107 protein-coding genes and 2 tRNA genes (1 of these 109 only partly in view) are annotated in these 112,785 nt (G+C 63.8%); 69 read left to right on the forward strand and 40 right to left on the reverse strand.

Annotation, left to right across the window (positions count from 1 at the left end):
* Positions 1-93 precede the first annotated feature (93 nt).
* A complete protein-coding gene (locus tag AC4FS3_RS00005) occupies positions 94-285 on the forward strand; it encodes a CsbD family protein (RefSeq protein WP_283176883.1) in 192 nt (63 codons plus the stop codon).
* 119 nt (positions 286-404) lie between these two features.
* Here the strand turns inward: AC4FS3_RS00005 and AC4FS3_RS00010 are convergent, their stop codons facing one another.
* Positions 405-1,154 (reverse strand): sulfite exporter TauE/SafE family protein, encoded by a 750-nt coding sequence (locus AC4FS3_RS00010; protein ID WP_283176882.1) that lies wholly within the window; start codon positions 1,152-1,154, stop codon positions 405-407.
* Positions 1,155-1,316: 162 nt separating this feature from the next.
* Here AC4FS3_RS00010 and mdh point away from each other — a divergent pair, with 162 nt between their 5' ends.
* The 16 genes from mdh (at position 1,317) to lpdA (ending at position 17,047) form a co-directional block, all read left to right on the forward strand.
* Positions 1,317-2,279, forward strand: a complete 963-nt coding sequence (mdh, locus tag AC4FS3_RS00015; protein WP_198836073.1) for a malate dehydrogenase — start codon at positions 1,317-1,319, stop codon at positions 2,277-2,279.
* 109 nt (positions 2,280-2,388) lie between these two features.
* Complete coding sequence (locus AC4FS3_RS00020; protein WP_491018823.1) at positions 2,389-3,015, forward strand: trimeric intracellular cation channel family protein; 627 nt, start codon at positions 2,389-2,391, stop codon at positions 3,013-3,015.
* Positions 3,016-3,089: 74 nt separating this feature from the next.
* Positions 3,090-3,251 (forward strand): hypothetical protein, encoded by a 162-nt coding sequence (locus AC4FS3_RS00025; RefSeq protein ID WP_491018824.1) that lies wholly within the window; start codon positions 3,090-3,092, stop codon positions 3,249-3,251.
* An 87-nt stretch (positions 3,252-3,338) separates the two neighbouring features.
* Positions 3,339-4,574 carry a peptidase T gene (gene pepT, locus AC4FS3_RS00030; protein WP_491018825.1) on the forward strand — a complete coding sequence of 412 codons (1,236 nt, stop codon included), beginning with the start codon at positions 3,339-3,341 and terminating at the stop codon, positions 4,572-4,574.
* A complete protein-coding gene (locus AC4FS3_RS00035; protein ID WP_491018826.1) occupies positions 4,571-5,251 on the forward strand; it encodes a class I SAM-dependent methyltransferase in 681 nt (226 codons plus the stop codon). The genes pepT and AC4FS3_RS00035 overlap by 4 nt, the downstream gene beginning before the upstream one ends.
* Positions 5,252-5,472: 221 nt before the next feature.
* The gene (locus AC4FS3_RS00040) at positions 5,473-6,666 is read left to right on the forward strand and encodes a hypothetical protein (RefSeq protein ID WP_491018827.1); all 1,194 of its coding nucleotides are present in this window, start codon (positions 5,473-5,475) and stop codon (positions 6,664-6,666) included.
* Positions 6,667-6,896: 230 nt separating this feature from the next.
* Positions 6,897-8,090 carry an ADP-forming succinate--CoA ligase subunit beta gene (gene sucC, locus AC4FS3_RS00045; RefSeq protein WP_092901045.1) on the forward strand — a complete coding sequence of 398 codons (1,194 nt, stop codon included), beginning with the start codon at positions 6,897-6,899 and terminating at the stop codon, positions 8,088-8,090.
* A gap of 159 nt (positions 8,091-8,249) precedes the next feature.
* Complete coding sequence (locus tag AC4FS3_RS00050) at positions 8,250-8,762, forward strand: hypothetical protein (protein WP_491018828.1); 513 nt, start codon at positions 8,250-8,252, stop codon at positions 8,760-8,762.
* 53 nt (positions 8,763-8,815) lie between these two features.
* The gene (locus tag AC4FS3_RS00055) at positions 8,816-9,085 is read left to right on the forward strand and encodes a hypothetical protein (RefSeq protein WP_283176874.1); all 270 of its coding nucleotides are present in this window, start codon (positions 8,816-8,818) and stop codon (positions 9,083-9,085) included.
* A gap of 97 nt (positions 9,086-9,182) precedes the next feature.
* Positions 9,183-10,067, forward strand: coding sequence for a succinate--CoA ligase subunit alpha (gene sucD, locus AC4FS3_RS00060; protein WP_198836081.1), 885 nt, complete (start codon positions 9,183-9,185; stop codon positions 10,065-10,067).
* A 2-nt stretch (positions 10,068-10,069) separates the two neighbouring features.
* Positions 10,070-10,435, forward strand: a complete 366-nt coding sequence (locus AC4FS3_RS00065) for a DUF805 domain-containing protein (protein WP_491018829.1) — start codon at positions 10,070-10,072, stop codon at positions 10,433-10,435.
* Complete coding sequence (locus AC4FS3_RS00070) at positions 10,432-13,395, forward strand: 2-oxoglutarate dehydrogenase E1 component (RefSeq protein ID WP_491018830.1); 2,964 nt, start codon at positions 10,432-10,434, stop codon at positions 13,393-13,395. The genes AC4FS3_RS00065 and AC4FS3_RS00070 overlap by 4 nt, the downstream gene beginning before the upstream one ends.
* Positions 13,396-13,478: 83 nt before the next feature.
* Positions 13,479-14,696 carry a 2-oxoglutarate dehydrogenase complex dihydrolipoyllysine-residue succinyltransferase gene (gene odhB, locus AC4FS3_RS00075; protein WP_491018831.1) on the forward strand — a complete coding sequence of 406 codons (1,218 nt, stop codon included), beginning with the start codon at positions 13,479-13,481 and terminating at the stop codon, positions 14,694-14,696.
* Between the two features lie 115 nt (positions 14,697-14,811).
* Positions 14,812-15,030, forward strand: a complete 219-nt coding sequence (locus AC4FS3_RS00080; protein ID WP_283176872.1) for a hypothetical protein — start codon at positions 14,812-14,814, stop codon at positions 15,028-15,030.
* Positions 15,030-15,434, forward strand: coding sequence for an MAPEG family protein (locus tag AC4FS3_RS00085; RefSeq protein WP_283176871.1), 405 nt, complete (start codon positions 15,030-15,032; stop codon positions 15,432-15,434). The genes AC4FS3_RS00080 and AC4FS3_RS00085 overlap by 1 nt, the downstream gene beginning before the upstream one ends.
* A 224-nt stretch (positions 15,435-15,658) precedes the next feature.
* A complete protein-coding gene (gene lpdA, locus AC4FS3_RS00090) occupies positions 15,659-17,047 on the forward strand; it encodes a dihydrolipoyl dehydrogenase (RefSeq protein WP_491018832.1) in 1,389 nt (462 codons plus the stop codon).
* 85 nt (positions 17,048-17,132) lie between these two features.
* On the opposite strand, the gene AC4FS3_RS00095 is transcribed toward lpdA, so the two are convergent.
* The 4 genes from AC4FS3_RS00095 to AC4FS3_RS00110 all read right to left on the reverse strand — a co-directional run bounded on the left by AC4FS3_RS00095 (position 17,133) and on the right by AC4FS3_RS00110 (position 19,709).
* A complete protein-coding gene (locus AC4FS3_RS00095) occupies positions 17,133-17,609 on the reverse strand; it encodes a copper chaperone PCu(A)C (protein ID WP_491018833.1) in 477 nt (158 codons plus the stop codon).
* 62 nt (positions 17,610-17,671) lie between these two features.
* Positions 17,672-18,025, reverse strand: a complete 354-nt coding sequence (locus tag AC4FS3_RS00100) for a hypothetical protein (protein WP_491018834.1) — start codon at positions 18,023-18,025, stop codon at positions 17,672-17,674.
* Positions 18,026-18,097: 72 nt separating this feature from the next.
* Complete coding sequence (locus tag AC4FS3_RS00105; protein WP_491018835.1) at positions 18,098-18,925, reverse strand: sulfite exporter TauE/SafE family protein; 828 nt, start codon at positions 18,923-18,925, stop codon at positions 18,098-18,100.
* 79 nt (positions 18,926-19,004) lie between these two features.
* Positions 19,005-19,709 carry a fumarylacetoacetate hydrolase family protein gene (locus AC4FS3_RS00110; protein WP_491018836.1) on the reverse strand — a complete coding sequence of 235 codons (705 nt, stop codon included), beginning with the start codon at positions 19,707-19,709 and terminating at the stop codon, positions 19,005-19,007.
* A gap of 370 nt (positions 19,710-20,079) precedes the next feature.
* Here AC4FS3_RS00110 and AC4FS3_RS00115 point away from each other — a divergent pair, with 370 nt between their 5' ends.
* The 7 genes from AC4FS3_RS00115 (at position 20,080) to AC4FS3_RS00145 (ending at position 29,271) form a co-directional block, all read left to right on the forward strand.
* Positions 20,080-22,293, forward strand: a complete 2,214-nt coding sequence (locus AC4FS3_RS00115) for an NADP-dependent isocitrate dehydrogenase (RefSeq protein ID WP_491018837.1) — start codon at positions 20,080-20,082, stop codon at positions 22,291-22,293.
* A 644-nt stretch (positions 22,294-22,937) separates the two neighbouring features.
* A complete protein-coding gene (locus AC4FS3_RS00120; protein WP_491018838.1) occupies positions 22,938-24,347 on the forward strand; it encodes an FAD-binding oxidoreductase in 1,410 nt (469 codons plus the stop codon).
* 103 nt (positions 24,348-24,450) lie between these two features.
* Positions 24,451-25,269 carry a phosphonate ABC transporter ATP-binding protein gene (phnC, locus tag AC4FS3_RS00125; RefSeq protein WP_491018839.1) on the forward strand — a complete coding sequence of 273 codons (819 nt, stop codon included), beginning with the start codon at positions 24,451-24,453 and terminating at the stop codon, positions 25,267-25,269.
* Positions 25,270-25,329: 60 nt separating this feature from the next.
* A complete protein-coding gene (gene phnD, locus AC4FS3_RS00130) occupies positions 25,330-26,226 on the forward strand; it encodes a phosphonate ABC transporter substrate-binding protein (protein WP_491018840.1) in 897 nt (298 codons plus the stop codon).
* A gap of 116 nt (positions 26,227-26,342) precedes the next feature.
* Complete coding sequence (gene phnE, locus AC4FS3_RS00135; protein ID WP_491018841.1) at positions 26,343-27,209, forward strand: phosphonate ABC transporter, permease protein PhnE; 867 nt, start codon at positions 26,343-26,345, stop codon at positions 27,207-27,209.
* A 9-nt stretch (positions 27,210-27,218) separates the two neighbouring features.
* A complete protein-coding gene (gene phnE, locus AC4FS3_RS00140; RefSeq protein ID WP_491018842.1) occupies positions 27,219-28,556 on the forward strand; it encodes a phosphonate ABC transporter, permease protein PhnE in 1,338 nt (445 codons plus the stop codon).
* Between the two features lie 97 nt (positions 28,557-28,653).
* The gene (locus AC4FS3_RS00145; RefSeq protein ID WP_283176861.1) at positions 28,654-29,271 is read left to right on the forward strand and encodes an LbetaH domain-containing protein; all 618 of its coding nucleotides are present in this window, start codon (positions 28,654-28,656) and stop codon (positions 29,269-29,271) included.
* On the opposite strand, the gene phnF is transcribed toward AC4FS3_RS00145, so the two are convergent.
* A complete protein-coding gene (gene phnF, locus AC4FS3_RS00150; RefSeq protein ID WP_283176860.1) occupies positions 29,268-29,984 on the reverse strand; it encodes a phosphonate metabolism transcriptional regulator PhnF in 717 nt (238 codons plus the stop codon). The two genes, AC4FS3_RS00145 and phnF, sit on opposite strands and share 4 nt — an antisense overlap.
* Positions 29,985-30,098: 114 nt before the next feature.
* On the opposite strand from phnF, the gene phnG reads away from it, so the two are divergent.
* The 7 genes from phnG (at position 30,099) to phnN (ending at position 35,252) form a co-directional block, all read left to right on the forward strand.
* Positions 30,099-30,566 (forward strand): phosphonate C-P lyase system protein PhnG, encoded by a 468-nt coding sequence (gene phnG, locus AC4FS3_RS00155; protein ID WP_491018843.1) that lies wholly within the window; start codon positions 30,099-30,101, stop codon positions 30,564-30,566.
* Positions 30,563-31,156, forward strand: coding sequence for a phosphonate C-P lyase system protein PhnH (gene phnH, locus AC4FS3_RS00160; protein WP_491018844.1), 594 nt, complete (start codon positions 30,563-30,565; stop codon positions 31,154-31,156). Before phnG ends, phnH begins: the two co-directional genes overlap by 4 nt.
* Entirely contained in the window at positions 31,156-32,241 is a 1,086-nt protein-coding gene (locus AC4FS3_RS00165) for a carbon-phosphorus lyase complex subunit (RefSeq protein ID WP_491018845.1), read from the forward strand. The genes phnH and AC4FS3_RS00165 overlap by 1 nt, the downstream gene beginning before the upstream one ends.
* An 85-nt stretch (positions 32,242-32,326) precedes the next feature.
* Positions 32,327-33,199, forward strand: a complete 873-nt coding sequence (locus AC4FS3_RS00170; protein WP_491018846.1) for an alpha-D-ribose 1-methylphosphonate 5-phosphate C-P-lyase PhnJ — start codon at positions 32,327-32,329, stop codon at positions 33,197-33,199.
* A gap of 14 nt (positions 33,200-33,213) precedes the next feature.
* Complete coding sequence (phnK, locus tag AC4FS3_RS00175; protein ID WP_491018847.1) at positions 33,214-33,996, forward strand: phosphonate C-P lyase system protein PhnK; 783 nt, start codon at positions 33,214-33,216, stop codon at positions 33,994-33,996.
* Between the two features lie 4 nt (positions 33,997-34,000).
* The gene (phnL, locus tag AC4FS3_RS00180; RefSeq protein WP_491018848.1) at positions 34,001-34,684 is read left to right on the forward strand and encodes a phosphonate C-P lyase system protein PhnL; all 684 of its coding nucleotides are present in this window, start codon (positions 34,001-34,003) and stop codon (positions 34,682-34,684) included.
* A 13-nt stretch (positions 34,685-34,697) separates the two neighbouring features.
* Positions 34,698-35,252: a phosphonate metabolism protein/1,5-bisphosphokinase (PRPP-forming) PhnN gene (gene phnN / locus AC4FS3_RS00185; RefSeq protein WP_283176854.1), complete on the forward strand. Its 555-nt coding sequence runs from the start codon at positions 34,698-34,700 to the stop codon at positions 35,250-35,252.
* Here the strand turns inward: phnN and AC4FS3_RS00190 are convergent.
* Complete coding sequence (locus AC4FS3_RS00190; RefSeq protein WP_491018849.1) at positions 35,234-35,923, reverse strand: DUF1045 domain-containing protein; 690 nt, start codon at positions 35,921-35,923, stop codon at positions 35,234-35,236. The two genes, phnN and AC4FS3_RS00190, sit on opposite strands and share 19 nt — an antisense overlap.
* 148 nt (positions 35,924-36,071) lie before the next feature.
* Here AC4FS3_RS00190 and AC4FS3_RS00195 point away from each other — a divergent pair, with 148 nt between their 5' ends.
* A complete protein-coding gene (locus AC4FS3_RS00195; RefSeq protein ID WP_491018850.1) occupies positions 36,072-37,211 on the forward strand; it encodes an alpha-D-ribose 1-methylphosphonate 5-triphosphate diphosphatase in 1,140 nt (379 codons plus the stop codon).
* A gap of 68 nt (positions 37,212-37,279) precedes the next feature.
* On the opposite strand, the gene AC4FS3_RS00200 is transcribed toward AC4FS3_RS00195, so the two are convergent.
* Positions 37,280-37,993, reverse strand: coding sequence for an arylesterase (locus AC4FS3_RS00200; RefSeq protein WP_491018851.1), 714 nt, complete (start codon positions 37,991-37,993; stop codon positions 37,280-37,282).
* Between AC4FS3_RS00200 and AC4FS3_RS00205 the strand changes: the two genes are divergently transcribed.
* Positions 37,992-38,738, forward strand: coding sequence for an ABC transporter ATP-binding protein (locus AC4FS3_RS00205; RefSeq protein ID WP_491018852.1), 747 nt, complete (start codon positions 37,992-37,994; stop codon positions 38,736-38,738). The two genes, AC4FS3_RS00200 and AC4FS3_RS00205, sit on opposite strands and share 2 nt — an antisense overlap.
* Positions 38,735-41,242 (forward strand): ABC transporter permease, encoded by a 2,508-nt coding sequence (locus AC4FS3_RS00210; protein ID WP_491018853.1) that lies wholly within the window; start codon positions 38,735-38,737, stop codon positions 41,240-41,242. The genes AC4FS3_RS00205 and AC4FS3_RS00210 overlap by 4 nt, the downstream gene beginning before the upstream one ends.
* Here AC4FS3_RS00210 and AC4FS3_RS00215 read toward each other — a convergent pair.
* Both AC4FS3_RS00215 and AC4FS3_RS00220 read right to left on the reverse strand, forming a co-directional pair.
* Positions 41,239-41,973, reverse strand: a complete 735-nt coding sequence (locus tag AC4FS3_RS00215) for a BUD32 family EKC/KEOPS complex subunit (RefSeq protein WP_491018854.1) — start codon at positions 41,971-41,973, stop codon at positions 41,239-41,241. The genes AC4FS3_RS00210 and AC4FS3_RS00215 overlap by 4 nt on opposite strands.
* Positions 41,970-42,470, reverse strand: a complete 501-nt coding sequence (locus AC4FS3_RS00220; protein WP_491018855.1) for an ABZJ_00895 family protein — start codon at positions 42,468-42,470, stop codon at positions 41,970-41,972. Before AC4FS3_RS00220 ends, AC4FS3_RS00215 begins: the two co-directional genes overlap by 4 nt.
* 229 nt (positions 42,471-42,699) lie before the next feature.
* Between AC4FS3_RS00220 and hemE the strand changes: the two genes are divergently transcribed.
* From hemE to AC4FS3_RS00235, 3 genes are all read left to right on the forward strand, one after another.
* The gene (hemE, locus tag AC4FS3_RS00225; protein ID WP_491018856.1) at positions 42,700-43,734 is read left to right on the forward strand and encodes a uroporphyrinogen decarboxylase; all 1,035 of its coding nucleotides are present in this window, start codon (positions 42,700-42,702) and stop codon (positions 43,732-43,734) included.
* Positions 43,731-44,687: an SdiA-regulated domain-containing protein gene (locus AC4FS3_RS00230; protein ID WP_491018857.1), complete on the forward strand. Its 957-nt coding sequence runs from the start codon at positions 43,731-43,733 to the stop codon at positions 44,685-44,687. The genes hemE and AC4FS3_RS00230 overlap by 4 nt, the downstream gene beginning before the upstream one ends.
* A 66-nt stretch (positions 44,688-44,753) precedes the next feature.
* On the forward strand, positions 44,754-45,590 hold the full coding sequence (locus tag AC4FS3_RS00235; protein WP_491018858.1) for a hypothetical protein: 837 nt from the start codon (positions 44,754-44,756) through the stop codon (positions 45,588-45,590).
* On the opposite strand, the gene AC4FS3_RS00240 is transcribed toward AC4FS3_RS00235, so the two are convergent.
* Together AC4FS3_RS00240 and hemF are read right to left on the reverse strand one after the other, a co-directional pair.
* On the reverse strand, positions 45,556-45,909 hold the full coding sequence (locus tag AC4FS3_RS00240; protein WP_491018859.1) for a hypothetical protein: 354 nt from the start codon (positions 45,907-45,909) through the stop codon (positions 45,556-45,558). The two genes, AC4FS3_RS00235 and AC4FS3_RS00240, sit on opposite strands and share 35 nt — an antisense overlap.
* Before the next feature lie 3 nt (positions 45,910-45,912).
* The gene (gene hemF / locus AC4FS3_RS00245) at positions 45,913-46,779 is read right to left on the reverse strand and encodes an oxygen-dependent coproporphyrinogen oxidase (RefSeq protein ID WP_283176843.1); all 867 of its coding nucleotides are present in this window, start codon (positions 46,777-46,779) and stop codon (positions 45,913-45,915) included.
* Between the two features lie 131 nt (positions 46,780-46,910).
* On the opposite strand from hemF, the gene AC4FS3_RS00250 reads away from it, so the two are divergent.
* A complete protein-coding gene (locus AC4FS3_RS00250) occupies positions 46,911-47,315 on the forward strand; it encodes a hypothetical protein (RefSeq protein ID WP_491018860.1) in 405 nt (134 codons plus the stop codon).
* Between the two features lie 85 nt (positions 47,316-47,400).
* On the opposite strand, the gene AC4FS3_RS00255 is transcribed toward AC4FS3_RS00250, so the two are convergent.
* From AC4FS3_RS00255 to AC4FS3_RS00265, 3 genes are read right to left on the reverse strand one after another with little or no spacing between them, the layout of a single operon-like run.
* Positions 47,401-48,528, reverse strand: a complete 1,128-nt coding sequence (locus AC4FS3_RS00255) for a CaiB/BaiF CoA transferase family protein (RefSeq protein ID WP_491018861.1) — start codon at positions 48,526-48,528, stop codon at positions 47,401-47,403.
* Positions 48,529-48,533: 5 nt separating this feature from the next.
* Entirely contained in the window at positions 48,534-49,199 is a 666-nt protein-coding gene (locus AC4FS3_RS00260; protein WP_092900925.1) for a DsbA family protein, read from the reverse strand.
* 10 nt (positions 49,200-49,209) lie between these two features.
* Positions 49,210-49,767 (reverse strand): DUF721 domain-containing protein, encoded by a 558-nt coding sequence (locus AC4FS3_RS00265; RefSeq protein WP_491018862.1) that lies wholly within the window; start codon positions 49,765-49,767, stop codon positions 49,210-49,212.
* Between the two features lie 207 nt (positions 49,768-49,974).
* Between AC4FS3_RS00265 and AC4FS3_RS00270 the strand changes: the two genes are divergently transcribed.
* Positions 49,975-51,150 carry an A/G-specific adenine glycosylase gene (locus AC4FS3_RS00270; protein WP_491018863.1) on the forward strand — a complete coding sequence of 392 codons (1,176 nt, stop codon included), beginning with the start codon at positions 49,975-49,977 and terminating at the stop codon, positions 51,148-51,150.
* Positions 51,151-51,453: 303 nt separating this feature from the next.
* The gene (locus AC4FS3_RS00275; protein WP_491018864.1) at positions 51,454-52,608 is read left to right on the forward strand and encodes an alkane 1-monooxygenase; all 1,155 of its coding nucleotides are present in this window, start codon (positions 51,454-51,456) and stop codon (positions 52,606-52,608) included.
* Positions 52,609-52,623: 15 nt separating this feature from the next.
* Here AC4FS3_RS00275 and AC4FS3_RS00280 read toward each other — a convergent pair whose 3' ends face one another.
* Together AC4FS3_RS00280 and AC4FS3_RS00285 are read right to left on the reverse strand one after the other, a co-directional pair.
* Positions 52,624-54,753 carry a caspase family protein gene (locus AC4FS3_RS00280; protein WP_491018865.1) on the reverse strand — a complete coding sequence of 710 codons (2,130 nt, stop codon included), beginning with the start codon at positions 54,751-54,753 and terminating at the stop codon, positions 52,624-52,626.
* Between the two features lie 27 nt (positions 54,754-54,780).
* Complete coding sequence (locus tag AC4FS3_RS00285) at positions 54,781-55,419, reverse strand: hypothetical protein (protein WP_491018866.1); 639 nt, start codon at positions 55,417-55,419, stop codon at positions 54,781-54,783.
* A gap of 165 nt (positions 55,420-55,584) precedes the next feature.
* Between AC4FS3_RS00285 and AC4FS3_RS00290 the strand changes: the two genes are divergently transcribed.
* The 5 genes from AC4FS3_RS00290 to AC4FS3_RS00310 all read left to right on the forward strand — a co-directional run bounded on the left by AC4FS3_RS00290 (position 55,585) and on the right by AC4FS3_RS00310 (position 62,356).
* The gene (locus AC4FS3_RS00290; RefSeq protein WP_491018867.1) at positions 55,585-57,003 is read left to right on the forward strand and encodes a S1C family serine protease; all 1,419 of its coding nucleotides are present in this window, start codon (positions 55,585-55,587) and stop codon (positions 57,001-57,003) included.
* Between the two features lie 7 nt (positions 57,004-57,010).
* Positions 57,011-57,721, forward strand: a complete 711-nt coding sequence (locus tag AC4FS3_RS00295; RefSeq protein WP_491018868.1) for a response regulator transcription factor — start codon at positions 57,011-57,013, stop codon at positions 57,719-57,721.
* On the forward strand, positions 57,711-59,090 hold the full coding sequence (locus tag AC4FS3_RS00300) for a sensor histidine kinase (protein WP_491018869.1): 1,380 nt from the start codon (positions 57,711-57,713) through the stop codon (positions 59,088-59,090). Before AC4FS3_RS00295 ends, AC4FS3_RS00300 begins: the two co-directional genes overlap by 11 nt.
* Positions 59,091-59,191: 101 nt before the next feature.
* Complete coding sequence (locus AC4FS3_RS00305) at positions 59,192-61,219, forward strand: caspase family protein (protein ID WP_491018870.1); 2,028 nt, start codon at positions 59,192-59,194, stop codon at positions 61,217-61,219.
* Between the two features lie 45 nt (positions 61,220-61,264).
* Entirely contained in the window at positions 61,265-62,356 is a 1,092-nt protein-coding gene (locus tag AC4FS3_RS00310) for a serine protease (protein WP_491018871.1), read from the forward strand.
* Positions 62,357-62,457: 101 nt separating this feature from the next.
* Here AC4FS3_RS00310 and AC4FS3_RS00315 read toward each other — a convergent pair whose 3' ends face one another.
* Both AC4FS3_RS00315 and AC4FS3_RS00320 read right to left on the reverse strand, forming a co-directional pair.
* The gene (locus AC4FS3_RS00315) at positions 62,458-63,174 is read right to left on the reverse strand and encodes a hypothetical protein (RefSeq protein WP_491018872.1); all 717 of its coding nucleotides are present in this window, start codon (positions 63,172-63,174) and stop codon (positions 62,458-62,460) included.
* A 95-nt stretch (positions 63,175-63,269) separates the two neighbouring features.
* The gene (locus AC4FS3_RS00320; protein WP_491018873.1) at positions 63,270-64,013 is read right to left on the reverse strand and encodes a hypothetical protein; all 744 of its coding nucleotides are present in this window, start codon (positions 64,011-64,013) and stop codon (positions 63,270-63,272) included.
* 139 nt (positions 64,014-64,152) lie between these two features.
* Between AC4FS3_RS00320 and AC4FS3_RS00325 the strand changes: the two genes are divergently transcribed.
* From AC4FS3_RS00325 to AC4FS3_RS00335, 3 genes are all read left to right on the forward strand, one after another.
* Positions 64,153-65,490 (forward strand): RNA polymerase factor sigma-54, encoded by a 1,338-nt coding sequence (locus AC4FS3_RS00325; RefSeq protein ID WP_491018874.1) that lies wholly within the window; start codon positions 64,153-64,155, stop codon positions 65,488-65,490.
* Positions 65,491-65,527: 37 nt separating this feature from the next.
* The gene (locus AC4FS3_RS00330; RefSeq protein WP_491018875.1) at positions 65,528-67,561 is read left to right on the forward strand and encodes a hydantoinase/oxoprolinase N-terminal domain-containing protein; all 2,034 of its coding nucleotides are present in this window, start codon (positions 65,528-65,530) and stop codon (positions 67,559-67,561) included.
* A 61-nt stretch (positions 67,562-67,622) separates the two neighbouring features.
* Positions 67,623-67,699, forward strand: a tRNA-Met gene (locus tag AC4FS3_RS00335).
* A 194-nt stretch (positions 67,700-67,893) separates the two neighbouring features.
* On the opposite strand, the gene AC4FS3_RS00340 is transcribed toward AC4FS3_RS00335, so the two are convergent.
* The 3 genes from AC4FS3_RS00340 to AC4FS3_RS00350 all read right to left on the reverse strand — a co-directional run bounded on the left by AC4FS3_RS00340 (position 67,894) and on the right by AC4FS3_RS00350 (position 69,384).
* Positions 67,894-68,085: a helix-turn-helix domain-containing protein gene (locus AC4FS3_RS00340; protein WP_491018876.1), complete on the reverse strand. Its 192-nt coding sequence runs from the start codon at positions 68,083-68,085 to the stop codon at positions 67,894-67,896.
* A 46-nt stretch (positions 68,086-68,131) separates the two neighbouring features.
* Positions 68,132-68,281, reverse strand: coding sequence for a hypothetical protein (locus tag AC4FS3_RS00345; RefSeq protein ID WP_491018877.1), 150 nt, complete (start codon positions 68,279-68,281; stop codon positions 68,132-68,134).
* A gap of 1,018 nt (positions 68,282-69,299) precedes the next feature.
* Positions 69,300-69,384, reverse strand: a tRNA-Leu gene (locus tag AC4FS3_RS00350).
* 195 nt (positions 69,385-69,579) lie between these two features.
* Between AC4FS3_RS00350 and AC4FS3_RS00355 the strand changes: the two genes are divergently transcribed.
* The 17 genes from AC4FS3_RS00355 to AC4FS3_RS00435 all read left to right on the forward strand — a co-directional run bounded on the left by AC4FS3_RS00355 (position 69,580) and on the right by AC4FS3_RS00435 (position 90,710).
* Positions 69,580-70,566: a complex I NDUFA9 subunit family protein gene (locus AC4FS3_RS00355; RefSeq protein WP_491018878.1), complete on the forward strand. Its 987-nt coding sequence runs from the start codon at positions 69,580-69,582 to the stop codon at positions 70,564-70,566.
* A gap of 1 nt (position 70,567) precedes the next feature.
* Entirely contained in the window at positions 70,568-71,371 is an 804-nt protein-coding gene (locus AC4FS3_RS00360; RefSeq protein WP_491019295.1) for an undecaprenyl-diphosphate phosphatase, read from the forward strand.
* 161 nt (positions 71,372-71,532) lie between these two features.
* On the forward strand, positions 71,533-72,966 hold the full coding sequence (locus tag AC4FS3_RS00365; protein ID WP_491018879.1) for an NAD(P)-dependent oxidoreductase: 1,434 nt from the start codon (positions 71,533-71,535) through the stop codon (positions 72,964-72,966).
* Positions 72,967-73,243: 277 nt separating this feature from the next.
* Complete coding sequence (locus AC4FS3_RS00370; protein ID WP_491018880.1) at positions 73,244-73,987, forward strand: hypothetical protein; 744 nt, start codon at positions 73,244-73,246, stop codon at positions 73,985-73,987.
* On the forward strand, positions 73,977-74,417 hold the full coding sequence (locus AC4FS3_RS00375) for a GFA family protein (protein WP_491018881.1): 441 nt from the start codon (positions 73,977-73,979) through the stop codon (positions 74,415-74,417). The genes AC4FS3_RS00370 and AC4FS3_RS00375 overlap by 11 nt, the downstream gene beginning before the upstream one ends.
* A 3-nt stretch (positions 74,418-74,420) precedes the next feature.
* The gene (gene gltB / locus AC4FS3_RS00380; protein ID WP_491018882.1) at positions 74,421-78,959 is read left to right on the forward strand and encodes a glutamate synthase large subunit; all 4,539 of its coding nucleotides are present in this window, start codon (positions 74,421-74,423) and stop codon (positions 78,957-78,959) included.
* 149 nt (positions 78,960-79,108) lie between these two features.
* A complete protein-coding gene (locus AC4FS3_RS00385) occupies positions 79,109-79,570 on the forward strand; it encodes a GNAT family N-acetyltransferase (RefSeq protein ID WP_491018883.1) in 462 nt (153 codons plus the stop codon).
* 12 nt (positions 79,571-79,582) lie between these two features.
* Positions 79,583-80,542 (forward strand): agmatinase, encoded by a 960-nt coding sequence (speB, locus tag AC4FS3_RS00390; RefSeq protein WP_491018884.1) that lies wholly within the window; start codon positions 79,583-79,585, stop codon positions 80,540-80,542.
* A gap of 150 nt (positions 80,543-80,692) precedes the next feature.
* Complete coding sequence (locus AC4FS3_RS00395; protein ID WP_491018885.1) at positions 80,693-84,889, forward strand: response regulator; 4,197 nt, start codon at positions 80,693-80,695, stop codon at positions 84,887-84,889.
* Positions 84,886-85,809 (forward strand): GGDEF domain-containing protein, encoded by a 924-nt coding sequence (locus AC4FS3_RS00400; RefSeq protein WP_491018886.1) that lies wholly within the window; start codon positions 84,886-84,888, stop codon positions 85,807-85,809. The genes AC4FS3_RS00395 and AC4FS3_RS00400 overlap by 4 nt, the downstream gene beginning before the upstream one ends.
* 528 nt (positions 85,810-86,337) lie before the next feature.
* A complete protein-coding gene (locus AC4FS3_RS00405) occupies positions 86,338-86,640 on the forward strand; it encodes a hypothetical protein (RefSeq protein ID WP_283176793.1) in 303 nt (100 codons plus the stop codon).
* Positions 86,633-87,010 carry a hypothetical protein gene (locus AC4FS3_RS00410; RefSeq protein ID WP_283176792.1) on the forward strand — a complete coding sequence of 126 codons (378 nt, stop codon included), beginning with the start codon at positions 86,633-86,635 and terminating at the stop codon, positions 87,008-87,010. Before AC4FS3_RS00405 ends, AC4FS3_RS00410 begins: the two co-directional genes overlap by 8 nt.
* Before the next feature lie 9 nt (positions 87,011-87,019).
* Positions 87,020-87,193 carry a hypothetical protein gene (locus AC4FS3_RS00415; RefSeq protein WP_092900846.1) on the forward strand — a complete coding sequence of 58 codons (174 nt, stop codon included), beginning with the start codon at positions 87,020-87,022 and terminating at the stop codon, positions 87,191-87,193.
* 4 nt (positions 87,194-87,197) lie between these two features.
* Positions 87,198-88,592: an APC family permease gene (locus tag AC4FS3_RS00420; RefSeq protein ID WP_198837338.1), complete on the forward strand. Its 1,395-nt coding sequence runs from the start codon at positions 87,198-87,200 to the stop codon at positions 88,590-88,592.
* Position 88,593: 1 nt separating this feature from the next.
* Positions 88,594-89,283 carry a hypothetical protein gene (locus AC4FS3_RS00425; RefSeq protein ID WP_491018887.1) on the forward strand — a complete coding sequence of 230 codons (690 nt, stop codon included), beginning with the start codon at positions 88,594-88,596 and terminating at the stop codon, positions 89,281-89,283.
* Positions 89,280-89,555 (forward strand): hypothetical protein, encoded by a 276-nt coding sequence (locus tag AC4FS3_RS00430; RefSeq protein ID WP_491018888.1) that lies wholly within the window; start codon positions 89,280-89,282, stop codon positions 89,553-89,555. Before AC4FS3_RS00425 ends, AC4FS3_RS00430 begins: the two co-directional genes overlap by 4 nt.
* Positions 89,556-89,615: 60 nt before the next feature.
* Entirely contained in the window at positions 89,616-90,710 is a 1,095-nt protein-coding gene (locus AC4FS3_RS00435; protein ID WP_491018889.1) for a glycosyltransferase, read from the forward strand.
* Between the two features lie 1,387 nt (positions 90,711-92,097).
* Here AC4FS3_RS00435 and AC4FS3_RS00440 read toward each other — a convergent pair.
* From AC4FS3_RS00440 to AC4FS3_RS00475, 8 genes are all read right to left on the reverse strand, one after another.
* Entirely contained in the window at positions 92,098-92,241 is a 144-nt protein-coding gene (locus tag AC4FS3_RS00440) for a hypothetical protein (protein ID WP_491018890.1), read from the reverse strand.
* Positions 92,238-93,221, reverse strand: a complete 984-nt coding sequence (locus tag AC4FS3_RS00445; RefSeq protein ID WP_491018891.1) for an ABC transporter permease — start codon at positions 93,219-93,221, stop codon at positions 92,238-92,240. The genes AC4FS3_RS00440 and AC4FS3_RS00445 overlap by 4 nt, the downstream gene beginning before the upstream one ends.
* Positions 93,222-93,224: 3 nt before the next feature.
* Entirely contained in the window at positions 93,225-94,247 is a 1,023-nt protein-coding gene (locus tag AC4FS3_RS00450; protein WP_491018892.1) for an ABC transporter permease, read from the reverse strand.
* Entirely contained in the window at positions 94,244-95,785 is a 1,542-nt protein-coding gene (locus AC4FS3_RS00455) for a sugar ABC transporter ATP-binding protein (RefSeq protein WP_491018893.1), read from the reverse strand. Before AC4FS3_RS00455 ends, AC4FS3_RS00450 begins: the two co-directional genes overlap by 4 nt.
* 11 nt (positions 95,786-95,796) lie before the next feature.
* A complete protein-coding gene (locus AC4FS3_RS00460) occupies positions 95,797-96,768 on the reverse strand; it encodes a sugar ABC transporter substrate-binding protein (protein ID WP_491018894.1) in 972 nt (323 codons plus the stop codon).
* A gap of 21 nt (positions 96,769-96,789) precedes the next feature.
* Positions 96,790-98,184, reverse strand: coding sequence for an LLM class flavin-dependent oxidoreductase (locus tag AC4FS3_RS00465; RefSeq protein WP_491018895.1), 1,395 nt, complete (start codon positions 98,182-98,184; stop codon positions 96,790-96,792).
* A 974-nt stretch (positions 98,185-99,158) separates the two neighbouring features.
* Positions 99,159-99,710: a DUF924 family protein gene (locus AC4FS3_RS00470; protein ID WP_491018896.1), complete on the reverse strand. Its 552-nt coding sequence runs from the start codon at positions 99,708-99,710 to the stop codon at positions 99,159-99,161.
* Positions 99,711-99,772: 62 nt separating this feature from the next.
* A complete protein-coding gene (locus tag AC4FS3_RS00475) occupies positions 99,773-100,543 on the reverse strand; it encodes an SDR family oxidoreductase (RefSeq protein WP_283176781.1) in 771 nt (256 codons plus the stop codon).
* A 95-nt stretch (positions 100,544-100,638) separates the two neighbouring features.
* Between AC4FS3_RS00475 and AC4FS3_RS00480 the strand changes: the two genes are divergently transcribed.
* On the forward strand, positions 100,639-101,541 hold the full coding sequence (locus tag AC4FS3_RS00480) for a LysR family transcriptional regulator (RefSeq protein ID WP_491018897.1): 903 nt from the start codon (positions 100,639-100,641) through the stop codon (positions 101,539-101,541).
* 15 nt (positions 101,542-101,556) lie between these two features.
* On the opposite strand, the gene AC4FS3_RS00485 is transcribed toward AC4FS3_RS00480, so the two are convergent.
* Together AC4FS3_RS00485 and AC4FS3_RS00490 are read right to left on the reverse strand one after the other, a co-directional pair.
* A complete protein-coding gene (locus AC4FS3_RS00485) occupies positions 101,557-103,056 on the reverse strand; it encodes an inorganic phosphate transporter (RefSeq protein ID WP_491018898.1) in 1,500 nt (499 codons plus the stop codon).
* Between the two features lie 67 nt (positions 103,057-103,123).
* Positions 103,124-103,597 (reverse strand): NUDIX hydrolase, encoded by a 474-nt coding sequence (locus tag AC4FS3_RS00490; protein ID WP_283176778.1) that lies wholly within the window; start codon positions 103,595-103,597, stop codon positions 103,124-103,126.
* Positions 103,598-103,862: 265 nt separating this feature from the next.
* Here AC4FS3_RS00490 and AC4FS3_RS00495 point away from each other — a divergent pair, with 265 nt between their 5' ends.
* The 3 genes from AC4FS3_RS00495 to AC4FS3_RS00505 all read left to right on the forward strand — a co-directional run bounded on the left by AC4FS3_RS00495 (position 103,863) and on the right by AC4FS3_RS00505 (position 106,858).
* Positions 103,863-104,792 carry a LysR family transcriptional regulator gene (locus tag AC4FS3_RS00495; RefSeq protein WP_491018899.1) on the forward strand — a complete coding sequence of 310 codons (930 nt, stop codon included), beginning with the start codon at positions 103,863-103,865 and terminating at the stop codon, positions 104,790-104,792.
* 129 nt (positions 104,793-104,921) lie between these two features.
* Positions 104,922-105,869 carry a hydroxyacid dehydrogenase gene (locus tag AC4FS3_RS00500; RefSeq protein ID WP_491018900.1) on the forward strand — a complete coding sequence of 316 codons (948 nt, stop codon included), beginning with the start codon at positions 104,922-104,924 and terminating at the stop codon, positions 105,867-105,869.
* Positions 105,869-106,858 (forward strand): Ldh family oxidoreductase, encoded by a 990-nt coding sequence (locus tag AC4FS3_RS00505; RefSeq protein WP_491018901.1) that lies wholly within the window; start codon positions 105,869-105,871, stop codon positions 106,856-106,858. Before AC4FS3_RS00500 ends, AC4FS3_RS00505 begins: the two co-directional genes overlap by 1 nt.
* On the opposite strand, the gene AC4FS3_RS00510 is transcribed toward AC4FS3_RS00505, so the two are convergent.
* From AC4FS3_RS00510 to AC4FS3_RS00545, 8 genes are all read right to left on the reverse strand, one after another.
* Positions 106,859-107,611, reverse strand: coding sequence for a sulfite exporter TauE/SafE family protein (locus AC4FS3_RS00510; protein ID WP_491018902.1), 753 nt, complete (start codon positions 107,609-107,611; stop codon positions 106,859-106,861).
* Between the two features lie 142 nt (positions 107,612-107,753).
* Positions 107,754-108,110, reverse strand: a complete 357-nt coding sequence (locus tag AC4FS3_RS00515) for a hypothetical protein (protein WP_491018903.1) — start codon at positions 108,108-108,110, stop codon at positions 107,754-107,756.
* 1 nt (position 108,111) lies between these two features.
* Positions 108,112-108,741, reverse strand: coding sequence for an ABC transporter substrate-binding protein (locus AC4FS3_RS00520; protein ID WP_491018904.1), 630 nt, complete (start codon positions 108,739-108,741; stop codon positions 108,112-108,114).
* Positions 108,742-108,816: 75 nt separating this feature from the next.
* Positions 108,817-109,731, reverse strand: a complete 915-nt coding sequence (locus AC4FS3_RS00525; RefSeq protein ID WP_283176772.1) for an ABC transporter permease — start codon at positions 109,729-109,731, stop codon at positions 108,817-108,819.
* On the reverse strand, positions 109,724-110,494 hold the full coding sequence (locus tag AC4FS3_RS00530) for an ABC transporter ATP-binding protein (protein ID WP_491018905.1): 771 nt from the start codon (positions 110,492-110,494) through the stop codon (positions 109,724-109,726). The genes AC4FS3_RS00525 and AC4FS3_RS00530 overlap by 8 nt, the downstream gene beginning before the upstream one ends.
* Positions 110,495-110,999: 505 nt before the next feature.
* Positions 111,000-111,314: an NIPSNAP family protein gene (locus AC4FS3_RS00535; protein ID WP_283176770.1), complete on the reverse strand. Its 315-nt coding sequence runs from the start codon at positions 111,312-111,314 to the stop codon at positions 111,000-111,002.
* An 18-nt stretch (positions 111,315-111,332) separates the two neighbouring features.
* Positions 111,333-112,346, reverse strand: a complete 1,014-nt coding sequence (locus AC4FS3_RS00540) for a YeiH family protein (protein ID WP_491018906.1) — start codon at positions 112,344-112,346, stop codon at positions 111,333-111,335.
* Positions 112,343-112,785, reverse strand: partial view of a fumarate hydratase C-terminal domain-containing protein gene (locus AC4FS3_RS00545; RefSeq protein ID WP_491018907.1) — the 3' portion only. Its footprint extends 226 nt past the window's final position; only the last 443 of its 669 coding nucleotides appear in the window; its start codon lies off the right edge, out of view; the stop codon is at positions 112,343-112,345. The genes AC4FS3_RS00540 and AC4FS3_RS00545 overlap by 4 nt, the downstream gene beginning before the upstream one ends.

Consider the following 112,785-nt stretch of genomic DNA (forward strand, 5'->3'; position numbering starts at 1 on the left):
CGCTCTCTCCTCAGGTTTTTGACCGTGGTCCGGAAGACCATAGCGCAGGTGGGTGAGGAGCCGTCCACACCAGCACAGTCAAAGGAGTTCATTATGAGCAGCACCGGTGACAAGATCAAAGGTCTCACCAATGAAGCGGTGGGGAATGTGAAACAGGCCGTGGGCAAGGCAACCGGCAATGACCGGCTGCGGGCCGATGGGGCGGCCCAGGAATTGAAAGGCGAAGCGCAGCAGGCGCTTGGCAAGACGAAAGACGCGGTGAAGAAGGCGGTCGACAAGGCCTGACCTGGCGGACAGGCCCCGACTGATACGGGCTCCGATCTGATACGGGCTCCGATACGCGCAAAAACACAGGGTCGCCGTCTGGCGGCCCTGCTTCCGTTGCGGGCATCACATTCTGCAGCTCAGAAGATCCCGCGCGCGCCGTCCCAGAGCAGTTTCAGCGAGATCAGCAGCAGCGACCAGGTCACGATGCGGAAAAAGGCCTTTGCAGGCAATATCCTGACCAGCCATACCCCGACAAAGACCGAGGCCACTGCCGGCGCCATCAGCAACGCAGAAATCCTGAGATTGGCCGGGTTCAGCTGGCCCAGCAGCCCGTAGGGAATCAGCTTCACCGCATTGATCACCGCGAACCCGATGGTCGAGGTGCCGGCAAACACCGCCTTTTCCAGCCGCAAGGGCAGGGTATAGACCTGCCAGGGCGGCGCGCCGGAATGGCTGACAAAGCTGGTGATGCCGGTGATCAGGCCCCAGAACAGCCCGGGCCCCGGCTTTGGCTCCCGCGGCGGGCCATCGGCCGGACGGCGCAGCAGCAGATTAAGGCTGAAGACAAGCCCGATCGCCCCGATCAGCGCTGTCACTGCCGCCTCCGGCACCAGCGAGGCCGTCAGCCCGCCAACCGCGATCCCCGCAATCGCACCGGGCAGCAGATAAAGCAGCACCTTGCGGTCAAAGGCATGGCGATAGGCCCAGAGCCCGAACATGTCCGAGACCACATAGACCGGCAGCAGGATCCCCGCCGCCAGCACCGGAGAGATCTGCAGCGCCATCACCGGCACCGCCAGAATCCCGATCGCCGGCAACCCGCCCTTTGACAGCCCGACCAGCGCTGCGGCAATCACCGCAAGCAGCCAGAACCCTGGTTCTTCCATCCTGAGACCCCGTTACCGCTAACCCGACCGCTACTCCCGCGACGTGGCAGACGGAAGCGCAGATTTTTCGGCATACGATGGCATACTGCCAATCGGAGCCGCTGGACAGATGCCCCTTAAGGGACTACGCCTCCCGCGACCCCAGCAACGGAGACCATCCCAATGGCACGACCCAGGATTGCCCTTATCGGTGCAGGCCAGATCGGCGGCACGCTCGCCCATCTCGTCGCCACCAAGGAACTCGGCGACGTTATCCTGTTCGACATCGCTGAAGGCACCCCTCAGGGCAAAGCACTTGATCTGGCACAATGCGGCCCGGTCGCAGGCTTTGACGTGGCGCTTAAGGGCGCGAATTCCTACGAAGATATTGCCGGCGCCGATGTCTGCATCGTCACCGCAGGCGTGCCGCGCAAGCCCGGCATGTCGCGCGATGACCTGCTGGGCATCAACCTCAAGGTCATGAAATCGGTCGGCGAAGGCATCGCCAAATACGCCCCGAACGCTTTCGTGATCTGCATCACCAACCCGCTTGACGCGATGGTCTGGGCCCTGCGCGAATTCTCGGGCCTGCCGCATGAGAAAGTCGTCGGCATGGCGGGCGTCCTTGATTCGGCACGCTTCCGCCACTTCCTCTCGCTCGAGTTCAACGTCTCGATGCGCGACGTTTCGGCCTTCGTGCTGGGCGGCCATGGTGACACGATGGTGCCGCTGACCCGCTATTCGACCGTGGCCGGCATCCCGCTCCCCGATCTGGTCGCCATGGGCTGGACCACGCAGGAAAAGCTCGACGCCATCGTGCAGCGCACCCGTGACGGCGGCGCCGAAATCGTCGGCCTGCTGAAAACCGGCTCGGCCTTCTACGCACCCGCCACCTCGGCGATCGAGATGGCCGAAGCCTATCTGAAAGATCAGAAACGCGTCCTGCCGGCCGCGGCCTTTGTCAAAGGCGCCTATGGTCTCGACGGGATCTATGTCGGCGTGCCGACCGTGATCGGTGCCGGCGGCATCGAGAAAGTGGTCGAAATCAAGCTGAACGCGGATGAGCAGGCGATGCTCGACAAATCCATCGACGCGGTCAAAGGTCTCGTGACCGCCTGCAAGGGCATCGATCCCTCGCTGAACTGAGGTTCTTCACCAGTGACTCCACCCGCGCGCGTCTCCTCACCGGGGCGCGCGCTTTTCTTTATGCGGGCATCAGGCCAGGATCATCGGCAAGGCAAAGGCGGAGACAGCGATGAACTGGATGGCGGCGGATTACGCCTCGCTCCTGTGGTGGCTCGATATGACCGGCACTTATGTCTTCGGCCTGTCCGGAGGCATGCTGGCCGTACGCCGCCAGCTTGATCTTTTCGGGGTGATCGTGCTGGCCACCGCCGCCGCCACCGCAGGCGGCGCGATCCGCGATATGGCCATCGGCGACCAGCCGGCCGCGGTGCTGCGCGACCCGTCCTACCTCATGGTGACCCTCATCGCGGGGCTGACGGCCTTCTTCTTCCACCGCCTGATCGAGCGCGCCTCGAAACCGGTGATGCTGCTGGACGCGATTGGCCTTGGCACCTTCACTGTAGCGGGCACCCAGAAAGCCCTGATTTTCGGCCTCCCCCCCGCAAGCGCCTGCATGATCGGCGTGCTGACCGCAGTCGGAGGCGGCGTAATACGCGACCTGCTGGTGACCGAGATCCCCCGCGTGCTGCGCGAAGATATCTACGCGGTCGCCGCCATTATCGGCGCGGGCCTCGTGATTCTTGGCGATCATCTCGGCTGGCCGCCTTTGATCACCACCGCCCTGGCCCTGACCGCCACCTTCGCCATCCGTGTCCTGTCGGTGTGGCTCGGCCTCAGGATCCCGCGCGCGCGCTGACCCTCGGACGCCTCCAGCCTCTTGCCCCGCCGCCCCCTTTGCGTCATGCCACATAAAACGACAAGGAGCCCGCCATGGACTATTCCAAATCCGGCAATCCCAAAAACGCCAAAGACATCCAGCATGCCCTCGACCTGCCCCGTCGCGGCGCCCCGAAAGACAAGGCCGCAGCCGAAAAGAAGGCTGCCCTGCTTGAGCGGATGAAATCCGCCGCCGCCGCCCGCAAAAAAACCTGAAATTTCATCTGTCCCTAAATATCCCGGGGGAGGCTGCCAGAGGCAGACGGGGGCAGCGCCCCCACCCGGCCAGATCCAGGCACCCGCATGTCCAGCCTTATCACCGAGCTTGAACACCGCCTGACCCGCTACTGTGCCATCGACAGCCAGAGCGATCCGGCCAGTCCCTCGCAGCCCTCGACCGCCATCCAGCTGAACATGGCCCGGCTTCTTCAGGCCGAACTCGCAGAGATCGGCGCAACCGATATCCGCGTCACCGAATATGGCGCCGTACTGGCGACGATTCCGGCCACCGCCCCCGGCCCGGTGATCGCCTTCCTCGCCCATATGGACACCGCCCCCCAGTTCAACGCGACCGGGGTAAAACCGCGCGTCATCCGGGGCTATAATGGCGGCGAGATCACCTTCCCCGACAATCCGGCGCTGATCCTCTCGCCCGAGACATCGTCCGGTCTCGCCACACGCCAGGGTCATGACATCGTTACCGCCTCGGGCACCACGCTGCTTGGCGCCGATGACAAGGCCGGCATCGCCATCATCATGGCCGCCGCCCGCCGCCTGATTGCAGATAGACCCGCACATCCCCAGATCCGCCTCGCCTTCACCCCCGATGAAGAGATCGGCCGCGGCGTCGATCCGCGCCTGCCGAAAGACATCGGCGCCGATTTCGCCTTCACCTTCGATGGCGCCAATCCCGGCGAGATCGAATATGAAAGCTTCTCGGCCGATGGCGCCGAAATCACGATCAAGGGCGTCTCAATCCACCCCGGCTGGGCCAAAGGTAAGATGGTCAATGCAATCCATCTCGCGGCAAAGCTGATCTCCTTCCTGCCGCAGGCGACCATGCAGCCCGAGGTAACCGAAGGCCGTGAGGGCTTCATCCACGCGGTCGGAATGACCGGCGGCTCCTCGGAAATGGTGATCCATTTCATCCTGCGTGATTTCGAACTTGACGGGCTGAAGGCCAAAGGCGAGATGCTGGCCCGCGCCTGCGAGGCCCTCGCGCTGACCGAGCCCCGCGCGGAAATCACCTGTAAAATCAGCCCGCAATACCGCAATATGCGCTACTGGCTCGAGACCGACATGACGCCTGTCGATCTCGCCCGCGCCGCCGCCCGCGATATCGGCCTTGATCCGGTCTCGGTCCCCATCCGGGGCGGCACCGATGGCTCGCGCCTGACCGAGTTTGGCCTGCCCTGCCCCAATCTCTTCACTGGCATGCAGGAAATCCACGGGCCGCGCGAATGGGTCAGCCTCCAGGACATGGCGCAGGCCGTCGCCCTGATGCAGGGCATCGCAACCCGCGCCGCCACCGGCACATGACCCTCGCCTCGCCCTATCTGAAGCCAGGCTTCTACGAGGATGCGCTGACGCGTGGCAAACACCGCGACATAGTTGGCGGCCGCTGGGAAGAAACCGCGCTGCATCAGATGCAGGTGATCCTTGATGAAGGGCTCACGCGGCAGGATCATTTCCTCGATATCGGCTGCGGCTGCCTGAGACTTGGTCATATCCTGGTGCCCTGGCTCGACCCCGGCCATTACTGGGGCACCGATGCCTCCCGTGCGCTGATGTTGCGCGGCCTTGCGGACGAGCTCACGCCCGAAGCCCGATCGCGCCTGCCCGAAGAACAGCTGATTGAGGACAATTCTTTCCGCTTCCCGGGCCTGCCGGAAACCATCACCTTCGCGCTGTGCTGGGGCGTCTTTACCCATCTGCCCGCCGCCCCCCTGCTGCCTGCGCTGAAAAACCTGCGCCATCGCTTCCCCGCGCTGCGCAAGCTCATGCTGACCGTCTTCCTCGCCCCCGCAGATCACACCGGCCCCTTCCGCCAGCGCGACGGCGTGGTAACCCATCCAAACCGCCCGCCCTGGCATCGCAGCAGCGCCGATATCGCAGCAGATGCTGAGGCAGCTGGTTTCTCGATCCGCTGGCGGGAAGACTTGTTGCCCCGCGGCCAGGCCCTCGCAGTGCTCGCCCCCGCCGCTCCTGACATCTGAGGAAGCCTCCGGCGGGGATATTTAAGGACAGATGAAATCGGCACTCTCTCTTCACCTTTTCATCTGTCCTTAAATATCCCCGGGGTGAGCGGCATAGCCGCGAGGGGGCAGGCCCCCTCTCTTTCGACCGTTGGGAATTCCGCACCCCGGGTGGCCTGCAGCGCCTCTTGACCGCCCTCTCCCCCCTCCGCATCCTTTTCACCGCAATACCGGAGGTCCCCATGCGCCGCTTTCTTTGTGCCACCCTGCTTTCGCTGATGCCTGGCCTCGCCTTTGCCGGGCCGCTCGATCTGTCGCATGAGATCCGCGAAAAGGGGATCCAGGCCACGCAATCCCGGCTTGCGGCGCTGAACGCGCCGACCGGGGAAGAGGCCTTTGCGCTGGCCGGGCTGCGGTTCCTTGGCGCCGTCGAGCAGGCGCTGCAACTCCGGTGGCAGGTGGGGCTCGAGGCGGACTGGTCCGAGCTTCCGATCCTGCGCCTCCCGATCCCGCCCAACCCGGAGGCGCGTGAGATCCGGGGCCAGGACATCACCACCCTGATCGCTGGTATCACCACGGGAATGGATGAGGCCCGCGCAGCCCTTGGCCAGGTCGGGAGCCGCGATTTCGGGCTCGAGATCGACCTCGCCGATCTGTGGTTCGACATCAACGCGAATGGCCAGCGCGATCCGGGCGAAGCCATTGCGGATGTCGCGGTGGAAGCGCTCGGCCTGTGGGGCATGGCCCCCGAAGCCGGCCAGATCGTCATCCGTTTCGATGGTTCCGACACCGCCTGGCTTACGGCCTATACGCATCTGATTTCCGGGACGGCCACGGTCTTCCAGGCCTATGACCCCGGTCCGGCCACCGATCGCATCCTGCAATCGACCCGCGACATGCATGCACTTTGGGGGGACACCCCGCCGCCCAATGCCTGGGATATGATGTTCGGCAATCAGGTGGACCGGGTCACGATCATCCTTCAGGCCCTGGCCCAGGAGCCCGATGCCGCCCTTGCCGCCAAAGCCCATGGCCATTTCCTCGCGATGATTGAAGAGAACCGCCGCTTCTGGACTCTCGTCGAGGCTGAGACCGACAATGACCGCGAATGGATCCCGAATGAGAAGCAGCTCTCGGCGCTTGGGCTGCAGCTGCCGCCGGGCACCGCCGCACAATGGCAGGCGGTGCTGGCCGATGCCGAAAAGCTCCTGAAAGGTGAGATCCTGATGCCGCATTGGCGCTATGGGGCCGAGGCCGGGATCAGCCTGAAAAAGCTGTTCGAGGCGCCGCCGAAGGTGGATCTGATCGGGATGATCCAGGGCGAAGCGCTGCTGCCCTATGCTGAGAAAGGCGTGGTGATGTCGGGCCAGGCCTGGTCGGATTTTGAGCGGCTGATGCAGGGCGATGCCGTACTTTTCGCGGTGCTGTTCAACTGATGCCGCTAATACGAATCACGCGGCCTGCGACTCTGTCACGCCCTTGATTCCCGACAGTTGCAACAAATGTGATCACGGCTGAAATTCTGTGATCACAGCCAGAAAATTCGTGATCACAAAGCGCGGATTTTCGCCTTATATCCCGGATGCGGGGCGGATAGGATTGGCCAGGCCGGATGATCCGTGCCAGAACTGCGCCAGATCATCACCGAATACGGGAATACGGCCCCATGAACATCCACGAATATCAGGCCAAGGCGCTTCTCCGGTCCTATGGCATCCCGGTTTCCGATGGGCGTGTCGTCCTGAAAGCGGAAGACGCCAAAACCGCCGCAGGCGAGCTGGACGGGCCGCTCTGGGTCGTAAAGTCGCAGATCCATGCCGGCGGTCGCGGCAAGGGCAAATTCGTGGAGCCGGAAGCCGGTGACAAGGGCGGTGTGCGCCTCGCGAAATCGGTGGAAGAAGCCGCTGAATTCGCGCGTCAGATGCTCGGACGCACGCTGGTCACGATTCAGACCGGCCCGGCCGGCAAACAGGTCAACCGCATCTATATCGAAGACGGTTCCGACATCGAGCGCGAGCTGTATCTTGCGCTGCTGATCGACCGCCAGACCTCGCGCATTTCGATCGTGGCCTCGACCGAAGGCGGCATGGATATCGAAGAGGTCGCGCATTCGACGCCCGAGAAAATCCACACCATCACCGTCGATCCGGCCACCGGACTGCAGGATTTTCACGGCCGCCGCGTCGCTTTCGCGCTTGGCCTGAAGGGCGCGCAGGTCAAGCAGGCCGTCGGCATCGTGAAGAACCTCTATAAGCTCTTCATCGACAAAGACATGGACATGCTCGAGATCAACCCGCTGGTTGTGATGACCGACGGCAATCTCAAGTTGCTTGATGCCAAGATGGGCTTTGACGGCAATGCGATCTACCGCCATGCCGATATCGCCGCGTTGCGCGACGAATCCGAGGAAGATCCGAAGGAACTCGAAGCGTCGAAATTCGATCTGAACTATATCGCGCTCGATGGGGAAATCGGCTGCATGGTGAATGGCGCAGGCCTTGCCATGGCGACGATGGACATCATCAAGCTTTACGGCGCGGAACCGGCGAACTTCCTTGATGTCGGCGGCGGCGCCACCAAAGAGAAAGTGACCGAGGCTTTCAAGATCATCACCTCTGACCCGAACGTCAAAGGCATCCTTGTGAACATCTTCGGCGGCATCATGCGCTGCGACATCATCGCCGAGGGCGTGATTGCGGCGGTGAAAGAGGTCGGGCTGAAGGTGCCGCTGGTGGTTCGTCTTGAAGGCACCAATGTCGATCTTGGCAAGAAGATCATCAATGACAGCGGTCTCAATGTGATCGCTGCCGACGATCTGTCGGATGCCGCAGAAAAGATCGTCAAGGCGGTCAAGGGCTGATCCCGATGCGCGTGATGGCCCGAAACCTTGCCCTTTGCGCCGCAGTCTGCGCCAGCACCCCGGCTTTCGCCGGGGCCATGCTGATCGCCGGTTTCGACAAGGCGGGCCGGGAACGGCAGGACCAAGAGCCATAATCGACCTGGAGGAATGAGCCGCGCCATGATCCGCTGTCTTCTGGCTTTCACACTGCTTTTCGCCCCGGTGGCCCGGCCTGCACTGGCCGGGAACGCAGCACCCGCTGCGGCGCTCGCGACCGCGCAGGGCGAGGATCTTTTGCAGGCCGCCTATGCCACCTGTCTGTCGCTTGGCGGCGCCGGCAATCAGGCGACCGAAGCGTTCCGGGCCGCAGGCTGGGATGTCGAAACCGATGACGAGGCCGGTTTCTCTGAAATCGCCGGCCCCGAGGAAATTTACGCCCTGACCTGGAGCGATGGCGGCTATTGCCTCGTGCAATCGGAAACCATCGGCTCTGACCGGGCGGCGGCGCTTTTGTCAGGGGTCATCGCGGCGGCGGGGCAGACGGCGGTGGAAGAAACCGGCGAAGACGGTTGTCTCTCGTTCGATCTGCAGAATGACGGCCTGCGGGCAGAAGTCACCTCTTCGGGCAATGACCCCACCTGTACGTCCGCAGACACCAGTGGCGTGAGTTTCATGTGGGCCCAGACCGATTAGTGGCCCTCCGGGTCAGGACCCGCAGAATGAGTTTACAGTAAGGAAGCAATCAGATGCGCATCAGACTGACCGTGCCTGCTCTCGTTCTTCTGTCCGCCCTTGCGGCGTGCAGCGGCGGTTACGCGACGCCGGAGAACGACCCCATTACTGTCTGCCAGGAGCAGGCAGAGATGGCAAAGGCGGGCCGTGTCGACGGGCGCGAGATCATCATCACCTGCCCGACCCGCGACAGCCGCACGGCCACACGCAACAGCTATGATGCGAAATACGACATGTATCAGGCGGGTAATGCCGCCATGATCGCGGTCGGCACCGCAAAGTAATCCCGGCCTGAGGCAGGCCGGGCAAAAGCGAAGAACATGCGTCATCCTGGTCCGTCCAGGCCGACATCTGCAAAAAGTTACCTTCAAGGAGGCCCGGATGGCCGTTCTGATCAACAATACCACCAAGGTCATCTGCCAGGGCATCACCGGCTCGCAGGGCACCTTCCACACCGAGCAGGCGATTGCCTATGGCACGAAAATGGTCGGCGGTGTGACCCCGGGCAAAGGTGGTTCAAGCCACCTTGGTCTGCCGGTCTTCGACTCGGTCCATGATGCGGTCGAAAAGACCGGCGCCGATGCGACCGTGATCTATGTGCCGCCGCCCTTCGCAGCGGATTCGATCCTCGAAGCGATCGATGCCGAGATCCCGCTGATCGTGGCGATCACCGAGGGCATCCCGGTTCTCGACATGATGAAGGTCAAGCGCGCGCTGATTAACTCGAAATCGCGCCTGATCGGGCCGAACTGCCCTGGCGTCATGACGCCCTCGCAATGCAAAATCGGCATCATGCCCGGGAATATCTTCTCGGTCGGCTCGGTCGGTGTTGTTTCGCGCTCGGGCACGCTTACCTATGAAGCAGTGAAGCAGACCACCGATGTGGGCCTTGGCCAGTCTTCGGCTGTCGGCATCGGCGGCGACCCGATCAAGGGCACCGAGCATCTTGACGTTTTGGAAATGTTCCTCGCGGATCCTGAGACCCATTCGATCATCATGATCGGCGAAATCGGTGGTTCCGCCGAAGAGGAAGCTGCGCAATTCCTGGCGGATGAGAAGAAAAAGGGCCGCTGGAAGCCGACCGCTGGCTTCATCGCCGGCCGCACCGCCCCTCCCGGGCGCCGCATGGGTCATGCCGGTGCGATCGTCGCAGGCGGCAAAGGTGACGCGGAATCGAAAATCGAGGCCATGCTGAGCGCAGGCATCGTGGTGGCAGACAGCCCCGCGACGCTGGGCGAGGCTGTGCTGAAAGCAATCAAGGGCTGATCATGCGACTGGCGCAGGCCATAAAGACCAGCTTCCTGCGGTCTTTCCGGTTTTCGGGGCGGGCTTCCCGCTCCGAATGGCGGGTGTTCCTGTTGCCCGGCCTCGCAATGCCCGTAACTGCATTCGCGCTTCTGCACGGCACTGTCCCCGATATCACTCTGCCGCAAAGCCTGGGCCTTGCGGCATTGACGCTTTTGCCGATTGCAGCCGTCTCGGCCCGCAGGCTGGCCGACAGCGATACCAATCCCGTCGATATCCATCCGCCAACCGGGCTTCTCGCCGGCGCCTCTCTCTTCGGGCATATGGCGCTGCCATCCTCGCCCGGTCCCAACCGTTACGGTCCCAACTCCTCCGAGGTCCAGTCATGACCGACCAGTCCCCCACCGCCGCTTTCAATGCCTCGTCTTTCATGGACGGGGCCAATGCCGATTACATCGACCAGCTTCAGGCGCGCTATGCTGCTGATCCGAATTCGGTCGATGCCGCCTGGGCAGAATTCTTCCGCGCGCTTGGTGACAGCGAGGCGGATGCGAGAAAGGCCGCCGCCGGCCCGTCCTGGGTCCGCGCCGACTGGCCGCCGCAGCCGGTGGACGATCTGACCGCCGCACTGACCGGCGAATGGCCGCTGTCTCAGGCGAAAGACGCGAAAGCTGCGGGATCGAAAATCGCGGCCAAGGCGCAGGATCAGGGCGTCAATCTGACCGAGGCGCAGCTGCAACGCGCCGTGATCGATTCCATCCGCGCGCTGATGATCATCCGCGCCTACCGGATCCGCGGCCACCTCGCCGCCGATCTCGATCCGCTGAACATGCGCGATGAGAGCAACCACCCGGAGCTTGATCCGGCATCTTATGGCTTTTCCGAAGCGGATCTCGACCGGCCGATCTTCCTTGATAATGTGCTCGGCCTGACCCATGCCTCGATGCGCCAGATCACCGATATCCTGAAGCGCACCTATTGCGGCACATTTGCGCTGCAATACATGCATATCTCGAACCCCGAGGAAGCCTCCTGGCTGAAAGAGCGGATCGAGGGGTATGGCAAGGAAATCGCTTTCACCCGTGAAGGCCGCCGCGCGATCCTCAACAAGCTCGTCGAGGCCGAGGGCTATGAGAAATTCCTCCATGTGAAATACATGGGCACCAAGCGCTTCGGCCTTGATGGCGGCGAGGCGCTGATCCCGGCGATGGAGCAGATCTTCAAACGCGGCGGTCAGCTGGGCGTCAAGGATATCGTCATCGGCATGCCTCACCGGGGCCGGCTGAACATCCTGGCAAACGTGCTGGCGAAACCCTACCGCGCCATTTTCAACGAATTCCAGGGTGGCAGCTTTAAGCCCGAGGATGTCGATGGCTCGGGCGATGTGAAATACCATCTCGGCGCCTCGTCGGACCGCACCTTTGACGGCAATACCGTCCACGTCTCGCTGACCGCGAACCCCTCGCACCTCGAGGCGGTGAACCCCGTCGTCCTCGGCAAGGTCCGCGCGAAACAGGACCAGCTGAACGACGTGGCCGAGCGTGTGGCCGTGCTGCCGATCCTCCTGCACGGCGACGCGGCTTTCGCGGGCCAGGGCGTGGTGGCGGAATGTCTGCAATTGTCGGGCATCCGGGGCCACCGCACCGGCGGCTGTATCCATATCATCGTGAACAACCAGATCGGGTTTACGACCGCGCCGCATTTCTCGCGCACCTCGCCCTATCCGACCGATATCGCGCTGATGGTCGAAGCACCGATCTTCCACGTGAACGGGGATGATCCCGAGGCCGTGGTCCATGCCGCGCGCATCGCGACCGAATTCCGCCAGAAGTTCCACAAGGACGTGGTTCTGGACATCTTCTGCTACCGCCGCTTTGGTCACAACGAAGGCGACGAGCCGATGTTCACCAACCCGGCGATGTATAAAAACATCCGCAAGCAAAAGACCACGCTGCAGCTTTATACCGAGCGTCTGGTGAAAGACGGCCTCATCCCTGAGGGTGAGATCGAGGATATGAAAGCCGCCTTCCAGGCCCATCTGAATGAGGAATTCGAGGCCGGTAAGGAATATAAGCCCAACAAGGCCGACTGGCTGGACGGGCGCTGGAAGTCCATGAGCCGGCCTGGCGCCGACAATTACCAGCGCGGCGAGACCTGGATCAAACCCGAGACCTTCCAGGAAATCGGCATCGCGCTGACGCGCCTGCCCGACGGCTTTGACGCCCATAAGACGATCACCCGCCTGTTCGAGGCCAAGAAGAAGATGTTCGAGACCGGCGAGGGCTTTGACTGGGCCACCGCCGAGGCGCTGGCCTTCGGCTCGCTTCAGGTCGAGGGCTTCCCGGTCCGTCTCTCGGGCCAGGACTGCACCCGCGGCACCTTCTCGCAGCGCCATTCCGGCATTGTCGACCAGTCGACCGAAGAGCGTTACTATCCGCTGAACCATATCCGCGCCGGCCAGGCCCGCTACGAGGTCATCGATTCGATGCTCTCGGAATATGCGGTCCTGGGCTTTGAATATGGCTACTCGCTGTCAGAGCCGAACGCCCTGACGCTCTGGGAAGCGCAATTCGGCGATTTCGCCAATGGCGCGCAGATCATGTTCGACCAGTTCGTGAACTCGGGCGAGAGCAAATGGCTGCGGATGTCGGGTCTTGTGGTTCTCTTGCCGCATGGCTTCGAAGGCCAAGGGCCGGAACACTCTTCCGCGCGTCTGGAACGCTTCCTCCAGCTCTCGGCCGAGGAAAACTGGATCGTGGCGAACTGCACCACGCCCGCGAACTATTTCCACATCCTGCGCCGCCAGCTGCACCGCGATTTCCGCAAGCCGCTGATCCTGATGACGCCGAAATCCTTGCTGCGCCACCCGATGGCGATCTCGAACGCTGAAGATTTCACCGATGGCTCGACCTTCCATCGCGTCCTCTGGGATGATGCGCAGAAGGGCAATTCGGAAACGAAACTGCAGGCCGATGACAAGATCCGCCGCGTGGTGATCTCTTCGGGCAAGGTCTATTACGACCTGCTCGCGGAACGCGATGCGCGCGGTCTCGATGACGTCTACCTGCTGCGCCTGGAACAGATCTACCCGGTCCCGACCGTGGCCCTGCAGATCGAACTGGCGCGTTTCGCCAATGCCGATTTCGTCTGGTGCCAGGAAGAGCCGAAGAACCAGGGCGCCTGGTCTTTCATCGAGCCGGAGCTGGAGCAGCTGCTGACCCGCGTGCGCGGCACCACCACCCGCCCGGCCTATGCGGGCCGCGTGGCCTCGGCCTCGCCCGCGACTGGCCTGGCGTCCCGCCACAAAGCCGAACAGACCGCCCTGGTTGCTGCGGCGCTTGCTGACTGAATTTCCTCCCGCGCGGGTCGCGCGCGGGGAAATCGAAATCTGACTGATGCCCGCCAGACCAAGGGGGCTAAGGAGTTGAGAAGATGACTGACGTAATGGTCCCCGCACTCGGCGAATCCGTGTCCGAGGCAACCGTTTCCACCTGGTTCAAAAAGGTCGGTGACACGGTGGCCCAGGACGAGATGCTTTGCGAACTCGAAACCGACAAGGTTTCGGTCGAGGTCCCCTCGCCCGTCGCCGGCGTTCTGGTCGAGATCATCGCCCAGGAAGGCGAGACCGTCGCCGCCAATGCGCGTCTCGCGATCGTAAGCGAAGGTGCCGCCGGCGCCGCCTCTGCAGCCCCCGCTGCCAAAGCCGAGGCCCCGAAAGCCGCGCCCGCCCCGGCAGGCAAGGATGTCGAAGACGCGCCCTCGGCCAAGAAAGCCATGGCCGAAGCCGGGCTCACCCGTGACCAGGTCCAGGCTTCCGGCAAGGATGGCCGGGTGATGAAGGAAGACGTGGCGCGTGCCGTGGCCGGTGCCCCGGGCGCTGCGGCCGCTGCTGTCGCGCCTGCGCCTGCGCCCGCCGCGATCCCACGCGCGCCTGTGCCTGCCGATGACGCCGCGCGCGAAGAGCGCGTCAAGATGACCCGCCTGCGCCAGACCATCGCGCGCCGGTTGAAAGACGCACAGAACACCGCCGCCATGCTGACCACCTATAATGAGGTGGATATGTCGGGGATCATGCAGCTGCGGAACGAATATAAGGACCAGTTCGAGAAGAAGCACGGCGTCAAGCTCGGATTCATGTCCTTCTTCGTCAAGGCCTGCACCCATGCCCTGAAAGAAGTGCCCGAGGTCAATGCCGAGATCGACGGCACCGATGTCGTCTATAAAAACTACGTTCATATGGGCGTGGCGGTCGGGACGCCGACGGGCCTTGTCGTGCCGGTGGTGCGTGACGCCGATCAGATGGGCTTTGCCGCGATCGAGAAGAAGATCGCCGAGCTTGGTCTGCGCGCCCGGGACGGCAAGCTGACCATGGCGGAAATGCAGGGCGGCTCTTTCACCATCTCGAATGGCGGTGTCTACGGCTCGCTGATGTCCTCGCCGATTCTGAACCCGCCGCAATCCGGGATCCTCGGCATGCACAAGATCCAGGATCGCCCGGTCGTCGTGGGCGGCCAGATCGTGATCCGCCCGATGATGTATCTGGCGCTTTCCTATGATCACCGCATCGTCGACGGCAAAGGCGCCGTGACCTTCCTCGTCCGCGTCAAAGAGGCGCTGGAAGACCCGCGCCGTCTGCTTATGGATCTCTGATCCGGGCCAGGCACCGCATAATCCTCTCGCGGCGGGCGGAACCGATCCTGGCTCTGCCCGCTATACCTGAGCACGTTCGGCACAATGCCGTCATTTTCGGGAATGGAGATCAAGAATGGAACAAGTCCTCGTCCGCACCGGCCTTGCAAGCTTTTCCGGGCATGACCCTGCCTTCGGCGATACCGGGCTGACCCAGCTGCAGATCTGGGCCGGCAGCGATGGCGGCCGCCTTTTCCTGTTTTCGGTCAATGATCCCACCGCCGCCCGTGAATGGCTCAAGGCGCAACAGGCGCTTGGGCATATCACCTCGGCAGAATTCATCAGGACAGCATGATGGCACCCGAGCTCAGCGCCCTGACATGTGCCGTGCTGCTGCAGGTTGTGGCCATCGGCATTGCCGGGGCGCAGATGAACCGTGAACTCGGGCCACGCTACAATGCCGGCCCGCGCGATCAGACGGTAGACATGTCGCCGCGCCTGGGACGGTTGCGCCGCGCCGTCACAAACGGCTTCGAAGGGCTGGCGATGTTCGCGCCGCTGGTGCTGATCCTGGTGCTGGCGGGCAAGACCTCGTCCCTTACCGCCACCGCCGCCTGGATCTATGTCGCGGCCCGCGTGCTCTATATCCCGGCCTACGGGCTTGGCCTTGCCCCCTGGCGCTCGCTCATCTGGCTGGCCGGCCTGATCGCCACACTTACGCTCGCCGGGGTCGCCCTGTTCGGCCCAGGCCCTTTGTGAAAGCGCATCCATGCAGGAAGTCGCCTCCCCGCCGTTCCTCTTTTTCTTCGGCAGCTCTGACCCGGTCTCGCTGATCGCCCTGCTGATCCAGATCCTGGCCTGACTTTCTCCGGCCCACAAATATCCCCGGGGTGCGCGCATCAATCGCGCCACCGGTTCAGGAAAACCGATGTTCGCCTGGGGCAGGCAGCCCCCGGCTCTCCGCCAGTACAAGGAAACCACCCATGGCAGATTTCGACGTTATCGTGATCGGCGGCGGCCCCGGCGGCTATGTGGCCGCGATCCATGCCGCGCAACTTGGCCTGAAAACCGCCTGTGTCGAAGGGCGTGAAACCCTTGGCGGCACCTGCCTGAACATCGGCTGCATTCCGTCGAAAGCGCTGCTGAATGCCACGCACCAGCTGCACGAAGTTCATGAGAACTTCGAGAAAATGGGCCTGATGGGGGCCAATCCCAAAGTCGACTGGGAACGGATGCTGCGCTACAAGGATGATGTGGTGACCGGCAATACGAAGGGGATCGAATTCCTCTTCAAAAAGAACAAGGTGACCTGGCTCAAGGGCTGGGGCTCAATCCCTGCCGCCGGTCAGGTCAAGGTCGGCGATGAAACGCATACCGCGAAAAACATCATCATCGCCACCGGCTCGGTGCCCTCGGTCCTGCCGGGCATCACCATCGACGAACAGGTCATTGTCACCTCGACCGGTGCGCTCGCGCTGCCGAAGATCCCGAAAAGCATGGTCGTGATCGGTGCAGGCGTCATCGGGCTGGAAATGGGCTCGGTCTATGCCCGTCTCGGCGCCGAAGTGACCGTTGTGGAATATCTCGACGCGATCACCCCTGGCATGGATGCCGAAGTTGCGAAAAGCTTCCAGAAGATCCTTACGAAACAAGGGTTCAAATTCGTGCTCGGCGCCGCCGTCCAGGTGGTGGAGCGCACGAAAAAAGGCGCGAAAGTTGCCTGGAAGCTGAAAAAAGACGATTCGGCGGGCGAGATCGAGGCCGATGTCGTCCTCGTCGCCACCGGGCGCAAACCCTTTACCGACGGGCTGGGCCTCGAGGCCATCGGCGTCGAGATCCTGCCGCGCGGCCAGATCAAGGTCGATGACCACTGGCAGACCTCGGTCCCGGGCATCTATGCCATTGGGGACGCGGTTCCCGGCCCGATGCTCGCCCATAAGGCCGAGGATGAGGGTATGGCGGTCGCCGAGGTTATCGCCGGCAAGGCGGGTCATGTGAATTACGGCGTGATCCCCGGCGTGGTCTATTCGACGCCCGAAGTCGCCAGCGTTGGCAAGACCGAAGAGCAGCTGAAAGAGGAAGGCCGCGCTTATAAAGTCGGCAAATTCCCCTTCATGGGCAATGCCCGCGCCAAGGCTGTGTTCCAGGCGGATGGTTTCGTCAAGCTGCTGGCCGATAAAGATACCGACCGCATTCTCGGCTGTCATATCATCGGGCCTGGTGCGGGCGATCTGATCCATGAGGTCTGTGTCGCGATGGAATTTGGCGCCTCGGCGCAGGATCTGGCGCTGACCTGCCACGCCCATCCGACCTATTCCGAAGCAGTGCGCGAAGCGGCGCTGGCCTGCGGTCTTGGCGCGATCCACGCCTGACCCCGCACTGCCCGCAGAAATAGCAAAGGGCGGGTGCATGGCACCCGCCCTTTCTCTTTTACCCGGGCCGATGCCTGGATCCCGGTCAGTGACCGCTATGATCCTCGGCCTCTTTCGGTTCGTCGATCGAGAATTCCACATCGATCCGGCCCGCCCGTTCAAAGACCAGGGTGCCGGGAACCATTTCGCCTTTTTTCAGGCTCTGCTTCAGACCCATGAACATGATGTGATAGCCGCCACGCTCCAGCGCGACGGTCTCGCCGGCAGGGATTTCCAGCACCGGCACATGGTTCATCGTGGTGACGCCATTCGCATCCAGCTCTGTCACATGCAGTTCGGACTTTTCGGCCAGATCACTTTCGATCCCGATCAGCCGGTCGGGTTCGGTCCCGGTATTGGTGATCTTGAGAAAGCCCCCCGCAGTTTTCGCCACAGCGGGCGGGGTCGGGATATAGGGATGGCCGATTTCAAGATCGCCGCCCTTGAAGCCATGTGCGAAAGCCGCACCCGAGACCACGCCCGAGATCATGAATGCAGCCAGAGCCGCGCTGAGAATTTTCATCGTTCTGTTCCGTTTTCCATCAGAGGGGTAACCGGCATCTGCCGGTGCAAAGACATCCGCTCTCAGATGGCAGGAGGGCCGCGCGCCTCGGGGATCGACCAGGCAAATGCCGCGCCAATGGGGGCCGGAGGCACCGGCTCCAGCGCCAGAACAAAGCGATAGGTGATTTCTGACAGACCCGCAGGCGGCTCGGGCACGGTGGCCGTATCGCTCAGCCGGCACAGCGGACAGTCACCCGGCGCGAAAATGCCATCGCCGCAAAGCTCGTTGAGATTGCCGCCCGCCATGATGAAATTGCGCATGGCGAGATCATCGCCCGCCGGCACCTTATGCGCATAGGCCGTTACCGTCATGGCAAGAACCATGAGGCAGGCGATCATCGCCCCGGTAAGCTTCTGGATAAGGTTCCGAGTCATCGGGCGGCAAGATGCCCGATCCGCAGGGGCCTGGCAATGCGGCAGCTTACCCCAGGGGGAAGGTTTCTGCCCTTACCAGCCAAGCGCCTTGCGCAGCATATTGGCCGCGACACAGATCAGGAAGACCGCGAAAATACGTTTCAGCGGCTTCGGGTCCATCGCATGGGCCAGTTTCACCCCATAGCTGGTGGTGACCATGGTGATGCCGATCACCACGGCGAAGGCCGGCAGGTTCACCGCGCCGAGCGTCAGCGGCGGGCGCGTGGCCGGGTCCAGCGGCATGAACAGAAACCCGATCACCGACGGCACCGCGATGGTGATGCCAAAGCCCGACGCCGTCGCCACAGCGCGGTGGATCGGCACGCCGTAAAGCGTCATCAGCGGCACGCCAAAAGATCCGCCGCCGATCCCCATCAGCACGGACAGAAAGCCCAGCACCGAGGATTGCACGGCCCGCACCGGCCCGGTCGGCATCATGTCGGCGATGCGCCAGCTTTGCCTGCCAAAGGCCATGTAAAGCCCCACGAGCATTCCCAGCACGCCGAAAATCGCCTGCAGCGCGTCTGATCGCATCTGGCTTGCTGCCAGCATTCCAAGGATCGCGCCGATCACAATCCCCGGCGCCCAGGTCTTCAGCACCTCCCAGTCGACGGCGCCCTTGCGGTTATGCGCCATGACGGAACGGATCGAGGTGAAGATGATCGTTGCGAGCGAGGTCGCAAGGCAGACCTGCATGACCTGCGGCCCGCCATAGCCAAGCGCGGTGAAGACATAGAAAAAGGCCGGCACCAGCACGATGCCGCCGCCAACGCCCAGAAGCCCGGCAATGATCCCGGCAAGCGCGCCGACCACGAACAAAAGCGCCACCAGCGGCAACAGGGTTGCAAGATCGGGGATCATGGGCGCCTCCTGATGAATATGCGCCCTGCATAGGTCAGTGCGCCCACAGAGAAAAGCCCGTGCAGGTCTTCGCACCGGATCAGGCGAGATGCAGCGTGAGATCCCCGATGCCATCGATATGGGCCACCAGCAGGTCACCGCGCCCCACCGCTCCGACGCCCGCAGGGGTGCCGGTCATGATGATATCGCCGGAGCGAAGGGTGAAGAACCGCGACAGTACCGCGATGATTTCCGGCACTTTCCAGATCATCTGGTTCAGATCGCCCTCCTGGCGGCGCTTGCCATTCACATCAAGCGTGATGGCGCCGGATACCGGGTGACCGATCTGGGCCACTGGCATCAGCGGTCCGCAAGGCGCGGAGTTTTCGAAGCTTTTCGCGATCTCCCAGGGGCGGCCGAGCTTTTTCGCCTCGGACTGGAGGTCGCGGCGCGTCATGTCGAGGCCGATGCCATAGCCCCAGACATGATCCGGCGCCGCGCTTTCAGGTATGTCCCGCCCCCCTTTGGATAGTGCCACCACCAGCTCGACCTCGTGATGCAGATCGCAGGTTGCAGCCGGGTAAGGCATCGTATCCTCGGTCAGGATGCTGTCCGCGCTTTTGAGAAAGAAGAATGGCGGCTCACGATCCGGGTCATGGCCCATCTCGACCGCATGGGCGGCATAATTGCGCCCGATGCAGAAAATGCGCCCGACCGGAAAGCGCGCATCCGTGCCCCGGACCGGCAGGCCCGGCTGCGGCGGGGGTGTGATCACCCAATGGGCGGTATCATGTGAATCGGGCATCCGGGCGGGCTCCTCACAGGTGTTTCACCCGTTTTCCGGCCCCGTCGGGATTTGCACAAGCCCCGCTGTGCCGCCAGTTGTGATCACATTCTGCCGGAAGGCCCGGGCTTGTTATGATAATCAGGCCCTGACGGGCCCTATTGGCCCCGCAAAACCGGCGAAAATACGGAAAAATCGGTCCTTGCTGCAGTTGCACAGTTGCACCGGCGGCAACTGTCGCCCAGAAGAGGCACAGAGTTGAATTGCCCCTCTCAGGGCAGCTCGGGCGCGGGGTCGTCAGGGCTGCACCAAAGGCACGGGGCCCCGGCATTGACCGCCCCATTCAGCCCCGGGCGGATGACGTGAATCGCTAACGGAGGATCAGCCGACCATGGCCGACAAGGGAATGCCCGCAATCGTTTACACCAAAGTGGATGAGGCACCGGAACTCGCCTCATACTCGCTGCTGCCGATCGTCCGGCGTTTTGCGAAAGCGGCCGGGATCTCGGTTGCGACCCGTGATATTTCGCTGGCGGGCCGCATCATCTCGGCCTTCCCGGAACGTCTGACCGCGGCGCAGAAACAGGCGGATGATCTTGCGGGTCTTGGCGAATGGGTGAAGACCCCCGAGGCCAATGTGATCAAGCTCCCGAACGTATCTGCCTCGGTGCCGCAGCTGGTGGCGGCGATCAGGGAACTGCAGGGCCAGGGCTACGCGCTGCCGGATTACCCGGCGGAACCGGCCACGGCCGAGGAAAAAGAGATCCGCGCGCGTTACGATGCGATCAAGGGCTCGGCCGTGAACCCGGTATTGCGCGAAGGCAATTCCGACCGCCGTGCCGCGAAAGCGGTCAAGAACTACGCGAAAGCGCATCCGCATTCGATGGGGAAATGGGCCAGCGACAGCAAAACGCGCGTGGCTGCGATGTCGGGCGGCGATTTCTTCTCCAACGAGACTTCGGTGACCCTGAGCGCGGCACAGGCCGGCCCCGTGAAGATCGAGCTGTCGGGCGCATCCGGCAAGGTCACCGTGCTGAAAGAGGGCGTCAGCCTGCCCGAAGGCACCGTGGTTGACGCGACCTTCATGTCGGCAAAGGCGCTGGATGCGTTTCTGGCGGATGAGATCGAAAAGACCAAAGCCGAAGGCATCCTGTTCTCGGTCCATCTGAAGGCCACGATGATGAAGGTCTCGGACCCGATTATCTTCGGCCATGTGGTGAAGGCCTGGCTGAAGCCGGTTTACGAGAAACACCCGGGCCTTGCGGATCTTGACGCGAATGGCGGGCTTGGCAGCCTGCTCGCGCAGATCAGGGCGCTGCCGGATGGCGAGGCGATCCTTGCCGATGTCGATGCCACGATGGCCGCGCGCCCGCCGCTTTACATGGTGAATTCAGACAAGGGCATCACCAACCTGCATGTGCCCTCGGATGTGATCATCGACGCTTCGATGCCGGCGCTTTTGCGTGCGGGCGGCAAGGGCTGGGGTCCGGATGGCAAAGAGGCAGACACGGTCTGCGTGATCCCGGATACGTCTTACGCCCCCGTCTATGATGAAAGCGTGAAATATTTCATCGAAACCGGCGCGCTGGATCCCGCGACCGCCGGCACGGTGCAGAATATCGGGCTGATGGCACAAAAGGCCGAGGAATATGGCTCGCACCCGACCACCTTCGAAATCCCCGAGGATGGCACCGTCCGCGTCATCGCGGCGAATGGCGATGTGCTGCACGAGCATAGGGTGGAAAAGGGCGATATCTGGCGCCTGTGTTCGACCCGCAAAGCCGCGATCCTCGACTGGGTGCAGCTGGCCATCGACCGCCAGCGGCTCGAAGGCTGCCAGGCGATCTTCTGGCTGGATGAGGCCCGCGCCCATGACCGGGAACTGCTGGCCTATGTCCGCCCGATCCTGAAGGATAAAGGCGTCGAGGCGAAATTCCAGGTTCTGGCACCGCGCGAGGCGACCCGGCTTTCGTTCGAGACCATCCGCGCGGGCAAAGATTCGATCGCGATCACCGGCAATGTGCTGCGTGACTACCTGACCGACCTCTTCCCGATCCTGGAACTGGGCACCTCGGCCAAGATGCTGTCCATCGTGAAACTGATGCAGGGCGGCGGCATGTTCGAGACCGGCGCCGGCGGCTCGGCCCCGAAACATGTCCAGCAGCTGATGGAGGAAAACCACCTCCGCTGGGACAGCCTCGGTGAATTCTGCGCGCTTGGCGAAAGCCTGAGCTTCCTTGCGGAAGCGACCGGCAATGAGAAGGCGCGCGTCCTTGGCGCAGCCGTGGATCAGGCAACCCAGGGCATCCTGGATCATGACCGCAGCCCGGGCCGCAAGGCCGGTCAGCCCGACAATCGCGACAGCCATTTCTGGTTCGCGCTTTATTGGGCCGATGCGCTGGCGAAACAGAATTCCGACGCCGAACTGGCTGCGGAATTCGCCCCCATCGCGAAAGCCCTGTCGGAAGGTGAGGCCACCATCATCGCCGAGCTGCGCGCTGATCGTGGCAAGCCGGTCGATCTTGGCGGCTATTATCATGGTGACGCCGCAAAAACCGCCGCTGTGATGCGCCCATCCAGGACGTTGAACGCAATCATCGACTGAGATCGCTGACGTCATCAGAAAACACCGCTGGCACCCCATCCGGGTGTCAGCGGTTTTCTTTTGCGCGCCGCCGACCGCCAGGGGCGGGGGTTGAAAATGAGATAGACTGACTTTACGCCCAGGAGGATCATCCGGGCGATTACTCTGCATTTTCAGCGCATTTCGTCATACACCCGCCTCAGCAAAGGGCGCGCGGCCAGGCCCTTATCCTGAAAACCACCGGCATCACATCGGCTGCCCGCTACAGGCTCCCGACCGGAGATTCCTTGCTGATCCGGAACCGGCCACACGCGGTATCAGAGCGGCCCCCGACTTCACGCGTTGCCTGGTGGCGGCTTGGTCGGTAGCTGAATGGGGCTTTCGTCCTTCGGGAGGCAAAGAAATTTTCCGAACGAAGGCCCCGTCACCGGCGGTGAGACCGACGTGGCGCTAAACGTCGTGAAACAGGCGACCTGCGGCACGGGCGCGGCGGCAATGGCCTGCCGCGCGACAGTTTGACCACCGAACCCCCTGCCGCTGCGGCCTTCCTGGCCGGCACTACCGATGGCGCTGCCTCATACCGGCTTCCTGATCCTCTGATCTTGCTTGATCCCGGTGGCGGCGGCGCGCAGATACTCCCCTGACGGAAATCAGGAGAAAGCCGGATGGACAGGGTGCTGACGGAATTGCAGGCCGCGATCGGCGCGGCCTATGTGCTGACCGGCGACGACATGCGCAAATATGCCGATGACTGGATGGGCCATTACCACGGCACGCCCGTCGCGGTGCTGCGACCTGGCTCGACCGCCGAAGTGGCGGCCTGCCTGCGCGCGGCGGCAGAGGCCGGGGTAAGCGTGGTCCCGATCGGCGGCAATACCGGCCTTGTCGGCGGCACGATGGCTGTGGGCGGCGTGATGATCAGCCTTGACCGGATGAACCGCATCCGCGAGCTGCGCGCGGGCGCGCGCCTCGTGATCGCCGAAGCGGGCGTTATCCTGCAAAAGATCCATGAAGCCGCCGAGGCCGAAGGGCTTTACTTCCCGCTCTGGTTCGGCGCGCGCGGCTCGGCGATGCTTGGCGGCGCGCTGTCGACCAATGCAGGCGGCTCGAACGTGCTGCGTTATGGCTCCACGCGCGGGCTTTGTCTCGGGATTGAGGTGGTGCTGGCTGATGGCCGGGTGCTGAACCTGATGAGCGAGCTGCATAAAGACAATTCCGGCTATGATCTGAAACAGCTGTTCATCGGCGCCGAAGGCACTCTGGGCATCATCACGGCCGCGGTGATGAAGCTGGTCCCGGCGCCCCGCGCCCATGCCACCGCAGTTGTGGCGGCAGACAGCCTGCCAAAGGCACTTGGCCTGCTCAATCGGATGCAGGAAGCGACCGGCGGTCGCGTCGAGGCCTTTGAACTGATGCCCGAGGATTACTCGCGCCAACTGACGAAAATACGCCCCGATCTTGGCCAGCCCTTCGCGACCATCCCGCCGGTGACGCTGCTGATCGAGGCCGCGACGACATCCGCCGAAGAGGCCGATCCAGGCCCGGATGGCCAGGTGCCACTGGTCGCAAAGCTGGAATCTGTCCTGGGCGCGATGCTCGAAGAGGGGCTGATCGAAGACGCCATCATTGCTCAATCCGAGGCACAGCGCATGGCAATCTGGGCCCGGCGCGAGGCCGCTGCCGAAATCTGTCACGGCATCCACCCGTTTGTGGATACCGATATCTGCCTGCCGGTGGACCGGGTGGACATGTTCCTGACCGGCATCTCGGCCCGGCTTGAAGCGATCTCGCCCGGCGCGGGAACGATCACGGTCGGGCATCTGGGCGACGGCAATCAGCATTTCTCGGTCTATCCGGCAACAGAGGGCCATGAGGATCAGGTGATGAACTGCATCGAGGATATGGTCGCAGAACTTGGCGGTTCTTTCTCGGCCGAACATGGAATCGGTCTGTCGAAACTGGCCTCGATGCGGCGCAGAAAGGATCCGGTGGCGCTGGATGTCATGCGGGCGGTGAAATCGGCACTCGACCCTTCCGGGCTGATGAACCCCGGCAAGGTCATTCCCTCAAGGTAAAGCGGGACCAGGCCCGCCGCCGTTACGCAAGTTTCACATCGGAGAGACCCCGATGTCACAAAAGCCCAATAGGTCCGCCTGAGGAAATCACAGGCGGACCCTCATGCTGGAAGTAAAATCCGTTACCCGGATGTTTGGCCAGAAAGCGGCCGTGGACAATGTCAGTTTCCGCATCGACGGCCCGGGTTTTGTGGGCATCATCGGGCGGTCGGGGGCGGGTAAATCCACCTTCCTCAGGATGATGAACCGCCTGCTGGACGCGTCTTCAGGCGAGATCCTCGTCGATGGCCGCAATGTGCTGGCGCTGAAGGGCCGCGACGCCCGCGCCTGGCAAAGCCAATGCGCGATGATCTTCCAGCAGTTCAATCTGGTGCCGCGCATGGATGTGGCCTCGAATGTGCTGCATGGCATTCTGAACCGCCGCTCGTCTTTGCAGACCTTGTTCAACATCTGGTCGCGCACCGACATTCTGAAAGCGCTGGAAATCCTCGACCGGCTCGGGATCCAGGAACAGGCCCCGAAACGCGCCGAAGCTCTGTCCGGCGGCCAGCAGCAGCGCGTCGCGATTGCCCGTGCGCTGATGCAGGACCCGAAGATCATCCTCGCCGACGAGCCCATCGCCTCGCTCGACCCGATGAACGCCCAGGTCGTGATGGACACGCTGAAAGCGATCAATCTCGAAGACGGCCGCATGGTGATCGCCAATCTCCACACGCTCGACACCGCGCGCCGTTACTGTGACCGCGTGATCGGGATGCGCGATGGCCGCGTGGTGTTCGACGGCACGCCTGACCAGCTTTCGACCGGCGTGGCGCGTGACATCTACGGCGCCGATGAGTCGTTCAACGAGGCTGCGACCTCGACCGCGATCCCGACCGACACCGGCGCAGACCGCTCTTACGCCGATACGCTGATGTCGTAACCCATTCCCCGGACGCGCCCGCGTGCCGGGGTTTTTCTTTCCCCCTCCATGGAGAAGACCATGAAAAAGATCGCACTGGCTCTGGCCGTGACCACCGCCCTGACCGGCATGGCCCAGGCACAGGAAATCAAACAGTTCAACCTCGGCATCCTCGGCGGCGAGAACGCCCAGGACCGCATGACCTCGAACGAGTGCTACCGCGCTGCCATCGAAGAAGCGCTTGGCGTTCCGGTCAAGGTCTTCACCCCCGCCGATTATGATGGCGTGATCCAGGGCCTGCTCGGCGGCACCATCGACCTCGCCTGGATGGGCGCGAGCGGTTATGCCAAAGCCTATATCACCGACCCGGACTCGGTTGAGGCGGTTCTGACCAAGCAAAACATGGACGGATCGACCGGCTATTATTCGATCGCCTTCGCTCGCACCGATTCCGGCATCAAGACGCTCGAAGACGCCAAAGGCAAGAAATTCGCCTTTGCCGAGCCGAATTCGACCTCGGGCTACCTGGTTCCCGGCGCTGAAATGGTCGCGAAATTCGGCCCGCTGGACCAGTATTTCTCGGAAGTCCGTTTCTCGGGCGGTCATGAGCAATCCATCGTCGGCGTCGCCAATGGTGATTTCGACGCCGCTGTCGCCTGGGCCGACGGCCTTGGCGAATGGGAAGACGGCTACAATTCGGGCGCCTTCCGCAAATCGGCTGATGCCGGCCTCGTCAATATGAACGACATCCAGGAAATCTGGCGCTCGGCCCTGATCCCGGAAGGCCCGATGGTCCTCCGCAAGGCGCTGCCGCAGGATGTGAAGGACAAGGTCATCAAGCTGACCGCCGACCTGCATGAAACCAATAAGGAATGCGCTTACGGCGTCGCCGCCGGCGAGGCCAAAGACTTCGTGCCGGTCACCCATGAGGCCTATATCGGCATCGTCGAGGCCCGCAAACTGCAAGACAGCCAGTAATCTAACCAGACCCAAAGCCGGGCCTTCGCGCAATCCGAAGGCCCGGCCTCTTTTTATGTGGGGGCATCATGGTCGATATCGCTTACGGACCAGGACCAGACCGAAAACCAGGTGCCATGCCACCTGCCACGCCACCTGGCACCAGCGAGGCCTATCTCGACATGGTGCGCCGCCGCCGCCTCTATAGCGGCATCATCCTGGCGCTGTTTGTCGCGCTGATGATCGCGGGCTTCCGGCTTGCCGAAAGCCGCAATGCGGGCGGTTTCATCAACGGGCTGCCACAGATCTTCGCTTTCCCCTCCGAAGTGATTTCCGAGGCCTGGGACAGACGCGCAAACATCCCCGGCCTCTTCCTGCAATTCCTGCCGTCTTTGATGGAGACGGTGAATATCGCCGCCGTCTCGACCCTGATCGGCGGCTTTACGGCTGCTTTGCTGGCCCTTCTGGCAACCCGCGGCCTTGCCCGCTGGCCGCGCCTGACGCCGGTCTTTCGCCGCATGATGGACCTCACGCGCTCCATCCCCGAGATCGTGATCGCCCTGATGCTGATCTTCATCCTCGGCGGCGGCCCGGTGCCGGCGATGATCGCGATCAGCCTGCATACGGCGGGCGCGCTTGGAAAACTCTTCTCCGAAGTCGCTGAAAACGCCGACGTAAAACCGGTCGAGGGCCTGACATCTGTCGGCGCCGGCTGGCTGCAGCGGATGTGGCTGGGCGTTATCCCCCAGGTTGCGCCGAACTGGCTGTCCTACCTGATGCTCAGGTTCGAGATCAATGTCCGCGCCTCGGCGATCCTCGGCTTCGTCGGTTCGGGCGGCATCGGCTATGACCTGAAACTCGCCATGCAATGGGGCGCGGGCAAATACGACCAGGTGGTCGCGATTTTCCTTCTGTTGTTCCTCACCATCGTGCTGATCGACCAGGTCACCGATTTTTACCGCACCCGCCTCGTCCGGGGCGCGGTCCAGAAGACAAGGGTCTGAGCCATGACCATGAGCCTGAACGCCCCGCCCGGAACCGCCCCCTCCGCCGACGCCCTGATCGCGAGCTTCCGAAAACGCGCCCGGATGTCTTTCCTGGTGCCAGGCGTGATCCTCGCCTATCTGACCTGGATCTTCTTTGCCTTCGACATCCCGGGCATCGCCGCGCGGGCCAAGACCGACAATGCCGCCGTGCTGCTGACCGATTTCTGGGCGCATAAGACCCATGTGACCCGTGACAATCGCAGTGGCGCCCTGACAATCTCGAAGGATGGCGAGAACCGCGGTGCCTACCCGCCCGGCCTGCTGCCGGACTGGGTTACCGTCACTGATGGCGTCACCACAATCGACCTCGGCTCCGGCAATATCGTCACCTATGACAGCCTCGGCGCGCGCTACGTCGTCCCGGATTACGGCACCATCGACATCAGGCCCTCGGATGACGGCCAGAGCCTGATCCTCGACGCGCCCGAGCCACTGCCTTCCTGGATCAACGCCTCAGACCGGCTGATCACCGTCACCACCCCTGCAGGCCGCTTCAACTATTCCCGCTCCAAGGTCGAGACCTTCCGCTACCAGGCCGGCTGGGCCCTGTTTTTCTTCACCGCCGACAGCCCCTTCTTCCAGAAATCCCCCTGGGAGCTCGCGTCGCTCGCCTTTTCAGCTGAGCGTGTCGACCCTGCCCGCTCCAATCTCAGCTATATGGCGTCCGAGTTCTGGACCAACAAAATGTGGCACCATGGCGAGGTCGCCTGGGCGCTGTTCGAGACCCTGCTTATGGCCTTCATCGGCACCTTTCTCGCAGCACTCGTGGCCCTGCCGCTGGCCTTCATGGCGGCGCGGAACTTCAACCCGCTGGGGCCGCTGCGCTTTGTGATGCGCCGGGTTTTCGATTTCATCCGCGGCGTCGATGCGCTGATCTGGACCATCGTGCTGGCCCGCGCCTTCGGCCCCGGCCCGATGACCGGCGCATTGGCGATCCTGATCACCGATACCGGCACTTTCGGCAAACTCTACTCCGAAGCCCTCGAAAACATCGACGAAAAGCAGGTCGAGGGCGTTCGCTCCACCGGCGCCACCACGCTGCAACGCGCCCGCTTCGGTGTGCTGCCCCAGGTCACGCCGGTCCTGATGTCGCAAGTGCTCTACCTTTTTGAGTCGAACACCCGCTCCGCCACCGTCATCGGTGCCATCACCGGCGGCGGCATCGGCCTCCTGCTCACGCAAGCCATCATCACCCAGAAAGACTGGGAGGATGTCGCCTATTACATGATCCTGATCGTCCTCATGGTCATGGCACTCGACAGCCTCTCGGGCTGGATCCGCCGCAAACTGATCAAGGGGGCGTAAAGCGCGCGCCCTGCCCCTTTCATCTGTCCTTAAATATCCCCGCCGGAGGCTCCCATGTCAGCCACCCGGCGGACCCTTGACCTGAAAGCCCCGGAAAATGCCCCGCCTCTCGCCGACTGCGCCCTTCCTCCACCCCAACACCCATATCGCCAATTCTACCTTCGGCGCTTACTGCGAGGTCGGCGAAGGCACCCGCGTGCTGAACTCAAACTTCGGCGATTACGCCTATGCCGAACGCCTCTCCGACATCGCCAATACCACGGTTGGCAAATTCGCCAATATTGCCGCCCTCACGCGGATCGGGCCGACCGACCACCCCTTCGCCCATGCCGCGCAACATCACTTCCTCTATCGCTCTTCCTGGTATTTCGACGATGCCGAAGACGATCCCGCCTTTTTCCAGGCCCGCGCCGCGCGGCGCACCGTGCTTGGCCCCGATTGCTGGATCGGCCATGGCGCAATCATCAAACCCGATGTGACGATCGGCACCGGCGCCATCGTCGCCTCTGGCGCAGTGGTCACCAAAGACGTCCCCGCCTTCGCCATCGTCGGCGGCAGCCCGGCCAGGCTGATCCGGATGCGCTTTTCCGACAGCGTGATCGAACGGCTGCTCACCCTGGCCTGGTGGGATTGGGATCACAGCCGCCTGCGCGCGGTGCTCGCGGATTTCCGCAGCCTCCGGGCCGAGGCATTTCTTGAGAAATACGAGGCCTAACCCGCCTCCGGTGTCACGGTCAGCGTCACCCTCTCGCCGGCAAACCAGGTGGTGCCGAACTCGACCGGCACCCCTTCGCCGTCCACATTGACAGAAGTCGTGCGCAGAACCGGCGCGCCTTCGGGGATCTGCAGCGCCAGCGCCACCATGGTGCTGGCGGCCCTGGCCGAGAGCCGCGTCGAGGCGCGGGTATAATCTGCCACCCCCACCGCCGCTAACGCGCGCGTGATCGAACTTTCGCCTTCAAAAGCCGCCGCAAGACCGGGCAGGCGCGCCGCCGGAAAGACCGAACGAAACACCGCCAGCGGTTGTCCGTCGGCCGAGGAAAGCCCCTCGACCACCAGCACCGGCTCTGCCGTCACCAGCCCAAGCGCCTGCGCCTCTTTCGCATCCGAGGGCCGCGTCTCGCGCCGCGTTAGCTGTTTCGATGGCAGGCGCCCGCCCGATTCCATCGCCTGATGGAACCGCACCCGCCGCCCGAGCGGGTAATCCGTGGGCCGCCCCAGCACGAATACCCCGGCGCCGCGCCGCGCATGAACAAGGCCGCGTTCCGCCAGATCCGCCAGTGCATGGCGCACGGTATGGCGGTTGACGCCAAACCGGACCGACAGTTCCGCTTCGCTCGGCAACCGCGCGCCGATGGGGAAATGGCCCCGAGCGACCTCGGCCGCCAGCGTCCCGGCAATCCCCTTCCACAAAGCCGTGCGCGCCATTCCCTGCCCCCGTTACCGAAGTTTCGCAAAATATTCGCATTGACGTCACCTGTCGCCCGCCGCTTACTTGTATAGTTGTCTAGTACAACAGACAAGTCAGAAAAGATGTCTGCCATGAATCACACCGGACCTTCCCCTGCCAAAGATCTCACCGGGGCGCGCCGCGCCTGGATGGGCACCCTCGCCCGTGCGCGGCCCGAGGCGCTTGCCGCGCTTTTGCCGCTGCCGCTGCCCGACCATCACGACCTGCGCGCGCCCGAGACCGGCACGATGATGGTCCAGGGCCGCATCGGCGGCAGCGGCGCGCCCTTCTCGCTGGGCGAGGTCACGGTAACCCGCGCCACGCTGCATCTCGCGGATGGCACCACCGGCCATGCGCTGGTTCAGGGGCGCGACCGTACCCATGCCCGCCATGCCGCCCTGGTCGATGCGCTGATGCAGACCGATGCGGCAGAGCGCATCCGTGCAACCATCCTCACGCCCCTGACCGAGGCCGAGGCCGCCCGCCGCCAGGGGCGCGCCGCCAAAGCCGCCGCCACCCGCGTCGAATTCTTCACCCTTGTCCGCGGAGATGACAAATGAACGCGCCCGTCCTGCCTGCTCCGGTCACGCCTTCGCTCGCCGGCGGTTTCGCCCATCCGGCGCATCATGCCGCCCGCGCCTTCCGCGCCGCGATGCAGGCCCTGGCCCGGCCCGGGCGCATTCAGCAGATCACGGGCGCCATGCCCCCCGCGCCGCTCTCGGTTGCGGCGGGGACGCTGGCGCTGGTGCTGATGGATCAGACGACGCCGGTCTGGCTCGCCCCTTCGCATGACAGTGCCGCGTTGCGCGCCTGGCTGACCTTTCACACCGCCGCGCCCTTTACCACGGCTGAGGCCGCGCATTTCGTGATCGGCAGCTGGGAGGCACTGGCGCCGGTCTCGCGCTTTGCCACCGGCACACCAGATTACCCCGACCGCGCCGCCACGCTGATCGTCGAAATGCCGGCACTTGAGGCGCGCGGCGCCCGCCTGACCGGGCCGGGCATTCAGGACAGCGCCCGGCTTTCCCTGCCGGAAATCGCGGCTTTCCAGGCCAATAGCGCGCTTTATCCGCTCGGGTTTGACACTTTCCTGACCGCCGGGGACCAGATCGCCGGTCTGCCGCGCTCAACAAGGCTGGAGGATATCTGATGTATGTTGCCGTCAAAGGTGGAGAACGCGCCATCGACAACGCCCATGCCTGGCTCGCCGAAGAGCGCCGGGGCGACACGGGAATCGCCGAACTGTCCGTCGCACAGATCCGCGCGCAGCTTAAACTCGCGGTCGACCGCGTGATGGCCGAGGGATCTCTCTATGATCCCGACCTCGCGGCGCTGGCGATCAAACAGGCGCGGGGCGATCTGATCGAGGCGATTTTCCTGATCCGCGCCTATCGCACCACCCTGCCGCGCTTTGGCGCGACAATGCCGGTCGAGACCGCGAAAATGGCGGTGATCCGGCGCGTCTCGGCCACGTTCCGCGATGTGCCGGGCGGTCAGATCCTCGGGCCGACCTTCGATTACACGCATCGCCTGCTGGATTTCGCGCTGGCCGCGGAAGGGCTTGATCTGCCCGAGGCATCGACCGCCAGCCCCGAAGGGCTGGATACCGTGCCGCATGTGATGGGCTTTCTGAACCGCGAGGGGCTGATCGAAGAGGCCGGCACCGGCGCCGACACGCCCCCCGATCTGACCCGCGAGGCGCTGGAACTGCCCGCGACCCGGGCGCTGCGTCTGCAGGCGCTGGCGCGGGGCGATGAGGGGTTCCTCCTGTCGCTCGCCTATTCGACGCAGCGCGGCTACGGCAATACCCATGCCTTTGTCGGCGAGTTGCGCATCGGCCAGGTGGTGATTGAGGCCGCAATCCCCGAGCTGGGGTTTTCCGTCGAGATCGGCGAGATCGAGCTGTCGGAATGCGAGACGGTGAACCAGTTTGGCGGGTCGAAAACCGAGCCGCCTCAATTCACCCGCGGCTATGGTCTGGTCTTTGGCCAGAGCGAGCGCAAATCGCTGTCGATGAGCCTTGTCGACCGGGCTTTGCGCTGGAAAGAGCTTGGCGAAAGCCACAATCCGGCCCCGGCCCGCGATGAGGAATTCGTGCTGTCGCATTGCGACAATATCCAGGCCACCGGGTTCCTCGAACATATCAAGCTGCCGCATTACGTCGACTTCCAGTCCGAGCTGGAGCTGATCCGCCGGCTGCGCAGCGCCGCCCTTTCCGCACAGGAGAAAGAATGATGCCCGTCCAGATCGCCGCCGCTCTGCTGATCACCCTTGCCGGCGCCCGCAACCCAGGCAGCGCCCGGCCTTCGGGAGCGCGAAAATGATCGCCGCCAGCCCCCCCGTCGAGGCCGAAAGCTACAACTTTGCCTATCTCGATGAACAGACCAAACGCATGTTGCGCCGGGCGATCCTGAAGGCGCTGGCGGTACCGGGCTATCAGGTGCCCTTTGCCAGCCGCGAGATGCCGATGCCCTATGGCTGGGGCACCGGCGGGGTCCAGGTTTCGGCCGCCTGTCTGGTGCCGGAGGACCGCCTGAAAGTGATCGACCAGGGCGCGGATGACACGACCAATGCCGTCTCGATCCGCAAGTTCTTTCAGCGCACCGCCGGGGTCGCGGTGACCGAAGCGACCACCGAGGCGAGCCTGATCCAGACCCGCCACCGCATCCCGGAAATGCCGCTGACCGAGGATCAGATCCTGGTCTACCAGGTACCGATCCCCGAACCCCTGCGCTTTCTGGAACCGCGCGAGACCGAGACGCGGCGGATGCATGCGCTGGAGGAATATGGGCTGATGCATGTGAAGCTTTACGAGGATATTGCCCGGCATGGCGAGATCACCAATTCCTATGCCTGGCCGGTGATGGCGCATGACCGCTATGTGATGACGCCTTCGCCGATCCCGAAATTCGACAATCCGAAGCTCTCGGACAGCCCCGCCGTGCAGCTTTTCGGGGCCGGGCGCGAGGCGCGGATCCATGCGCTGCCGCCTTACACGAAAGTGGTCAGCCTCGATTTCGAGGATCATCCTTTCGTTGCGTCAAAAGCGGATCATGAATGCGAGATCTGTGGATCGCGCGAGAGCTATCTGGACGAGGTGATCACTGATGATCAGGGCGGGCGGATGTTCGTCTGTTCGGACACCGACTTCTGTGGCAGCCGCAGCGCGGCCCTGGAAACGGAGCGCAGCTGATGGATGGGGCTGATATGAACATTTATGCAAAGGTGAAAGAGGCCGGGCCTTTGCTCTCGGTCAGGGGGCTGTCGAAATTCTACGGCAGCCGGATCGGTTGCGCCGATGTGTCCTTTGATCTCTTTCCCGGCGAGGTGCTGGGGATCGTCGGAGAGAGCGGATCGGGCAAATCGACCCTGCTCTCCTGCCTCGCCGGACATCAGGCGCCGGATGAGGGGCGGATCCTGTTTGACGGGCGTGACATGATCGCCATGGCGGAACCAGAGCGGCGTCGGCTCGCGCGGAGCGAACAGGCCTTTGTGCATCAAAGCCCGCGCGACGGGCTCAGGATGGGCGTTTCCGCCGGCGGCAATATCGGCGAGCGGCTGATGGCCGTGGGCGGGCGCAATTACGGGGCGATCCGCGAGACGGCGCTCGACTGGCTTGGCCGGGTCGAGATTGACGGGGCGCGGATCGACGACCGGCCCTCGGCCTTTTCCGGCGGCATGCAGCAGCGGTTGCAGATCGCGCGCAACCTCGTCACAGCACCGCGCCTCGTTTTCATGGACGAGCCGACCGGGGGTCTTGATGTCTCGGTCCAGGCGCGGCTTCTGGATCTCTTGCGGGGCCTCGTGCGCGATCTCGGCCTGTCGGTGGTGCTGGTCACCCATGACCTTGCCGTCGTGCGGCTGCTGGCGCATCGGCTTATGGTGATGAAATCGGGCCATGTGGTGGAACAGGGCCTGACTGATCAGGTGCTTGATGATCCGCAACATGGCTATACCCAGCTTCTTGTTTCCTCGGTTTTGCAGGTCTGATCCCATGATTATGCTCAAAGACGTTTCAAAGACCTTTACGCTGCACAACCAGGGCGGCGCGGTCATTCCGGTGATGGCAGGCGTCAGCCTGACGGTCGCGCCCGGGGAATGCGTGGCGCTGACCGGGCGGTCGGGGTCCGGGAAATCGACGCTGATGCGGATGATCCACGGCAATTACCTTGCCGCCTCGGGCGAGATCCTCGTGGGCGGGCTTGATGTCGCAAAAGCCAGCCCGCGCGAGATCCTGGCGCTGCGCCGCGAAGAGCTGGGCTATGTCAGCCAGTTCCTGCGCGTCGTGCCGCGCGTGCCCACGATCGATGTGGTGGCGGAACCGCTCCTGACACTTGGCACCGCCGCAGACGAGGCCCGCGACCGGGCGGCAGCGCTGCTGGCGCGGCTAAACCTGCCCGAACGCCTCTGGTCGCTCTCGCCCACCACGTTCTCGGGCGGCGAGCAGCAGCGGGTGAATATCGCGCGCGGCTTCATCCATCCCTATCCGGCAATGCTGCTGGACGAGCCGACCGCCAGCCTGGACACCACCAATCGCGAGGTGGTGCTGGGGCTGATCGCCGATGCCAAGGCGCGCGGCGCCGCGATCCTCGGGATCTTCCATGACGAAGAGGCGCGCGCCCGGGTCTGCGACCGGCTGCTGGATGTGACCGGCTTCACCCCGGGTCTGGCAGCATGAGGAGGCTCGCGCCATGACGGGACGGCTTTTCGCCATTGTCGGGCCTTCGGGGGCGGGGAAGGACACGCTGATTCAGGGCGCACTGGCGGCGAGACCGGATCTGCATGTCGTACGGCGCGTCATCACAAGGCCCACGGATGCCGGGGGCGAGGATTTCGAGGGCGTGACGGCGGCGGAATTCGCAGAGCGTCAGGCGGCGGGGGAATTCGCGCTGGACTGGCAGGCACATGGGCTGCGCTACGGCATCCCGGCCGCCGCTCTGGCACCGTTGGCCAATGGCGCGGATCTTTTGTTCAACGGCTCGCGCCAGGGGCTTGAACGCGCCGCCCTGCTGTGGCCGGGGCTGAGCGTGATCCATGTCACCGCCCCGCCCCAGGTGCTGACAGCGCGGCTGATGGCGCGTGGACGCGAGAGTGCTCAGGACATTGCCGCGCGGGTCGCCCGCGCCGCGCAGCCCTGGCCCGAGGGGCTCCCCGCTGGCCTCAGCGTGATCACGGTGATGAACGATGCCAGCCCCGAGACCGGCATCGCCCGCTTTCTCACAGCGCTTCAGCCGGTCAGCGCATGACGCTCCAGAAGATGAAACCGCCCCGCCGCATCCTCACCAAAGAGGCACAGATCCTCAATGACAAAGGGGCGCGGCAGATCGGGGGCGAGCCAGGGATCCAGCCGCGCGGCCAGATCAGCAGCCTCAGCTTCGGGCAGATTGTCAGAGAGCGTCAGGTGGAAACGGAACTCTTCCATAACAAAGGGATAGCCCCAGGCCGACAGCAACTCGCGCTGGCGCGGGGTCAGCCGGTCGGGGCGGCGTTTCGCGATCTCGGCCTCGGTGAGGGGGGCGCGCAAAGGGTCGAGATCCGTCACCACCCCGGCGCCCAGAGCCAGCAGGGCCGCCTCATCCCCCTGCGGCACCAGCGCAAGAAAACCCCCGATCCGCCGCAGCTCCAGCCCCCGCATCCCGACCGGCGCCAGCCGACCCGCGAGGACCGCGAGCGCGCCCGAAAGATCCGCGCGCCCGAGGCCCTCGGCCAGGCGAAACGGCGCCTTGATCGTGCCGTGAAAGCCATATTTGCGCGGGCTCATCGTCAGCTCGGCCTGGGGGCGTGGCAACCCTTCGGGCCCTGCGAAAGCGATCGGCAGCCCTGTTTCCGGATCCCAGCCGAGCCAGCCCGCCACCCGTGTCGCAAAGGCCCCCGGGCGCGGCGCATAATAGACCGCATATCTCGTGAAATCGCTCATCGCCACCGTCCTCTCAGCCCGGTCCCATATCATCCTTCGGAACCAGTTTCGCCCTAACCGCCATCTGTCACACGGATGTGACATCACAGTGCCATTTGCAGCGCTCTCCCGCCTGCCCGACCCTGCCTCCTGCCGAGAAAGCCCAGTCATGACCCAGACCATCCTCGCCAATGCCCGCATCCTTCTGGCCGATGAAATCGTCACCGGCAATATCGTGATCCGGGACGGGCTGATTGACGACATTGACACAGGCACAGCCCCGCAAGGCGCCGAAGATATGCAGGGCGATCTGGTGATGCCGGGCCTTGTGGAACTGCATACCGACAACCTGGAACGCCATCTCCAGCCGCGCCCCCGCGTCGACTGGCCCCATGCCAGCGCGATCATCGCCCATGATGCCGAACTTGCCTCGGTCGGCATCACAACCGTGTTCGACGCGCTGCGGGTCGGATCGATTTTTTCGTCGAACAATGCCGGTTACGGCGAATATGCAAGGGCGCTGGCACATGAAATCATGGCCCTGCGCGAGATGGGCGCGCTGAAGATCAGCCACCGCCTGCATCTGCGCGCCGAAGTCTGTTCGGAAACCCTTATCGAGGAACTCGACAAATTCGGCGCCGAGGACCGCATCGGCATTGTCAGCCTGATGGACCACACCCCGGGCCAGCGCCAGTTCCGCGACATCACGAAACTGCGCGACTATGTCATGGGCAAGCGCGGCATGTCCGAAACCCAGTTCGCCGACCATATCGCCAGCCAGCAGGCGCTCTCGGCCCGGGTCAGTGCTGCGCATGAAGCGGCCGCCGTCCAGGCCGCCCGCCGCTACGGTGCCGTGATCGCAAGCCATGACGACACGACCGAAGACCAGGTGGTGACCAGCCGCGAAAAGGGCGTGAGCTTTGCCGAATTCCCCACCACGGTCGAGGCTGCACGCGCCTGCCGCGACCAGGGCATCCTTGTGATGATGGGAGCGCCGAACTTGATCCGGGGCGGCTCGCATTCGGGCAATGTTGCAGCGGCAGATCTGGCGCAAGCCGATCTTCTCGACATCCTGTCCTCGGATTATGTGCCATCGTCGCTTTTGTCGGCTGCGCTGATGCTGGGTGATCTCTGGGGCGACCTGCCGCGCGGCATCCGCAGCGTGACCAAAGCCCCGGCAGAGGCCGCGCGTCTCAAGGATCGCGGCGACATTGCCATCGGCAAACGCGCCGACCTGATCCGTGTCCACCGCGTCGGCGCCGCCGGGGCCATCCGCGGCACCTGGGTCGCAGGTCAGCGCGTCGGCTGACCTCAAAGCCCCCCGAAAATGCTTCCGGCGAGGCCATTTCCCCTGACGAATACTCCCGCCGGAGGCTCTTAATCTGCCTGCTCTTCCCCTCGCGCCGCCGCAATCAGCCGCGTCACATCCGCCCCCAGCCCTTCGACAATCAGGATCACCCCGGCCGCATTCGGGTGGATCCCGTCAGGCTGCATCCAGGCATTCAGCGAAGCCGGGTCCGACGGATCCGCCCCGGTCGCGATCAGCCCGGCAAAGAAATTATCCGCGAGCATCGCGCCATATTCCGCCGCCAGCTCCGGATAGATCGCATCGAAATCACGCTTGTAATCCGGCCCCCAGTTCAGCGGCGCCTTCATCCCCACGATCAGCACCGGCAGGCCCCGCGCTTTCGCGGCCTCCATGATGCCGGTCATATTGGCCCGCACTTCCGCCACCGGAATGCCCCGCAGCATGTCATTGCCGCCCAGCGTCACGATCAGCGCATCCGCCTCGGGCCCAAGCGCCCAGTCAATCCGCGACAGCCCCCCCGCCGTGGTATCGCCCGACACCCCGGCATTCAGCACGATCGCGCCCGCCCCCTGACGGTCGAGCCATGTCTGCAACTGCGGCACAAAGCCCTCGCCATCCGGCAGCCCGTAGCCTGCCGTCAGACTGTCGCCAAGCGCCACAATCGTCACCGGCTCCGCAGCGATTGCCGGAGAAACCACAAGACCCAACGCAAACGTGAGGTTGCGAACGCGCCGCGATGCGGCATATCCGGTCTGACCCATTCGTTTCAGGAAGTTGCGCATGACCGGGACCGTCCTTTCACTGACCGATATTGGCCTCACCCTTCAGGGCAATGCCGGGCCGGTGCCGATCCTGCGGGGCATCTCGCTGAAGGTCAACCAGGGGGAAACCCTGGCTCTGACCGGTCCCTCCGGCTCCGGCAAAAGCTCGCTTCTGATGCTGATGGGCGGTCTGGAGCGCGCGACATCCGGCCAGGTCGAGGCGCTCGGCCAGGATCTCGGCGGCATGGATGAAGACCAGCTCGCGAAATTCCGGCGGGGCAATATGGGTGTGGTGTTCCAGTCCTTCCACCTGATCCCGAACATGACCGCGCTGGAAAACACCGCCCTGCCGCTGGAGCTGGGCGGCGAGAAAAATGCCTTTGCCCGTGCGAAGTCCGAACTGGAAGCCGTGGGCCTGGGGCACCGCATCGACCATTACCCGGCGCAGCTTTCCGGGGGCGAGCAGCAGCGCGTGGCGCTGGCCCGCGCCATCGTCGCCCGCCCGCCGATCCTGCTGGCCGATGAGCCGACCGGCAATCTTGACGGCGTGAATGGCCAGGCGATCATGGATCTGCTCTTCGCGCTGCGGGACCGGGACGGATCGACCCTGATCATGGTCACCCATGCACCGGAGCTGGCCGAACGCTGCGACCGGGTGCTGCGGCTGATTGATGGCCAGATCGTGCCAGACCAGACCGCGTCAGGCCCGACCCAGACTGGCCCAACCCAGACTGGCCCGACCGCATCAGGCCAGGTGGTCGCATGAGCCTCGCCTTCCGCATAGCGGCCCGCGAGCTCCGGGGCGGGCTCCGGGGGCTGCGCGTCTTTCTCATCTGTCTCGCGCTTGGCGTGGCGGCGATTGCCGGGGTGGCGACGCTGCGGGCCTCGATCCAGGCCGGGCTGGCCGATCAGGGCTCGGTCCTTCTCGGCGGCGATGCCGAGATGCGCTTCACCTATCGGTTCGCGAGTGACACCGAGCGCGCCTTCATGGCCAGCCATGCAGAACGCGTGTCGGAGATCGTCGATTTCCGTTCCATGGCGATCACGCCGGAGGACCAGGCTCTGACCCAGGTCAAGGCCATCGACACCGCCTGGCCGCTTTACGGCACGGTCACGCTTGACCCTGCAATCCCGCTGGACCAGGCGCTGGAAGGGCAAAATGGCCTCCCCGGCGCAGTGCTCGACCCTTTGCTGATCGAACGTCTCGGGCTGGACATCGGCGGCACATTCAGCCTCGGCACACAGAGCTTTGTGGTCATGGCCGCGCTGCTGGATGAGCCCGACACCGGCGCCGACAGTTTCTCGCTTGGCCCGCGCAGCATCGTCGCCACACCGGCGCTGGCGACATCAGGGCTTCTCGCCCCCGGCACGCTCTACGAGACGAAGTACCGCCTCGCCCTCGCGCCAGGAACCGATCTCGAAACGCTTGAAAAGACCGCAAAACAGGCCTTCCACGACTCGGGTATGCGCTGGACCGACAGCCGCCGCCCCGCCCCGGGGATCGAGCGTTTTATCGACAGGATGGGGTCTTTCCTTGTCCTCGTCGGTCTGGCGGGGCTGGCGGTGGGCGGTGTCGGTATCTCAGCCGCCGTCCGGGCCTGGCTTCAGAGCAAGGAAAAGACCATCGCGACGCTGAAGACGATCGGGGCCTCTTCGGGGCTGATCTTCTCGACCTATCTGATCCAGGTCTCGGTGCTGACGCTGGCCGGGATCGTGCTGGGGCTGATCATCGGGGCGGGCGTGCCACTCATGGCAGCGCCCTGGATCGAGGCTTCGCTGCCCTTCCCGGCAAAGGTCGGTGTCGCACCCGCCGCCCTTGCTGAGGCCGCGTTTTACGGCGCGCTGACGGCGCTGATCTTCACTCTTCTGCCGCTGGCCCGGGCCGAGCGTATCCGGGCGGCAGCGCTTTATCGCGGCGGCGCTGCGGGCTGGCCGCGCAAACGCTGGCTGATCGTGCTGACGGCGCTGATCCTGCTTCTGATCGTGGTGGCGGTCTTCACCTCGGGCATTCCCGAACTGGCGCTTGGCACGGCCGGCGGGGTGCTTGCCGCGCTTGCGGTTCTGGCGCTGGCCGCCTGGGGTGTCAGACGGATCGCGCGGCGCCTGTCGCACAGCCGCATCGCGCAAGGCCGCCCGGGCCTGCGCGCCGCCCTGGCCGCAATTGGTGGCCCCGGATCCGAGGCCCTGCCGGTGATCCTGTCACTGGGTCTCGGGCTTTCGGTGCTGGCCGCAGTCGGGCAAATCGACGCCAATCTGCGCGCCGCCATTGACCGCGACCTGCCGACAAGGGCACCGGCCTTCTTCTTTGTCGATATCCAGCCAGACCAGATCGGCCCCTTCATCGCCATGGCGCAGGCCAATACCGCCGTCAGCCAATATGAGACCGCGCCGATGCTGCGCGGCGTGGTCACCGGCGTGAATGGCCGCCCCGCGCGCGAGGTGATCGGCGAGCACTGGATCATTCGCGGCGACCGTGGCGTCTCTTATGCGGCTGCGATGCCCGAGGGCACAAAGATCACCGCCGGCTCCTGGTGGCCTGACGACTATCAGGGCGCGCCGCAGATCAGCCTTTCGGCCCAGGTCGCGGAAGAGACCGGGCTGAAGATCGGTGATGAGATGACGGTCAATATTCTGGGGCGCGACATCACCGGCACCATCAGCTCGCTGAGGGAAGTCGATTTCTCGAATGCGGGCATGGGCTTTGTGATCGTGATGAACGAGGCCGCTTTGCGCGGCGCGCCGCACAGCCATATCGCCACACTCTACGCCCCCCCGGAGGCCGAAGCGACCATCCTGCGCGAGATCACCAAAGCCTGGCCGAACATCACCGCAATCCGCATCCGCGAGGCGGTGGACCGGGTGTCCGAAGCGCTTTCGGCCATCGCGACCGCCACGGCCTGGGCGGCGGCGGGAACGCTCCTGACCGGCTTTGCAGTGCTGATCGGCACGGCGGCAGCAGGGGAACGGCGCCGCGCGCGCGAGGCCGCGATCCTCAAAGTTCTGGGCGCCACCCGGGCACGGATCATCGCGAGCTTCACGCTGCGCGCCGCGATCCTCGGGCTGGCGGCCGGTCTTGTCGCGGTGATCGCCGGCGCGGTCTCGTCCTGGGCCGTGATGTATTTCGTGATGGAGAGCAGCTGGCGGTTCGAGCCGGCCTCGGCCGCGCTGATCATCCTCGGTGGCGTGGCGGCGGTTTTGCTGGCGGGGCTGGTCTTTGCCGGGCGGACGCTGGCGGTCAAACCGGCGCAGGTCTTGCGCGAAGACGGTTAACCGCCCCGCCGGAATCCCGCAAGCCGTGCAAGCGTCAGCGGGATCGCGCGGAATTCGCGGCTGCGCGGTTTGAACCTCGTCACAAGGCGCGCCAGTGGTTTCAGCCAGCCCAGCCAGAAGGCCAGCCGCCCGGCGCGCGCCAGCGCATCTGCCGGCGCGTTGACGCGGTAGGCCTCCAGCGCGGCCTCAAGGAAACGCGGGTCATCGGGCCAGCGCCCATAGCAGCTCTGGATGAAGATCACGATGTCCAGCGCCTGCCAGAAACCACTGCGATGCGCGGCGGAAAAGCGTTCGAGATCAATGAAACGCGCGGTCGTGCCGTCCCAGCAGATATCGCGCGGCGCCGGGCGACCATGCGACAGCCCGGCCCAGTGCAACAACCCGAGCGCCCGCCCGGCTGCGGCAAAGGCGGCGCGCGTTCCCGGATCATCTCCCGCCTCTTCCACTAGGATCTGCAGCGTCGGACCCGCATCGGGGAGGAGGAAGTAATCCGCCCCCTCCATGGCGATTTCGGGCACCGGAATGCCCTTTTGTGCCAGGGTTTTCAGACCATTGCGTTCGGCCTCGAAAGCGCGGGAGGGGTCACCCTTTTGCAGCCTGAGCCTGAGCGACAGGTGCTCCACCCGTTTCAGCCACCAGGTCCGGCCACCTTCCAAAACGAGCCGTGTCACCCGGCGCGGAGGTTCCGCCAGTACCTGATCCACCTTATCCGACAGATCATCTCCGCTCATCGCCGGATCTTCAGTGCGGCGAGTTTGGCCTGTTGTTTTTCCCAGCCATTCAGCCCCAGCCAGAAGCCGAAGCGAACGACCAGCGTCAAAAGCACCAGCAGTGCCGCGCCGAGGATGCTGCCAAACATCAGATCATCGCGGGTAAAGCCATTGCGGAAGGAAAGCTCCGGCCATGCCCCACTGGAGGCGATGGCCCAGATCAGCGCGCCGTTCAGCGCAAGCGTCAGCAAAGTGGCCAGCAGCGCAATCCACCATTGCCGGCCAGAGGTGGGGCGGCCCTCGCGCCTGGCCCAGAAGGAGGACATCGACATGGCGGCAATCATCGGGACCACCACCCCCATCGCGCTGTTTTGCGATGAGCTGGTCAGGACCTGGTCTGCCACCATCCAGATCACCGCAACGATCACGATCCCGAACAGCATGAAGGCAAGGTAAACCAGCAGCAAAACACTGGTGGAGACCCGCTTTTTCGGGACGGCAAGGGGATCGGAAGACATCGGGCACCTTTGACTGAAATCTGCGGCACCATCGCTGATCTGCTGCGAAATGACAATCTCTGCACCCCTTTGGCGGGCGGCGGATGCCTCCGGCGGGAGTATTTGTATCAAGAGGAAATGGGAGAAGCGCGCGCGGCAGATGGACGCGCCGGGGGGCTTTGCAGGCGGATGGTCGCTTGACTTGTGGTCGCAGGCGGGGCACGGCGCTCTGGATAAGCCGGAGGTTGCCATGAGCGAGAAAAAGATCCTGCGCGCCCTGAGGGGAGAGGTTCAGCCAGTGCCGCCGGTCTGGATGATGCGCCAGGCAGGCCGTTACCTGCCGGAATATCGCGCGACCCGGGCCGAGGCGGGCGACTTCCTTAAACTGTGCTACAATTCCGACCTTGCGGCGGAAGTGACCCTGCAGCCGATCCGGCGCTACGGGTTCGATGCGGCGATCCTGTTTGCCGATATCCTGCTTTTGCCCCAGGCGCTCGGGCGGGAATTGTGGTTCGAGACCGGCGAAGGCCCGCGGATGGAGACCACGACCACGGCCGCCGAAGTGACTGGGCTGCGCCCGGATGACGCGATTCATGAGACCCTGGCGCCGGTCTATCAGACGCTGCGGATCCTCAAGCGCGAGCTGCCGGCAGAGACCACGCTGATCGGCTTTGCCGGGGCGCCCTGGACGGTCGCGACCTATATGATCGCGGGGCGCGGCAAAGAGGAACAGGCGGGCGCGCATCGCCTGAAACGCGAGGATCGCGCCACATTCGAGGCGCTGATCGACCGGCTGACCGGCGCAACGATCGAATATCTCTCGGCCCAGGTCGAGGCCGGGGCCGAGGTGATCAAGCTGTTCGACAGCTGGGCCGGCAGCCTGAAAGGCCAGGATTTCCAGGATTTCGCCGTGAAACCGGCGGCAAAGATCATCGCCGCGCTGAAAGCTCGTCATCCCGGCCTGCCGGTGATTGCCTTCCCGCGCGAGGCGGGCACGGGCTATATCGGCTTCGCGGGCGCGACCGGCGCCGATTGCGTCGCGGTGGACAATTCGGTCAGCCCGGAATGGGCGGCGGAACATGTGCAGAAAGAGATCTGCGTCCAGGGCAATCTGGCACCGCATCATCTGGTCACCGGCGGCGAAGATCTGATCCGCGAGACCCGCCATGTGGTGCGCGCCTTCTCGAAAGGCCCGCATATCTTCAATCTCGGCCATGGCATCACCCCTGATGCGGATCCCGATAATGTGCAGCGGATGATCGACGCCGTTCGGGAAGGGGGATGAGCCTCAGCACAGCCCTGCCCCTTGCCCGGCGCCGGCGCCCCCTCCTTTGGGGGATGGCGGCCTTTGTGCTGGCGGGCGGCGGCTTCTGGCTCTGGGCTTCGGGGCTTTTCGGGCTCGGGCTGCAATATCTGAACATGCGCCAGACCGCAGCCGACTGGCAGGAAAAGGGCATCTGGCTGCCCTATTACACTGCGCAGATCGAGGCGCGACCGGTGGCGGGGGTGGAGAGCAACCTTTCCGGCCTGACCTGGGCCCCCGAAAGCGACACGCTCTTTGCGGTGATCAACCGCCCGCCGGGAATTGCGGAACTGTCGACAGAGGGGGCGCTATTGCGGCTGATCCCGTTGATCGGCGCGGTGGATCCGGAGGGGATTTCCCATGTGGAGGGCACGGTCTTTGTCATTTCCGATGAGGCGCGGCAAAGCCTGAACTGGGTGGAGATCGGGCCGGAGACCCGCGAGGTCGATCTGGCAGGCTCACCAGAACTGGTGTTGAACTACGGAACCTACCACAACATGGGATTTGAGGGCGTGTCCTGGGACAGTGCGCGTGACGAGCTGTTCATCGCCCAGGAAATGCTGCCGATCCGGGTGCTGCGGGTCGGGGGCCTGACCGACGCGATTGCCGGAAAGGGCTTTTCGATCAGCGTGACCGAATGGGCGCCCGGCGACCGCTTCGGCCATTTCACCACCGATCTTTCCTCGCTTTCGGCCCATGATGCGACCGGCAATCTGCTGCTTTTGTCGGATATGACCGGCGCGCTGGCCGAATATACGCCGGATGGCAGCCCGGTCAGCGTGATGCCGCTCTGGTCCGGCTGGCATGGGCTGCGAGACGATGTCCCGCAAGCCGAAGGGCTGGCGGTTGATGCGCGGGGCGACATTTACATCGTGTCGGAGCCGAACCTCTTCTACCGCTTCAGCCGCGATCCCTCACCTTCCTGGGCCGATTGAGGGCGCTTGTCTTCCGCCTGTGATCCGGCATAGCCTGGGCATCATTTCCTGATTGCTGAGCCTGATTTGACCACGTTTTTCAAAGACTTTTACGCCGACTGGCGCGACAAAACCGGCAGCGGCTATTTCACGCTGTTTTTCCTCAGCAGCCTGCTGCTGTGGAATTGGCGAGTAGTGCTGCTCCTGTTTGCCGGTGATCTGACGACAGTTGAAAAGCTGGAGCGGATCGAGACTGTAACGGGGCCGCTTCGTTCCTTCCTCTACCCGGCCGGCACCGCCGCTTTGGTTTGCGTTGGTTTTGCGTTACTTCATGCAGTGCTGAGCTTCGTGATTTCAGGCGTTGAACTCTGGCGCAAATCAGTACTGGCGCGTCGCAGCGCCAGTATCCGCTCCTCCAGACGAACATTTGATGCAGAGGAGGAGGCCGTCTATCAGACGCTGCATCGGGCTGGCCTGGAGACCCGCAAAGTAAATGCTGAAAAGATGCTGGAGATTCTCGAACAGGAAGCTCGTCTACGGAACAGCGCAGAAGCGGCGGAAGCCGCAAAAACGCAGGCCGCCTTCAGTAATCGTATAGGGGTTTTGCTGGGATCTATCAATGGCATAGATGGACCAGCGACCGTAACGTTCAGGGACGACAGACTCGTCAGTATTACGGGTGGCGACCTCAATCTCTCCCCCAAATCGCAGCGGGAAAGAGTTGAATTGAGAGCGGCACTGGAGGTTTTGATCGAACGCAGGTTTGTAAAGACGGGGGGCGACCGCAGTTCAGGCGAATACACGATCAGCATCACGCCGGATGGTTACAGGTTTCTGGATTTGTCCCGAAATAATCTGACGCCGGCGAAACAAATCAAGCCTGCTGACCTCACCCCCGAAACCGATCCCCCATCAGATCCCTGAGAGCTTCAATCGCCTCTTCGCCATTCTCGGTCGCGGCAGTGATCTTCACCACAATCTCACGCGCCATGAGGAATTTCGACGCTTTAGCAGGGTCGATCAGGATCGATAGCCCGCGCTCGGTGCGGGTCACGCTTTCGACCGCCTCTTCGGCCCCGAGGCTCTCGTCGGACACCTCGAACCAGACCGGGCCGCCAAAGGCGTCGCGGCGGAACATGACATAGGGCTCCTCCTCATCCTCGCCCTCGACAAAGCCGATGAACAGCTGTCCCTCATCCTCGACGACCGAGGCATAGAGGGCTTTGACGATGATGTCAGACATGTTTCAGATCCATTTTGCCAGAGGTGGCAGGGACATAAGAACAGCATTAGCGTCATGGCCGGTCTCGAGGCCGAATTTCGTGCCCCGGTCATAGACAAGGTTATATTCGGCATAAAGGCCGCGATGGACAAGCTGTGCCTCGCGCTCGGGTCCGGCGAAAGCCTCGCCGATATGGCGTTCGGTCACTGGCAGGAAGGCGGGCAGGAAGGCCTCACCCACAGCGCGGGTAAAGGCGAAATCGGCCTCCCAGTCGCCGGTATTGAGGTCGTCGTAGAAGATACCGCCGACACCGCGCGCGCGACCGCGATGCGGGATGAAGAAATACTCATCCGCCCAGGGTTTGAACTTCGCGTAATAGCCCGGGTCATGGGCATCGCAGGCGGCCTGCAACACGCCATGAAAATGCGCGGTGTCCTCAGTATATTCCAGACAGGGGTTCAGATCGGCGCCGCCACCAAACCACCAGGCATGCGGCGTCCAGAACATGCGGGTGTTCATATGCACCGCCGGGCAATGCGGGTTCTGCATATGGGCAACGAGACTGATGCCGCTGGCCCAGAACCGCGGATCCTGCTCCATCCCGGGCACACCGCGCGCTGCCATCGCCTTTTGCGCCCGCGCGCCCAGTGACCCGTGGACCGCGGACCAGTTGACGCCGACCTTCTCAAATACCCTGCCGCCGCGCATCACGCTCATGATGCCACCGCCGCCGTCATTTTCGCGGCTGGTGGGGGTGACCTCGAAACGGCCAGGCGCAAGATCCCCGGGCGCGCGATCCTCCAGATCCTCGAACGCCGCGACAATCCGGTCGCGCAGTGTACGGAACCAGTCCGAAGCCCGTATCTTGTATTCGGTCAGATCGTTGCCCATTGTCACATCCATCGTCTCGGCCAGCCTTTGCCTATCACCGCAAGCCAGAGCCTCCAACCCGTTTGGCCCCTGTCCCGGCTATGCCATGCTGGTCGCCAGCCGCTCCCCGCCAGACCCTCGCGAGTCGCATCATGAAAAAAACCGCCGCCTTTCTTATCCTCACCACCCTCGCCGCCTGCGGCACGCCGCAAGAACAATGTATCAGCCGCAATACGCGCGATCTGCGGACAGTGGAAAAGCTGATCGGCGAATCGCAGGGCAATCTGCAGCGCGGCTATGCGATTGAACGCTATGAGGTCACTGTGCCCGACTGGCGGCCCTGTATCCGCTATGTGCCCGGCACCAAAGAAGACCCGACGCCGCGCCCGGTCTCGACCACCTGCCGCAGCTGGGACACCGAGGTCCGCACCAGGCCGCGCTCAATCGACCTCGCGCTCGAGGCGAAAAAGCTCTCGCAACTGCAGGTAAAACAGCGCGATCTGTCGCGCCAGGCGCAATCCGTGATCACGCAATGCAAGGCGGCCTATCCCGAATAGGCTGCCTCTCTTCATCTGTCTGAAAATATCCCGGGGGGAGCGCCCTGAAAGGGCGCCGGGGGGCTGCCCCCCCGCCTTCTCCGCTTCAGCCAAAAATCTCGGCCTGATGCTGACCCAGACGCGGCGAGGGCGCGCCCAGCGACAGCTCCGCCCCCGAGAAGCTCATCGGGCTGCGCACCCCCGGCACGCCGCCGGGTGCGATCTGCAGGGCGCGGGCAATGATCTGCGGGTCCGAGAAGACCTCGGCCATATCATTGATCGGGCCGGCAGGGACGCCATTGGCCTCGCAGGCGGCCAGCAGCTCTGCTTTGGTCATGGCGCGGGTCGCAGCAGACAGTCTGTCGGTCAGCCCGGCGCGATACGTCACACGGTCGGCATTGGTCATAAAGGCCGGATCATCAGCCAGGTCGCTCAGGCCAAGCAGGCCGCAAAGCTTGCGGAACTGGCCGTCATTGCCGATCGCAAGGATCAGCCAGCCATCCGAACAGTCAAACACCGCATAGGGCGCGAGGTTCGGATGGGCATTGCCCATCTTCACCGGCGCGGTGCCCGTCGCGAGGTAATTCATCGCCTGATTGGCCATGATCGCGGTCGCCACATCCATCAGCGCCATGTCGATATGCTGACCTGCCCCGGTGCGGCCGCGCTGGATCAGCGCCGCCATGATCGCGTTCGAGGCATAGATGCCGGTAAACACATCCGTCACCGCCACACCGACCTTTTGCGGCTGGCCATCGGCCGGGCCGGTGACCGACATCAGCCCGGCCATGCCCTGGATGATGAAATCATAGCCCGCGCGATGCGCATAGGGCCCGGTCTGGCCGAAACCGGTGATCGAGCAATAGATCAGCCCCGGATTGATCTCTTTCAGGCTGACATAATCCAGCCCGTATTTCGCCAGACCGCCGAGCTTGAAATTCTCGATCACCACATCGGCGGTCCGGATCAGCTCGCGCACCCGCGCCTGATCGGCTGGCCCGCGGAAATCGGCGGTCACGCTTTTCTTGCCGCGATTGCAGCAATGGAAATAAGCGGCCGAGGTCTCGCCCTCATGGGTGATAAAAGGGGGGCCCCAGCGGCGGGTATCATCGCCCTCCGGAGCCTCGACCTTGATCACTTCCGCGCCGAGATCGGCGAGGATCTGGCCCGCCCAGGGGCCAGCGAGAATCCGCGCCAGCTCGACGACGCGGATGCCTTCCAGCGGCGCGGACATCGGGATCAGCCCGCCAGTTTCGCGTCGATCAGCGATTTGAGATTATCCCAGGCCCAGTTGTCGACTTTTTCACCGTCCAGGATGACGGTTGGCGTGCCGGTCACTTTGTCAGCGGCCATATTGGCCTCGAACTGCTTCAGCATCTCTTCCCCGAAAGCCTCATTGGCGGTGCAGGCATCCAGCTGCTCGTTGGTGAGGCCGGCGGTCAGGCCGATGGTGCGCAATTTGTCCATCACCACGGTCGGGTCCGAGGAATCGAGCCATTTTGCCTGGGTCGAAAAGACGATATCCGAGATGCCTTCATACCGCTTGTTGTCGTCGCAGCGCGCGATCATCCCGGCCCAGAAGCCGTAGCGGTCGAAATAGACCTCCCGCAGGGTGAAATGCACCTTGCCGGTATCGATATAGTCAGACTTCAGCTTCGGGTAGATCGTGTCATGGAAATTGGCACAATGCGGGCAGGTGAAGCTGGCATATTCAACGATTTTCACCTTCGCATCCGGATCGCCCAGGGTGAAGTCGCGCGGGGTGAGAGCGGCTGACGCAGGCGCATCGGTGGCCGCTTCCGGGGCGGCTTCGCCTTCGGATGCGGTGGTCTCCTGCGCCCAGGCCGGCGCTGCGGCGAGCGTTGCGGCCATCGAAAGCAGCAGCCGGCGGTTGATCATGGTCATTGTCTCGTCCTCATTTCCTGTCTGGGCGGGATAATATGTTCTGCGCGAGCCGCTCAAGCGCTGCGCGAAGGCCGGGATCGCCGACGCCTTCGGTCTGCCGCGCGGCGGTGGCGGTAAGTTTTGCCTCGGCCTCCGGGTCAGGGCGTGGCACTGCGGGGGCATGGGTGAATTGCGCCTGGCCATCGGCAAAGCCGGTGCTGGCGGTCTGGGTCAGATGAACGCGCGAAATCGCGTTATAGCCATAGACAGCGTTGACCCGTTCACGGATCCGGTCAAGCTGCATGCCAATCATCGGCGCATGTGCGCCCTGGACCAGCAGCGTGAGCGTGGCGCCCATGCCCGAGCCTTTGCCGCCCGGGCCTGCGGTCGCATAGCCGATCTTCACCGGCCGGGTGATCTTTGCGATATCTTCGCCGACGGTCTCGGCCCAATGGGTCACCAGACGCGCCACCGCAAAACCCCGCGCCTCTCCCGCGCCGCGCACCTGGTTCGAGACCAGCGAGAATGCCGGTTCGAACCCGCGCCGGCGGTGTTCTTTTGACGGAAGGCTGGCGGGCTTGCGCGCCATGGGGTCCTGTCTTTGCCAGATCGGTATGGCCGGAAATGGGCGCGCCATGAACGCGCCATGAAAGCGCACACAGACGGTTTCCCCGGCCAAATTCGCAGCCTATCTTAGAGCAAGCAGGCGCGGCGGAAAGCCCGGAAGCAATACCGGCGGCAACGGAGGCCATAAATCTTGCGTGAAAGCGCTGTAAGAAATCAGCAGCCGGCCCGGATGCCTGGCGGGGAGACGGCCGATATAAGTGTGGCGCTGCTGGCCTGGTATGACCGCCATGCGCGCGAGATGCCCTGGCGGGTCGGCCCCGCCGCGCGGGCTGCGGGCCTGCGCCCTGATCCCTACCGGGTCTGGCTGTCAGAGGTGATGTTGCAGCAGACGACGGTGGCGGCGGTGCGGGGCTACTTCCTGCGCTTCACCGCGCGCTGGCCGGATGTCGCGGCGCTGGCGGCAGCGCCGGATGAGGCGGTGATGGCGGAATGGGCGGGGCTCGGCTATTATGCGCGGGCGCGCAACCTGCTGAAATGCGCGCGTGCCATCGCGGCGCGGGGCGGCTTTCCCGAAAGCCGTGACGGGCTGCTGACGCTGCCCGGGATCGGGCCCTATACGGCGGCGGCAGTGGCGGCGATTGCTTTCGACGAGCCCGCCGTGGTCGTGGATGGCAATGTCGAGCGGGTGATGTCGCGGCTTTTCCAGGTGGAAACCCCGCTGCCGGCGGCGAAATCAGAGCTGACGGAACTGGCAGCGAGGCTGACCCCGGCCATTCGGCCAGGAGATTATGCCCAGGCAGTGATGGACCTTGGCGCGACCATCTGCACCCCGAGATCCCCGGCCTGCGGGATCTGCCCTCTGATGCTGCCCTGCGCGGCGCGGGCCGCCGGAAATCAGGCCGACCTGCCCCGCAAGCTCGCGAAGCCGGAAAAGCCCGTGCGGGAAGGTGTGGTCTGGCTCTTGCGCAGCCCGCAAGGATGGTTGCTGGAACGGCGCCCTGAAACAGGCCTCCTGGGCGGTATGATCGGCCTTCCCGGCGATGGCTGGGACCAGCGCCCCGCCAAAGCCGCGCGCAACGCTCTTCCGGCCGAAGGCCGGGCGCGCCGGACTTTGTCCGGCGCGCCCGGTCCCGGGGGGGGCAGGGGGGGCTCTGGCCCCCCTGCCCCCCCCGGGACACCCTGCCCGACCACAGCGCCAGCCGATGCCGACTGGCAGAAGGCTGGCGAAATCCGCCATACCTTCACCCATTTTCACCTCATCCTGCGGATCATGATCGCCCATTCCGATATCAATCCCCGCAGAGGCGAGTTCTTTGCCGCCCATGACTTCAACCCCGACAGCCTGCCGACCGTCTTTCGCAAGGCTTTCGACCTCGGCGCCGCCAGCCTGGCCGGGAAGGACTGATGGCAAAGACAGACCCGACATGAACAGCCTTCTGCTCTCGTGATACCGGTCACGACCACCCCGGCTTTACGAGCCGGAGCAAAATGCATCCTCTCCCGCAAAATCTGGTATGGAAAAACTATGCTCGCAGCCTCTGGTCTGCAGGTCGCGCAGGGCAGCGGCCCGATCTCTGCCATGTCTCCTCCGGCAGCCATAAAATGCCCGCCCTCTGCGTGAGAGCTCCGCACAGTCTCAGCCGTCCATTTCGTCGCGTTGATCCGCGCCCGCTCCGGCGTTACCATCCGCCGCGACCGGAGGACGATCATGGCGCAGCTCTCACCCGACACCCTGGCCCGCCCTGCGCAAGCCCTGCCCTTCTGGCTTTCCCTCGGCACCCTGCCTATCGCGGTCGCGGGCCTCACCTGGGGCGGGCTCTGGGTCCTGGCACTCCCCGCCTATTGCTGGATCCTGTTCCCCGCCCTCGATGTTGCTCTGGGCCTGAACAAAAACAATGCGGACCCCGACACCCCCGATGACCGGCTCAGGGTCTATACACTGCTGACGCTGATCTGGGTGCCGATCCAGCTTGCCACCCTTGCCGTCACCCTCTGGTATCTGCCGCAAAGCGCCATGACCGGCTGGGAGAAAGCCGGCATGGTCTTTGGCATGGGAGTCATGGCTGGCACCATCGGGCTGAATTATGCACATGAGCTCCTCCACCAGAAACCGAAGATCGAGCGCCTGGCCGCAGATCTCCTCCTCGCCTCGGTGCTGCATTCGCATTTCCGCTCTGAACATATGCGCGTGCACCACCTCTATGTCGGCACGCCACGCGACACCGTCACCGCCCGCTATAACGAAGGGTTCCACCGCTTTTTCCCCCGGGTTCTGATCGGCCAGCGCCGCTCGGCCTTTGCCTCGGAAACGGCGATGCTGGCGCGCAGGAACCTGCCCTGGTGGCACCGGACGAACCCGTTCTGGCGCTATTGGGCGTTTCAGGCCGCCTTCCTCGCGCTCGCGCTGGTGCTTGGCGGCCCGGAAGGCCTCCTGATCTTCGCCGCCCAGGCCCTGATCGCGCAATGGCAGCTGGAGCTGGTGAATTATGTTGAACATTACGGCCTCACCCGCCGTCATCTGGGCGAGGGGCGCTATGAACATGCCCTGCCGCGCCATTCCTGGAATGCAGCACACAGGGCCACGAACTGGCTCCTGATCAACCTCCAGCGCCATTCGGATCACCATTATAAACCCGACCGGCGCTTCCCGCTCTTGCAGAATTACGAGAAAGACGAGGCGCCGCAGCTGCCCTTCGGCTATCCGGTGATGACCAGCCTCGCGATGATCCCGCCCTTGTGGAAACGCGCGATGAACCCGCGGGTGCGCGCCTGGCGCAAACAGTTCTACCCCGATATCAGTGACTGGAAACCCTATAACAAGGCGAAGAATCCGATGCCGAAAGGCGCGCCGCCCCGGGCCTGATCACAAAGCCCCTGATCACTCCGCCCCGGATTGATCTGCTCTGGTGCGCAGCTCGACCTGAAGGATTGCCGGCGCCGGGCCGGACGCCGCGCTGTCATCGCTCAGTGCAATCGCCCCCCGCGTGCCCTGGCCAAACCCCGCCTCATAGAGCGAGCTGGCAAAGCCGCCGCCGAGACCCGTGCTGCGCACGGCGTCCTGGGCGAGCCAGCTCAGGTCCTCGACCTTGCTATGGGGGGCCGCGGGGGTCATCACCACGATCATCCGCTCTTGCCCCATGCTCTCGCCTCCGATCGCAAAAAGCCCTTTTTTGAGCTCTTCGCCCGGATGCAGCCGCCCGGCATAAAAATGGGTGATCGAATAATCGGCGCCGATATAGAGCACATTCACATCAACCGGCTGATCCATATTGTTTTTCGCCAGAACATGGACCTCGTCATTGGTCACCAGTTCCGGCACCGGCACCAAAGGCAAGCCGCGCAGGGTCGGATGATCGGCATTGCGGGTCAGAAGCTCTACCTGGACATCCAGCGCGCCCGGCCCGTTCGCAGGCCCAAGCGCCGCGCCAAGCTTCATCAGGTTCACCGCTTTGGCAATCTCGGTCAGTTTTTCCTGCAGATTGCCGGCAAGGTCCTCCGGCGCCACGCCGGCGGTTTCCACCTTCGGCGCCTGGATCCCGCTTTCGGCAAGCCCAGTGCCGGGCAGAATCCAGAGCGCATCCGGCGTCGCGCTGTCCGGGAGCACCGCCAGCGCCAGATCAGCCTCGGATCCCGCCTTCACAAAGGTCAGGCGCGGGCCCGCGATCTCGCGCAGATCCTCCATCGCGGCTGCGAGGGCCAGCGCCGGGGCCGAGCCCCCGGGCGGCAGCGCCACGGTCAGCGAAAAATCCAGCGCCGCCTCTTTGCGCCGCAGCCAGACCCCTTCTGGCAGCTCGCCCGCGAAGGCCCCGGTCGTCGCGCTGAACGTGTCGGCCGAGGTCACCCGGACCAGCCCGAGCGCCTTGTCGCTGGCATCGGCAGCGGATGCCATAACGGCCAGCTCGGTCCCGACGGCGAGCCCGTGCAGCGTGCCGGCATTCAGCGTGAAACCGGCATCCGTCGCCACAGCCGGCCATTGCGAGACCCGCGCCCGCGCCTCGCCGCCAAAGACCACACGGTCCAGATCGCCCTCGAACAAGGGCGTCGATTTCGCGGTTCCGCGCAAAGCATATTTGCGCAGGACCTCCTGCGCGACCTGGCCGTAAGTGGCGCCGGGATATTCCGCGAGCGTCTCGAAGAGGGTGAAGGTGAAAACGCCCTGCGATTTGCGATCGGGGGCGCCGCGCGGCAGCCGCATCTCTGGCGTCATCTCGGTGCTTTGCGCGGCGTAAAAGGCCACCAGACCGCCAGGCTCCACGCCATCAGCCGCCGCCGTCGTCTCTTTCGGCAGGAAGGAAACCCCGCCCCCGGTTCCATTGCCCGCAACCCCGCTGCCGACACCGCGGTTCGCGACCTCTGCCATAGCTGACGCCCGGTCGACCGCCGCGTCGATCATCTCATCCGTGATCCCCAGCGCGGCGGGCTCAAGCTGGCGCATCACCACATCGTCCTCGGTCTCGATCGCGCGGGTGGCGGTGCCGGAGTGACAGCTGTCGAGCACGATCCACACATCGGCCCCCTTCGCGCGCAACCCGTCGAGCAGCTGGCCGATCTCATCATCGACCAGCGCATTTTCGACCGTGCCGACCGTGTTGTTCCAGCTGCCGATATCGACCGGCAGGAACAGCTCGTCGAGGCCATCGGGTTCAGAGTCGGGATCCAGCGCCGGGGCGCGGGTGCCATGGCCCGAAAGGTGGAGATAGATGAAATCGCCCGGCTGCGCCTTTGCGGTCAGCTCGGCAAAAGCCGCACGGATATTGCCCAAAGTCGCGGGATCGGCGCCCTCCCTATCGGTCAGCACCGTGACATTTTCCGCCTGAAACGGCACCGGCGCCCCGGTCAGCAGGTAATTCGCCACCAGCTCCATATCGTTTTTCGGCCCCTTCAGGGACCAGCGCTTTTCGATATTCTGATAATCGCTCGCTCCGATCAGGAGCGCATAATTCTCGCGTGCCAACGCCGGGAAGGCCAGCAGCCCAAGCGCCGTGGTCAGAAGAAACCTGCGGATCATGTCCTGCCCTTTCTGGCGTATATTCAGTCAGTTGGTCATAAGCGCGAACCCGGCATCCCGCGCACTGGAATTGACAATGACCAGGGTAAAGCTGCCATCCGCCGCCGGAGTCCAGCCACAATAGGCCACATGGGTGGGATCCGTATCGGCGCAGACCTCGCGGCCTTCGGAATCGAGAATGGTGATGTTGAGATCGAGGCCCGGCTCGGCCTCGGCATAGACTTCGGCATATTCACCGCCCCGGAACGAGAGATCCGGCAACCGGGTCTCCGCGCCTCCCTCCAGCGCGCCGATCCGGTAGACCGGGCCATGAATGACGCCCTTCCAGCTTTGTGCGGTGATATCCTCGGCCAGATCCCTGAGCGGATCGCCGGCACTTGTCAGCGCAACCGCGCTTGCGATCATCGCCTCCCATCCAAGCGGGGCGAAGGCGGGCGCAGCCCCCTGAGGGTCCGGTTCCAGCGGTTGCATATCGACCGACTTGCGCAATTGTGCGGCAGCGAGGATCAGGAGCGGATCCTGCTCCGCCACCCCCCGGGCGTAAAGCTCGGCCGACAGCGCCGCCTGACGCAGGGGACCCGGCCCTTCGGCTTTTGCCGCAGGGGCCAGCAGGGCGATCATGACAGAACTGGCCAGCCGGGCGGCGATACGGGCGGAAAGGGTCATGGGATCTGCTCGGGTCACGGGGCTGTTTCGGATTGCGGCAGGATGGGGCGATGGATGCGGGCTGTAAACGCACAATCTCAATGTGACGGGCTTTGTCATGTGACCCCGGGCGGCCCGGCGGTCTAACCTGCCGACAGCGTTGAGAAAGAGCCGGAGACTGTAAGAATGCACCTCGATAAAAGGGTCCGGAACAGGGCCTGGCCCCGCTTTGCGGCCCCGCTGCTTGCCGCCATCCTCGCTGTTCAGACGCTCCAAATCGTTGGGGTTTCCACTGCCGCGCGGGCCGAGACCATTGCGCCCGTCTCTGCGCCTCTCCGGGCCGCAACCGATCTGGCGATGGATCAGGTTCTGGTGGTGCGCAGCGCGGATCGCGAGGATGCCTTTCTCGGCTCGGCCTTTATCTGGGCAGGCGTCGCGGATATCGCCGTGACCAATGCCCATGTGGTAGGCGCGGCGGAAGAGGTGCGCGTCACCGACCGGCAGGGCAATGTGGTGATCGCCACCGTGATCGGCCGCGACAGCACCCGCGATGTCGCCATCCTGCAGCTGGAGCCAGGGCTTGCCGGCCCGGATGGTGCCGCGCTGACCGGCATCGAGGTCTCAGACGCGCGCCCCCTGCCAGGGCTTGAAGTCTATGCGCTTGGCGCGCCGCTTGGGGCGGAATTCACCCTGACGCGGGGCATGGTCTCGGCCATGGCGCGCCAGATCGATCTCGCGGTGCCGCTGATGTTCCTCCAGCATGATGCGGCGGTGAATCCCGGATCATCGGGCGGGCCTCTGGTCGACGCAACGGGGCGGCTTATGGGCATGAACAGCCGCATCGCCGATGGCAGCCGCATGTTTGTCGGCATCGCCTATGCGATTTCCGGCAGCGACCTGCGCCGCATCGTCGACGGTCTGATCGACGAAAGCCTGCTGCCCTTCCCGAAGCTCGGCCTGAATGCGCGGCCGGTGGATCGCAAGCTCGCCGATACACTGGGAGTAGCGGCCGAAGGGCTGCTGGTTGATGCGGTAAACCCTGGCGGGCTGGCTGCGGGTGCGGGCATCCTTGCCGGCGACATCATCCTGTCAGTCAATGACACAAAGCTGCAAAATCCCGGCGATTTCGCCTTCCTGCTGGATGCAATGCTGGCGGCGGGCTCTGCCGGCATCACCCTGTCCCGCGCGGGCGAGGAGCTGACCCTGGTGATGGATTTCAGCGCCGCCGCGCCCGAGCCCGGCGTGATCGGCCTCACCTTGCGCGGCCCCGAAGGCGCGCCCCCCGTCCCCGAGCGTATCCGCAGCTATCGTCTCGCGGCGCTTGGCGTGGTGCAGGGCGAAGACGGTCGGGTCTCGGATCTGACAATCAACTCCCCCGCCGCACTCGCAGGCCTCGCCAAAGGCGACCGTATCCGCGCCGTGAATGGCGCCGCGATGGACGGGCCCGGGCTGGAAGTGCTGGAAATCACCGCCGCCACGCTCTTGCTGGTCGAGGCGCCGGACGGGGTCACGCGGCATCTCTGGCTTGACCCCTGGGGCACGGCGACCGGCCCGCGTGCCATCGGCGGCGCGAATGTGCTTGACCCGGCGGTTGTGGTGTTCTGAATCTGCAATGACCATGACCGACCGCATCCTGATCATCGAGGACGACCCCGACATCGCCGCCGCCGTGGCCAATGAGGTGCGCGCGCTTGGCTGCGAGCCCAGCCATCGCGACACCCTGGCTGGCGGGCTCACCGAATCCGCCAGCGGCGATTACCGGGTGATCGTGCTCGACCGGATGCTGCCCGGCGGCGACGGGGTTGACGCCATAGCGCAGATCCGCGCCGGAGGGTCGCGCGCGATGATCCTGGTGCTTTCGGCGCTTGGCCGCGCGGCAGAGCGGGTCGAGGGGCTTGAAAAGGGCGCCGATGACTACCTGCCGAAACCCTATGAGCCCGAGGAGCTCCGCGCCCGGCTGCGCGCCCTGCTCAGGCGCGGCACGATCCAGGTCGCGGATAATGACCTTATGGCCTTTGGCGATCTGGAAATCCGGCTGAAGGCGCGCACCGTGCATGTGCGGCGCATCCATGTGCCGGTCTCGCCGCGCGAATTCGCGCTGCTCACCTTTTTTGCGCAAAATGCCAGCCATGTCGTCACCCGGATGCAGCTGCTGGAGACCGTCTGGAACCTGCATTTCGACCCTGGCACCAATGTCGTTGACGTGCATGTCGGGCGGCTGCGGCGCAAACTGGAAGAGGCCGGTGCCCATGTGATCCGCTCGGTCCGGGGCGAAGGCTATCTGTTTGCACACCCCGTGGCCGGAGATCCCGGTGGCGGCTGATCCGGGGCCGCGCCTTGTGTCCGCGCGCCCCGTGCTCCGGGCCCGCGCCACGCTGCGACTGGCAGGCCTGATGGCAGCGGCGGTCGCGGTGCTGTCGCTGGGCGCGATGGCGCTGCAATACCGGCTGGTGGCGACGAGGCTGACCGAGGCGCAAAAAGATCTGCTCTCCGCCGATCTCAGTGGTCTTGGCGCGCTTTACGACCAGCGCCGCATCATCGCGCTGCGCCAGGCAATTGACTATCGTGCGGCCTCTGGCGGGCAGGAACTCCTGCTGCTGACCGACCGTCATGGCCGGGTCCTCGCCGGAACCGAAGACCGCTGGCCCGCCGATGTGGCACCGCAAGGTGCGGGTTTTGACCTCTCCACCCCGCAGGAGATCACCCGGGACAGCGGTCGCTGGATGGTGGTGGCGCGTGAATTGCCTGGCGGCTTCGGCCTTCTGGCCGGACGCCCGCTGGCCCCGGTCGATGCGACGCTGGCGGCGCTGAGGCAGGGGATGATCGGGCTGGCCCTCGCGCTGCTGATCGCGGCGGCGCTGGTGGGCTGGATCGCGGCGCGCCAGGTGATGGGGCGGATCGGACGGCTGAACCGACTCGCGGATCAGGTCGCGGCCGGGGATCTCGAAGCCCGCCTGCCCGGCCCGCGCAAAGCGGATGAGTTCGGTCTTCTGGAAACCCATATGCATCATATGCTGGACCGGATCGAAAGCCTGAACCGCGCCACGCATCGGCTCTCGGACACCATCGCGCATGAGATGCGGACACCCTTGAACCGGATGGCGGCCAGGCTCTCGGCCATCAAAGGCCAGGAAGAGACCGTCAGCCAGTTGCGCGAAGAAATGCGCGGCGCGATCCGGATCTTCGACGCGCTTCTCGATATCTCGCGCGCCGAGGCGGATCAGGGCTCCGGCGGTGGACTGCTGCCGGTTGATCTCTCTTCCCTCGCGGAAGGGGTCTGGGAGCTCTACGAAGCGGCCGCCGAAGAAAAGGGCCTGATCCCGGTGGCGGATATCGCCCCTGGCCTGATGGTGCTGGGAGATCGCACGCTGATCTCCCAGATGCTGGCCAATCTCCTGGATAACGCGATCAAATATTGTGCCCCCGGCGACCGGCTGGGCCTGACCCTCTCCCCGGGCCCGCTGCATCTGCTCGAGATTGCGGATAGCGGCCCCGGCCTGCCCAGGGGCATGGGCGACGAGATTTTCGAGCGCTTCACCCGCGCCGACCGTGACCGGGGCATCAGGGGCCATGGCCTCGGCCTTGCGCTGGTGCGCGCGATTGCCATGCGCCATGGCGCAAAACTCTCGCTTCCGGCAACCGACCAGGGCCTGACGCTTCGCTTGGAATGGCAGCCCCTCCCCCCTGGCTGAGGCCGGATGTCTCCGGCGGGGCTCCGGGCCGCGCCACTGACCAGTGGTGACAAATGCTGTCATCACGCGCAGGCCCCTTGCCCGGTGCCGGAAGTCCAGGCATGTTTTCGCGCATGAAACCGCAGCTCACATATGCCCTGACCGCCAGCCTCCTGTTCTGGAGCACGACGCTTCATGCCGGCACCCGGGCCGTCCTGATCGGGGTTGGCGATTATGAGTATCTGGATGCCGATCTGAAAGGGCCGCCCAATGACGTGCGGCTGATGGCCGAAGTGCTGACGGGCCGCGGGATCGCGCCTGAGGCCATGACCATCCTGACCACCGATCCGGCCAATCTTCCCGAGGGCGCCACCATCGCCGCACCAACCCGCGCGGGGATATTCGCCGCGCTCGACCAGGCGGCGGCCGATGCCGCGCCAGGCGATACGCTGGTCTTCTATTTCTCTGGCCACGGCTCCCAGGCGCCCGATCTGAACGGCGATGAGGGGGGCGGCTATGACGAGATCTTCCTGCCGATGGATGCAAAGAACTGGCGAGGCGAGATCGGCATGGTGGAGAACGCCATCGTTGATGATGAGCTGAACCTCTGGGCCCAGGGCCTGCTGTCGCGCGATGTAAAGCTGGTCGGCATTATCGACGCCTGTCATTCGGCCACGGGCTTTCGCGCCATTGATCCCGATCCGGCGGCAGGCGTTGCCCGTTCGCTGAATCCCGGGGCGCTTGGGATTCCCGATGACCTGCCGCCGGTCCCGTTCACCGGCGCGGCAGAGCTGTCCGGAGATTTCGTCTTTCTCTATTCCTCGCAATCTGATGAGCGATCATTTGAATATCCGCTGGGTGATACCGGGATCTGGCATGGCGAATTCACTTTGCGCCTCGCTCAGGTTCTGGCCAGCGCCGAGGATGCGACCTGGCAGCAGGTGCTTGCCGCCACTTCGGATGCGATGATCCAGGGGGTGGCGCGGCAACTCCCCGATGCCGAGGGCACGCTTTTGCAGGAACGGGTCTTTGGTGAAGGCGCCGGCGCCGCGCGGTACCGGATCAATGGATCCGTGCTGCAGGCGGGCCTTCTGCAGGGCTTTGCCGAGGGAGGCGAGGTCGAGCTGTTCGCATCCGGCGCCGGCGGCGAGAGCATCGGATCCGTGACGCTCGGCAAGGTCGGCGCGCGCGAGGCGAAGATCAGCGACCCACTGCCGCAGGTCGCGAAAGGCGCGACGATCTGGGCCGCGCCCGGCAGGCTTCCCGATCCTGTGCCGCTGACGCTGGCGGGCCTGGTGCGCGCCGATCCCGAAGACGGGCTGGATTATGGCACCTGGGAAGCGGCGGTCGCCGCCGCGCCAAAACCGAAGCCGGGTGCGGCGCCGGATCTGGTGCCGGTCCTGACCGGTGGGCTTCTCGCGCTTGCCGGCCCCGATGCGGTGCTTGACGCGGGCGGCCCCGGGACATCACCGCGCGTCCTGGTCCTGGAGGGCGAGACCGAGGCGGAAGCGCTGGAGCGCGTGCTTTCAACCATGGCCCATGCGACGCGGTTGCGTGACGTGCTGGCCCAGGCCGCCGGGCGCGGCTTTACGAAAACCGAGGTGATATCCGTCGCAATCGAGCGCCGTCCCGGCACCGAAATCACCGACCCGGTGCAAGGCGCCTCTTGCAGCGGCAAGGCCGGGGCAGGTGCGGCGCATGACCCGGCGCAGGGGGTGAATGGCTGCGACCAGCTCTGGCTTACGCTGACCAATCGTTCGGGCAAGGCGCAGGATGTCACGGTGCTCTATCTCTCCTCAGATATGGAGGTGCTGCCGATCTGGCCTTCGCAGAATATCGTGAACCGCATCGCCCCGGGCGAGGCCGCGCGGGTCGGGTTACAGATCGACCCCGTCAGCCATGCCGAGGTCGAGGAGATCTGGATCCTGGCCGTCCCGATGAACGAGAGCCATGCGCTGCGCACCGATCTGACCTCGCTCGCCAGCGCGACGCTGCGCGGTACGGCTGAGGGTGGAAGCGACACCGCGCTTTGGCTGGAAAGCCAGATCTCACCGCAAGACGAGACCTCGATGCGCGGCTTTTCCACCAAACCCGCCGATCTGACGATGATCCGCCAGATCGTGCGGCTGAACCCGACCAATTCCGAATAGATGGCCATCAAGGCCCCAGCCCAATTCCGCAGAAGGATCAAAGAGATGACCTCGCGCTTCATGCCAGCCACTGTTCTCAGGCCGCTTTCCGCCCTGGTGCTCTTGTGCAGTGTCACCGGCAGTGCCCTGGCAGAAAGCCCCACCCACCCCGGTTTCAGCGCAAAAACCAGCGCCGCCGACAGCTCGCCCTACAGCTTTGCCGCCTCGGGCGCCAAGGCCGAGCGCGGCGAGAAAGCCGCGAAAGCCGAACCTTCGGGGGCGAAAGTGGTCGGCGGCCAGCCCGCCGCCGATGGTGCATGGCCCTGGCAGGTTGCTTTCCTGCTCGGAGGTCAGCCGATCAGCACCGACAGCCAGTTCTGCGGTGGGTCCATGGTGATGGATCGCTGGGTGCTCACCGCCGCCCATTGCGTCCATATGGCGGATGACGCCGGCAATGGGGCCGATCTGAAGCCCGGCGATTTCGACATTCTTGTCGGCACCAACCTGCTGGATGGCAGCGGCGACCGGGTGCCGGTCGAGGCGGTTTTCACCTATCCGTCCTATTCGGTGAATGATTTCGACTATGATATCGCGCTGGTCAAACTCGCGCGCAAACCGCAGGTCCCGTATAAGACGGTCGAGGTGCCGGATGCCACTTACGGCGATCTTCTGCGCGAGCCGGGGATCACCACGGTCGTCACCGGATGGGGGCTTCAGGCAGGCGCAGTGCCTTCGTCACAGCTGATGCAGGCGCAGATCCAGATGCTGGACCGCGAATTGTGCAACCAGGTCCTGCTGGAAGGTCGCGCCGAAGAGGCCGTCGAGGGCTTTGCCTTTGCGGTCAATCTGATGGATGTGCCGGAGGACAAAGCCTATGCGCTCTGGGATGAGATCATGGCTGCGGCGCCGATGCCGATGAGCGAGAATATGATCTGTTCAGGCACTTTCGAGGGCGGCAAAAGCTCGTGCAATGGTGACAGCGGCGGGCCGCTGGTGGTGCCGCTGGACAATGGAAAATACATCCAGGCCGGAATCGTCAGCTGGGGTCTGAGCGATGCGTCCGGCCATGGCTGCCCGGAAATGGCGCAGTTTTCGGCCTATACCGATGTGTCGCATTTTGTGCCCTGGCTGAATGAGGTCATCACCGCCAATCCCTGACCGGATCCGTCCGGCGCCCGAAGGCATCCTCGCAGCACCAGGAAAAACCCCGGAGCCGGCATGGCGTCCGGGGGATTCTGGTTTCGGTGCAGCCGCGCGGCTCAGTTGGTCACAAGGTCATAGGCCGCAGCGGCGGCGCCCTTGTTTTCGACCGCGACAAAGAAGAACCCGTCCCAGGAGGGCACGAAATCGCAATAGAGCCTGTCTTCCTGGCCGCCTTCATAGCAGATGACATTGCCAGTCTCATCGGTGACCATGATGTCGAGATCGGATGTCCCGTTGCCAAGTACAGCGAGTTCGGCATAGGCTCCGCCAGTGAAGGGGATTTCCCAGTTATCGGTCCGCCCCGCCGCCAGGCTGGCGCGTTGCGAAAAGGCGCCCCCGATCCGGCCCCTGGCCGTGGCAGTTTGCGCCTCAAGGATCACATCGGTCAGAAATTCATCCTGCGCGGCGAGGGTCAGCGCGAGCCCGAACATCGCCCCCGCATCTGCGGGGGCGGATGCGGCGTCCGGGCCGGCCTCACCCTCACCGCTGGTGCTGCGTTTGAACTCCTTGCCGGGCGAGACCATTGCCGAGGCGGCGAGGCGGGCGGCGGCGAGTACGGTCAGCGCATCGCCATGGGAACGGCCTAGCCCGAAAAGCTCCTGCGCCAGCGCCAGCGTCGCCACTGCGCCCGCCGCGCCAATTGCACCGGGGGTAATATTCGGCCCCTTTGCCTCTTCTGCGGCCAGCGGGCCGGCGGCCTGACCGGCGAAAAGCGCCGCAACAAACAGCCCCGCAGCAAGGCGACGGGGGGCGGAACAGGCAGGGAAAGACATGGCGGCTCCTCGTCAGGGGTCGTTCAGGCAGTGTCGCAGCCCGGCAGGGGTTTGGGAAGTCACGCAGCGGTGACAAATGCGCTCATCCGCGCGCGTCAGTTGGCGACCAGCAGATAGGCCCCGGCCCGCGCGGCGGAGCCGCCCGCAGGATTGGCAATCACCACCTCGTAAAAGCCGTTCTCGGCCGGGGTGAAACTACAGACATTGGCGGCAACGGGCCGTATCGGGCAAAGAACGCCGCCCGCGCCATCTTCGACCGCCCAGAGCAATGTGCCCCCCGCGCCCGTATCGTTCACGCCCGCATCGTTTGTGCCCGCATCGCTTTGGGGTGCATCGCTTTCTGCCTCTGTGGCGAAGACCGCGATCTCGGCGGGGCTTTGTCCGGCAAAGGGCAGCGACCAGCGATCCTCGCGCCCGGGCTTCAGCTCTGCCGCCATCTGGCTGACCCCACCGCGCAGCACCGGCGGCGGCAGTTCATAAAGCAGATCGCTGAGCGCCTCACCCTCTTCGGCCATCAGCAGCGCGCCCGACCAGGCAGCGCCAGAGGTCAGCAGATCAGGTGTCGCCCGCAGGCCCGCCGCCCCCTGTCCCTGCAGCACCGGCCCGGCATAATTGCCACTTTGCCGCTCCCAATGGCTCGCCTCGCGATGGCGGATCGTCGCCGCAAGTCGCGCTGCGACCGCCATGCCCAAAGCATCGCCCCGCCCCTCGGCCTGATCATAAAGCCTGAGCGCGAGCGCCAGCGTGGCCACCGGACCCGGAGCCTTCGCCTCGCCTTCGGCAAGCGCGGGGACGGGGGCAGAACAGAGAAGGATCAGGGCCAGAGACGCGCGGAACATGGGGCACAGCAGGCAAAGGGGGAATTGCCCGGTCAATTCTGGCGCAAAGCGCGGCAAGAGAGAAGCCGCAAAGCGACCCATGGGCAGGCGGCCTTCTTTGCCGATTGAAGTGCCGCCCGCGCCCCGGCAAAGTCGCGCCATGAAACAGCGCAACCGCATCACCATCGCCCAGAAACAGCGCCTGTCACTGAACCTGTCCCTGGTCAGCGCGATTTCCATGCTGAAATCGGATGCGGGCTCGCTTGGCGACTGGCTCGAGGATATGGCCGCGCAAAACCCGCAATTGCAGCTGGTGCCCCCGCCGGCGCTGCCCGTGATCTGGGCGCCGCGCTGGCATGATGCGCTGTCGCGGCAATCGCGGGCAGGCGGCGGGATCGAGGCGCTTGCAGGCCCCGCGCCGGGGTTGCAGGCCCATGTCGCGGCAGGCGTGGCGCTGATGCGGCTGACACCTGCCGAAATGCGGCTGGCGCTGGCGCTGTGTTCGGCGCTGGAACCAAGCGGCTGGCTCGGCCCGCCGCTTGGCCGGCTTGCACGCGAGACCGGCAGCACGCCGGCGGCCCTGGAAGCGGTGCTGCTGAAACTCCAGGCGATGGAACCTGCCGGGCTTTTTGCGCGCAACCTTGCGGAATGCCTGAGCCTCCAGGCCCGCGAGGCCGGGGAGCACGACCCGGTGATGCAGGCGGTGCTGGCCAATCTGACGCTGGTCGCGACCGGCAATCTGGACGCGCTGGCGATAAAGACCGGCGCAACGACCGAGGAAATCGCGCATCGCATCCGCGCGCTGCGCAGCTACGACCCTAAGCCCGGCGCGCGGTTTCAGCCCGGCTGCGCCCCGGTGGCCGAGCCGGATCTGGTGCTGCGCGACGGACCTTCGGGGCCCGAGCTCAGCCTGAACCAGTCGGCGCTGCCTTCGATCCGGCTGCAGCCCGCAACAGGGGCCGGCGACCGCTCTGCCGCGCGTGAGGTGATCCGCCTTGTGGAAAGCCGCAACCATTCGCTGCTGCGTATCGCGACCGAGATCCTGCGCCGCCAGCCCTTGGTGGCGAAACAGGGGCTGCGCGCGCTTTCCCCCATGACCATGAGCGACGTGGCGGCGGCCCTCGGCCTGCATCAGAGCACCGTAAGCCGGCTCGTCCAGGGCACCTCGGTCGATACCGGCACGGGGGTCTATTGGCTGCGCGCGATGTTCTCGCCCGCCGTGCGCAAGGGCGGGCCGGCAGGGGCGGCGATGCGCGATGCGCTGGCGCAGATGATCGCAGCCGAAGACCCGCTCGCGCCCCTGACCGACGCTACCCTTGCAGAAGCCCTGGCCGGTGCCGGCGCACCACTGGCCCGGCGCACCATCGCCAAATACCGCGAGCAGCTGGGCATCCCGGTGGCATCCCGGCGCAAACAAGCGGTGAAACTGTCATCCGCGACGCGAAAGCGGGCGGAAAACGTCGCTTCCGGGGATGACCCGGCTTGCCTGCCGCAGTAGCAAGGGGCGCGCAACGAACAGCAGTGAAGGACGGGTCATGGCCTTTTTCCTCGGGGTCGATACCGGCGGCACCTATACCGATGCGGTCATCCTGGACGAGGCGGAAAACCGCATTCTGGGAACGGCCAAGTCCTTGACGACGCGGCATGATCTGGCCGAAGGCATCGGTGGCGCCGTCGATCGCGCGCTGGCGCAATCGGGCGTATCGGCGCAACAGATCGCGCTGGTCTCGCTGTCGACGACGCTGGCCACCAATGCGCTGGTCGAGGGCCAGGGCGGCCGCGTCGCGCTGATCACCATGGGGTTCGATGAGGACGACCTCGCGCGCGCAGGTCTTGCTGATGCGCTGAAGGGGGATCCGGTGATCCGCATCGCCGGCGGCCACAGCCATGCCGGGATCGAGGCTTCCCCCCCTGACCTCGCACGGCTCGAGGACGAGGTGACGGCGCTTGGCCCCGAAGTGATGGGCTTTGCCGTCGCCGCCCGTTTCGCCACCCGCAACCCAGCGCATGAGCTCGCGGCACGCGACCTGATCCGCCGCGTGACAGGCCGCGCTGTCACCTGCTCGCATGAGCTGTCGGCGCGGCTGAATGGCCCGAAACGGGCGCTGACGGCCGTGCTGAACGCGCGGCTGATCGGGATGATCGACCGCCTCGTCGCCGCCTGCGAACGCCATCTCGCCCGGATCGGCGTTGATGCGCCGCTGATGGTGGTGCGCGGCGATGGTGCGCTGATCTCGGCCGCGATGGTGCGCGAGCGCCCGATCGAGACGATCCTCTCGGGCCCGGCCGCCTCGATCGTCGGCGCACGCTGGCTGACCGGTGCGCAGGACGCGCTGGTCTCGGATATCGGGGGCACCACTACGGATGTTGCGATCCTGCGCGGTGGCCTGCCCGAAATCGATCCCGAAGGCGCCCGCGTCGGCGGGTTCCGCACCATGGTCGAGGCCGTGGCGATGCGCACCACCGGCCTTGGCGGCGATTCGGAAGTGCATCTGATCAATGACGGCCTCTCGGGGCGGCTCCGCCTCGGGCCGCGCCGGTTGCTGCCGGTCTCGCTGCTGGCGATGACCGCGCGCGACATGGTGCATGAGGCGCTGGAGCGTTGGCTCTCGGGCCCGGCACCGGGCGAATATGACGGGCGCTTCGTCGTGCCGATGCAGGGCGTCGAACAGACCGGTGGCCTTGGCCCGCGTGACCGCGCCGTGCTGGAGCGGATCACCGCACCGATGCCGGTCGCGAAGGCGCTGACCTCGCGGCTCGAAGCAGCGGCGCTGGACCGCCTTGTCGCGCGCGGGCTGGTGATGCTTTCCGGCGTGACCCCCTCGGATGCAAGCCATGTTGCGGGCGGCCTGAGCGACTGGGACCGGGAGGCCGCCGAAAAAGCGCTGCGTCTGCTGGCCTTGCGCCGCACTGGCGCCGGCGAACGGTTCGCGCCCGGCCCCGAAGACATGGCGCGGCGGATCATTGATCAGGTCACCGCCCAGACCGCCGGCTGCCTGCTGGAGGCCGCCTTCGCCGAAGACCCACGATTCAGGGACGAAGACGCCGCGGCCCTGGCGCGGCATCCACTGCTGGTGGCGGGGCTTGACCAGCACCGAGGGGTCATGGCGCTGTCAGCACAACTGGCCTTGCCGGTGATCGGCCTTGGCGCCTCGGCGCCGTCCTATTATGGCGCGGTGGGCGCGCGTCTTGGCTGTGAGATGATCCTGCCGGAACATGCCGGTGTCGCGAATGCGATCGGGGCCGTGGCAGGTCAGGTCAGCCAGCGCGTCTCGGGCCTTTTGACATCGCCGGCCCAGGGGCGGTTTGTGGCGCATTTCACCACTGGCCCCAAAGCCTATGGCGACCGCGACGCGGCGCTGGAGGCACTGGAAACCGCGCTGCGCGCCGAGGCTGCCGCCCGAGCCCGCGAGGCCGGGGCAGTCGACCTTCACCTGACCGCCAGACGCGAGATTTCCGAGGCGGGAGTCGAGGGGCAGATCCTGTTCATCGAAGCCACCGTCACCGTCACCGCAACCGGCAGGCCCCGCATCGCCCATTGCCCTGGCAAAGCTGAGTCCGCAAACTGAAGCAAAAAGCGCGTATACCCCCTTGACGCCCCTGACCGGCCCGCATATCCCCCCGCCCAGTGGCTAGGTAGCTCAGCTGGTTAGAGCGTGCGACTCATAATCGCAAGGTCGAGGGTTCGAGTCCCTCCCTCGCCACCACTTTCAAACACAAATGTTTGTTTTAACTGGAAATTTCGGATCTCCCCCGAGCTATCCGCTTACTTGCCCGCCAATATCAAAACGACTGACGACCACCAATCCTAACCATTGGCGGCATTAAGTCAGCGCGACAAATCACCTTCCGTCGCAACCGAGGGATGATTCGTCTGTCACGCGAAGCAGACCAGAACGCTCTAGGCGTGACTGTAGCTGCGGTTGAGATACAGGCCGATCTCCCGGAAGCTCGCGCCGCCATCACGCAGTTTGGCCATCCTTTGGCGCTCTTTCGCAGCGAGAAGCCGTCCACGTCGGACAGCCCTGGCAATTGCCCGGGGGTAAGTGTCAGCCGCGATCACCCCGGGCGGGACAGCGGACCGGGACCCCATAGCGGGCCGCGAACTCGGCACGGACCTTGTCGGACCAGGTCATGTGTCAGGCCTCCCACCGCGCACTATCAACCGTCCCGATGAACGGCATCCGAAGCGACAGCACAGCCTGCTGCAGGATGCCGAGCGCCGCCGCCAGGTTGTCATAGGGCGTGCCCATCTTAACAGCCGTAAATTTAAAGATGTCGTTGCTCATACGCCCATCTTTGGCAGATTGATGCTGTCCAGATTGTTGCAGATCTCGTCACGCGAGGCTCTCGTTTGATCGCTGAGAGCCCAGAGGCAAAGCGAGTTCATGAGCACCGCAAGGCGCGAAACAAGGGCTTGCCAGATGCGCTTTATGAGACACCTCCGGCTTGCCGGGCGGATTTCCTGCTTCGGCTGATTGCAGAGGCCCGAGGCAATTCTGAACTCCGGCGTCTTATCGCAAGTCGGGAAATGATCCTAAACTGACCACGGGGCGAAAGAACAGGCCGACTGCACATCGCCCATGTTCTGGATCACTATTGCCTAGAGGCCTACACGATGCGGTCGTATGAGGTCGTGAACCTAGAGATCGTGCTTTCACCTTCAGATGATCTTGCCTTCCCAACCGATTATTTCGGACCGGACAGACCTCCAATCTACGAGGACGGCAGCTTGAAAAAGAGGCCGTGTCCGTGGTCAGCGTGAAAGGAGGAACGAAAAGTCCCTCCACCACTATAAAGCGAACTCATAAGCAACCGGATGGGGTTGTTGACCTGCCCCTGGCAGGAAAGACCACGGACGGGCGCGCAAGCCTCCCTCCGGGATGAGACCACCTTAACAATGACAGGCGGGATGCGAAGACGTGGTGCAGCTTGAGTGATTGCTCTGGTTCACCAGCTGGGACTGTCATATTGCCCGTCTCGGAAGTGATCCAACAGAGCCGATCCGTCCAACTTGACCTAGCAACTGTATCTTTCAGGGAGCCGGGGCTGCCCATTTCTGACGTTCCGCTGCGCTGCGCCGGGCAGGTCACTGCATAGCGGGCGGAAGCGAGAACGCGCTTATCCTGCGCTGACGTATGGTGCCCTCTGGTCAGAGGCAAAGGGGCATCTGTTGTATTGTTGCGCAACAGGGTGAGACTGTCTGAGACAGATTCTTACCAGCAACAGAAAGGTTGATACAACGGCGAAACAAGAAACACGAAAGCCGCGCAACCCATTGGGGTCACACGGCTTTTCGTAGTATAGTGGTGCCCAGAAGAGGACTCGAACCTCCACGCCTTGCAGCGCTGGTACCTGAAACCAGTGCGTCTACCAATTCCGCCATCTGGGCACGCTTCAGTGAGGGCGATGTAGCCCTGGGGCAAAGGGTTGTCAACACGGGCTCGCGCGGAAATCGCAAGATTTTTGACACTCGTGCGAAAGGCCGGCTGGCACGGGCCTCACATTGGGCTTTGGGCTTGCTGGCCCGACGTCCGGGGGCTATGGAACGGGGAATGGACGCGACGCCCGCAGGGGAGATTTCCGCATGAGCAAGCTGGTCACCATTTACGGCGGGTCGGGCTTTGTCGGCCGCTATATCGCCCGGCGCTTTGCCGGTCTTGGCTGGCGGGTCCGCGTCGCGGTACGCCGCCCGAATGAAGCGATCTTCGTCAAACCCTATGGCGCTCCGGGCCAGGTCGAACCGATCCTGTGCAATATCCGCAACGAAGCCAGTGTGAAACGCGCAGCCCTTGGCGCGGATGCGGTTGTCAATTGTGTCGGCACCTTCCGCCGCGGCGGCCGGAACAACTTCCAGGCCGTTCATGTCGACGGCGCCACGATCATCGCCCGCGCCGCGCGCGAGGCCGGTGTGGCAAAGCTGATCCATATCTCGGCGCTCGGGGCCGATGCCGGCAGCGCCTCGCTTTATGGCCGCAGCAAGGCCGCCGGCGAGGCCGCAATCGCGGCGGAATTCCCCGGCGCGGTCATCCTGCGCCCCTCGGTGATTTTCGGCACGGAAGACAGTTTCTTCAACAAATTCGCCGGCATGGCGCAATTCGCGCCGATCTTGCCGATTGCCGGTGGCCAGACCCGCTTCCAGCCGGTCTGGGTCGATGATGTGGCCCTGGCCGCGGTCAATATCGTCACCTCTGATGCCGCTTCCGGCATTTACGAGCTGGGCGGGCCCGAAGCAATGCCGCTCCAGGATCTTTTGCAGCGCATGCTGCCGGTGATCCAGCGTCGCCGCCTGATCCTCAACCTGCCAGGCGGGCTGATGTCACTGCCTGCCTTCGGCTTTGACATGGCCGAAGTGCTGACAGGCGGCCTTATCGTCAACAAGATCCTCACCCGCGATCAGCTGAAGATGCTGAAGGCCGATAATGTGGTCACTGACGGCGCGCGCGGCTTCGCCGATCTGGGCGTGACCGCCTCGGCTTTTGAAGCGGTGATTCCGGATTACCTGTGGCGCTTCCGTCCCTCGGGGCAATATGCCGCCATCAAGAACTCGGCAAAAAACCTGAAGAAGGTCTGAGATATTGGACAACACGCTGATTGCCGCCTTTCTGGGTCTCCTGGAAGGGCTCACTGAGTTTATTCCGGTCTCATCTACAGGACATCTGCTGCTGGCGGGGCATTTCCTTGGCTTCACCTCGGACAGCCGGACCTTCGAGGTGGTGATCCAGCTGGGCGCGATCCTGGCGCTGACCTCGGTATTTGCGGTCAAGGTCGGGCGGCTTTTCATGGATGCACGCCATGATACGGCGGCGCGGCGCGCTATTGTGTCAGTGGCCCTGGCCTTTTTGCCCGCCGTGGTGATCGGGTTGCTGGCGCATGGCTATATCAAAAGCGTGCTGTTTGAATCACCGAAGCTGATTTCGATCATGCTGATCATCGGCGGCGTCATCCTGCTGGTGGTAGACCGCATCGCGCCGAAGCCGAAGCATTTCGACGCGCTGGAACTGCCGCTGGGTAAGTCACTCGCCATTGGGTTTTGCCAGTGTATCGCGATGATCCCCGGGGTCTCGCGCTCTGGCGCCACGATTGTCGGCGCCCTGATGATGGGCGTCGAAAAGCGCGCTGCGGCCGAGTTTTCCTTCCTGCTGAGCCTGCCGACCATGATCGCCGCAGTCTCCTATGATCTGTTCAAAAGCCGCAATGATCTCGATTTCAGCGCGGTCTGGGATATCGCCGTCGGCTTCGCCGTGGCCTTCCTTGCAGCGGTTCTCGTGGTGAAATGGGTGCTCTCTTATGTCAGCCGCCATGGCTATGCGATCTTTGGCTGGTGGCGAATCATCGTGGGAACGGCAGCTCTGATCGCGCTTATGGCGGGAAAATAGGTAGATTCGGAACTCATACTGACCTATTTTCGTGATTTCTTAGAGGATTTTTGATCACGCCTCCGCAAAATCAGCATATAGGTCAGCCATGCTGACTTTTATTCAAATCCCCTCAGATGTAGGAAGGCGCTCCCGGAACCTGCTTTGAGGGAAGCGCAGCCATGGCCACGCAAAAGATGCTGAAATTTGTTTCCCTGGGCAAAGAGATGCCCGAGAAACGCAAAGCCTCTGACCGCAATCAGGATTTCGACGAGATCTATCGCGAATTCGCGGCAGAAAAGGCGGCCGAACAGGCCAGCCGCTGTTCGCAATGTGGTGTGCCTTATTGCCAGTCACATTGCCCGCTGCACAACAATATCCCTGACTGGCTCCGCCTCACCGCCGAGGGCCGGCTGAAAGAGGCCTGGGAGATCAGCCAGGCCACCAATTCCTTCCCCGAGATCTGCGGCCGCATCTGCCCGCAGGACCGGCTTTGTGAAGGCAATTGCGTCATCGAACAATCCGGCCATGGCACGGTCACCATCGGCTCGGTCGAGAAATACATCACCGATACCGCCTGGGAAGAAGGCTGGGTGCAGCCGGTCATCCCCCATAGCGAACGCACGGAATCGGTCGGCATCATAGGCGCAGGCCCGGGCGGGCTCGCGGCGGCGGAACGGCTGCGCCGCTCGGGTGTTCAGGTCACCGTCTATGACCGCTATGACCGCGCTGGCGGGCTGCTGACCTATGGCATCCCGGGATTTAAGCTGGAAAAGCCGGTCGTCATGCGCCGGGTCGAACAGCTGGAAGCCTCGGGCGTCACGTTTGTCCTGAACTGCACGGTCGGCGTTGACCTCTCGTTCGAGGAAATCCGCTCACGCCACACCGCCCTGCTGATCGCCACCGGCGTCTATAAGATCCGCGAGATCGAGGCCCCCGGCTCGGGCGCGCGCGGCATTGTGAAAGCGCTCGACTATCTGACGGTGTCGAACCGGCTGTCCTTCGGCGACTCTGTGCCGGAATATGAGGATGGCAGCCTGAACGCTGCCGGCAAGCGCGTTGTGGTCATCGGCGGCGGAGATACCGCGATGGATTGCGTGCGCACCGCGATCCGCCAGGGCGCAACCTCGGTGAAATGCCTTTATCGCCGCGACCGCGCCAATATGCCAGGTTCGCAGCGCGAGGTGCAGAATGCCGAAGAGGAAGGCGTAGACTTCGTCTGGCTCGCGGCGCCGAAGGGCTTTTCGGGCGGCACAGAGGTCGAAGGCGTGATGGTGCAAAAGATGCGTCTCGGCGCGCCGGATGCCTCGGGCCGTCAGTCGCCGGAGGTGATCGAAGGGGCCGACTATGTCGAGCCCGCCGATCTGGTTGTGCAGGCGCTCGGTTTCGAACCCGAGGCCTTGCCGAAGCTTTGGGGCGTCGACGAACTGACCGTCACCCGCTGGGGCACGATCAAGGCCGATTTCCGCAGCCATGCGACCTCGATCCCGGGCGTCTATGCCGTGGGTGATATCGTGCGCGGTGCGAGTCTTGTCGTCTGGGCGATCCGTGACGGTCGCGAGGCGGCAGATGCGATCATCGACTCCCTTGGTCATGCCGCTGTCGCGGCCGAGTGACCCTTTTCGGGAGAAACGCCATGATCCGTTGCCTTGCTCTGCTCTGCGCCGTGGCGGTATCCCCTGCCCCGTCCGCAGCCAGGCCTGTTTACGCGGCTTCCCTCACGACCCGGAGCGTGCCGTGCAGCATGGGCTGTGAAGACGCGAGGCAGGTCCGTCATCCGCGCACCCTCGCGCTGGTCCGCTCCGGCGCAGATGGCTTTGAAGTGAATACCGATACCATCCGAAGCAAGGTACAGTCGGGGGCAATGCTCCCTGATGACGAGGTCTCGCCGATATGAACCGCTTTTTCACCGTCACCCTGTCTTCCGCGCTGCTGCCGCTGCTGGCGGGCTATGCCGGGGCGCGGACCTGGTCTGCTCCGGAAAGCTGCGAGATCTTTATGACCGTGCAGGCCAAGGGCTGCCGGGTGTCGAATTACTATACCTGCACTGCCGATCAGAAAGGCGATCAGTGGCGCGCCGATTTCGATCAGGAGGGGCTTTTCTTCCGGTCGCGGATCAATTCAGAAACCGAATGGGTCGAGAGTATCAGCGAAGGCGAAGGTGCCGGAACGGTGCAGATGCTGGCGCCGAACGCCGCCGATCCGGCCTCATTCTCGGAACTGATTTCAACCGGGATCGACACGTTTGAATTCTCTCTGACCCGCAATACCGGCTTTGACACCACTGTAACCGGCTTTGACCGGCTGACCGGTCGCAGCGTGACCATTGATGGCGTCGTGCTGGAAGAGACCGAATTCGAGGCCTCCGAGATTGATGCCGATGGCGCCCAGGTCCGGCGCTCGCGCGGCAATGAATATATCTCGCGCGAGATGCGGCTGTTCTTTTCCGGCCCCGGCCAGAGCGATCTGGGCGATGGCCAATGGCTGCCGATCGACGGCAGCCCGATCGACTTCATCTTCCCCGGGGAGCCCGGCTTTGCCTCCCCCCGCCCGCTTTATGACTGCGATCCGCTGATGACCGAGGCTCCTGCCGATCCGGCGCTGGAGCGTCTCTGGAGGGCGCGTTATGGCAACTGAGACGCGCGGACAATGCCTGTGCGGTGCGGTGCGGATCACCGTCTCGAATGCCCCGCATGAGGTGAATGCCTGCCATTGCAGCATGTGCAGACGCTGGACGGGGGTGGCGCTGGTCACCCTCGACGTTCCCGAGGCCAATATCCGCATCGAAGGGCAGGAGGCGGTGCGCAGCTTTGCCTCGTCAGACTGGGCCGAACGCTCATTTTGCGGCACATGTGGCTCTTCGCTCTGGTATCGGCTGACCGCGCCCGGAGCCCCTGCGGATTATTACCTGGCGGCGGGTCTGATGGACCAGTTGTCCGGCGTGACCCTTGCAAATGAAATCTATGTCGATCACCGGCCCCAGGCTTTCGCCTTTGCTGGTCCGGCCAGACAGATAACGGAAGCAGAGTTTATGGCGATGCTTCCGCCGCCAGCCCAAGAGGAGTGAGCCATGACGATCTATGATGAGGCCTGGGCGAAAGCCGAAGAAGCCAAACGTGCTTTCATGGGCGAGCACAGCCTTTACCGCGATGAGGATGAACATTCCTCCTGCGGCGTGGGTCTCGTCGTAGCGGTCTCGGGCAAGCCCTCGCGCAAGGTCGTGCAGGCGGGGATCGACGCGCTGAAAGCGATCTGGCACCGCGGCGCGGTCGATGCTGACGGGAAAACCGGCGATGGCGCCGGGATCCATGTGCAGATCCCGGTTGATTTCTTCTATGATGTCGTGCGGCGCACCGGCCATGAGCCCGATCCGCAGAAATGGATCGCGGTTGGCCAGGTCTTCCTGCCGCGTACCGATTTCGCCGCTCAGGAACGCTGCCGGACCATCGTGGAAACCGAAGTCCTGCGCATGGGCCACTATATCTATGGCTGGCGCCATGTGCCGGTCGATATCTCGGTGCTGGGCGAAAAGGCCAATGCCACCCGCCCCGAGATCGAACAGATCCTGATCCGTTGCGAAAAAGAAATCGACCGCGAGCAGTTCGAGCGCGAGCTCTACATCATCCGCCGCCGGATCGAGAAAGCCGTCACCGCTTCGGGCATTTACGGCTGCTATCTGTGTTCACTGTCCTGCCGGTCGGTGATCTATAAGGGCATGATGCTGGCCGAACAGGTCTCGGTCTTCTACCCGGATCTGCAGGACGAGCGTTTCGTCTCGGCCTTCGCAATCTACCACCAGCGCTATTCGACCAACACCTTCCCGCAATGGTGGCTGGCGCAGCCCTTCCGGATGCTTGCCCATAACGGCGAGATCAACACGCTGAAGGGCAATGTCAACTGGATGAAATCGCACGAGATCCGCATGGCATCGAGCGCTTTCGGCGAGATGGCAGAAGACATCAAGCCGATCATCCCGGGCGGCACGTCTGATTCCGGCGCGCTGGATGCGGTGTTCGAGGTCATGGTGCGCTCGGGCCGTTCGGCGCCGATGGCCAAGACCATGCTGGTGCCGGAAGCCTGGTCGAAACAGACCGACACCATGCCCCAGGCCTGGGCGGATATGTATTCCTATTGCAATTCGGTGATCGAGCCCTGGGATGGCCCGGCGGCGCTCGCCATGACCGATGGCCGCTGGGTCTGTGGTGGCCTCGACCGCAACGGGCTCAGGCCCATGCGCTATGTCATCACCGGCGACGGGCTGCTGATCGCGGGGTCCGAGGCCGGGATGGTGCCGGTGGATGAGCTGACCATCCGCGAAAAAGGCGCGCTTGGGCCGGGCCAGATGATCGCGGTCGATATGGTCGAGGGCAAGCTCTACCACGACACCGAGATGAAGGACAAACTCGCTTCCGCCCAGCCCTATAGCGAATGGGTCGGCAAGATCACCCATCTGTCGCCCGATCTCGACGCGCTGCCGGAACATGCGCTTTATGCCGGGTCGGAACTGCGCAAGCGTCAGATCGCCGCCGGCTATTCGGTCGAGGATCTGGAGCAGGTGCTCGCGCCGATGGCGGAAGACGGCAAGGAAATGATCGCCTCGATGGGCGATGACACGCCGCCGGCGGTGCTGTCGAAAATCTACCGGCCGCTGTCGCATTACTTCCGCCAGAATTTCAGCCAGGTGACGAACCCACCCATCGACAGCCTTCGCGAAGGCCGGGTGATGTCGCTGAAGACCCGCTTCGGCAACCTGCGCAACGTGCTGGATGAAAACTCCAGCCAGACCGAGATCCTGGTGCTGGAAAGCCCCTTCGTCGCCAATGCCGAATTCGACGCGATGGTGAAGCAGTTCGGCGAGCATGTCGCCTTTATCGACTGCACCTTCCCGGTCGGCCCCACCCTGAACGACCTGCAAAATGCGCTGGAACGGATCCGGGCCGAGGCCGAAGACGCGGTGCGGTCTGGCGCAGGCCAGCTGATCCTGACCGATGAGCATCAGGGCGTAGAGAAGGTCGGCATGCCGATGATCCTCGCGACGTCAGCCGTGCACAGCTGGCTGACGCGCAAAGGCTTGCGGACCTTCTGCTCGATCAATGTGCGCTCGGCGGAATGTATCGACCCGCATTATTTCGCGGTGCTGATCGGCTGTGGTGCGACCACGGTGAACCCCTATCTTGCGCAGGACAGCATCGCTGACCGGATCGACCGGGGCCTGCTGGAAGGCAGCCTTGTCGAGGCGATGCGCCGCTACCGCGATGCGATTGACGCCGGGCTCTTGAAGATCATGGCAAAGATGGGGATCTCAGTGATCTCGTCTTACCGTGGTGGACTGAACTTCGAAGCCGTGGGCCTGTCACGCGCGATGGTCGCCGAATATTTCCCCGGCATGCATTCCCGCATATCGGGGATCGGTCTGCACGGCGTCGAGCAGAAGCTGGAAGAGGTCCATGCCCGTGGCTGGCTCGGCGGCGCGGATGTGCTGCCAATTGGCGGCTTCTACAAGGCGCGGCGCTCGGGCGAGAAACATGGCTGGGAAGCCCAGACCATGCATATGCTGCAAGCGGCCTGCGACCGCGCAAGCTATGATCTGTGGAAGACCTATTCCGCCGCGATGCGGTCGAACCCGCCGATCCATCTGCGCGACCTTTTGGACATCAAGACGCTGGGGAAACCGGTGCCGATTGAAGAGGTGGAAAGCATCACCTCGATCCGCAAACGGTTCGTGACCCCGGGCATGTCTTTGGGCGCGCTGTCGCCCGAGGCGCATATGACGCTGAATATCGCGATGAACCGGATCGGCGCCAAGTCGGATAGCGGCGAGGGCGGCGAAGACCCTGCGCATCAGCACCCGTTCCCGAATGGCGACAACCCCTGTGCCAAGATCAAACAGGTGGCTTCCGGGCGTTTTGGCGTCACGGCGGAATATCTGAACGCCTGCGAAGAGCTGGAGATCAAGGTCGCCCAGGGCGCGAAACCCGGCGAGGGTGGCCAGCTTCCGGGGATGAAGGTCACCGATCTGATCGCGCGGCTCAGGCATTCCACCAAGGGCGTGACGCTGATCAGCCCGCCACCGCATCACGATATCTATTCGATCGAAGATCTGGCGCAGCTGATCTATGATCTGAAACAGATCAACCCGCGCTGCAAGGTGACGGTGAAGCTGGTCTCGGCCTCCGGCGTCGGCACGATTGCCGCCGGTGTCGCCAAGGCCAAAGCCGATGTGATCCTCGTGTCCGGCCATAACGGCGGCACCGGGGCCTCACCCGGCACCTCGATCAAATATGCCGGCCTGCCCTGGGAGATGGGCCTGACCGAGGCGCATCAGGTGCTTTCCATGAACAACCTGCGCGAGCGGGTGACGCTTCGCACCGACGGTGGCCTGCGGACCGGGCGCGATGTGGTCATGGCGGCGATGATGGGCGCGGAAGAGTTCGGCATCGGCACCGCCGCACTGATCGCGATGGGCTGTATCATGGTGCGCCAGTGCCAGTCGAACACCTGCCCGGTCGGCGTCTGCACACAAGACAAGGCTTTGCGCGACAAGTTCACCGGCAATGCCGATAAGGTCGTCAACCTCATCACCTTCTACGCGCAGGAAGTGCGGGAGATCCTCGCCTCGATCGGGGCGCGCTCGATGGATGAGATCATCGGGCGGCCGGATCTGCTGGTCCAGGTCTCGCGCGGTGCCGCAAGCCTTGATGACCTTGACCTGAACCCGCTTCTGATCACGGTCGATGGCACCCAGAAGATCACCTATGACCGCTCGAAACCGCGCAATGCAGTGCCCGATACGCTCGATGCCGAGATCATCAAGGATGGCCACCGCTTCTTTGAAGATGGCGAAAAGATGCAGCTGTCCTATGCGGTCAGAAACACCTCGCGGACCATTGGCACCCGGGCCTCGTCGCATATCGTGCGCAAGTTCGGAATGAAGAACAGCCTGCAGCATGACCATCTGACGGTGAAACTGACCGGCAATGCCGGCCAGAGCCTTGGCGCTTTCGCGGTGAACGGGATCAAGATCGAGGTCCAGGGCGACGCGAATGACTATGTCGGCAAGGGGCTGTCGGGTGGCGTGATCGTGGTGCGGCCGCAAATGGCCTCGCCGCTTAAGGCCGAAGACAACACCATCATCGGCAATACCGTGCTTTACGGCGCCACTGACGGCTTCCTCTTTGCCTCGGGCCGCGCGGGCGAGCGCTTTGCGGTCAGGAATTCGGGCGCAAGCGTGGTGATCGAGGGCTGCGGCTCGAATGGCTGCGAATATATGACCGGCGGCGTTGCGGTGATCCTCGGGCCGGTCGGCGCGAATTTCGGCGCGGGCATGACCGGCGGCATGGCCTATATTTACGACCCCGAAGGCCGGGCTGCAGATCTGGTCAACCCGGAAGGGCTTCTGACCAACAGCCTTAGCCACCCGCATTGGGAGGCCCAGCTGAAAGAGCTGGTGGAACGTCACCGTGCCGAGACCGGCTCGCGCAAGGCCGAAAGGATCCTTGCCGAATGGGAAAGCGAGCGCGGCAATTTCCTTCAGGTCTGCCCGAAAGAGATGCTGCCGCATCTGGCGCATCCGCTGACCGCGCTGGCGGATAAGGTTCCCGCCGAATAGGCAGCCCGGCTGAACCGGACGCTGCCTGAAACGACAAAGGCCCTCCGGCATATCGGAGGGCCTTTTCCATTCTGCCCCCTCCCGGCCATGCGCTCTTGACCCGCGCTTGGACCTGGATAGTCATTACCCGGTGCAAAGGGGTATCCGCCATGACCGCGACCATTTCCGAAGAACACCCGCTCACGCCCGATCTGGCGCTGCTGTTTGACCGCCATACCGCTGATATGCACGCTCAGACCCCGCCCGAGAGCATCTATATGATGGATAAATCGGCGCTGGCGGCGGCAGATGCGCGGTTTTTCGTGCTGCGCGAGGCCGGGGCACCCCTGGCGATGGGCGCGCTGAAACGGATCACGCCGGATCATGCCGAGATCAAATCCATGCATGTGCTTTCCGAGGCGCGCGGGCGTGGGCTGTCGTCACAGATGCTGGCACATCTGATCGCGGCGGCGCAGGGGGATGGCTACGGGCGGCTCTCGCTGGAAACCGGGCGCGAAGAGATTTTCACCCCGGCAAGGCGGCTTTATGAAAAGGCCGGGTTCACCGAATGCGAGGCCTTTGGCGATTACAGCCATGACCCGAATTCGCTTTATATGACGCGCGCGCTGTAAGGAGCCTATCACATGACCCGCATCCTCCATGAACCCGTCGATGCCTCCCGGGTGCCGCGTTTCGCAGGTCGGCCGAGCTTTATGCGGTTGCCCACCCCGGACACACCCGAGGGCCTTGATATCGCGCTGGTCGGCATCCCCTGGGATGGCGGCACCACCAACCGCGCCGGCGCCCGCCATGGCCCGCGCGAGGTCCGCAACCAGTCAAGCCTGATGCGGCGCGGCCATCATGTCTCGGGCGTGATCCCCTATGAGCTGGTCTCGGTGGCGGATGTCGGCGATATCGAAGTGCAGCCCATCGACCTGATGGCGGCGCTCGCGCAGATCGAGGCGGGGATTGCAGCGATCTGTGCGGCGGGGGCGCTGCCTCTGTCGGTCGGGGGTGACCATCTGACGACGCTGCCGGTCCTGCGTGCGATCCATAAGGCGCGGGGCGAAGGGCCGCTGGGCCTTGTGCAGTTCGATGCCCATTCCGACACCAATGACCGCTATTTCGGCGACAATCTCTACACCCATGGCACCCCTTTCCGCCGTGCCATCGAAGAGGGGATCCTCGACCCGCAGAAGATCGTGCAGATCGGCATTCGCGGCTCGGTCTATGCCGCTGATGAACATCAGTGGGCGAAAGACCAGGGCATCCGCATCATCTATATCGAAGAGGCCGACCGGCTTGGCCCGCAAGGTGTGGTGGATGAAGTGCATCGCATCCTGGGCGACACGCCCTGCTATGTCACCTTTGACATTGACGGGATCGACCCCTCGATGGCGCCCGGCACCGGCACGCCCGAAATCGGCGGCTTCACCACCCGCGAAGCCCAGACCATGGTGCGCGGCCTTGCCGGCCTGAACATCAGGGGCGCGGATGTGGTCGAGGTATCTCCGCCTTTCGATATCGGCGGGCTGACAGCGCTGACCGGTGCAACAATTCTCTTCGAACTTCTCTGCGTGATTTCGGCCGGCCTGAAGCGCTGACCCGTAGCGATCGCACAGAAACACCGCCCCTGCCCCCGCGAAAACGGGCAGATCATCTATTTCTGGTTGTATTAAATGCTTCACTTATCAGAAAGGGTTGTATCATAAAGAAGATACAGTCACCTACTTTGGTTACCGGATCCCGATAACATGAGAGTTCGTCTGCCAGGCTGGATCACCCAACCGACACTCAGAATGTCGATCATCGCAATCCTGTTGGTCGTGCTCCTGCCGACCCTGGGCGTCGTTGCAATGGCCTTGCTGAATGTCGGGCAATCCTTCCGGACCCTGTCAGAGCAACGGCTGCTGGAAACCGCGCATATTCTCGCGCGCACGACTGAAAGCGAGATCAGCGTCACCGGGCGGCTGCTGCATGCGATCCGCAGCGGACAGGGCCAGAACGGCAACGAGGTAGCGCCGGGCGTCTCGATCCTGCCCAACCGCGAAGAAGAGGGCACCTATAAGCTTTTCACCCTGCGGCGTGATGCCACCGGCAAGATCATCGCACCAGAGTTCAGCGAAGCCGAGGTCGCCCGACTGGTATTGCAGGCCGCCGAGAGCGGCAGAATGCAGGTCTCAAACCTGCTGCCTCCACGGTTTGACGACGACCAGCCCCGGGTGGCAATCGCTTATCCTGAAGCCGCTCCCGAAGGCGCGATGGCGGATGGCGGGCAGCTGATCCATGTTGTCGCGGTCACCGACCACCCGTCCAGCCTGCTCCACTCGTTGACTGATGACAGCATGGGAGAGAGCAATGCCGTGCTGGCGATCACCGATGGCACCGGGCGGCTGCTGGCGCGCTCGGTCGATGGCGACCGTATGCTGGGGCGCAAAGTGCCCGACTGGGAACAGCTGACGGCCATGGGCGCCGAAAGCGGCAGCTTCCGGGCGACCACGATGGAGGGTCGCGCCATCATGTTCTCGTTCCAGAAGATCCCGAATACCCCGGGATGGGTTGCCGTGGTCGGCGAGCCGCTGGTCACATTCGATGCCCGCTGGGAACACCCGATCCGCTCGATGATCCTTATGTCGGTGGGAACGATCGCAGTGGCACTGCTGTTGGCACTGGTGCTGGTGCGTGGCCTGCTGCAGCCGATCCACGATCTTGCGCAGCGATCCGATAAGATCGCGCGCGTCGGCGGTGCCTCGGATGAGGCCTCTGTCAGCATCCCACCTGCCCGTATCCGTGAATTCGAAACGCTGCGGCGCAGCCTTGAACTGGCAGACCGTAAAATGCGCGGGCGGCTTGCAGAAAGCCGCGCCGCAGAGGCAGCCTCGCGCGCCAATCTCGACGCGATGGAGCGGGCGGAGCGACTTGCAAGGATCGGCTCCTGGACGCTGGATCTTGCCAGCGGCAGATTCCGCTTTTCGGAAATGATGGCCGAAATGAACGGCCGGTCCACCAAAGACCTGGTCACGGTGGAAGATCTGAAACGGATGATGCCCGAAGCGGATTTCAACCGGGTAAGCGATGCCATTGCCCGCTGCCTTGAAACCGGCGAGTCCTATACCGTGGATGTGCAGCATTACACATCCGGTGGCGGCACTTTCGCGGCCGAGATCCGCGGCGGCGTGCTGCACGACGAGGCCGGTGCCATCTCTGGTCTCAGCGGCACCGTCCAGGATGTCAGCGAGCGCGAGGCGTCCCGCGCCCAGATGACCGCCATCGCCGACAGCCTGCCCAATGGGGCAATCTACCGGCTCGATTTCCTGACCCCCGAGCTTGGCCTGACAGGCGGGACGGTAACGCGTAAGGAAATGCGCTTCTCCTATGTCAGCGCCGGTATCGATGCGCTGATCGGCATCCCTCACGATGCGCTGATCCGGGACCCCTCGCTCTTTATCGAAGCCGTACATCCCGAGGACCGCGCCCGCTATCTTGAAACCTCGCGTCTCGCGACCGCTTCGGGCACGAATTTCGAATGCGAATTCCGCCTGATTCGCCCTGATGGCGAGGTCATCTGGATCCAGGTCCGCTCGGCGCCGCGCGCTTCCGAGGCGGGGCGGATCTGGGACGGGATCATCCTCGACGTCACCCCGGCCCATAAGGCCGCAGAAGCGCTGCGCCGGGCCAAGGAAGACGCCGAGGCCGCCGAACATGCCAAGAGCGATTTCCTCGCCACCATGAGCCATGAGATCCGCACGCCGATGAATTCGGTGATCGGGATGACCCGGCTCGCACTGCAGACGCAGCTTGATCCCAAACAGCGCGCCTATCTTGGCAAGATCAATGATTCCGCCAATGTCCTGATGGGAATAATCAATGATATCCTCGACTTTTCCAAGATCGAGGCAGGTGGCATGATGTTGGAAAAATCGGTGTTCCGGCTGGAATCCGTGCTGGAATCGGTAGCATCAGTCACCGCACTCAAGGCCGAGGAAAAGGCGCTGGAGTTCACTTTCGTGGTGGCCCCCGGCACGGCGCAATACTGGCGCGGCGATTCCCTGCGGCTGGCCCAGGTTCTTACCAACCTCGTCAGCAATGCGGTGAAATTCACCTCTGACGGCGATGTGGTCGTCTCGATCTGCGCGCTTCCCGAGGCGCCTGCGGGGGTGCATCAGTTGTTCTTCACCGTCAGAGATACCGGGATCGGCCTCAGTCAGGATCAGATCGGCGGGCTCTTTCGCCCCTTCTCCCAGGGGGACAGCGATACCGCCCGCAAATTCGGCGGCACCGGGCTTGGTCTTGCGATCAGCCGGCGCATCGTCGAACTGATGGGCGGTACGATCTGGGTGGAAAGCCGGCCGGGCCATGGCAGCACCTTCTGCTTTACGGTCGAACTAGAACCTGCCGCACCCGAGATTGTCCCCGGGTCTCTGATGCAGATTTCCGCAAGCCTCGGCACAAGGCGCGTGCTGATCGTCGATGATAACGAAACTGCGCGGGTGGCGCTTTCTGAGATCGTTGACAGTTTCGGCATGGATTCGGTCGCGGTCGACAGTGGTGAGGCGGCATTGCGTTTGCTGCACCGCACTCAGACCGGAGACGAGCCCTTCGATATCGTGCTTTCAGACTGGCGTATGCCAGGGATGGACGGGCTGGAACTGGCCCGCGCCATCCGCAGCGACGCGCAGCTGGTGAACATGCCCGCCGTGCTGATGGTGACGGCCTATGGCCACCAACTCGTGATGGCAGAGGCGACCCGGATCGGCCTGCAGGGCGTGCTGCTCAAGCCGGTGACGCGTTCGATGATCCTCAACACGTTCATGGAGGTGCTGTCGGTCGCTCCGGTCGATGGCTTCAACCGCGCCCCGGAACCAAAGATAACGGAGAACACTGATCTGAAACGGATTCTCGGGGGACGCAAGATCCTCGTCGTCGATGACAATGCCCTGAACCGCGAGGTCGTTGGAGAATTCCTCGACCTCGTCGGGGTGGTGGTCACGACGGCGGAAAACGGGAGCGAAGCCATCGCGAGGATGAAAGAGCACCGGTTTGACGCGGTCCTGATGGATGTGCATATGCCGGTGATGAACGGGCTTGAAGCGATCCGCGAGATCCGCCGCAGCCCGGAATGGTCAAACCTTCCGGTTGTCGCATTGACGGCCCAGGCCAGGGTCGAGGACGAGCGTGAAAGTATCGCAGCCGGCATGAGCGCGCATCTCACCAAACCGCTTGATGAACAGGCCCTGTTCCGCATGCTTTGTGATCTGATCACCGCGACGGATGCGGGGGAAGAATCGGCTCCCTCGCCGGGCTCCCACCCCTCTGCTGCGCCTGCGCCCGCTCTACCCGAATACCGCGCCGATTTGTCTAAACTCCTGCGTCGTTTCGGCGGCTCGCGTGACCGGCTTTTGCGATTTATCAACGGCTTTCTGCGTGACTTCGGAGATATGGCTGAACGGTTCGCAGAGATGAATGTCGAGACGGATATCACCAGGATCGCGGAATTCTCCCATCGGGTGAAGGGGGTGGTCGGCTATGTCGAGGCAGAGAGCCTCTTCGCTATGTCGGGCACGGTCGAGACGGCCGCACGTCAGGGCGATATCGGCGGCGTTCAGGCTGTTTCGGAACATTTCCGGCAGTTGATGGCGGAATGCGTGGCCGGGCTGCGTCAGCTGGCCGCAGAGATGCAGGCTGAGCCGGTGCAAGCGGGTGCGGCAGGTCTGTCGGCCCAGGAGGCCTGGGAACAGCTGGAAATCACCCTGCCGCTGGTCGCGGCCGGTGACTTTGCGGCACGTGCCAATCTGCATGCCCTGGCCGAGGGGCTGACGGATACACATCTGCGAAAGCAGGTAAGGTTCGGGCTGGAACAATTCGAGGATCTGGAGCTGGGACCGGCGATCGTCACACTGCGCGGGGTCAGCGATGCACTCGCCACCACGATGCGGAGGACAGATGCATGAAAGCGTCGACCGCCCCGGCAGGTTCTCAGCCCGCGACGGTTCTGGTCGTCGATGACGACCGGCTGAACCGCGTCGCGCTGGCAGAGCTGTTGCAGCCAGATTTCCGGGTGCTGATGGCCCGGGACGGACCATCAGGGCTCGAGATCCTGACGCGTGAGGCGGTGAACCTCGTCTTGCTGGATGTCTCTATGCCCGGGATGGACGGCTATGATGTGTTGCGCGCCATTCGCGCAGCGGAACATACCAGCAATCTTCCGGTGATCTTCATCACCGGCAGGTCAGATGCCACGGATGAAGAGCGCGGGCTGCTGCTGGGCGCCGCCGATTTCGTGCATAAGCCCATTCGCCCGGCCATTGTTCGCGCCAGGGTCATGACGCATCTGCGACTGGCCCGTCAACGCAACGAGATGGAGGCGCTCGCCTCGCTGGATGGCCTGACCGGCATCGCCAATCGGCGTTGCTTTGACGCAACCATGGATCGCGTGGCTCGCCAGACCACGCGAAGCAGTGATGTTTTCGGCATCGCCCTGTTCGATGTCGACCATTTCAAGCAATATAATGATCACTACGGCCATGGCGCCGGGGATCAGGCCTTGCGCACTGTGGCGGTCACTCTGACCAGGTTCGCCCGGCGCGCCGGTGAGCTGGCGGCCCGATACGGTGGCGAAGAGTTTGTCTTGCTGCTCCCGGGCTGCTCTGACCTGGAGGAGGTGATGAACAGCTTCCGCCAGAGCGTTGCAGATGCCAGGATCCCCCATGAACGCTCAGAGACCTCGGACTGGCTGACGGTCAGCGGGGGCGGCGTTGTGGTCCCTGCGGTTGCGCTGGCGCAATCCCGCGATTCGCTGGCATTGGCGGATCAGTTGCTCTACCGCGCCAAAGCCGGGGGCCGGAACCGTGTAATAGTGGAACAGGCCTGAGCATTGCCATCTCACCAGGACCAGCATCCGCCCTCAGCCGCAGGCGGCTGATACCCCGGAGAGGTCTCGTGTCCCGGCTCTGCGGCGGATTCATCCGGTCTCATCCTTTCGTGGAACAAACCAGAGCGGAATTGAACCGGATCCGAAATCTGACCAGTCGCCGGATCGTGGATCAGATCAGAGAACCCGTCATCGTCATCCACAAACCCCGGGTCGCATTGCGCAGGAACCGGGGTTTCGCGCCACAGAAATGCGGCGCTGCGGCGAAGACATATCTGACGGAAACAACAGAGATATTCGACATTATCGCGCCCGCTCTCCGGAATTATCCCGCCATATCAGACGTCGATTTCAGTGTTCTTATTCTGCCTGTTTTCTGCGCAGAAAGCCTTAATTCCCTGCACAAGAAACTTGACAGAATGTCGCAGCACGCGCTCACTGTGGGGAAAAAGTTTTCAAACACAGAAAACAAACGCCAGGGCCCGGCGCGGAAATATCCATCATCAGGGCCTCAGGGAGGGATGCAAAGTGTCAGATCTGACGAAACGGATCGAGACCATGCACCGGCGCGATGTCGCCGTGGCATGGGCCTTCGTTCTGGGCTTGTGGTTTGCGATCATCTTTGTCGCCATTGGCACCTGGTCGCTCGCGCCTTCGGGCACGACGCGTGCGGTGCTGCTGACCGGCGGCGCCGTTGTGCTCCTGTTCAACACCGCAGCAATTCTCGCGATGCTGCGCCATTACCGCGAAGACCGCGACTTCATGTATGGGCTGGATATCCAGTTCCTTGATGAAGCCCGCGACGCGAAGCGGAGGCGGAAACATGGCTAAATATACCGCCCCCGTGCAAAGCAAGATCGGCCAGATCATTGACGTGATCGTCCTTCTGATCATGGCCATCGGCGCGCTCTACATCCCCTTGTGGATGGGCATGGCCGGCTCTTCAAAGGAACCCGTCACCGTCGAGAACCCCACCTGGGAAGCACTTGGCCAGAACCCGGCCATGGTCGGCCAATGGGAGAAGCTTGGCTTCAGCGACCCGGCCGCCGCCGCCGAGCTGATCACCGCGCGCTTCGACTATTCCTTCTCGATCTCGTCGCTGATCGTGATGATCGTGGTCATCGTGGGCTATTACGCAATTCTGCTGCGGTTTTCTGAAAAAGAATACTGCGATGTTATCGCTGAAAAATTCGGCGAGTAAGGGCAGCACATGGATCTCTGGAACTATCTTGAATATGCGGCCTGGGCCGCATCGGCGCTGTTTGGCGTGTTCATCGTGATCGACTGGATCAAGACCGACAGCCAATACAGTGAAGAGTTTCTGACTTCGTCGCGCGAAGGCGAGCTGGAAGCGCTCACCGAAGAACAGCATCATCGGGGGTGAGGGAATGGCACAGGAACAACAAACCGAACATGTCGGCCTTGCCCGCGTTCTTGGCCCCGCCCATGTCTGGGCGCTCGGGGTCGGCATCGTGCTGGTCGGCGAATATATGGGCTGGAATTTCGCGGTCGGAAAGGGCGGTGCCTATGCGGCGCTGATCGCCTGCTGGTTCGCGGGCATCCTCTACAGCTGCGTTGCGATGATCGATTCCGAGGTCACCTCGACGGTCGCGGCTGCGGGCGGCCAATATACCCAGGCCAAGCATATCGTCGGCCCGCTGATGGCCTTCAATGTGGGGCTTTATCTCGTCTTCGCCTATACGATGCTTGAGGCGGCGAATGCGATCACGGTGGGCTTCCTCGTCGATACGGTGGCCACGATGTCGGGCCATTCCGGCGTGCTGGATCAGCGGCCGTTCATCATTCTGGCGATCATGTTCCTCGCCTGGCTGAACTATCGCGGCGTGCTGGCAACGCTGACCTTCAACCTCGTCATCACCGCCATCGCCTTCTCGGCAGTGATCATCCTGTTCCTCGCGACTTCGGGCATCTTTACCACCAGCCCGTTGCAACATGCGGAACTGATGAGCGGCCCCGCCTCCCTGCCCTATGGCTGGCTTGGCATCCTGGCGGCGATGCATTTCGGGCTTTGGTATTACCTTGGGATCGAGGGCACCACCCAGGCCGCTGAAGAAGTGCGTTCACCGGCGCGGTCGTTGCCCTTCGGCACGCTTGCCGGGGTGATGACCCTGGCGATTGCGGCCACGCTGACCTGGTATGTCTGCTCTGGCCTGATGCCCTGGGAATATCTTGGCCAGGCCGGGGTGCCGCTGTTTGACGCCGCGCGGCTGTCGGGATCGACCTTCCTGATGGTGCTGTTGGGGATCGGCACGCTGTTCGCGACGCTGGCCTCGGCCAATGGCTGTATCAATGACGCGAGCCGCGCCTGGTTCGCGATGGGGCGCGACCGCTATCTGCCCGGCTGGTTCGGGGCGGTGCATCCGCGCTATCGCACCCCGTATCGCGCGATCATCTTCCTGGTGCCGATCGCGCTGATCTTCGCCCTTGGTGCACCGATCGATCAGGTGATCACCTTCTCGATCCTTTCAGGATTGCTCGGCTATACCTTCATGCCGCTGAACATCATCCTGTTTCGCCGCAAATGGCCGCTCGATTCGATTAAGCGCGGCTATGAGCATCCGTTCCATCCGGTGCCGGCTTTCGTACTGCTTGCGCTGTGTGGCACCACCTTCTTCGCGGTGTTCCTCGGTTATGGCACTCAGCTTGTGGCGATGATTGCCTTCTATATCGTCGTCTCGCTGTGGTTCCACTTCTGGCGCTACCGCTTCGTCAACCGGGGCGCGCAGTTCACCATGCCCTGGCCGAAACCGCGTGGTTACTGAAATGGAAGCGGGCATTCTCGCCCTTATTCTCGGCGGGGGGCTGGTCATTCTGGCCCTCCGTCTTTCGCGCGCGACCCGCGCCCGCCGCACCGCGCGCGAGGGATATTTCGACCTGATTGCTCCGCATATGACCGGCCTCAGACGCGCGGTGATGCCCACGGGTTTCGCCCGCATCTCGGGCCAGATCGGCGGCCAGCTGACCGATCTGCAACTGATCCCCGACACGCTGACCTGGCGGAAACTGCCGGTGCTCTGGCTTTTGGTTACGCAGCCCGGCGCGCTGCCCGTGTCGCAGCGGATCGATCTCATGGTCCGCCCGCGCGGGGTCGAGCCTTTCTCGACCTTTGACACCCTGCCGCATCAGACCATCCTGCCGCAGGATTTTCCCTTTGACGCCAGCCTGCGCAGCGAGACCCCGCTTTCTCCCGCCGAGGCCGCCCTTCTTCAGCGCCATCAGCATCTGCTGCAAGACCCCCGCATCAAAGAGCTGATCATCGCCCCCGAGGGGCTGCGCCTGACCTTTTTCGCCGATGAGGCCGAACGCGGCCGCTACCTGATTTTCCGCGAGGCCGAGATGGGCCGCGATGCGCTGGAGCCAGAAACCCTCGCGCCCCTTCTCGAGGCGCTGGCCGATCTGCGCGCCGATATCCTTGCCGGGGTCGCTGACAAAGACGCAAGGAAATCCGCATGAAAACGCCCCCGAACCCCTATCTTGTGCTGGGGTCTGCCATTGTGCTGCCGGGCTCCGGCCAGGTCTGGAACGGCGAGCCGCTGCGCGGGCTGATATTTCTGTTCTTCATCTTCCTGCTGGGCGGTTTCACCCTGATCACCGCCGGGCCGGAAATCTCTTTCGTCGGCCGCTATGCCGGCGGGTTCTTCGTCTGGGCCATGGCGATTTTCGACGCGTACAAGCGCGCCCGCATCCGCACCGAGATAGCCGCCCATAAGGCTCGCGCCACCTGAGCCCCCTTCGCCCCGCAGCCGTTCCGCGCTATAGAAAGCGCAGGTGTTATGGGGGTGAGGATGGATCTCTGTCTCAATATGATCGTGCGCGACGAGGCGCCGATCATTGCGGAAACGCTGGCAAATATCCTCGACCATATCGAAATCTCGACCTGGGTGATCCATGATACCGGCTCACGCGATGCGACGCCGCAGATCATCCGCGATTTCTTCGAGACGCGCGGCATTCCCGGGCTGCTGGCCTTCCGCGACTGGGAGAATTTCGGCGCCAACCGGCAATATGCGCTGAAGGATGCAGAGGGCCGCGCCGAATTCGCGTTGATTTTCGACGCCGATGACGGGTTTGAAGGCACGCTGCCCGGGATGCCGCAGGATTGTGACTCGCTGACGCTGAACATGAAGCGCGGGGCGATCACCTATCCGACCAAGCTGATCTTGCGCAATGATGGCCGTTACCGCTGGCGCGGCGTGGTGCATGAGGGGCTGTATTTCCAGGGCGCGCCTGACCGTGCGCCCATCAGCGGGCCGGAAAAGGTCGTGCATCTGCCAGGCGATTACGCGGTGATCAGCCGGTCAGCGGGGGCGCGCTCGCGCGATCCGGTCACCTTCCTGCGCGATGCCGCGATGCTGGCGAAAGCGGTGGCGACGCTGCCTGACGCCGACCGCGACCTGCTGCCACGCTACGCGTTTTATTGTGCCAATTCCTGGCGCGATGCCGGCGCCTCGCATGAAGCGATCCACTGGTATCGCCGCCGCATCGACCTCGGCGGCTGGAAGGATGAGCTTTACCTGTCCTGGATGGGGCTTGGGATCGAACTGCGCAAGACGGGCGATACAGAAGGCGCGATCCAGGCCTTTATGAAAGGGCATGAGGTCTGTTCCGACCGCGCCGAATGCCTGTTCCATCTGGTGCAGTTGCTCCGGGCCGAAGCGCGCCCGGAGATGGCGCTGATCCTCGCGCGCGAAGGGCTGAAGATCCCGCTGCCAGCGCGGACGCGGCTGTTTCTCTGGTTCGACATCTACGCCTACTGGATGGATTTCGAATATCTGATGTGCCTCAGGGCGCTGAACCGGCTGGCCGAGGGCGAAGAGGCGCTGGCGCGGATGCAGGCAGCCCATGCGCCGGCGCATCTCTTCGCGCTGATCACCGGTTGACCGGGCGCAGTCGCGGCCGATCTTGCCAGGCGCCGGCATATCAGCGATCACGATGATCTCATGCATGATTGCGGGCAGCGGATGACTGGCGATCTCTGCGCGTTACCTGTCCGGGACATCGCCGCGCGGGATCGGGTTGATCGCTGCGCTGGTCGCAGCGATCAGATTATCGCGCCCGGGCGCTGCATCACACAGCCTGAAGGCGCCGCCCGCGATTGCATTTTTCGTGGAGATTTACGCGGGCGGAGGCAGACGGAGGCCATCTGAAGCGCCGTATGGAGGCCACCAAAGACATGCGCTGATCGGGATCTAAAACCATCATGATGGACCGCGTCTTGGCGCCTGAGCACCGCGTGCAAACCGTCCGGGCGCACCTCTCGTCGGAATCCGCGGGGACGGCACTTTGTTCCGACCGTAAGACCTGTGCCCGCCCCTACATCTATGTCGTGGGGACCTGTTTCGCCGCCGGCAGCCTCATGCTCGCGGACCGGAGGATAAGGCTTCACACTCCCAGCATGCAGGCCCGGGTCCGTGCCTGTACCCGCACAAATGTCAGTCAAGGCGCGCTCGCCGGGATGCGGCTGGCGGGACCGGCACTTCAGGCCAAGGTTCGTCTCATGTCCGCCGCCTTTCCCACCACCATTTCGCGAGACTGTCCTGCCGCATAACCAGATTGCGCTGTCGCCGCGCCTTACGCGCCTTGCCGGGGTCTGTTGGCAAAACACCACCAGTGACAACGGCACCTGCACGCCGACGGAATGCGCGCGCCACCGGATCATTGATGGCGTCGGTCACCTGGTCCTGATCGGCGGAAGCTGCGTTTCGCGACCGGGAGTTACCCGTCGCGCCTGCTCCACAACGGCGTCCGGGCCAGTTACACGAAGCTGCGGTCGGGGGAGCGGGCTCGGCGCATTCTGCTTTCAGAGCTGAACTCCGAAGGCGACCTTTCGGCGTGCCCCGACCGCCCTGTTCAAAAATCAGCAGCAATCTCGCAATATCGGCGGCGAACAGGCGGTGTGGAGCGCGGTTCTGCCGGTTTCCCACGTCCCAACCGCCCACATATGCGGCAGCGATCATCTGATTTTCGGCGGGATCCGCGATCTGCTGCCCGACCTTGCCCCCTGGCCGGTGGCCCCCGCGCGCGCCGAAAGCGGCACCACGCTGAGCCTGTCATTCCAGGCGACGGCCCGACCGGGGAGCTCCGGCGCCACCTCGTGATCGGCCGCGATATCAGGGCCAAGGTCGGGTTCAGATATGGCACCGCCGCCCGGATCAAAGATGTAATCTCAAGGCATTCGGCCGTGGGCGCGAGCTATGACATTGATGTCATGGGCTGGGCGTCTTTACAGAGTCGCGCATTTGGCTGATGCCGGGCCGGGAGGCAGACTCATGCGGCAGGATGCGGCTGCGGTCTCTCGCGCGCGACAGCCCCCTCAGAGATACAGTCAGAAACCAGCTGAAAGCGGCGCCGCAGCGCGGCATAATGCGCCTCCTCCCCGAGCGCGCGGGTGGTTTTCACCTCGGCCTTCATCTGTGCAGCCCCTCTCGCCGCAAGCCATAGCTCAGCGCCAGCACCGCGAAGACAAGCGCGCCGATGCCGACCTGTTGCCAGTAAAAATTCCACCCGATCAGCAAAAGGCCATTACGGACCATGCCCAGAAGCAAGACCCCGATCAGCGTGCCATGAACCGAAGGCCGGCCGTCCCTTCGCAAGGTGGTGCCGATAAAGGCCGCGCCGATGGCGTCGAGCAGATAGCCATTTCCCGATATCGGGATGTAGGATCGCACCGTCGCGGTCAGGAGGATACCGGCTACTCCGCTCAGCAGCGCGGCGATCAGCCAGACCCGGGCCAGTACGAAAGCCGTGCTGATCCCGGAATAATGCGCGGCATCGGGTGCGGCCCCGATGGCAGAGATCTCACGCCCCAGCCGCCCGCGATGCAGGATGACCCAGGCCCCGGCCGCCACCAGCACCAGAACGAGCACAGGGGTCGGAATGCCCAGCACATCCGAGCGGCCAATCGCCCCCAGAGTTTCGGCGTAAGACCTGTTGCCCAGATAGATCGGGCTGCCGCCGCCGGTCAGCAGCCGCTGCGCCGACTGGCCGATGAACAACAGCGCAAGGGTTGCAAGAAACGGGTTCAGCCGCAGCTTCGCGATCAGGAGCACATTCGCAATGCCGACCAGCACAGCAGCCGCCAGGCCGAGACTGATCGCAAAAGGGGCCGCGACTGCGGCTGAAAGCGCAAAGGCAAAGCCAAAGCTTGCCGCGTCCACAGCCACCCCGGTCGAAAGATCGATGCCACCGGATTTCACGACGAATGTCATGCCGATGGCGACGATGCCGAGGATGGCCACGTTATTGACGAGGATATTTCGCAGGTTACCGGCAGTCAGGAAGGCAGGGGCGGAGAGCGCGAAGAACATAAACAGGAAGGCAAAGGCGATCAGCAGCGCCGAGCCGGCCAGTCTTTCGCCGATCAGCCCGGCGCGGGGCAGCGCGATACTCATGGTTCAGGCTCCCTTTCGGCGGTTCAGGGCCGTGGCCGCCACCACCGCGAGGATAAGCGCGCCCTGGACGCCCGAGACCCAGTTGCTCGACAGGCCTTTCAGCTGGAATCCGTTCGACAGGAATCCGATGAACAGAACCGCGATCAGGGTGCCCGCAACTGTGGGCACTCCGCGTCGTGAAAACACCGTGCCCAAAAGTGCCGCGGCAAGGATCGACAGCAGCATCTCGCCGGTGCCGGTCGAAGAGGCCGAAAGCCGCGAAACGCTGAGGATCGCGGCGAAAGCGGCGGTAAAGCCCGCAACCGCGTAACTGCCCAGCCGCAGGCGCGCGACAGGAACCCCGGCGGCGCGCGCGGCCTCCGGGTGGCCGCCGGTCGCGTAAAGCCGCAGGCCGATCGGGCTGGCATGGAGGATCAGTGCCGCCACAAGGCTCACGACGATCAGCACCCAGGTCAGGCTGGAAAGGCCAAGGAAACTTCCGCCCGAAAGCAGGCTCAGGATCGCAGACGCAGCCGGGATCACGGTGTTTTCCGTCAGCACCAGCTCCAGCCCGCCGACGATATTGCTCATGGCAAGCGTGGCCAGCAGCGGCAGAATCCCAAGCCGCACCACCGCCAGCCCGTTCACCACGCCGACCAGGGTACCAGTGCCCAGCGTGACGGCAAGCGCGGCAGGCTCGCTCCACCCGGCACGAAGTGCGACCGCGAAAACCGCAGCCGAAAGGCCCATATTCGCCGCCAGAGACAGGTCGATGCCGCCGGTCTGCACATCGGAGCCGCCGGTCAGGATCACCAGCGCCATCGCAAGCGCGAGAACCCCCGGGATCGCGGCTTGCTCGACCACGTTCAGGATGTTCCAGCCGGTGAAAAAGCCGCGTGTCGTCAGGGCGAAAGCCGCAAGGACCAGCGCCACCGTGGCCAGCGCCACCAGCCGCGTGAGGTCTCCGGCGGCAAGCGATCCGGCCCTGGATTTCAGCCAGCTCCTCCCCGCCGCGCCAGGAAGAATTTCGGTCTGCGCCAGGGTCATCCTGCAGCTCCTTCGGAAATCGGGTTGCGCGCGCTGGTGCCATTGGCCGCGGCCAGCAGGCGCTCGGGCGTCAGGGTCTCGCCCTGGAAACGGCCGGCCACCCGACCACGATGGATGATCAGCGCGCGATCACAGAGCCCCGCGAGTTCGAGAAGGTCGGAAGACAGCACGATCACCGCCGCCCCTTCAGCCGCGAGCCGGTTCAGCACATTGTAGATCTCGACCTTGGCGCCGACATCGACGGCCACGGTCGGCTCATCCAGCAGAAAGACCCGCGCTTTGGCAGACAGCCATTTCGACAGCACGACCTTTTGCTGATTGCCCCCCGACAGCGCCGCGATCTTTTGCGCAGGCCCGGTGGTGCGGATCGACAGATACTGAATGCCCTTCGCGGCAAGGCCCTGTTCAGCGCGGCGGTTGACAAGGCCCAGACGGCTCAGAAGCCCGAGATTGCCGAGGGTGATATTCTCGCGGATCGAATGCGAGACCGAGACCCCCTGGCGGCGCCGATCTTCGGGAACCAGCACCACGCCCTGCCGGACAGCGGCGCGGACAGAACCGGGCGCATAGGGGCGGCCCTCCAGCTCGACCCGGCCATGATCGGCGGGGGAGAGGCCAAAAAGCGTCGCGAGGATCTCTTTCGCGCCCGATCCGAGCAGGCCGGAAATCCCCAGCACCTCGCCCTGGCGCAGGTCGAAACTGACATCCGAGAAAACGCCATCGCGGCCAAGGCCATCCACCTTCAGAACGACCTTGCCGGTCGGATGGCTGCGGCGCGGGTAAAGCTCGCCCACCTCGCGATTGACCATTTCGGTGACGATTTCAGGGATCGAGGTCGCAGCAACCGGATGCGAGGCGACATGGCGGCCATCGCGGAAGACGGTGACATGGTCGCAGATCTCGGCGATCTCATCCATGTAATGCGAGATGAAAAGGATGCTCAGCCCCCGCGCGCGAAGGCTGCGCAAGGTGCTGAAAAGGCTCTCGACTTCGCGGCGTACCAGGGCGGCGGTCGGCTCGTCCAGCACCAGAACCCGCGCATCAGAGGCCAGAGCGCGGCTGATCTGGACGATCTTCTGTTCCGCCGCCGAAAGGTCGCGGATCAGCCGGTTGCCGGGGATTGCAAGGCCGAAATGACGCCGGATCAGATCCTCGGCCTGCCGCCTGGCCCGGCGCGCATTGTAGAAGGGTCCGAATTTCGGCTCCTGTCCCAGAGCGATGGCCTCGGCCACGGTGGCGGTTGGCACCAAAAGCCTGTCCTGGTGGATGAAATGGATGCCGCGCCGCTCCATCTCCTCCGGACTGGGATGCCGGACGGGCTGTCCAAACACCCGCACCTCGCCCGCATCAGCCTGTTCGATACCTGCAAGAATGCGGATGATCGTCGATTTCCCGGCGCCGTTCTGGCCGACAAGGCCGTGGATCTGCGCCGGGTGCAGCACCAGATCCGCGCCGCGCAGGGCCTGCGAGGCACCGTAGGTTTTCACGATGCCGCGAAGCTCGACAGTCGGCAGGCGCGGGTCTGGTGCTGTGGTCATGATACGACCCTTCAGTCGGTCGAAGGCAGGGTCGGGATGACTTCGGCGGCGTTTTTCTTGGTGACGATGATGCCGGGCACGAAGGTCACCGGCGACACGGTTTCCCCGTTCAGATAGGCCGCGACATTGCGGGCCGAGACCTTTCCCATCTCGACCAGCTGCTGCACCACCACAGCGCCGCCGGCGCTTTCAGGGTCGGCGACCTGGTCAAGGAAATCCGGGCTGCCATCGACGCCATAAGTATAGATGCCCGCGCGGCCCGCGGCGTCGATCGCCTGGGTGGCACCGATCAGCGGCACATCCCAGCACGACCAGATCGCGCTGATATCACCGTCATTGGGGTATTTGGTCAGCATATCGGACACATCCGAAAACGCACGCTGCGCGGTATTCGGGATCACGTCGCGCAGCTCAGGCTCGATCACATTGATCTCGGGGAAGTCCTTGAGAACATAGCGGAACTGATCATAACGGATGCGGCAGGGCGGCACCGAGTAGAAGCCGTTGAACACCAGGACATTCCCCTTGGCGCCGATGTCATTCACCAGTTGCAGCGCCAGCGCCGAGCCCAGCCCGTAATTGTCCGAGGCCACCACATTCACCGCCGCTTTCGATGTGGTGTCGATGGTGAAAAGCGGGATGCCGGCCTCGGTGACTTTCGCAAGCCAGGGCTCCAGCACCTCGAGATTTCCGAGGATCTCGATCACGGCATCGGGTTTTTGCGCGATCAGCGTCTGGATATGGGCGATCTGGGTCTGGTCATTGGACTGCGCATCCAGCCCGATCACGGTGCCGCCCAACGCCTCGACCTCGGCCACAGCGCTTTGGTAGAACAGCCGGTCGGCCTGATTGTCGGCCCGGATCGTGGTGATGCCGATTGTCTTGCCGGCCAGCGGCTTTGCGTCCTCGGCGAGAGCTACACCGGTCAGCGCCGTACTGGCGGCCAGCGCCAGAAATGCACCGCGAAGAGAGGTCAGGGTCATCAGTTGCTCCGGTATGTGGGGTCAGAGGAAGGGGGGAACCAGCGGCGGGTCGGGAAAGGCGGAGGCAAGGGTGCGAAACCCGGCACCCGGATGCGGGACGCGAAGACGATCGCCACGCCCGAAGAGCTTTTGGCGCAGCGTTCCCGGCGCATAGTCGCGCGGATAGATGCCGCGCTTTTGCAGTTCTGGGACAAGATAGCCGGTGACATTTTCAAAGGTCTGATGCGCCGTGACATAGGCGAGGTTGAAACCATCCACCCCTGTCGCCTCCTGCCAGGCCTCCAGCTGATCGGCCACGGTTTCAGGGCCCCCGACGATCACCGGCCCCGCGCCGCCGATACCCGCCCATTTCGCCAGATCGGCAAGGCTCCAGTCGCGCTGATCCGAGAACCGATCCAGCATCGACAGGCCGGAAGAGGTCGTGACCTTGCTCAGCAGATCGTCGGGCGCGTAGCGCGACAGGTCGGTTCCGGTCCAGCCTGAGAGCAACACCAGCGCGCCTTCGACCGAGACATGATCAAGATAGCGGCGATAGAGAGCCTGCGCTTTGGCATCACTCTCTTCGACGATGACGGTGGCAAGGGTATAGACGATGAAATCCTCGCGGCGGCGCCCGGCGGCGGTGGCAGCCTCGGTCAGGGCAGCGATATAGCGCGCGAGTGCGGCTTGGGTCGGGGTCGAGACGAAGACGCATTCGGCATTTCGCGCGGCAAACCCGATCCCGGCGCGGCTGGCGCCCGCCTGGTAAAGCACCGGGCTGCGCTGCGGTGAAGGTTCGCACAGATGAGGCCCGGGCACGTCGAAATACCGGCCCCGGTGGCGGATCGGATGCACTTTCGCAGGGTCTGCATAAAGGCGACGCGCGGGGTCGGCCTGGACTGCATCCTCCTCCCAGCTGCCTTCCAGAAGCTTGTAGATCACCTCGAGATATTCCGCCGCAACCTCGTAACGGTCATCATGCGCCTTGAGCGCCGCACCTGTGTTGCGCGCCCCGCTTTCAAGGTATGAGGTCACGATGTTCCAGCCGATCCGACCCTTTGTCAGATGGTCGGCGGTCGAGAGGCGGCGGGCAAAAAGGTAAGGATGTTCGTAACTGGTCGAGGCGGTGATGCCGATCCCCAGATGCTCCGATACCATCGAGATCGGCACTGCAAGCTGCAAGGGGTCATTGACCGGGATCTGCGCAGCCTCGCGCAGCGCACCCGCATTCGAGCCGCCATAGACATCGTAACTCCCGATCACATCCGCGATGAAAATGCCGTCGAAACGCCCCTTTTCGAGGATCACCGCCAGATCGGTCCAGTAGCCGATATCCTTATACTGCCGCGACCGGTCGCCCGGAAATGTCCAGAGACCGGGCGACTGATGCGCCACGCAATTCATCTCAAAGGCATTGAAGCGCAAGCGCCGGCTCATCGGACAGCCTCCCGGGATCGGGGACGATCCTCTCTTTCGGCAGCGTTAATGTCTATAAAACAGGTCGTTTAAAAATCGACCCGATCCGGCATGGCCTTTTCGCCGCAGGCCCCTGGTTCAGCAATTCTCTCTCAGTTGGTGCAAATGTACCTCGAGAGTGCCCGTGGCCGCGCTGCTGGCTCTGGTGGTCGGTGGCGCAAGCGCTGCACATTGCTCTCCCGGCATGATCCGGCCCGGTATAACCACCCGCTCAACATTCCCCACCCTGCCACCTGGCGGTATTTGCACCTCAGGACAGGGTCGGCGGCTGGCCGGAGATGGACAGGAGGGGGATGGTACTCAACGACCGATCTTCCATTGCCGCGTCCTCGGCGAGAGGTAACGAGGCAATGGGCGATCAGCAGCGATCGCGCGAGTACCCCGGCCCGGATGCCTGAAAGGGCAAGCGGCGCAGTGATCGGGGCGGACTGTCGGGTGCATGATAGCTGTGGAACGCACTGGCAAGGCGCAGATTGACGCTTTTGCCGCTGCGGTCGTGGCAGGGGCTTGCGCCTTTTCTGGCGCTGGCTGAGGCCGGCTGAATGCCAGCGCCTCGTCAGTTCCTGACGCTGTTTATCGGGATTCCGCTGATTTTGGACCTGGTTGCCAGCGTCTGATGCAGGGAAAGCTGTCAGCTGATCGTGGACCGTAAGCTGCAAAACCATATCGGAGTTTTATCAGAGCCGGGCTGGCGCAGTCGTCGTGAGCTTCATCCTCGTGTTCAACATGCTCGATATCCCGGTCAACATTCTGGGTGCTGTGCCGAGGTTTCCATTGGTTGCTTCGGCATCCCTTCGTCGTGGCCCCAGGCCAGAGTTTTACGCTTTCCCGGACCAGGTCAATTCCGGCGTGCTTTCCTGGCTTATGGCGAGGTTCGTTCCGATCCGGCGCCGGGGACGGGGTATGGTTTCACCGCGGGCTGCAACAGCCGTGCCTCAGCCGCGAAAGCCGCCATCTTGCAGGAAACGCGCCTCATCGGGACGCGTTTCACGTTTCAGGATCCGGTTCCTGTGCGGAAAGCGTCCGAAACGGCGGATGATTTCGTGATGGCCCTCGGCATGAGACAGCCAGGGCTGGCCAAGCCGGCGGTTGAGCCGCAGGGCGATTTCCTGATCGGCCAGATCCTCGGAATGCGAAAAGGGCAGGGCGAAGAAGAGCCGCAATTCGGGATCGACATTGGCGGCATAGCCGCGCGCCTCAGCCTCGCGCGCGAAAGCACGGGCCTGGGCATCGGTCGCATACATCCGTGCCGTGCCGCGAAAGGCGTTGCGTGGAAACTGGTCAAGCAGGATCATCAGCGCCAGCGCCCCTTCGGGCATCCGGATCCAGCCGTCAGGATCACCCGCTGCCACATGTTCATGCAGCGCCAGAAAGCGGTCGTGAAAAATGCGGTCAAACGCCGGGCGCTGTGCGAACCAGTCACCGCGCCGGCCGGCCTCCTGCCAGAAGGCGACCACCTCCTCTGCTTTGGCTGCGAAGGGCAACATACAGGGCTCCACCAGATAAAAGGCGGCCCGGCCGCTGGGGACGACCGGGCCAGGAGTGGTGGTTACTTCGTGGTGTAACCGCCATTCACGAGGATCGTCTGGCCGGTCATCCACCAGCCTTCGGTGACCAGAAACCGGATCCAGGGTGCGATATCTTCGATGTCCGTCAGGCCGGTTTTCGAGAACCCCGAAAGCGCTGCGGCCGATTTGTGATAGGCCTGCGCGTCAGGCGCTTCCTGACCATAGAAGAACGGCGTATCCATCGGCCCCGGGCCAATTGCGGTCACCGAGATCCCGCGCGCGCCGAACTCTTTCGAGGCGGCCCGGGTGAAATGCTCGACCGGCGCCTTGGTGCCGGCATAGCTCGCATAAAACGGCGTATAGGCGCCCAGAAGCGAGGTCACCAAGGTGCAGATCGCACCATTGTCCTGCACCGCGCGCCCGGCTTCTTTCAGGAAGAAGAAGGCGGCTTTGGCATTGACGTCACTCATCTCGTCATATTCGGCCTCGCTGATCTCTGAGATCGGCTTTTTCAGCACTTTGCCAACCGTATTGATCGCAATATCCGGGCGGCCAAGCGCGGCTTCGGCCTCGGAGAAAAACCGGGTCACCGCCGCCGCCGTGGTCAGATCGGCCTGGATCGCAATCGCCTTCGCGCCTGCGGCACGCACCGCCGCGACGGTCGCTTCGGCCTCTGCCGCGCTGGCCGCGCTGTTGTAATGCACCGCAATCGCCTTTGCTCCTGCAGCGGCGAAGTCGCGCGCCAGCAGCCCGCCGAGGTTCTTGGCCCCGCCCGCGATGAAGATGGTCTTGTCCTTAATGGTCCGTGACATCGTCGCCCTCCTACTGGTTACCGGGCGCAATTTATGTTTTGACGGAATTAAATAAACTCACCAATTCTGGCTTCATATGTCGCAGGATCCGAACAATGGACCAGTTGAGTCTCTTTCAGATCTTCACCCGTGTGGTGGCCACCCGCAGCTTTACCAGGGCTGCGGATACTTTGCAGATGCCGCGCTCCAGCGTCTCGACCGCGATCGCGGAACTGGAGGCACGGGTCGGGATACGGCTGCTGAACCGCACCACCCGCGTCGTCGCCCCCACCGCAGAGGGCGAGGAATTCCATGAGAGATGCCTCGCCTTTCTGGCCGAAAGCGAAGAGCTCGACAGCCTGTTTCGCAGCGGTGCACGGCAGGTTGAGGGGCGGGTGCGGATTGATCTTCCGGCGCGGATCGGGCGGCTGATCGTGGCGCCCCGGCTGCCCGGGCTTATGGCACGCTGGCCGGGTCTGCAGATCGAACTGGGCATGACCGACCGGACGGTGGATCTGGTCGGGGAAGGCGTAGATCTGGCGCTGCGGGTCGGGCCTCTGGCGGATTCCGGGCTCAGGGCGCGGCGCCTCGGCGAAATCGCCCAGATCAATGTCGCAAGCCCCGCCTATCTTGCGCAACATGGCACGCCGCAGGACCCGGGCGACCTGAGCCGGCACTGGCAGGTCGCCTATGCCTCGCCCTCGACCGGGCGGGTGGCGGAGTGGGACTGGCAGGCCGGAACGCAAGACAAAAGCTGCGCTGTGCCCTGGCGGGTCTCGGCCAATAGTGCCGAGGGCTATATCGCAGCGGCCCTGGCGGGGCTCGGGCTGATCCAGATCCCCGCCTATGATGTCGCCGCCCATATTGCGTCGGGCGAGCTGGTCGAGATCATGCCCGCCTTTCGCCCGCCCGCCATGCCGATGCATCTGCTGTTTCCCGGCCGCCCGCGCGGGCTGCGCCGGATCACCGCCGTTTCCGACTGGCTGGAAGCCGTAATCCGCGCAGAGATCACCGGCTGAAGCCTGCGCCGCGTCTCAGGACACGGCGCCGAGGGCTTTCAGCGCAAGATACATCAGCCCCGAGGCCAGCGCCGTTGCCGGCACCGTGATCACCCAGGCCAGAATGATGGTCATGAAATGCGACCGGCGTACCAGCTTGCGGCGGCGGCGCTCTTCGCTGGCCATTTTGGGCAGCTCCACCGCCCCGGTCATCTGCCGCATCCGCCGTGCCTCCACCGCCTCGCGGAAGAAACCGACGCCGAAAATCCCGCCGATCGCGATATGGGTCGAACTGACCGGCAGGCCGAACCAGCTGGCCGCGATCACCGTCACCGCCGCCGAAAGCGCCACGCAATAGGCGCGCATCGCGTTCAGCCGAGTGATCTGCCCCCCCACCATACGGATCAGCCGGGGCCCGAACAGCAAAAGCCCGACCGAGATCCCAAGCGCCCCGATCAGCATGACCCAAAGCGGCACCGCCGCCGTGGCCTCGCCGCCATGCAGCAGCGAGACGATGGCCGCCAGCGGCCCGATGGCGTTCGAGACATCATTGGCGCCATGGGCAAAGCTCATCAGCGCGGCCGAAAGCACCAGCGGCACCTGGAACAGCACTTTCAGCGATTTGTTGCGGTTTTCCAGCCCCCGGGAATGGCGCAGGATATAGGGCTTTGCCGCCGCCCAGCTGAGCCCGCAGGCGATCAGCCCGACCAGCAGCGCATGGCCAAAGCTGAGACCGATCAGATGTTTCAGCCCTTTGAGCGAAAGATAGGTGGCAAAGGCCCCGGCCATCACCGCGATCAGCACCGGCACCCAGACCCGCGCCGCCGCGATCTTGTCCTCGCGGTCGATCACGAGCTTATGCACGACCCACAGCGCCGCTGCTGCCAGCGCCCCACCCAATGCCGGCGAGATGATCCAGCTGGCAGCGATGCGGGACATCCCGCCCCAGTCCACCGCACCAAAACCGGCGGCGGCCACCCCCGCACCGACCACGCCGCCGACAATGGCATGGGTGGTCGAAACCGGGGCCCCCACCCAGGTCGCGAGGTTCAGCCAGAGCGCCGATGACAGCAGCGCCGCCATCATTGCGACCACGAAAGACGCTTCATCTCCAAGGCTCGACGGCGCAATGATCCCCTTGGCGATGGTATCAACCACTTCGCCGCCGGCGATCAGCGCGCCGGCGGTCTCGCAGATCGCGGCAATGGCCAGCGCGCCGGCCATGGTCAGCGCATTGGCCCCCACCGCCGGGCCCATATTATTCGCCACATCATTGGCGCCGATATTCAGCGCCAGATAGGCCGCAAAAGCCGCGGCCACCACGATCACCAGCCCGCCCGAGCCGCCCCCCGACACCAGTGCCGCCCAAAGCGCGGCCAGCGCCACGAACACCAGCCCCAGACCCACCGCGACCAGCGGCTGCGCCACATAAGAGGTCGCAAGTTCCAGCCGGGAGATCCGGCTCAGGTCGCGGTCCAGCACTTGCCAGCCGGGCTCGGGCTGATCGCGCAGCTGCGGGTCGGTTCTGTCGCTCATAGGGTCTCACGGCGTGGAAAGTGATGGGAAATCGGGAACCGGCAGCGGAGGGTCCGCCCGGATGCGATCAGGCGGGTGTGATCAGCTGCGGCGCGGCGCGCAGCAGGCGGGCCAGTTCCGGCTCATCCACGAGGCTCGCGGCCTTTTCCGGTGCGAACCATTCGCGTTTGCGCCGCCCAGCCTCGGGGTAATTGTCAAGCAGCCGGTCAACGCGGATCGCCCAGACATCAACCATCGTGCGCGCCGGCACGTCACCCGAGAGCCGCTTCTGGTATCTGTAGCGGCCAACAAGCTGCGGCTGCGGGTCTTCGATACGGATCCCGGCCTCTTCCCAGGCTTCCTCAAGCGCGGTCCCGGCGCCGTCGCGGCCCATTTGCGGCCAGCCCTTTGGCAGGATCCAGCGACCGGTGGTCAGCGAAGAAATCAGCAAAATCTCGATCCCGCCGGCATCCGTCTCATGCCAGCACAGCGCCGCCACCTGGTAATGCGACGGCCGGCGCAGAATCAGCGCCCCGAAATCGGTCCAGATTTTCCTAAACATACGCACCCCCCGGTTCGGGCCTGTCCCAGGCAGCTCCCCCTAACAGGACCGCGTCCGATGATCGACTGCAAACGTCATAATTTCGTTACAAATTTCATACATTCGCGGCAGAGCCGTCTATCTGAGGCCAGTGCGCCAGGCCGAAATGAAGACCGGGCCCTGCGGGATATGTAAATTCATCTTTACAAACCGGCCCCAGATACAGATCAAAGTAAAGAATACCTGCCATAAATCGCCCCCTCCCCCTGCAGATAAGGGCAGCACCGTGTCGATCCGTATGCTGAAAACGCTGATTGCTGTGGCCGATCACGGCACCTTCAGCGCCGCCGCCGAGGCGGTTTTCGTCACCCATGCCGCAGTCAGCCAGCAGATGCGGGCGCTGGAGGAGGAATGGCGGGTGCAGATCTTCAACCGCGCCACAAGGACGCCGGAATTCACCCCGCTGGGCCGGGCGCTGCTGGCGAAGGCGCGCGCCGTGGTCCGGGCCTATGATGATATCGTGCCCTCGGTGATCGGCGATGACGGGCTGAAAGGTGACTTTCTCCTCGGGGCCGCGCCGACCACGCTGACCGGGCTCACGCCTTTCGCCACCGCGATCCTGAAGGCGCGGTTTCCCGATCTGCATGTCGGGCTGTTTCCCGGGCTCACCACCCATCTGATCCATGAGGTCGAACGCAATACGCTGGACGGCGCCCTGGTCTCGCGCCCTGCTTTGCTGCCAAAAAACCTGATCTGGCACCCGGTTGCGGCGGAAGAACTGGTGCTGATCGCATCCGAGAGGATCCTGTCCTCTGACCCGGTACAGATCCTGCGCGCCCATCCCTTCATCCGCTTTTCGCGCGATGCGGTGGTCGGCACCATCATCGAAGGCTGGCTGCAGAACAACAATATCCAGGTCTCGGAAAGCATGGAACTGGGCGGGCTTGAGGCGATCTACGCCATGGTCCTTGCCGAGCTGGGCGTCTCGATCGTGCCCGAGCCTTGCGTGCATGTGCCCCATTATTTGCCGCTGAAACGGCTCCGGCTGGCCGAGACCGGCGGGCCGGTGCGCCATCTTGGCCTTGTGCATCGCAGGGACAGCACCAAGTCGCGCGTGCTGGAGGAAGTCCTTCGCGCCATCGAGCTGGCCCGCGAGGGCGGGAGTTTCTCTCCCGAAGCCATCGCCGCCGCCCTGGCCTCAGACGTACCGGCCTGAACTCCCCGCCCGGCCCGAACGGAAAACCCGCATTCGCGGTGGATGCCGCTTGCTTTCACTCGCAAGTCTTATATATGAGTAGATATACAAGATATATGCCACCCATATTGGCCCCGAGGGAGAAAGCCCATGCAGATCGTCGTTCCGGAATTCATGGAAGAGGACATCCTGCGTGCAGGGCTGAGCGGGAGCGGGATCCTCTATGACCCGGGGCTGGTCGACCGGCGGGCCGAGCTTCTGGCCGCCCTGGCAGGGGCGGAGGCGATCATTGTCAGAAACCGGACCCAGGTGAATGCCGAACTGCTGGCGGCGGCGCCGCGCCTGCGGGTCGTGGGCCGGTTGGGGGTCGGGCTGGACAATATCGATCTCGAGGCCTGCAAGGCGCGCGGGGTGGCGGTGTTCCCGGCTTCCGGCGCCAATGACATCTCGGTCGCGGAATATGTGATTTCTTCCGCCATGGTGCTGCTGCGGGGGATACACGCCATGCCCTCGCGTCTGGCAGACGGCGACTGGGCACGCAACGCGCTGATGAACGGGCGCGAGATCAACGGTAAGACGCTGGGCCTGGTCGGCTTCGGCTCCATCGCTCGCGAGACCGCGAAACGGGCGCTGGCGCTTGGGATGGACGTCATGGCCTATGATCCGCATCTGGCGCCGGAGGGGCCGCATTGGGATCTGAAAACCGGGCGCGTGCGGCCGGCCGATCTGGGCACGGTGCTGGCGGGCGCGGATGTGCTGTCGCTGCATGTGCCGCTGACCTCCGGCACCCGCCATATGATCAATGAGGCCGCACTGGCGCAGATGAAACCCGGCGCCATCGTGATCAATGCGGCGCGGGGCGGCGTGGTCGATGAGGTGGCGCTGTCCCAGGCCTTGCGGACGGGCCATCTCTCCGGCGCCGCGCTGGATGTGTTCGAGACCGAGCCGCCGCCGCCTGAGGATTGCGCCCGGTTCCAGGACCTCGCCAATGTCATCCTGACGCCGCATATCGCGGGCCTCAGCCAGGAATCGAACCGTCGCGTCTCGGAGGTCACCGTGGCCTCGGTGCGCAAACATCTGCTGGCAGAGGTGTCGTGATGGAGCGGCTTTCCCTTGCGGCGGCGATCAGTCTTGCCGAGACGGCGCTGACCCGCAACGGTGCCGGTGCGGCGGCGGCGGCCAGCGTGGCGCGCGCGCTTGTCCAGGCCGAGGCGGATGGGTTCAAAGGCCATGGCCTCTCGCGCCTGCCCGCCTATGTGGCGCAGCTGCGGGTGGGTAAGGTCAGGGGCGAGGCCGTGCCGGTGGTGACCCGCCCCCGCCCCGGCGCGCTGATGGTCGATGCCGGTCACGGCTTTGCCTTCCCGGCGCTGGATATGGCGGTCGAGGCGCTGCCCGCGGTCACTCATGCCCAGGGGATCGCCTGTGCCGCCGTGACCCGCTCGCATCATTGCGGATCTGCCGGGGCCTTTGTCGAGCGGCTGGCCGATGCCGGGCTGGTCGCGCTGCTTTTTGCCAATACGCCGGCAGCGATGGCGCCATGGGGCGGCAATCGCGCGGTCCTCGGCACCAATCCGATCGCTTTTGCCTGCCCCCTGCAAGACGATGCCCCCATCGTGGTCGATATGGCGCTGTCCACCGTGGCACGCGGCAATATCGTTGCGGCGGCGAAAAAGGGCGAGGCGATCCCGCCGGGCTGGGCTTTTGACGCGGACGGCCAGCCCACCACCGATGCCAGACGCGCACTGTCGGGCACGATGGCGCCGCTCGGAGATGCCAAAGGCGTCGCCCTGGCGCTGATGGTCGAACTGCTGGCAGCGGGCATGATCGGTGCCAACTATGCCGCCGATGCGAGCTCCTTCCTGGATGACAAGGGGCCGCCTCCGGGCACCGGGCAGCTGTTGCTCGCGCTGGATCCGGGGGCTTTTGGCCCGGGTGCCATGGCGCGGTTTGCGACGCTGGCCGGGATGATCACCGACCAGCCGGGAGCACGGCTGCCAGGTGCGCGCCGGCTTGGGGCACGGCGTGCGGCTGAGCGTGACGGGCTGGCGCTTTCCCCGGCGCTGATCGGCGAAATCACCGCGCTCTGATCACAGGAGCGCGGGTAATTCCTTCAGCACGATCAGCAGCCCCGACGCAAAGAGCAACACGATCAGGAGCCGGCGAAAGCGCGCATCGCTGAGCCGGCGATAGACGTTGATCCCGATCTGCGCCCCGATCAGCGTCGCGGGCAATGCCAGGGCCGTAAGCCAGAGCGTCTCGCGCGTATACTGGCCCTGCAGCGCGAAGGTCAGCATCGCGAGCGCCAGCACCACCACGTTATAGGGCTGCAACACCGCCCGCGTCTCGGCCTTGCTCCAGGGCCGCATCGCGCACCACATGGTCGGAAGCGCGCCCGACAGCCCCGCCGCACCTCCCAGCAGCCCGCCAAGAAAGCCCACGCTGCTGTCGACCAGCGGCGTCGGGCGCCGGATCGCCGGAAGTGCGCGGCGAAAGCTGAAAAACGCGCCGTAAAGGATCATCATCGCGGCGATGGTCAGCTTCAGCACCGGTGCGCTGATCATCGCAAGCACCATCGCGCCCAGTGGGATCCCCGGCAGCGCCGGAAAGAGGAACCGCAACAGACGCACCCGGTTGGCGCTGATCTCGCGCCGGACGATCCAGACGCCTTGCAGGCCGCTGATCACCGACATCACCACCGACATCGACACCGCCTGCCCCGGCGGCAGCACCTGAAGCCAGAAGCCAAGCGCCAGCAAGGCCGTGCCAAACCCCGCGAGCCCATTGATGAAACCGCCAGCAAGCGCCCCGGCAAAGAGATAAATCAGCACCTCCGCAGTCACGTCAGATCACCCCGTCTTTCGCTGGCCGCAGCGGCGCGCGCCCGGCACTCTGCCTGATCTGTCGCATCGTTTCGATCCTTTGATATCGCGCATAAATATGCCCCCGCCGCCGGACGGGGGCAAAACTCAGATGAAACCCCGCTTAACCCGGGAAAGCGGTCGGAAAGAAAATCTCTTTCCAGTCGGTGACATCGGTGGTGATCAGCCCGGCACGGGTCATATATTCGAGATAGGGTCCGATCCCTTCGGGGGTCACCGACCAGTTCACCCGCGGATCGGTGATCAGCGCGATTACCTCTTCCTCGCTGAGATTGGTGGCCTCGGCCGCCATCCAGATCTTCGCCGCCTCTTCCGGGTTTTCGTTGATGAAGGTCATCGCCTCCTGCATCGCCGCCATCAGCACGGCGACGGTCCTGGGATTGCCTTCAACGAAGTCACTTTTCCCCCAGATCAGGTTGAACGTATGCGGACCTCCGACCACGTCATAGCTGTCGAGCACCTTATGGGCGCGGGGGTCTTTCAGCTCCTGGTCCTGGAAGGGGGGGGGCGCCGAAATGGGCGACGATCTCGGATTGCCCGCCCATCAGCGCGAGCAGCGCGTCCGGATGCCCCATCGAGACGGTGAAAGCATCAAGCGCCGCATGCTGGCCTTCCCCGAGATATTTCTCGGCCCCCATCTGCAGCGTGATTGCCTGGATCGAGGTCTTCACCGCCGGCAACGCGATCTTATGTGCGCTGGTGAAATCCTTGAGCTCCTTCACCTCCGGCGCGGTGGTCACGAGGTAAAGCGGCATCGAATCCAGCGCCGCGATTCCTTTCACCTTCATATTGGCCTGGGTGCGTGCCCAGATCGTCAGGGCCGGGCCAACGCCACCAGCTGCAATGTCGAGATTGCCCGACAAGAGCGCCTCATTCATCCCCGATCCGCCGGTAAAGCGCAGCCATTCGGTCTTAAAATCCAGCCCGGCCTCTTTCGCGTGTTTCTCCAGCAGGCCCTGTTCCTCGATCAGGGTCAGCGGCAGATAGCCAATGCCGAATTGCCGCGCCATGCGCAGCGTATCGACCTCGGCCAAAGCGGGTGCAACGGTGGCCAGCCCGAATGCCAGCGCGAGTGACAGTCTCAGTTTCATGTTTCTTCCTCCCTCATGCGGGTGCGGGCGCGCCCCTCCTCCGGGCGGCCCTTTCCCGTTCTGACAGTTTTCGTTTCAGTGCTGCACGCCCCACCGCTGGATGGTCAGGCGTTCAATGGTGCGGAAGATCAGGTTCTCAACGATCAGACCGATGATGATCACGGTCAAAAGCCCGGCGAAGACCTTGGGGATATCGAGCATATTCTTGTTTTCAAAGATGAACCAGCCAAGCCCGCCCGAACCCGAGCTGACCCCGAACACCAGTTCCGCCGCGATCAGGGTCCGCCAGGCAAAGGCCCAGCCGATCTTGAGCCCGGTCAGGATCGATGGAAAAGCCGCCGGGATGAGGATTTTCAGGATAAAGGACGGCCCCCTGAGCCCGTAATTCCGCCCGACCATTTTCAGCGTTCTCGACACGCCCAGAAAGCCCGAATGGGTGTTCAGCGCAATCGCCCAGGTGACCGAATGGACCAGCACGAAGATCAGGCTGCCATTGCCGAGCCCGAACCAGATCAGCGCCAGCGGCAAGAGCGCAATCGCCGGCAGCGGGTTGAACATCGAGGTCATGGTCTCGAGAAAATCGGTGCCGATCCGCGACGCGATTGCCAGCGCCGTCAGCACCGAAGCCAATACGATGCCGAGGCCGTAGCCCATCAGCAGCACCTTACCCGACCCCCAGGCCGCCGCCGGCAGCGTGCCATCCGTCAGCCCGCTGAAAAACGCCCCGATGGTGGCGGTAAAGGTCGGGAACAAGAGGTCGTTGTTCAGTACCCGGCCATAGATCTCCCAGATCCCCGCCAGCACCGCGAGGATCACCAGCTTTCTCAGCCAGGCCTCACGGTAGAGCATCTCGAACCATGAAAGCTTTTGTTCAGTGACGGTCAGCTCGCCGCCGGTGACATCGTCATGAAAGATTTCCGGTCGGTCGCCGGAAGAGCCTGGAAGGCCTGGTTCTGCCATATTCCTGAGCCTCGTGACTGGTTCAGACATGCTCCACCTCATCGGGTTCATGCGCGAAGAGCATCTCGTGGATCTGCCGCTCCAGCTCTGCCGCCTTGCGCGGATCGGTGGTGCTGTTCATCTCGGCCTTAACCCGGCCAGGATGCGGCGACATCAGCAGGATGCGGTTGCCGATCTTGATCGCCTCGGCAATCGAATGGGTGACGAACAGAACGGTGAATTTCGTTTCTTCCCATAACCGCAACAGCTCGTCCTGCATCCGCCGCCGGGTCAGCGCATCCAGCGCCGCAAATGGTTCGTCCATCAGGAGGATGTCCGGCTCCATCGCCATGCCGCGCGCAATGGCGACCCGCTGTTTCATGCCGCCCGAAAGCATATGCGGATGGCTGTCGGCGAATTTCTCGAGGCCAACCTTGACCACATATTCCATCGCCTTCTCATCCGCCTCGCGGGCATTGAGCTTTTTCGACGCGGTCAGGGCAAAGGCCACATTCTGGCGCACGGTCTTCCAGGGCAAGAGCTGATCGAATTCCTGGAACACCATCATCCGGTCCGGCCCCGGCTGGGTGATCTTGCGCCCCTTGAGCCGCATCTCGCCCTCGGTCGGCGTGATATAGCCGCCCACCGCCTTTTGCAGGGTCGATTTCCCGCATCCCGATGGCCCCAGCAGGATAAACCGATCCCCCTGATGCACGTCGAAACTGACCCGGTAGGTCGCGGTAATCAGGTGATTTGGTGTTTTATATTGCAGGGTTACTCCCCGCACGGTCAGCAGCGGATCTTGTGGCTGCATCTCTCCTCCCTCTAAATCTGCCGGAACCGCGCCTCCCAACGCTGTTCCCAGTGGATAGGGACCCGCCGGTCAGGTGCGGGATTTCATCCCACGCCTTTTCCGGCAGGCTTGCGAAAACGGGTCTTTTTGCAGCCCGTTCAGGACGATGTCATTCGGAAATGGCACGAAGCCGCATCGCCGCCCCGGGAAACAAGACGCAACCGAGCCAGCTTCCTGTCTTAAGGTTAGGGGAGAAGGTTTCGCAAGAAAATCTAAAAATCTTAATGTCTTCCGTAAGTAATACTTACAAACACCTGGCGCAGAAAATGCCGTCGCCAGGGATCATGCGCCGCCGCTTGCAGACGAAGCTCTGCCCCGGCAAAGCGCATGGCGGCGCAGGGCCTCCTGCCACCACAAGACTGTCAGCCACCCCGGGGTTGAGCTCGTACATCGTGACCTCATGCGCGGCACAAACCAGCTGGCGTGACATGGCAGGGTCCAGGTGGCCTTCTGCCATCAAGGCTCATCAGTCCTGGCGGAAAAACGGCGCCGGGATCAGGATTTTTGTCTCGATATGATCGACCAGCGGCCGCATCTGCACGGCGTAATTCTGCCATTCGTCTGAAGCCTGGAGGGCCTTACGCCGCTCCCAGCGGTCATCCATGCTGGCATAGCCCCACATATGGACGATCTGGTTCAAAGGTCCGATATCGGTGAAATAATAGCCGACCAGATTGCCGAGGATGCGGGTCTGTACGGCAAGGCCTTCAGCCTCATAAAGCTTGAGGAATTTGGAAACATTGCCATTCTTCAGCGTATAGGTCCGCATATCAACGAACATGGTCTTGCCCCTCAGAGGTCAGATTTCAAAGATCCGGATCGCCGCCAGCGCGAAAACGGCCAGCAAAACGGTCAGGCCGCAGACGATGCCGATGGCCACACCGCCAACCTCTCCCAGCTTTTTCAGCGAGGTTTTCATGCCAAGCGCAGCAATGGCGGTGATCAGGCACCAGCGCGACAGATCAAGCAAATGGGCGCTGATTTCGGCCGGAATGACATCGGTACTGCCGATCAGCACCAGCGCCGCGAAGCCAATGACAAAGAACGGGACAGGCAATCGGCCGCCCTGCTCCGCAGCGCCCCCCTGGCTGAACATCAGCGATAAAAGCACCACAACCGGAACCAGCAGCGCGACCCGCAGCAGCTTTACGAAGGTCGCCGTGGCGCCGGCCTCGTCCGAGACCGAATAGCCCGCGCCGACCACCTGGGCGACATCATGGATCGTGGCGCCAAGAAAAACGCCCATCGCATGATCCGACAGGCCAAGCGCCGCCCCGATCATCGGATAGACAATCATCGCGAGCGTCGAAAGCGCGGTCACCGCGATCACCGTGAAGATGGTATCGCGTTCCTGTCCGGGGCCGGATTTCGGCAGGACCGAGGAAATCGCCAGCGCGGCAGAGGCGCCGCAAATCGCCACCGCACCGCCGGTCAAAAGACCGAAGGGCAATGAACGCCCGGTGAACCTCGCCAGCGCCACGCCGGCAAGGATGGTCAGCCCCACTCCGGCAAAGACCAGCAGGACAACGCCGATCCCGGCCGCCGCAATCTGCTGCACTGTGATCCCAAGACCCAAAAGCGCCACGCCAAAGCGCAATAGTTTTTTCGAGGCGAATTCAATCCCTTCGGCGGTTTTCATGTCGGGTTCGGCGAGGAAGGTTAAGGCCATCCCGATCAAAAGCGCCATCAGCATCACCGGCGCGCCGTAATGTTCCGAGATGAATTTCGCGGCCAGCGCCACTGTCACCGCCGAAACCAGCCCCGGGAAAAGCCGCCGGCAGCTGCCCGGCACCTCTGCCACGAGGCTGTTCATCCGATCAGCTCGTCGCCACGGTCATCGGTCTCGCCAAAGCGTTTCAGGACAGCCGGTCTGGTGCCCTCATAGACCCGCCCGAGGTTCTCGGCGATTTTGGCATTCTCGCGCTCGAAGAGGCAATTGCCGTCAAGGTCGGAGGCCACAAGGAAGGGCCCCATCCGGTTGCAGCGGATCACCCACATCGCCTGGGCAAGGCCAAGTTCCTCATTCCAGTGGACGGCCTCGACATTCTCGACGCCGCGCCCGAGCAGCGCGCCGGTGCCGTAACCCACGGTCGAAAGATAGACCGCGCCATTCGGGACGAAGTAGTCCTTATAGTCTTTCGAGGACATGCCGCCCTTGCCGATGATCAGCTTCGCGCCGGTCTTCGCCATCCATTCCGGCAGCCATTTCGCGAAGCGGAAGCTCGCCGTGGCGGTCACAGCGCCCAGATCAA

This window comes from Pseudogemmobacter sp. TB195 (genome assembly GCF_058313095.1).

Bases quoted from the DNA above. Each gene is read 5' to 3' on its own strand.
- AC4FS3_RS00315 (WP_491018872.1), bottom strand. From the start codon at position 63,174: ATGTCTTTCCCTGCCTGTTCCGCCCCCCGTCGCCTTGCTGCGGGGCTG.
- AC4FS3_RS00295 (WP_491018868.1), top strand. From the start codon at position 57,011: ATGACCATGACCGACCGCATCCTGATCATCGAGGACGACCCCGACATC.
- AC4FS3_RS00440 (WP_491018890.1), bottom strand. From the start codon at position 92,241: ATGAAGGCCGAGGTGAAAACCACCCGCGCGCTCGGGGAGGAGGCGCAT.
- AC4FS3_RS00540 (WP_491018906.1), bottom strand. From the start codon at position 112,346: ATGAACAGCCTCGTGGCAGAGGTGCCGGGCAGCTGCCGGCGGCTTTTC.
- AC4FS3_RS00340 (WP_491018876.1), bottom strand. From the start codon at position 68,085: ATGGGGTCCCGGTCCGCTGTCCCGCCCGGGGTGATCGCGGCTGACACT.
- AC4FS3_RS00420 (WP_198837338.1), top strand. From the start codon at position 87,198: ATGGCACAGGAACAACAAACCGAACATGTCGGCCTTGCCCGCGTTCTT.
- AC4FS3_RS00320 (WP_491018873.1), bottom strand. From the start codon at position 64,013: ATGTTCCGCGCGTCTCTGGCCCTGATCCTTCTCTGTTCTGCCCCCGTC.
- AC4FS3_RS00305 (WP_491018870.1), top strand. From the start codon at position 59,192: ATGTTTTCGCGCATGAAACCGCAGCTCACATATGCCCTGACCGCCAGC.
- AC4FS3_RS00255 (WP_491018861.1), bottom strand. From the start codon at position 48,528: ATGTCCGCGCCGCTGGAAGGCATCCGCGTCGTCGAGCTGGCGCGGATT.
- phnF (WP_283176860.1), bottom strand. From the start codon at position 29,984: ATGGCGCGCACGGCTTTGTGGAAGGGGATTGCCGGGACGCTGGCGGCC.
- AC4FS3_RS00465 (WP_491018895.1), bottom strand. From the start codon at position 98,184: ATGAGCCGGCGCTTGCGCTTCAATGCCTTTGAGATGAATTGCGTGGCG.
- AC4FS3_RS00345 (WP_491018877.1), bottom strand. From the start codon at position 68,281: ATGAGCAACGACATCTTTAAATTTACGGCTGTTAAGATGGGCACGCCC.
- lpdA (WP_491018832.1), top strand. From the start codon at position 15,659: ATGGCAGATTTCGACGTTATCGTGATCGGCGGCGGCCCCGGCGGCTAT.
- hemE (WP_491018856.1), top strand. From the start codon at position 42,700: ATGAGCGAGAAAAAGATCCTGCGCGCCCTGAGGGGAGAGGTTCAGCCA.
- AC4FS3_RS00400 (WP_491018886.1), top strand. From the start codon at position 84,886: ATGAAAGCGTCGACCGCCCCGGCAGGTTCTCAGCCCGCGACGGTTCTG.
- AC4FS3_RS00490 (WP_283176778.1), bottom strand. From the start codon at position 103,597: ATGTTTAGGAAAATCTGGACCGATTTCGGGGCGCTGATTCTGCGCCGG.
- AC4FS3_RS00500 (WP_491018900.1), top strand. From the start codon at position 104,922: ATGCAGATCGTCGTTCCGGAATTCATGGAAGAGGACATCCTGCGTGCA.
- AC4FS3_RS00020 (WP_491018823.1), top strand. From the start codon at position 2,389: ATGAACTGGATGGCGGCGGATTACGCCTCGCTCCTGTGGTGGCTCGAT.
- AC4FS3_RS00205 (WP_491018852.1), top strand. From the start codon at position 37,992: ATGACCGGGACCGTCCTTTCACTGACCGATATTGGCCTCACCCTTCAG.
- AC4FS3_RS00275 (WP_491018864.1), top strand. From the start codon at position 51,454: ATGGCGCAGCTCTCACCCGACACCCTGGCCCGCCCTGCGCAAGCCCTG.
- AC4FS3_RS00270 (WP_491018863.1), top strand. From the start codon at position 49,975: ATGCCTGGCGGGGAGACGGCCGATATAAGTGTGGCGCTGCTGGCCTGG.
- phnD (WP_491018840.1), top strand. From the start codon at position 25,330: ATGAAAAAGATCGCACTGGCTCTGGCCGTGACCACCGCCCTGACCGGC.
- AC4FS3_RS00080 (WP_283176872.1), top strand. From the start codon at position 14,812: ATGGAACAAGTCCTCGTCCGCACCGGCCTTGCAAGCTTTTCCGGGCAT.
- AC4FS3_RS00010 (WP_283176882.1), bottom strand. From the start codon at position 1,154: ATGGAAGAACCAGGGTTCTGGCTGCTTGCGGTGATTGCCGCAGCGCTG.
- AC4FS3_RS00460 (WP_491018894.1), bottom strand. From the start codon at position 96,768: ATGACCCTGACCTCTCTTCGCGGTGCATTTCTGGCGCTGGCCGCCAGT.
- phnH (WP_491018844.1), top strand. From the start codon at position 30,563: ATGAACGCGCCCGTCCTGCCTGCTCCGGTCACGCCTTCGCTCGCCGGC.
- AC4FS3_RS00195 (WP_491018850.1), top strand. From the start codon at position 36,072: ATGACCCAGACCATCCTCGCCAATGCCCGCATCCTTCTGGCCGATGAA.
- AC4FS3_RS00070 (WP_491018830.1), top strand. From the start codon at position 10,432: ATGACCGACCAGTCCCCCACCGCCGCTTTCAATGCCTCGTCTTTCATG.
- mdh (WP_198836073.1), top strand. From the start codon at position 1,317: ATGGCACGACCCAGGATTGCCCTTATCGGTGCAGGCCAGATCGGCGGC.
- AC4FS3_RS00240 (WP_491018859.1), bottom strand. From the start codon at position 45,909: ATGTCTGACATCATCGTCAAAGCCCTCTATGCCTCGGTCGTCGAGGAT.
- AC4FS3_RS00005 (WP_283176883.1), top strand. From the start codon at position 94: ATGAGCAGCACCGGTGACAAGATCAAAGGTCTCACCAATGAAGCGGTG.
- AC4FS3_RS00250 (WP_491018860.1), top strand. From the start codon at position 46,911: ATGAAAAAAACCGCCGCCTTTCTTATCCTCACCACCCTCGCCGCCTGC.
- AC4FS3_RS00330 (WP_491018875.1), top strand. From the start codon at position 65,528: ATGGCCTTTTTCCTCGGGGTCGATACCGGCGGCACCTATACCGATGCG.
- AC4FS3_RS00220 (WP_491018855.1), bottom strand. From the start codon at position 42,470: ATGTCTTCCGATCCCCTTGCCGTCCCGAAAAAGCGGGTCTCCACCAGT.
- odhB (WP_491018831.1), top strand. From the start codon at position 13,479: ATGACTGACGTAATGGTCCCCGCACTCGGCGAATCCGTGTCCGAGGCA.
- phnC (WP_491018839.1), top strand. From the start codon at position 24,451: ATGCTGGAAGTAAAATCCGTTACCCGGATGTTTGGCCAGAAAGCGGCC.
- AC4FS3_RS00385 (WP_491018883.1), top strand. From the start codon at position 79,109: ATGACCGCGACCATTTCCGAAGAACACCCGCTCACGCCCGATCTGGCG.
- AC4FS3_RS00095 (WP_491018833.1), bottom strand. From the start codon at position 17,609: ATGAAAATTCTCAGCGCGGCTCTGGCTGCATTCATGATCTCGGGCGTG.
- phnL (WP_491018848.1), top strand. From the start codon at position 34,001: ATGATTATGCTCAAAGACGTTTCAAAGACCTTTACGCTGCACAACCAG.
- AC4FS3_RS00475 (WP_283176781.1), bottom strand. From the start codon at position 100,543: ATGTCACGGACCATTAAGGACAAGACCATCTTCATCGCGGGCGGGGCC.
- AC4FS3_RS00505 (WP_491018901.1), top strand. From the start codon at position 105,869: ATGGAGCGGCTTTCCCTTGCGGCGGCGATCAGTCTTGCCGAGACGGCG.
- AC4FS3_RS00520 (WP_491018904.1), bottom strand. From the start codon at position 108,741: ATGAAACTGAGACTGTCACTCGCGCTGGCATTCGGGCTGGCCACCGTT.
- sucC (WP_092901045.1), top strand. From the start codon at position 6,897: ATGAACATCCACGAATATCAGGCCAAGGCGCTTCTCCGGTCCTATGGC.
- phnE (WP_491018842.1), top strand. From the start codon at position 27,219: ATGAGCCTGAACGCCCCGCCCGGAACCGCCCCCTCCGCCGACGCCCTG.
- AC4FS3_RS00415 (WP_092900846.1), top strand. From the start codon at position 87,020: ATGGATCTCTGGAACTATCTTGAATATGCGGCCTGGGCCGCATCGGCG.
- AC4FS3_RS00110 (WP_491018836.1), bottom strand. From the start codon at position 19,709: ATGCCCGATTCACATGATACCGCCCATTGGGTGATCACACCCCCGCCG.
- AC4FS3_RS00285 (WP_491018866.1), bottom strand. From the start codon at position 55,419: ATGACCCTTTCCGCCCGTATCGCCGCCCGGCTGGCCAGTTCTGTCATG.
- AC4FS3_RS00210 (WP_491018853.1), top strand. From the start codon at position 38,735: ATGAGCCTCGCCTTCCGCATAGCGGCCCGCGAGCTCCGGGGCGGGCTC.
- AC4FS3_RS00435 (WP_491018889.1), top strand. From the start codon at position 89,616: ATGGATCTCTGTCTCAATATGATCGTGCGCGACGAGGCGCCGATCATT.
- AC4FS3_RS00480 (WP_491018897.1), top strand. From the start codon at position 100,639: ATGGACCAGTTGAGTCTCTTTCAGATCTTCACCCGTGTGGTGGCCACC.
- phnG (WP_491018843.1), top strand. From the start codon at position 30,099: ATGAATCACACCGGACCTTCCCCTGCCAAAGATCTCACCGGGGCGCGC.
- AC4FS3_RS00120 (WP_491018838.1), top strand. From the start codon at position 22,938: ATGGACAGGGTGCTGACGGAATTGCAGGCCGCGATCGGCGCGGCCTAT.
- AC4FS3_RS00445 (WP_491018891.1), bottom strand. From the start codon at position 93,221: ATGAGTATCGCGCTGCCCCGCGCCGGGCTGATCGGCGAAAGACTGGCC.
- AC4FS3_RS00410 (WP_283176792.1), top strand. From the start codon at position 86,633: ATGGCTAAATATACCGCCCCCGTGCAAAGCAAGATCGGCCAGATCATT.
- hemF (WP_283176843.1), bottom strand. From the start codon at position 46,779: ATGGGCAACGATCTGACCGAATACAAGATACGGGCTTCGGACTGGTTC.
- AC4FS3_RS00455 (WP_491018893.1), bottom strand. From the start codon at position 95,785: ATGACCACAGCACCAGACCCGCGCCTGCCGACTGTCGAGCTTCGCGGC.
- AC4FS3_RS00200 (WP_491018851.1), bottom strand. From the start codon at position 37,993: ATGCGCAACTTCCTGAAACGAATGGGTCAGACCGGATATGCCGCATCG.
- AC4FS3_RS00230 (WP_491018857.1), top strand. From the start codon at position 43,731: ATGAGCCTCAGCACAGCCCTGCCCCTTGCCCGGCGCCGGCGCCCCCTC.
- AC4FS3_RS00100 (WP_491018834.1), bottom strand. From the start codon at position 18,025: ATGACTCGGAACCTTATCCAGAAGCTTACCGGGGCGATGATCGCCTGC.
- AC4FS3_RS00365 (WP_491018879.1), top strand. From the start codon at position 71,533: ATGGCCACGCAAAAGATGCTGAAATTTGTTTCCCTGGGCAAAGAGATG.
- AC4FS3_RS00375 (WP_491018881.1), top strand. From the start codon at position 73,977: ATGGCAACTGAGACGCGCGGACAATGCCTGTGCGGTGCGGTGCGGATC.
- phnK (WP_491018847.1), top strand. From the start codon at position 33,214: ATGAACATTTATGCAAAGGTGAAAGAGGCCGGGCCTTTGCTCTCGGTC.
- AC4FS3_RS00290 (WP_491018867.1), top strand. From the start codon at position 55,585: ATGCACCTCGATAAAAGGGTCCGGAACAGGGCCTGGCCCCGCTTTGCG.
- AC4FS3_RS00170 (WP_491018846.1), top strand. From the start codon at position 32,327: ATGATCGCCGCCAGCCCCCCCGTCGAGGCCGAAAGCTACAACTTTGCC.
- sucD (WP_198836081.1), top strand. From the start codon at position 9,183: ATGGCCGTTCTGATCAACAATACCACCAAGGTCATCTGCCAGGGCATC.
- AC4FS3_RS00310 (WP_491018871.1), top strand. From the start codon at position 61,265: ATGACCTCGCGCTTCATGCCAGCCACTGTTCTCAGGCCGCTTTCCGCC.
- AC4FS3_RS00065 (WP_491018829.1), top strand. From the start codon at position 10,070: ATGCGACTGGCGCAGGCCATAAAGACCAGCTTCCTGCGGTCTTTCCGG.
- AC4FS3_RS00470 (WP_491018896.1), bottom strand. From the start codon at position 99,710: ATGTTGCCCTTCGCAGCCAAAGCAGAGGAGGTGGTCGCCTTCTGGCAG.
- AC4FS3_RS00050 (WP_491018828.1), top strand. From the start codon at position 8,250: ATGATCCGCTGTCTTCTGGCTTTCACACTGCTTTTCGCCCCGGTGGCC.
- AC4FS3_RS00395 (WP_491018885.1), top strand. From the start codon at position 80,693: ATGAGAGTTCGTCTGCCAGGCTGGATCACCCAACCGACACTCAGAATG.
- AC4FS3_RS00525 (WP_283176772.1), bottom strand. From the start codon at position 109,731: ATGTCTGAACCAGTCACGAGGCTCAGGAATATGGCAGAACCAGGCCTT.
- AC4FS3_RS00115 (WP_491018837.1), top strand. From the start codon at position 20,080: ATGGCCGACAAGGGAATGCCCGCAATCGTTTACACCAAAGTGGATGAG.
- phnN (WP_283176854.1), top strand. From the start codon at position 34,698: ATGACGGGACGGCTTTTCGCCATTGTCGGGCCTTCGGGGGCGGGGAAG.
- phnE (WP_491018841.1), top strand. From the start codon at position 26,343: ATGCCACCTGCCACGCCACCTGGCACCAGCGAGGCCTATCTCGACATG.
- pepT (WP_491018825.1), top strand. From the start codon at position 3,339: ATGTCCAGCCTTATCACCGAGCTTGAACACCGCCTGACCCGCTACTGT.
- speB (WP_491018884.1), top strand. From the start codon at position 79,583: ATGACCCGCATCCTCCATGAACCCGTCGATGCCTCCCGGGTGCCGCGT.
- AC4FS3_RS00355 (WP_491018878.1), top strand. From the start codon at position 69,580: ATGAGCAAGCTGGTCACCATTTACGGCGGGTCGGGCTTTGTCGGCCGC.
- AC4FS3_RS00165 (WP_491018845.1), top strand. From the start codon at position 31,156: ATGTATGTTGCCGTCAAAGGTGGAGAACGCGCCATCGACAACGCCCAT.
- AC4FS3_RS00190 (WP_491018849.1), bottom strand. From the start codon at position 35,923: ATGAGCGATTTCACGAGATATGCGGTCTATTATGCGCCGCGCCCGGGG.
- gltB (WP_491018882.1), top strand. From the start codon at position 74,421: ATGACGATCTATGATGAGGCCTGGGCGAAAGCCGAAGAAGCCAAACGT.
- AC4FS3_RS00325 (WP_491018874.1), top strand. From the start codon at position 64,153: ATGAAACAGCGCAACCGCATCACCATCGCCCAGAAACAGCGCCTGTCA.
- AC4FS3_RS00025 (WP_491018824.1), top strand. From the start codon at position 3,090: ATGGACTATTCCAAATCCGGCAATCCCAAAAACGCCAAAGACATCCAG.
- AC4FS3_RS00450 (WP_491018892.1), bottom strand. From the start codon at position 94,247: ATGACCCTGGCGCAGACCGAAATTCTTCCTGGCGCGGCGGGGAGGAGC.
- AC4FS3_RS00530 (WP_491018905.1), bottom strand. From the start codon at position 110,494: ATGCAGCCACAAGATCCGCTGCTGACCGTGCGGGGAGTAACCCTGCAA.
- AC4FS3_RS00430 (WP_491018888.1), top strand. From the start codon at position 89,280: ATGAAAACGCCCCCGAACCCCTATCTTGTGCTGGGGTCTGCCATTGTG.
- AC4FS3_RS00485 (WP_491018898.1), bottom strand. From the start codon at position 103,056: ATGAGCGACAGAACCGACCCGCAGCTGCGCGATCAGCCCGAGCCCGGC.
- AC4FS3_RS00265 (WP_491018862.1), bottom strand. From the start codon at position 49,767: ATGGCGCGCAAGCCCGCCAGCCTTCCGTCAAAAGAACACCGCCGGCGC.
- AC4FS3_RS00425 (WP_491018887.1), top strand. From the start codon at position 88,594: ATGGAAGCGGGCATTCTCGCCCTTATTCTCGGCGGGGGGCTGGTCATT.
- AC4FS3_RS00145 (WP_283176861.1), top strand. From the start codon at position 28,654: ATGCCCCGCCTCTCGCCGACTGCGCCCTTCCTCCACCCCAACACCCAT.
- AC4FS3_RS00055 (WP_283176874.1), top strand. From the start codon at position 8,816: ATGCGCATCAGACTGACCGTGCCTGCTCTCGTTCTTCTGTCCGCCCTT.
- AC4FS3_RS00535 (WP_283176770.1), bottom strand. From the start codon at position 111,314: ATGTTCGTTGATATGCGGACCTATACGCTGAAGAATGGCAATGTTTCC.
- AC4FS3_RS00260 (WP_092900925.1), bottom strand. From the start codon at position 49,199: ATGACCATGATCAACCGCCGGCTGCTGCTTTCGATGGCCGCAACGCTC.
- AC4FS3_RS00035 (WP_491018826.1), top strand. From the start codon at position 4,571: ATGACCCTCGCCTCGCCCTATCTGAAGCCAGGCTTCTACGAGGATGCG.
- AC4FS3_RS00370 (WP_491018880.1), top strand. From the start codon at position 73,244: ATGAACCGCTTTTTCACCGTCACCCTGTCTTCCGCGCTGCTGCCGCTG.
- AC4FS3_RS00040 (WP_491018827.1), top strand. From the start codon at position 5,473: ATGCGCCGCTTTCTTTGTGCCACCCTGCTTTCGCTGATGCCTGGCCTC.
- AC4FS3_RS00280 (WP_491018865.1), bottom strand. From the start codon at position 54,753: ATGATCCGCAGGTTTCTTCTGACCACGGCGCTTGGGCTGCTGGCCTTC.
- AC4FS3_RS00215 (WP_491018854.1), bottom strand. From the start codon at position 41,973: ATGAGCGGAGATGATCTGTCGGATAAGGTGGATCAGGTACTGGCGGAA.
- AC4FS3_RS00085 (WP_283176871.1), top strand. From the start codon at position 15,030: ATGGCACCCGAGCTCAGCGCCCTGACATGTGCCGTGCTGCTGCAGGTT.
- AC4FS3_RS00105 (WP_491018835.1), bottom strand. From the start codon at position 18,925: ATGATCCCCGATCTTGCAACCCTGTTGCCGCTGGTGGCGCTTTTGTTC.